Origin of the sequence: Rhodococcus sp. Leaf278 (genome assembly GCF_001426085.1) — a bacterium.
GTDB lineage: Bacteria > Actinomycetota > Actinomycetes > Mycobacteriales > Mycobacteriaceae > Rhodococcoides.
On the sequence record NZ_LMRR01000045.1, the window covers coordinates 57,296 to 172,638 of the forward strand.

General features: G+C 64.0%; 104 protein-coding genes and 4 tRNA genes (2 of these 108 running past the window's edge). 53 read left to right on the forward strand and 55 right to left on the reverse strand.

All coding sequences use genetic code 11. The annotated features are described in order from the left end of the window. From ASG84_RS25780 to ASG84_RS25810, 7 genes are all read left to right on the forward strand, one after another. Nucleotides 1–443, forward strand: the 3' portion of a protein-coding gene (locus ASG84_RS25780; RefSeq protein ID WP_057479803.1) for an SDR family NAD(P)-dependent oxidoreductase. Its footprint begins 316 nt before the window's first position; only the last 443 of its 759 coding nucleotides appear in the window; its start codon lies beyond the left edge, outside the window; its stop codon occupies nt 441–443. 43 nt (nt 444–486) lie between these two features. Continuing rightward, entirely contained in the window at nt 487–1,245 is a 759-nt protein-coding gene (locus tag ASG84_RS25785; protein ID WP_057479804.1) for an SDR family NAD(P)-dependent oxidoreductase, read from the forward strand. Beyond that, nucleotides 1,245–2,321: an NAD(P)-dependent alcohol dehydrogenase gene (locus ASG84_RS25790; RefSeq protein WP_082521245.1), complete on the forward strand. Its 1,077-nt coding sequence runs from the start codon at nt 1,245–1,247 to the stop codon at nt 2,319–2,321. Before ASG84_RS25785 ends, ASG84_RS25790 begins: the two co-directional genes overlap by 1 nt. Next, nucleotides 2,318–3,835 carry a class I adenylate-forming enzyme family protein gene (locus ASG84_RS25795; RefSeq protein WP_156399719.1) on the forward strand — a complete coding sequence of 506 codons (1,518 nt, stop codon included), beginning with the start codon at nt 2,318–2,320 and terminating at the stop codon, nt 3,833–3,835. The genes ASG84_RS25790 and ASG84_RS25795 overlap by 4 nt, the downstream gene beginning before the upstream one ends. Before the next feature lie 42 nt (nt 3,836–3,877). Further along, nucleotides 3,878–4,501 carry a TetR/AcrR family transcriptional regulator gene (locus ASG84_RS25800; protein WP_057479807.1) on the forward strand — a complete coding sequence of 208 codons (624 nt, stop codon included), beginning with the start codon at nt 3,878–3,880 and terminating at the stop codon, nt 4,499–4,501. Nucleotides 4,502–4,584: 83 nt separating this feature from the next. Further along, nucleotides 4,585–4,920 carry an EthD domain-containing protein gene (locus tag ASG84_RS25805; RefSeq protein ID WP_057479808.1) on the forward strand — a complete coding sequence of 112 codons (336 nt, stop codon included), beginning with the start codon at nt 4,585–4,587 and terminating at the stop codon, nt 4,918–4,920. Then, a complete protein-coding gene (locus ASG84_RS25810; RefSeq protein WP_057479809.1) occupies nt 4,917–5,933 on the forward strand; it encodes an MBL fold metallo-hydrolase in 1,017 nt (338 codons plus the stop codon). Before ASG84_RS25805 ends, ASG84_RS25810 begins: the two co-directional genes overlap by 4 nt. Nucleotides 5,934–5,962: 29 nt before the next feature. Here ASG84_RS25810 and ASG84_RS25815 read toward each other — a convergent pair whose 3' ends face one another. The 4 genes from ASG84_RS25815 to ASG84_RS25830 form a co-directional block, all read right to left on the reverse strand. After that, nucleotides 5,963–6,727 carry an SDR family NAD(P)-dependent oxidoreductase gene (locus ASG84_RS25815; RefSeq protein WP_057479810.1) on the reverse strand — a complete coding sequence of 255 codons (765 nt, stop codon included), beginning with the start codon at nt 6,725–6,727 and terminating at the stop codon, nt 5,963–5,965. Then, nucleotides 6,724–8,448 carry an ABC transporter permease gene (locus ASG84_RS25820; protein ID WP_082521235.1) on the reverse strand — a complete coding sequence of 575 codons (1,725 nt, stop codon included), beginning with the start codon at nt 8,446–8,448 and terminating at the stop codon, nt 6,724–6,726. The genes ASG84_RS25815 and ASG84_RS25820 overlap by 4 nt, the downstream gene beginning before the upstream one ends. Continuing rightward, on the reverse strand, nt 8,448–9,608 hold the full coding sequence (locus tag ASG84_RS25825; RefSeq protein ID WP_057479811.1) for an ABC transporter ATP-binding protein: 1,161 nt from the start codon (nt 9,606–9,608) through the stop codon (nt 8,448–8,450). Before ASG84_RS25825 ends, ASG84_RS25820 begins: the two co-directional genes overlap by 1 nt. Nucleotides 9,609–9,748: 140 nt before the next feature. Then, complete coding sequence (locus tag ASG84_RS25830) at nt 9,749–10,789, reverse strand: ABC transporter substrate-binding protein (protein WP_057479941.1); 1,041 nt, start codon at nt 10,787–10,789, stop codon at nt 9,749–9,751. A 288-nt stretch (nt 10,790–11,077) separates the two neighbouring features. Between ASG84_RS25830 and ASG84_RS25835 the strand changes: the two genes are divergently transcribed. From ASG84_RS25835 to ASG84_RS25845, 4 genes are all read left to right on the forward strand, one after another. Beyond that, nucleotides 11,078–11,410 carry a putative quinol monooxygenase gene (locus ASG84_RS25835; RefSeq protein ID WP_200936713.1) on the forward strand — a complete coding sequence of 111 codons (333 nt, stop codon included), beginning with the start codon at nt 11,078–11,080 and terminating at the stop codon, nt 11,408–11,410. An 81-nt stretch (nt 11,411–11,491) separates the two neighbouring features. Then, nucleotides 11,492–12,673, forward strand: coding sequence for an alpha/beta fold hydrolase (locus ASG84_RS25840; RefSeq protein ID WP_162248375.1), 1,182 nt, complete (start codon nt 11,492–11,494; stop codon nt 12,671–12,673). 391 nt (nt 12,674–13,064) lie between these two features. Beyond that, on the forward strand, nt 13,065–13,235 hold the full coding sequence (locus ASG84_RS27710) for a hypothetical protein (RefSeq protein WP_156399720.1): 171 nt from the start codon (nt 13,065–13,067) through the stop codon (nt 13,233–13,235). A gap of 84 nt (nt 13,236–13,319) precedes the next feature. Beyond that, nucleotides 13,320–14,348, forward strand: a complete 1,029-nt coding sequence (locus ASG84_RS25845; protein ID WP_057479814.1) for an LLM class flavin-dependent oxidoreductase — start codon at nt 13,320–13,322, stop codon at nt 14,346–14,348. 8 nt (nt 14,349–14,356) lie between these two features. On the opposite strand, the gene ASG84_RS25850 is transcribed toward ASG84_RS25845, so the two are convergent. Together ASG84_RS25850 and ASG84_RS25855 are read right to left on the reverse strand one after the other, a co-directional pair. After that, nucleotides 14,357–15,064, reverse strand: a complete 708-nt coding sequence (locus ASG84_RS25850; RefSeq protein WP_057479815.1) for an enoyl-CoA hydratase/isomerase family protein — start codon at nt 15,062–15,064, stop codon at nt 14,357–14,359. Nucleotides 15,065–15,123: 59 nt separating this feature from the next. Further along, the gene (locus ASG84_RS25855) at nt 15,124–16,242 is read right to left on the reverse strand and encodes a hypothetical protein (protein WP_057479816.1); all 1,119 of its coding nucleotides are present in this window, start codon (nt 16,240–16,242) and stop codon (nt 15,124–15,126) included. A gap of 120 nt (nt 16,243–16,362) precedes the next feature. Here ASG84_RS25855 and ASG84_RS25860 point away from each other — a divergent pair, with 120 nt between their 5' ends. Further along, on the forward strand, nt 16,363–16,644 hold the full coding sequence (locus ASG84_RS25860; protein WP_057479817.1) for a DUF7218 family protein: 282 nt from the start codon (nt 16,363–16,365) through the stop codon (nt 16,642–16,644). Between the two features lies 1 nt (nt 16,645). Here ASG84_RS25860 and ASG84_RS25865 read toward each other — a convergent pair whose 3' ends face one another. From ASG84_RS25865 to ASG84_RS25885, 5 genes are all read right to left on the reverse strand, one after another. Then, complete coding sequence (locus ASG84_RS25865; protein WP_057479818.1) at nt 16,646–17,134, reverse strand: SRPBCC domain-containing protein; 489 nt, start codon at nt 17,132–17,134, stop codon at nt 16,646–16,648. Nucleotides 17,135–17,150: 16 nt separating this feature from the next. Beyond that, nucleotides 17,151–18,191 (reverse strand): helix-turn-helix domain-containing protein, encoded by a 1,041-nt coding sequence (locus tag ASG84_RS25870; protein WP_235581856.1) that lies wholly within the window; start codon nt 18,189–18,191, stop codon nt 17,151–17,153. Nucleotides 18,192–18,200: 9 nt separating this feature from the next. After that, nucleotides 18,201–19,172 (reverse strand): alpha/beta hydrolase, encoded by a 972-nt coding sequence (locus ASG84_RS25875; RefSeq protein ID WP_057479819.1) that lies wholly within the window; start codon nt 19,170–19,172, stop codon nt 18,201–18,203. A 93-nt stretch (nt 19,173–19,265) separates the two neighbouring features. Then, nucleotides 19,266–20,219, reverse strand: a complete 954-nt coding sequence (locus ASG84_RS25880) for an ABC transporter substrate-binding protein (RefSeq protein ID WP_057479820.1) — start codon at nt 20,217–20,219, stop codon at nt 19,266–19,268. Between the two features lie 41 nt (nt 20,220–20,260). Then, nucleotides 20,261–21,949 (reverse strand): nitroreductase family deazaflavin-dependent oxidoreductase, encoded by a 1,689-nt coding sequence (locus tag ASG84_RS25885; RefSeq protein ID WP_057479821.1) that lies wholly within the window; start codon nt 21,947–21,949, stop codon nt 20,261–20,263. A gap of 111 nt (nt 21,950–22,060) precedes the next feature. On the opposite strand from ASG84_RS25885, the gene ASG84_RS25890 reads away from it, so the two are divergent. After that, complete coding sequence (locus ASG84_RS25890) at nt 22,061–22,654, forward strand: TetR/AcrR family transcriptional regulator (protein ID WP_235581857.1); 594 nt, start codon at nt 22,061–22,063, stop codon at nt 22,652–22,654. A gap of 93 nt (nt 22,655–22,747) precedes the next feature. Next, entirely contained in the window at nt 22,748–24,376 is a 1,629-nt protein-coding gene (locus ASG84_RS25895; protein ID WP_057479943.1) for an MFS transporter, read from the forward strand. Nucleotides 24,377–24,397: 21 nt separating this feature from the next. On the opposite strand, the gene ASG84_RS25900 is transcribed toward ASG84_RS25895, so the two are convergent. The 12 genes from ASG84_RS25900 to ASG84_RS25955 form a co-directional block, all read right to left on the reverse strand. Then, the gene (locus ASG84_RS25900) at nt 24,398–24,757 is read right to left on the reverse strand and encodes an STAS domain-containing protein (protein WP_057479823.1); all 360 of its coding nucleotides are present in this window, start codon (nt 24,755–24,757) and stop codon (nt 24,398–24,400) included. Nucleotides 24,758–24,950: 193 nt separating this feature from the next. Next, the gene (locus ASG84_RS25905) at nt 24,951–25,880 is read right to left on the reverse strand and encodes an aldo/keto reductase (protein ID WP_057479824.1); all 930 of its coding nucleotides are present in this window, start codon (nt 25,878–25,880) and stop codon (nt 24,951–24,953) included. Nucleotides 25,881–25,951: 71 nt separating this feature from the next. Next, nucleotides 25,952–26,536, reverse strand: a complete 585-nt coding sequence (locus tag ASG84_RS25910) for a hypothetical protein (protein WP_057479825.1) — start codon at nt 26,534–26,536, stop codon at nt 25,952–25,954. Between the two features lie 107 nt (nt 26,537–26,643). Further along, nucleotides 26,644–27,729 carry a glycosyltransferase family 4 protein gene (locus tag ASG84_RS25915; RefSeq protein WP_057479826.1) on the reverse strand — a complete coding sequence of 362 codons (1,086 nt, stop codon included), beginning with the start codon at nt 27,727–27,729 and terminating at the stop codon, nt 26,644–26,646. Nucleotides 27,730–27,768: 39 nt separating this feature from the next. Next, nucleotides 27,769–29,034 (reverse strand): hypothetical protein, encoded by a 1,266-nt coding sequence (locus ASG84_RS25920; protein WP_235581858.1) that lies wholly within the window; start codon nt 29,032–29,034, stop codon nt 27,769–27,771. After that, nucleotides 29,021–30,130: a glycosyltransferase gene (locus ASG84_RS25925; RefSeq protein ID WP_057479827.1), complete on the reverse strand. Its 1,110-nt coding sequence runs from the start codon at nt 30,128–30,130 to the stop codon at nt 29,021–29,023. The genes ASG84_RS25920 and ASG84_RS25925 overlap by 14 nt, the downstream gene beginning before the upstream one ends. Continuing rightward, nucleotides 30,120–31,385, reverse strand: coding sequence for a hypothetical protein (locus tag ASG84_RS25930; RefSeq protein ID WP_057479828.1), 1,266 nt, complete (start codon nt 31,383–31,385; stop codon nt 30,120–30,122). The genes ASG84_RS25925 and ASG84_RS25930 overlap by 11 nt, the downstream gene beginning before the upstream one ends. Before the next feature lie 243 nt (nt 31,386–31,628). Then, nucleotides 31,629–33,155, reverse strand: a complete 1,527-nt coding sequence (locus ASG84_RS25935) for a flippase (RefSeq protein WP_057479829.1) — start codon at nt 33,153–33,155, stop codon at nt 31,629–31,631. After that, nucleotides 33,155–34,207 carry a glycosyltransferase gene (locus ASG84_RS25940; protein ID WP_057479830.1) on the reverse strand — a complete coding sequence of 351 codons (1,053 nt, stop codon included), beginning with the start codon at nt 34,205–34,207 and terminating at the stop codon, nt 33,155–33,157. The genes ASG84_RS25935 and ASG84_RS25940 overlap by 1 nt, the downstream gene beginning before the upstream one ends. Then, nucleotides 34,117–35,490, reverse strand: coding sequence for an O-antigen ligase family protein (locus tag ASG84_RS25945; protein WP_057479831.1), 1,374 nt, complete (start codon nt 35,488–35,490; stop codon nt 34,117–34,119). Before ASG84_RS25945 ends, ASG84_RS25940 begins: the two co-directional genes overlap by 91 nt. Before the next feature lie 49 nt (nt 35,491–35,539). Continuing rightward, entirely contained in the window at nt 35,540–36,958 is a 1,419-nt protein-coding gene (locus ASG84_RS25950; protein ID WP_057479945.1) for a sugar transferase, read from the reverse strand. A 214-nt stretch (nt 36,959–37,172) separates the two neighbouring features. After that, entirely contained in the window at nt 37,173–37,880 is a 708-nt protein-coding gene (locus tag ASG84_RS25955; protein ID WP_057479832.1) for a GAF domain-containing protein, read from the reverse strand. 150 nt (nt 37,881–38,030) lie between these two features. On the opposite strand from ASG84_RS25955, the gene ASG84_RS25960 reads away from it, so the two are divergent. Together ASG84_RS25960 and ASG84_RS25965 are read left to right on the forward strand one after the other, a co-directional pair. After that, the gene (locus ASG84_RS25960) at nt 38,031–39,140 is read left to right on the forward strand and encodes an endo-1,4-beta-xylanase (RefSeq protein ID WP_057479833.1); all 1,110 of its coding nucleotides are present in this window, start codon (nt 38,031–38,033) and stop codon (nt 39,138–39,140) included. A gap of 44 nt (nt 39,141–39,184) precedes the next feature. Beyond that, nucleotides 39,185–40,105: an alpha/beta hydrolase gene (locus ASG84_RS25965; protein WP_057479834.1), complete on the forward strand. Its 921-nt coding sequence runs from the start codon at nt 39,185–39,187 to the stop codon at nt 40,103–40,105. Here the strand turns inward: ASG84_RS25965 and ASG84_RS25970 are convergent. After that, nucleotides 40,099–44,244, reverse strand: a complete 4,146-nt coding sequence (locus ASG84_RS25970; RefSeq protein ID WP_156399721.1) for a bifunctional nitrate reductase/sulfite reductase flavoprotein subunit alpha — start codon at nt 44,242–44,244, stop codon at nt 40,099–40,101. The two genes, ASG84_RS25965 and ASG84_RS25970, sit on opposite strands and share 7 nt — an antisense overlap. 261 nt (nt 44,245–44,505) lie before the next feature. Between ASG84_RS25970 and ASG84_RS25975 the strand changes: the two genes are divergently transcribed. Further along, nucleotides 44,506–45,699 (forward strand): L,D-transpeptidase, encoded by a 1,194-nt coding sequence (locus ASG84_RS25975; protein WP_057479946.1) that lies wholly within the window; start codon nt 44,506–44,508, stop codon nt 45,697–45,699. 19 nt (nt 45,700–45,718) lie between these two features. Here the strand turns inward: ASG84_RS25975 and ASG84_RS25980 are convergent, their stop codons facing one another. The 3 genes from ASG84_RS25980 to orn form a co-directional block, all read right to left on the reverse strand. Further along, nucleotides 45,719–46,480 (reverse strand): M23 family metallopeptidase, encoded by a 762-nt coding sequence (locus ASG84_RS25980; protein WP_057479836.1) that lies wholly within the window; start codon nt 46,478–46,480, stop codon nt 45,719–45,721. A gap of 313 nt (nt 46,481–46,793) precedes the next feature. Then, a tRNA-His gene (locus ASG84_RS25985) sits at nt 46,794–46,869 on the reverse strand. Between the two features lie 78 nt (nt 46,870–46,947). After that, entirely contained in the window at nt 46,948–47,559 is a 612-nt protein-coding gene (gene orn, locus ASG84_RS25990; RefSeq protein ID WP_082521247.1) for an oligoribonuclease, read from the reverse strand. A gap of 95 nt (nt 47,560–47,654) precedes the next feature. On the opposite strand from orn, the gene ASG84_RS25995 reads away from it, so the two are divergent. Next, nucleotides 47,655–49,379: a helicase HerA-like domain-containing protein gene (locus ASG84_RS25995; protein ID WP_057479947.1), complete on the forward strand. Its 1,725-nt coding sequence runs from the start codon at nt 47,655–47,657 to the stop codon at nt 49,377–49,379. A 48-nt stretch (nt 49,380–49,427) separates the two neighbouring features. Here the strand turns inward: ASG84_RS25995 and cmrA are convergent, their stop codons facing one another. Genes cmrA through ASG84_RS26010 form a run of 3 tightly spaced genes read right to left on the reverse strand, consistent with a single transcriptional unit; the run spans nt 49,428 to nt 52,824 of the window. Continuing rightward, complete coding sequence (cmrA, locus tag ASG84_RS26000; protein WP_057479838.1) at nt 49,428–50,231, reverse strand: mycolate reductase; 804 nt, start codon at nt 50,229–50,231, stop codon at nt 49,428–49,430. Between the two features lie 23 nt (nt 50,232–50,254). After that, nucleotides 50,255–52,300 carry an NADPH-dependent 2,4-dienoyl-CoA reductase gene (locus ASG84_RS26005; protein WP_057479839.1) on the reverse strand — a complete coding sequence of 682 codons (2,046 nt, stop codon included), beginning with the start codon at nt 52,298–52,300 and terminating at the stop codon, nt 50,255–50,257. Next, nucleotides 52,297–52,824, reverse strand: coding sequence for a PadR family transcriptional regulator (locus ASG84_RS26010; RefSeq protein WP_057479840.1), 528 nt, complete (start codon nt 52,822–52,824; stop codon nt 52,297–52,299). Before ASG84_RS26010 ends, ASG84_RS26005 begins: the two co-directional genes overlap by 4 nt. Before the next feature lie 82 nt (nt 52,825–52,906). Here ASG84_RS26010 and ASG84_RS26015 point away from each other — a divergent pair, with 82 nt between their 5' ends. Beyond that, on the forward strand, nt 52,907–54,229 hold the full coding sequence (locus ASG84_RS26015; RefSeq protein WP_057479841.1) for an MFS transporter: 1,323 nt from the start codon (nt 52,907–52,909) through the stop codon (nt 54,227–54,229). Here ASG84_RS26015 and ASG84_RS26020 read toward each other — a convergent pair. Together ASG84_RS26020 and ASG84_RS26025 are read right to left on the reverse strand one after the other, a co-directional pair. Beyond that, nucleotides 54,226–55,080: an alpha/beta fold hydrolase gene (locus tag ASG84_RS26020; RefSeq protein WP_156399722.1), complete on the reverse strand. Its 855-nt coding sequence runs from the start codon at nt 55,078–55,080 to the stop codon at nt 54,226–54,228. The two genes, ASG84_RS26015 and ASG84_RS26020, sit on opposite strands and share 4 nt — an antisense overlap. Continuing rightward, nucleotides 55,077–55,727, reverse strand: a complete 651-nt coding sequence (locus ASG84_RS26025; RefSeq protein ID WP_200936716.1) for a TetR family transcriptional regulator — start codon at nt 55,725–55,727, stop codon at nt 55,077–55,079. Before ASG84_RS26025 ends, ASG84_RS26020 begins: the two co-directional genes overlap by 4 nt. 171 nt (nt 55,728–55,898) lie before the next feature. Here ASG84_RS26025 and ASG84_RS26030 point away from each other — a divergent pair, with 171 nt between their 5' ends. The 3 genes from ASG84_RS26030 (at nt 55,899) to ASG84_RS26040 (ending at nt 58,517) form a co-directional block, all read left to right on the forward strand. Further along, the gene (locus tag ASG84_RS26030; protein ID WP_057479842.1) at nt 55,899–57,011 is read left to right on the forward strand and encodes a ferredoxin reductase; all 1,113 of its coding nucleotides are present in this window, start codon (nt 55,899–55,901) and stop codon (nt 57,009–57,011) included. Nucleotides 57,012–57,072: 61 nt separating this feature from the next. After that, entirely contained in the window at nt 57,073–58,257 is a 1,185-nt protein-coding gene (locus tag ASG84_RS26035) for a fatty acid desaturase family protein (protein WP_057479843.1), read from the forward strand. 23 nt (nt 58,258–58,280) lie between these two features. Then, on the forward strand, nt 58,281–58,517 hold the full coding sequence (locus tag ASG84_RS26040) for a hypothetical protein (protein ID WP_032379604.1): 237 nt from the start codon (nt 58,281–58,283) through the stop codon (nt 58,515–58,517). Between the two features lie 55 nt (nt 58,518–58,572). Here the strand turns inward: ASG84_RS26040 and ASG84_RS26045 are convergent, their stop codons facing one another. The 3 genes from ASG84_RS26045 to ASG84_RS26055 all read right to left on the reverse strand — a co-directional run bounded on the left by ASG84_RS26045 (nt 58,573) and on the right by ASG84_RS26055 (nt 62,376). Then, nucleotides 58,573–59,682 carry a 50S ribosomal protein L11 methyltransferase gene (locus ASG84_RS26045; RefSeq protein ID WP_057479844.1) on the reverse strand — a complete coding sequence of 370 codons (1,110 nt, stop codon included), beginning with the start codon at nt 59,680–59,682 and terminating at the stop codon, nt 58,573–58,575. A 13-nt stretch (nt 59,683–59,695) separates the two neighbouring features. Continuing rightward, complete coding sequence (locus ASG84_RS26050; RefSeq protein WP_057479845.1) at nt 59,696–60,838, reverse strand: N(5)-(carboxyethyl)ornithine synthase; 1,143 nt, start codon at nt 60,836–60,838, stop codon at nt 59,696–59,698. A gap of 74 nt (nt 60,839–60,912) precedes the next feature. Beyond that, complete coding sequence (locus ASG84_RS26055) at nt 60,913–62,376, reverse strand: MFS transporter (RefSeq protein WP_057479846.1); 1,464 nt, start codon at nt 62,374–62,376, stop codon at nt 60,913–60,915. A gap of 95 nt (nt 62,377–62,471) precedes the next feature. Here ASG84_RS26055 and ASG84_RS26060 point away from each other — a divergent pair, with 95 nt between their 5' ends. Next, nucleotides 62,472–63,071 carry a TetR/AcrR family transcriptional regulator gene (locus ASG84_RS26060; RefSeq protein WP_057479847.1) on the forward strand — a complete coding sequence of 200 codons (600 nt, stop codon included), beginning with the start codon at nt 62,472–62,474 and terminating at the stop codon, nt 63,069–63,071. Nucleotides 63,072–63,133: 62 nt separating this feature from the next. Here ASG84_RS26060 and ASG84_RS26065 read toward each other — a convergent pair. Then, nucleotides 63,134–63,206, reverse strand: a tRNA-Arg gene (locus ASG84_RS26065). Nucleotides 63,207–63,351: 145 nt separating this feature from the next. On the opposite strand from ASG84_RS26065, the gene ASG84_RS26070 reads away from it, so the two are divergent. Together ASG84_RS26070 and ASG84_RS26075 are read left to right on the forward strand one after the other, a co-directional pair. Beyond that, nucleotides 63,352–64,509 (forward strand): XdhC family protein, encoded by a 1,158-nt coding sequence (locus tag ASG84_RS26070; RefSeq protein WP_057479848.1) that lies wholly within the window; start codon nt 63,352–63,354, stop codon nt 64,507–64,509. 44 nt (nt 64,510–64,553) lie between these two features. Then, nucleotides 64,554–66,617 (forward strand): cytochrome c oxidase assembly protein, encoded by a 2,064-nt coding sequence (locus ASG84_RS26075; RefSeq protein ID WP_057479849.1) that lies wholly within the window; start codon nt 64,554–64,556, stop codon nt 66,615–66,617. A 10-nt stretch (nt 66,618–66,627) separates the two neighbouring features. Here the strand turns inward: ASG84_RS26075 and ASG84_RS26080 are convergent, their stop codons facing one another. After that, a complete protein-coding gene (locus ASG84_RS26080) occupies nt 66,628–67,053 on the reverse strand; it encodes a MarR family winged helix-turn-helix transcriptional regulator (RefSeq protein WP_057479850.1) in 426 nt (141 codons plus the stop codon). Nucleotides 67,054–67,148: 95 nt separating this feature from the next. Here ASG84_RS26080 and ASG84_RS26085 point away from each other — a divergent pair, with 95 nt between their 5' ends. The 8 genes from ASG84_RS26085 (at nt 67,149) to ASG84_RS26120 (ending at nt 78,611) form a co-directional block, all read left to right on the forward strand. Beyond that, nucleotides 67,149–68,945 (forward strand): ABC transporter ATP-binding protein, encoded by a 1,797-nt coding sequence (locus tag ASG84_RS26085; protein WP_057479851.1) that lies wholly within the window; start codon nt 67,149–67,151, stop codon nt 68,943–68,945. A 10-nt stretch (nt 68,946–68,955) separates the two neighbouring features. Beyond that, nucleotides 68,956–69,588: an IMPACT family protein gene (locus tag ASG84_RS26090; RefSeq protein ID WP_235581860.1), complete on the forward strand. Its 633-nt coding sequence runs from the start codon at nt 68,956–68,958 to the stop codon at nt 69,586–69,588. Nucleotides 69,589–69,754: 166 nt separating this feature from the next. Then, nucleotides 69,755–70,240, forward strand: coding sequence for a single-stranded DNA-binding protein (locus ASG84_RS26095; protein WP_057479951.1), 486 nt, complete (start codon nt 69,755–69,757; stop codon nt 70,238–70,240). Nucleotides 70,241–70,366: 126 nt separating this feature from the next. Further along, on the forward strand, nt 70,367–72,046 hold the full coding sequence (gene ettA / locus ASG84_RS26100) for an energy-dependent translational throttle protein EttA (protein ID WP_032402531.1): 1,680 nt from the start codon (nt 70,367–70,369) through the stop codon (nt 72,044–72,046). Between the two features lies 1 nt (nt 72,047). Then, entirely contained in the window at nt 72,048–72,464 is a 417-nt protein-coding gene (locus ASG84_RS26105; protein ID WP_057479852.1) for an acyl-CoA thioesterase, read from the forward strand. Between the two features lie 118 nt (nt 72,465–72,582). Continuing rightward, nucleotides 72,583–77,409: an NAD-glutamate dehydrogenase gene (locus ASG84_RS26110; RefSeq protein ID WP_057479952.1), complete on the forward strand. Its 4,827-nt coding sequence runs from the start codon at nt 72,583–72,585 to the stop codon at nt 77,407–77,409. 55 nt (nt 77,410–77,464) lie between these two features. Further along, on the forward strand, nt 77,465–77,929 hold the full coding sequence (locus tag ASG84_RS26115) for an acyl-CoA thioesterase (protein ID WP_057479853.1): 465 nt from the start codon (nt 77,465–77,467) through the stop codon (nt 77,927–77,929). Continuing rightward, the gene (locus ASG84_RS26120) at nt 77,922–78,611 is read left to right on the forward strand and encodes a hypothetical protein (RefSeq protein ID WP_057479854.1); all 690 of its coding nucleotides are present in this window, start codon (nt 77,922–77,924) and stop codon (nt 78,609–78,611) included. The genes ASG84_RS26115 and ASG84_RS26120 overlap by 8 nt, the downstream gene beginning before the upstream one ends. Here ASG84_RS26120 and ASG84_RS26125 read toward each other — a convergent pair. Next, a complete protein-coding gene (locus ASG84_RS26125; protein WP_057479855.1) occupies nt 78,608–80,191 on the reverse strand; it encodes a glycoside hydrolase family 13 protein in 1,584 nt (527 codons plus the stop codon). The genes ASG84_RS26120 and ASG84_RS26125 overlap by 4 nt on opposite strands. A 212-nt stretch (nt 80,192–80,403) precedes the next feature. Between ASG84_RS26125 and ASG84_RS26130 the strand changes: the two genes are divergently transcribed. Then, nucleotides 80,404–80,862, forward strand: coding sequence for a cupin domain-containing protein (locus tag ASG84_RS26130; protein ID WP_057479953.1), 459 nt, complete (start codon nt 80,404–80,406; stop codon nt 80,860–80,862). 13 nt (nt 80,863–80,875) lie between these two features. Here the strand turns inward: ASG84_RS26130 and ASG84_RS26135 are convergent, their stop codons facing one another. Then, nucleotides 80,876–81,271 carry a globin gene (locus ASG84_RS26135; protein WP_057479954.1) on the reverse strand — a complete coding sequence of 132 codons (396 nt, stop codon included), beginning with the start codon at nt 81,269–81,271 and terminating at the stop codon, nt 80,876–80,878. Between the two features lie 65 nt (nt 81,272–81,336). Beyond that, complete coding sequence (locus tag ASG84_RS26140; RefSeq protein ID WP_057479955.1) at nt 81,337–82,296, reverse strand: mechanosensitive ion channel family protein; 960 nt, start codon at nt 82,294–82,296, stop codon at nt 81,337–81,339. Between the two features lie 231 nt (nt 82,297–82,527). Between ASG84_RS26140 and ASG84_RS26145 the strand changes: the two genes are divergently transcribed. The 3 genes from ASG84_RS26145 (at nt 82,528) to ASG84_RS26155 (ending at nt 83,987) form a co-directional block, all read left to right on the forward strand. Further along, entirely contained in the window at nt 82,528–83,190 is a 663-nt protein-coding gene (locus tag ASG84_RS26145) for an HNH endonuclease (protein WP_200936719.1), read from the forward strand. An 82-nt stretch (nt 83,191–83,272) separates the two neighbouring features. After that, nucleotides 83,273–83,524, forward strand: coding sequence for an aa3-type cytochrome oxidase subunit CtaJ (ctaJ, locus tag ASG84_RS26150; protein WP_057479856.1), 252 nt, complete (start codon nt 83,273–83,275; stop codon nt 83,522–83,524). Beyond that, nucleotides 83,511–83,987, forward strand: a complete 477-nt coding sequence (locus ASG84_RS26155) for a DUF5130 family protein (RefSeq protein ID WP_057479857.1) — start codon at nt 83,511–83,513, stop codon at nt 83,985–83,987. Before ctaJ ends, ASG84_RS26155 begins: the two co-directional genes overlap by 14 nt. A 96-nt stretch (nt 83,988–84,083) precedes the next feature. Here the strand turns inward: ASG84_RS26155 and pepN are convergent, their stop codons facing one another. Beyond that, complete coding sequence (gene pepN / locus ASG84_RS26160) at nt 84,084–86,657, reverse strand: aminopeptidase N (RefSeq protein WP_057479858.1); 2,574 nt, start codon at nt 86,655–86,657, stop codon at nt 84,084–84,086. 157 nt (nt 86,658–86,814) lie between these two features. On the opposite strand from pepN, the gene ASG84_RS26165 reads away from it, so the two are divergent. Further along, entirely contained in the window at nt 86,815–87,432 is a 618-nt protein-coding gene (locus ASG84_RS26165) for a mycothiol-dependent nitroreductase Rv2466c family protein (protein WP_057479859.1), read from the forward strand. Between the two features lie 61 nt (nt 87,433–87,493). Here the strand turns inward: ASG84_RS26165 and ASG84_RS26170 are convergent, their stop codons facing one another. Then, nucleotides 87,494–88,156 (reverse strand): DUF429 domain-containing protein, encoded by a 663-nt coding sequence (locus tag ASG84_RS26170; protein WP_057479860.1) that lies wholly within the window; start codon nt 88,154–88,156, stop codon nt 87,494–87,496. Nucleotides 88,157–88,172: 16 nt separating this feature from the next. On the opposite strand from ASG84_RS26170, the gene ASG84_RS26175 reads away from it, so the two are divergent. Next, nucleotides 88,173–88,652: a ribose-5-phosphate isomerase gene (locus ASG84_RS26175; protein WP_032379225.1), complete on the forward strand. Its 480-nt coding sequence runs from the start codon at nt 88,173–88,175 to the stop codon at nt 88,650–88,652. Beyond that, complete coding sequence (locus ASG84_RS26180; protein ID WP_057479861.1) at nt 88,653–89,447, forward strand: Fpg/Nei family DNA glycosylase; 795 nt, start codon at nt 88,653–88,655, stop codon at nt 89,445–89,447. Here the strand turns inward: ASG84_RS26180 and ASG84_RS26185 are convergent. Together ASG84_RS26185 and ASG84_RS26190 are read right to left on the reverse strand one after the other, a co-directional pair. Continuing rightward, the gene (locus ASG84_RS26185; RefSeq protein WP_057479862.1) at nt 89,444–90,232 is read right to left on the reverse strand and encodes a hypothetical protein; all 789 of its coding nucleotides are present in this window, start codon (nt 90,230–90,232) and stop codon (nt 89,444–89,446) included. The genes ASG84_RS26180 and ASG84_RS26185 overlap by 4 nt on opposite strands. A gap of 110 nt (nt 90,233–90,342) precedes the next feature. Continuing rightward, nucleotides 90,343–90,416, reverse strand: a tRNA-Gly gene (locus ASG84_RS26190). Between the two features lie 170 nt (nt 90,417–90,586). On the opposite strand from ASG84_RS26190, the gene ASG84_RS26195 reads away from it, so the two are divergent. From ASG84_RS26195 to clpX, 5 genes are all read left to right on the forward strand, one after another. Then, nucleotides 90,587–90,660, forward strand: a tRNA-Pro gene (locus ASG84_RS26195). 112 nt (nt 90,661–90,772) lie between these two features. Beyond that, the gene (tig, locus tag ASG84_RS26200) at nt 90,773–92,152 is read left to right on the forward strand and encodes a trigger factor (RefSeq protein WP_057479863.1); all 1,380 of its coding nucleotides are present in this window, start codon (nt 90,773–90,775) and stop codon (nt 92,150–92,152) included. Between the two features lie 100 nt (nt 92,153–92,252). Continuing rightward, nucleotides 92,253–92,885 carry an ATP-dependent Clp protease proteolytic subunit gene (locus ASG84_RS26205; protein WP_032379221.1) on the forward strand — a complete coding sequence of 211 codons (633 nt, stop codon included), beginning with the start codon at nt 92,253–92,255 and terminating at the stop codon, nt 92,883–92,885. A 46-nt stretch (nt 92,886–92,931) separates the two neighbouring features. Further along, nucleotides 92,932–93,573 (forward strand): ATP-dependent Clp protease proteolytic subunit, encoded by a 642-nt coding sequence (locus tag ASG84_RS26210; protein WP_008715342.1) that lies wholly within the window; start codon nt 92,932–92,934, stop codon nt 93,571–93,573. Nucleotides 93,574–93,867: 294 nt separating this feature from the next. Then, nucleotides 93,868–95,148, forward strand: a complete 1,281-nt coding sequence (gene clpX / locus ASG84_RS26215; protein ID WP_032379220.1) for an ATP-dependent Clp protease ATP-binding subunit ClpX — start codon at nt 93,868–93,870, stop codon at nt 95,146–95,148. Nucleotides 95,149–95,218: 70 nt separating this feature from the next. Here the strand turns inward: clpX and ASG84_RS26220 are convergent, their stop codons facing one another. The 3 genes from ASG84_RS26220 to ASG84_RS26230 form a co-directional block, all read right to left on the reverse strand. Continuing rightward, nucleotides 95,219–96,016 carry an N-acyl homoserine lactonase family protein gene (locus ASG84_RS26220; RefSeq protein WP_057479864.1) on the reverse strand — a complete coding sequence of 266 codons (798 nt, stop codon included), beginning with the start codon at nt 96,014–96,016 and terminating at the stop codon, nt 95,219–95,221. Between the two features lie 6 nt (nt 96,017–96,022). After that, nucleotides 96,023–97,381, reverse strand: coding sequence for an MFS transporter (locus ASG84_RS26225; RefSeq protein ID WP_057479865.1), 1,359 nt, complete (start codon nt 97,379–97,381; stop codon nt 96,023–96,025). Between the two features lie 174 nt (nt 97,382–97,555). Beyond that, nucleotides 97,556–98,233, reverse strand: coding sequence for a TetR/AcrR family transcriptional regulator (locus ASG84_RS26230; RefSeq protein ID WP_057479866.1), 678 nt, complete (start codon nt 98,231–98,233; stop codon nt 97,556–97,558). Nucleotides 98,234–98,343: 110 nt separating this feature from the next. Between ASG84_RS26230 and ASG84_RS26235 the strand changes: the two genes are divergently transcribed. Further along, nucleotides 98,344–99,237 (forward strand): shikimate dehydrogenase, encoded by an 894-nt coding sequence (locus ASG84_RS26235; RefSeq protein WP_057479867.1) that lies wholly within the window; start codon nt 98,344–98,346, stop codon nt 99,235–99,237. Beyond that, a complete protein-coding gene (locus ASG84_RS26240; protein ID WP_057479868.1) occupies nt 99,234–101,126 on the forward strand; it encodes a sugar phosphate isomerase/epimerase and 4-hydroxyphenylpyruvate domain-containing protein in 1,893 nt (630 codons plus the stop codon). The genes ASG84_RS26235 and ASG84_RS26240 overlap by 4 nt, the downstream gene beginning before the upstream one ends. 7 nt (nt 101,127–101,133) lie before the next feature. On the opposite strand, the gene ASG84_RS26245 is transcribed toward ASG84_RS26240, so the two are convergent. The 6 genes from ASG84_RS26245 to pcaH are packed head-to-tail and all read right to left on the reverse strand — an operon-like array spanning nt 101,134 to nt 107,042. Further along, a complete protein-coding gene (locus ASG84_RS26245; protein WP_057479869.1) occupies nt 101,134–102,345 on the reverse strand; it encodes an acetyl-CoA C-acetyltransferase in 1,212 nt (403 codons plus the stop codon). Continuing rightward, on the reverse strand, nt 102,338–103,159 hold the full coding sequence (locus tag ASG84_RS26250) for an IclR family transcriptional regulator (protein ID WP_057479870.1): 822 nt from the start codon (nt 103,157–103,159) through the stop codon (nt 102,338–102,340). Before ASG84_RS26250 ends, ASG84_RS26245 begins: the two co-directional genes overlap by 8 nt. Next, nucleotides 103,156–104,325: a bifunctional 3-oxoadipate enol-lactonase/4-carboxymuconolactone decarboxylase PcaDC gene (gene pcaDC / locus ASG84_RS26255; protein ID WP_057479871.1), complete on the reverse strand. Its 1,170-nt coding sequence runs from the start codon at nt 104,323–104,325 to the stop codon at nt 103,156–103,158. The genes ASG84_RS26250 and pcaDC overlap by 4 nt, the downstream gene beginning before the upstream one ends. Beyond that, complete coding sequence (gene pcaB, locus ASG84_RS26260) at nt 104,322–105,671, reverse strand: 3-carboxy-cis,cis-muconate cycloisomerase (RefSeq protein ID WP_057479872.1); 1,350 nt, start codon at nt 105,669–105,671, stop codon at nt 104,322–104,324. The genes pcaDC and pcaB overlap by 4 nt, the downstream gene beginning before the upstream one ends. Before the next feature lie 23 nt (nt 105,672–105,694). Then, complete coding sequence (gene pcaG, locus ASG84_RS26265) at nt 105,695–106,333, reverse strand: protocatechuate 3,4-dioxygenase subunit alpha (RefSeq protein ID WP_057479873.1); 639 nt, start codon at nt 106,331–106,333, stop codon at nt 105,695–105,697. Further along, on the reverse strand, nt 106,326–107,042 hold the full coding sequence (gene pcaH, locus ASG84_RS26270) for a protocatechuate 3,4-dioxygenase subunit beta (RefSeq protein ID WP_057479874.1): 717 nt from the start codon (nt 107,040–107,042) through the stop codon (nt 106,326–106,328). The genes pcaG and pcaH overlap by 8 nt, the downstream gene beginning before the upstream one ends. A 108-nt stretch (nt 107,043–107,150) precedes the next feature. On the opposite strand from pcaH, the gene ASG84_RS26275 reads away from it, so the two are divergent. Together ASG84_RS26275 and ASG84_RS26280 are read left to right on the forward strand one after the other, a co-directional pair. Then, nucleotides 107,151–107,900 carry a CoA transferase subunit A gene (locus ASG84_RS26275; RefSeq protein WP_200936722.1) on the forward strand — a complete coding sequence of 250 codons (750 nt, stop codon included), beginning with the start codon at nt 107,151–107,153 and terminating at the stop codon, nt 107,898–107,900. Further along, nucleotides 107,897–108,544, forward strand: coding sequence for a CoA transferase subunit B (locus ASG84_RS26280; protein WP_057479875.1), 648 nt, complete (start codon nt 107,897–107,899; stop codon nt 108,542–108,544). Before ASG84_RS26275 ends, ASG84_RS26280 begins: the two co-directional genes overlap by 4 nt. Here ASG84_RS26280 and fdhD read toward each other — a convergent pair. Both fdhD and malQ read right to left on the reverse strand, forming a co-directional pair. Beyond that, nucleotides 108,521–109,366, reverse strand: coding sequence for a formate dehydrogenase accessory sulfurtransferase FdhD (fdhD, locus tag ASG84_RS26285; RefSeq protein ID WP_057479876.1), 846 nt, complete (start codon nt 109,364–109,366; stop codon nt 108,521–108,523). The two genes, ASG84_RS26280 and fdhD, sit on opposite strands and share 24 nt — an antisense overlap. A 60-nt stretch (nt 109,367–109,426) precedes the next feature. Continuing rightward, nucleotides 109,427–111,577, reverse strand: coding sequence for a 4-alpha-glucanotransferase (gene malQ, locus ASG84_RS26290; RefSeq protein WP_057479957.1), 2,151 nt, complete (start codon nt 111,575–111,577; stop codon nt 109,427–109,429). Nucleotides 111,578–111,760: 183 nt separating this feature from the next. Here malQ and ASG84_RS26295 point away from each other — a divergent pair, with 183 nt between their 5' ends. The 4 genes in view from ASG84_RS26295 to ASG84_RS26310 are tightly spaced (at most 25 nt apart) and all read left to right on the forward strand, a layout consistent with a single transcriptional unit that may run on beyond the window. Further along, complete coding sequence (locus ASG84_RS26295) at nt 111,761–112,192, forward strand: anti-sigma factor (RefSeq protein WP_057479877.1); 432 nt, start codon at nt 111,761–111,763, stop codon at nt 112,190–112,192. Beyond that, on the forward strand, nt 112,192–112,974 hold the full coding sequence (locus ASG84_RS26300; protein WP_032379207.1) for a SigB/SigF/SigG family RNA polymerase sigma factor: 783 nt from the start codon (nt 112,192–112,194) through the stop codon (nt 112,972–112,974). Before ASG84_RS26295 ends, ASG84_RS26300 begins: the two co-directional genes overlap by 1 nt. Nucleotides 112,975–112,999: 25 nt before the next feature. Next, the gene (locus ASG84_RS26305) at nt 113,000–114,991 is read left to right on the forward strand and encodes a prolyl oligopeptidase family serine peptidase (protein WP_057479878.1); all 1,992 of its coding nucleotides are present in this window, start codon (nt 113,000–113,002) and stop codon (nt 114,989–114,991) included. Nucleotides 114,992–115,000: 9 nt separating this feature from the next. Continuing rightward, nucleotides 115,001–115,343, forward strand: partial view of a valine--tRNA ligase gene (locus ASG84_RS26310; RefSeq protein ID WP_057479879.1) — the 5' end (the start) only. It continues 2,327 nt past the right edge of the window; 343 of the gene's 2,670 nt are visible here — the first part of the coding sequence; it begins with the start codon at nt 115,001–115,003; its stop codon lies beyond the right edge, outside the window.

A 115,343-nucleotide genomic window follows, 5' to 3' on the forward strand; every position in this document is an offset into this window, starting at 1 on the left:
TGACAGAGGGACTGTGGGACAAGACGATCGAGGTCAATCTCAAGGGACCGTTCCGGCTGATGGCCGTGGCTGGTGACCGGATGGCGGCCGCGGGAGGTGGGTCCATCATCAATATTTCGAGCATCGGTGCCGAGCGACCCAGCCCGCCCGAGGCGATGTATGCAGCAGCCAAGAACGGTCTCAATGCGCTGACACGCGCGTTCGCCCAGGAATACGCGCCCACGGTTCGCGTCAACTGTGTGATGCCCGGCGGTTTCGCTACCGATATGGCCGAGAACTGGGACGAGGAGTTCATCGGCAAGATCGTCGACCGGCTCCCGGCCGGGCGGTTGGGACGGCCCGACGAACTCGCCGGATTGATCACTCATCTCGCCTCGGACGAGGCCGGATACACGACGGGCGCGATCATCCCGGTCGACGGCGGCCGCACTTCCGTCTACTGACCGATCACTCGTATTGTCCGACAATCAGTTTGGAAGTGGACACATGACTCAGGACATGTTCTCCCTGACCGGTCGCGTCGCTGTGGTCACCGGTGCCTCGTCGGGGCTCGGCCTCGGTTTCGCCCGGGCGCTCGCCGCGGCCGGTGCCACGGTGTACGCAGCAGCGCGGCGGCTCGACCGGCTCGACGCGTTGTCGGCCGAGATTCCGGCCATCGTGCCCGTCCGCTGTGACGTCACCGACGACCGCGACCGGCGAGCGCTGGTCGATCGATGCTTCGATGAATGCGGCCGGCTCGACGTCGTGATCAACAACGCGGGAAAGCCCGGCCCCCCCAATGCCGAGGACGAGACACTCGACGGTTTCCAGTCCATCCTCGACGTCAACCTGATCGCCGGGTTCCATCTGGCCACGTATGCGGTCGGCAAGATGCCGAGTGAGGCAACAGCGTCGATCATCAACATCTCCTCGGTGATCGGGTTGGTGTCCACTGCGCCGATCGGCGGTGCCAGTTACGCGGCGTCGAAGGCAGGCACGCTCGGCCTCACTCGCGAACTCGCCGGTCAGTGGGGTCGCCGAGGCATTCGCGTCAACGCCGTCGTGCCCGGATGGTTCGATACGGAGATGACCGATGGCCTGTTCACCAACGACAAGTCCGCGGGGTGGGTGCGGCGAAACACCATGCTGGGACGCGGCGGTGTCGACGGTGAGATCGACGGTGCCGTGCTGTTTCTGGCCTCGGACGCCAGCTCGTACATGACCGGCCAGACCCTGGTGGTCGACGGCGGATGGACGGCGCGCTGATGTTGGCCGTGCAGCTGTGCGAGTGGGGCAGCGGACCGGAGTTTCGGGAGGTACCGAACCCGATACCGGCCGGCGAGGAGCTTCTGGTCCGCGTCGACGCCGCCGGACTCTGCCGGTCCGATCTGCACGTGATGGATTCGGGCACGGAGGTTTTCGACTACCGGCTGCCGATGACGCTGGGGCACGAAGTAGCGGGCACGGTCGTATCGGCCGGCCCGTCGGCCGACAGTTCATGGATCGGCCGCGCCGTGGTCGTACACGGAATCTGGAGTTGCGGAACGTGCCCCAACTGCCTGCGGGGCAGAGAGAATTACTGTCGGTCGCTGGTTCGACGTCCTGACGGTCGGCTGGCCCCCATCGGAAACGGACTCGGATATCCAGGCGGCCTCGCAGAACTGATGCTGGTGCCGTCCGAGCGGGCACTGGTTCCGACCGGCACCCTCGATCCGTGCAGTGCCGCGCCCCTGGCCGACGCGGCACTGACTGCCTACCATGCCATTCGCACCAATTCCACGGTGATCGACAGCCGCAGCGTCGTAGTCGTGGTCGGAGTCGGCGGTCTCGGCCACCTTGCCCTGCAGATTCTGCGCACCATGGACGTGCCGCACATCATCGCAATCGACTCCAAGGCCGAAGCCGCCGCTGTGGCCGAGTCCTCGGGAGCGCACGAGTTCTACGACTCCGTTTCCGCTGCGGCGCAACGGCTCACGACACTGGGTGGTGCGGACCTCGTTCTCGACTTCGTCGGCGCGCCGACCACAACCGCGCCGGCCGCCTCCCAGCTTCGGAACGGGGGTTCTCTTGTCGTGGTAGGCAGCGCCGGCGGCCGATTGACAGCCGGGAAGGATGTCGGTCTGGCCGCAGGATGGACGGTGGATGCACCGTTCTGGGGCACGCGAGCCGACCTCGAAGCCGTTGTCGCACTGGCGCAGGACGGCCTGTTACGCGCCGAAATCACCACCTTCCCCTTCACCGAGGCGATCTCTGCCTACGACCGATTGCGGAACGGATCCGTCACCGGCCGTGCAGTCCTCGACATGAGTGCATCGCGCACCAGGAAAGAGTCACACCAGTGAAACGGCTTGCCCGCGAGATGGTCATTCGCGCCGAACAGAATCCCGATGCAGTCGCCGTCGTCGACGAGGACGGCAGCCACACGCTCCGGACCGTCGTCGAGGCGGCGAAATCGCTTGCCGACGTCTTCGGTGGTATCGACCCCAGCCCCCCGACCGTGGTGATTCAGGCCGACAACACCTGGGGCACCGTCGCTGCTGCCCTCGGTGTCGGACTCGCCGGCGGTGTGGTCGCGGTGGTCAGCCCGCACGCAACGGAGTCGGAGTTCGCCTTGGCGCTCGAGGACATCCGACCGGACGCCGTCGTCGGAACGCCCGAGGCTCTTCGTCATTGGGGTGTGACCGACACGCTCCTTCCTCTGGACACGCCCGCCTTCGGCTCGTATCGCGTGCGGGCGACCGATCGCGCTTTCGCCGCTGTCGCCCGGTGGAACGGCGGTGACGCGATTGCGATGACCTCGGGCTCGACCGGACGACCGAAGTGCGTGGTGCAATCCGAAGACGCGATCAGGTATGCGTCCACATCCACCATCGATGCCGTCGGACTGCGCCCCGGCGAGGCGATCGGTGCCTTCGTTCCGCTGTCGTCGGTTGCTGCATTCTGCTTCGGAATGTACTTGCCGGCGTTACTGGGTGGCCCGATGGTGGCCATCGGAAAGTGGTCCCCGGAGGCGGCCCTGCGGGCAGCGCGAGAACACCGGATTGCTTGGACGATGCTGGTTCCGACCATGGCTCTCCAGCTGTCGGTCGCCCCGAATTCCGAGGGCGCGTTGGACACCATGCGCGCTATGACGGTCGGCGGCGGGCCGATGAGCGAGCGCGCCCTCGCCAAGGCCGAACAATGGTTGCACACCACATTCCTCCGAGTGTTCGGAATGTCCGAGTGCTTGGGCCACACCACACCTGCGCTCGACGACCCGGTGTCGATTCGCCTCGGACGCGATGGGCGACCGTTTCCCGGAACCACAGTGCGGGCAGTGGACGCGGACGGTCATCCGCTCCCCGTGGACGACATCGGCTCGGCGCAGGTCACAGGGCCGTCACTGTTCGTCGGGTACGCACGAGCCGGGACTCCGGTCCCACCCGAACTGACGCCTGACGGCTTTCTTCCGACGGGTGATCTGGTGGAGGTCGCGGCGGACGGTTCCATTCGCGTGATGGGCCGGCAGAAGCAGATCATCATCCGCGGCGGACGCAACATCGACATCAACGAGGTCGAGTCGGCCATTGCCTCCCTGCAGTCGGTGGTGCAGGTCTGTGTCGTACCGGTGCCCGACGACCTGCTGGGGGAGCGTGCAGCAGCGCTCGTCGTGACCGGCGGTGAACAGCTCGGTCTCGACGACGTCACCGCGCAATTGGCGATCGACGATTTTCCCAAGTCGAAGTGGCCGGAATATGTGTTCACCGTCGACGATCTACCGCAGAATCGCGTCGGAAAGCTGTCTCGACCGGATGCGACAGCACTTGCTCGCCAGCTCGCCGCTACAACTGACTCGAATTCACATCGAAAAATGTAAGCTCTCACCGAGGCTGAATACGTTCTATCAGTAGGGGCAATCATGACCGTAGGAACCGACGTTCGGCGCGAGAGCCCGCGGTCCAAGAGGACGCGGATCCTGTCGGCGGCCATCGACCACTTCGGCAAGGTGGGATACGAGCACACCAAGTGGGCGTCGATCGCCGACGAGGTCGGTATCGGTCAGACCGCGCTCTACCACTACTTCGAGTCCAAAGCGCACTGCTTGTTGACCATCATGCGCGTCGAACTCGCGGACTCCGCCGCCCGCTTCGTGGCGGCCACCGACGGCGTGACGCACGCCGAGGATGCACTTCGCGCCGCGATTGCCGCGTCCTTGGCGGCATCACCGCAGGATGCCTTGGCCCGTCGTATTCTGCACAATCACATGGACCTCCTGGCGACCGAACGGCAGTCGGCCAAGGAGGAGGCCGAGCGAGTCGAGTGCCGTGCACTCGTGCAGCGAATCGAGCAGGACTGGACCGGACTGGTCGGGCGGGGGATCGAGGCGGGCCAGTTCGCGGAGTCGAATCCGACCATGTCCGCGCGACTGGTACTCGCTCTGGTGGTCAGCGTGTGGCGGTGGTATCGGCCCGACGGTCGACTGAGCATCGACGAGATCACTGCGCTGGTCACGGACGCGGCCATTCGCGTCGTACGTAAGTAGTCGTCCGCACGTAGCGGGACGACGGCCGACCCAGCCGACGTTTGGTGGCCGACCAAACTGAACAGAATTCACTTAGGAGAAAAATGTACAACCTGGTTCTTGTCGCAGCGCGCCCGGAAGAGTGGACTCACGAGCAGTTCATCACGTGGTGGCGCGGCGAGCACGCCGACGTCACATACCCCTTGCCGGGCTTGCTCCGGTGGCAGCACACCGAACTGCTCGACGCATTCGGGAGCAAATCGCAAGGGTGGGACGGATTGTCGGTGCTCAGCTTCGAATCGCGCGACGCACTCGAGGCCGCCCTGGCCAGTGACGAGTGGAAAGCCGCCGTCGCGCATGTCGGGACCATGGGTGGCCGACGAATGATGTGGTACGGCGACGAGAAGACGATGGTGCCCCTCGCGAGCGACGCGGGATGACGTCGTCCTGGGCCGACCCGGGCTGTTTTGGGGTGGCAGACGGCGTTCATCGCGTTCCACTACAGATGCCACAGGACGGCCTGCGTGCCATCAATGTCTATGTGCTGGAGACCGATACGGGTCTGGTGCTGATCGACGGTGGTTGGCACCGGACATCCACCCACGACGAGCTCGTCGACGCGCTGCGCCGCATCGGACGTCGGCCCTCGGAGATCCACGACGTGTACGTCACCCACGTACATCGTGATCACTACACGTTCGCTGTCGAGTTGCGGCGTTTGTACGGGACTCGGGTGCATCTCGGTGCCGCAGAGGCACCGGGCATCGAGGCAATAGGTCGATTACGTAGCAACGTTCCGGTCAGCTCGATCCGCGAGCTCGAACGCGCAGGCGCGCCCGACATCGCCCGTATCGCGGCGGAGAGCGGGGCAGCCGAACCCTTCGATGCTTCGGACTGGGAGCCACCGGACACCTGGTTGCAGGCCGGCCCCCTGGACATTCCCGGCCATGCGGTGGACGCCGTACATACCCCCGGTCATACCAAGGGCCACATGGTGTTTCAGGATGCGGAACGGAATCTGTCCTACACCGGCGACCACGTTCTGCCCACGATCACGCCGTCGATCGGGTTCGAGCTCGGCGAGTGGGATCTGCCACTGGCCAAGTACTTGGCGTCGCTGACCGTGATGCTCGACGAACCGGACCGGACGATGTTGCCGTCGCACGGACATCCGGGTGCGGGCGTGCACGAGCGCTGCCGGCAGCTGCTCGAGCACCACGACCGCCGCCTGGCGGCTACCGAGCACGCTGTCGAGTCCGCTGGTCGCGCAACGGGGTTGGACGTAGCGTCCGCCCTCACCTGGACCCGACACGATCGATCCTTCGCAACTCTGGACAGCTTCAACCAGATGGTGGCGACCTGCGAGACGCTCGCCCATCTCGATGTCCTGGTCCAGCGCGGCAGGCTGTCGGCGCAGACGTCCAGCGGGGTGAACTTCTTCACCACCTGCTGAAGCGCTTGGCCGACAGCCTCCCGGAGCGGTCAGTCGCAGGTCCAGCCGCCATCGACGTAGAGCTCGGTACCGGTGACGAACGTGGAGTCGTCGCCGGCCAGAAAGGCAACTGCAGCAGCCACTTCCGCACCGGTTCCCAGTCGACCCATCGGGGTGTGCGCGATCATGGCGCCGTGCCGTTCGGATCCCTCGTAGCGTTCGAGCAGTTGGGTGGTACCGATGAAGCCGGGGTGAATGGAATTGACGCGGACGCCCTTGGTGGCCCAGTACAGTGCGGCGTTCTTGGTCATCGTGCGCACTGCTCCCTTGGCGGCAGCGTAGGCGAAGCTGTTGCCGAGGCCGCCGACGCTGCCGAGGATGGAGCAGATGTTGACGACGGAGCCTCCACCCGATTGCTCGACGTACGCGCCCGCATGCTTCATTCCGAGCCACGTCCCCGTCTGACTGACTTCGACGACTCGGTTGTACCGGTCGAGATCCTCGTCGACCACGGTTCCGAGGCTACCGATGGCACCGTTGTTCACCACCGCGTCCAACCGGCCGTACTGCGTGGCCACGGCCTCGACGGCGCTGCGCCACTGGTCCTCTCGGGTGATGTTCAAACCGATCGGCAGATGGCGTTCACTGTCGGTCTGTTGGGCCACGAGTGCTGCACACTCGTCGCCGTCGACATCGGTCACCACGAGCACAGCGCCTTCCGAGGCCAGCCGCTCGACGATCGCTGTACCGATCCCTCCGGTTGCCCCGGTGACCAGAACGACCTTGTCCTGGAGCCGAGACTGCGCGCCCGTCACAGCTTGCTCAGTACGTTGCGTCCGCCGACGAGCATCGCCGCGGCGACACCGATCGTGGTGACGGCAGTCATGAGCAAGGCCATCGCGGCGACGAGTGGGTAGGAGCCGTTCTGCCACATGTCGAACAGCAACGTGCCCATCACCTGGGTGGTGGATGCTCGCACCAGAAGTGACGCGGCGAATTCATGCGTCAGCAGAATGAACATGAGCGCGACGGCACTGAGGATGGTCGGACGCATCAGCGGCAACATGATTCGGAGATTCGTCACGAACGGCGACGCACCACTGGTGGCCGACGCCTCGGTGTAGGTGTTGCCGAGCGAGAGCATGGCCGTCATCTGCATTCTCGTCGAGAACGGCAGCATCAGCACGATGTACACGAGGATGATCACCGTTCTGGTTCCGTACAGGATCAGGGGCGGCTCGGTGTACGTGAGCAGGAATCCGACGCCGAAGATCACGGCCGGTATGCCCAGTGGCAGCGCGGTCATGAGGTCTGCGATCAGCGCGAGAATTCTGAACCGACGACCGCGGACGAGAAGGTTTGCCATCAGGTACCCGAGCGGAATGCAGATCACGACCGCTCCCAGTGAGGTCAGCACACTGGTCAGAACGGATTCGACCACCGCTGTCGTATCCATCAGCGCTCGGAAGTTGTCCAACGTCAACAGACTCAGCGACAACGATCCGGACCAGTACGGCGTCAACGAGACGATGATGAGACCCACCAGTGGGATGACCAAGGCGAAGAGTGCGAACACGACGATGGTGACCGTGGCCCACGTGGCTTTACCCGTGGAGGGCGCGAATGCCTTACCGCCGTGCGTGACGAAGCGAGTTTGGTTGCCCAGCAGTGCTTTCTGAGCCAGCACCAGCACCAGTCCGAAGATCACCAGCGGAGATCCGGCGGCCGCAGCCGCGGCGAAGTCCGACGGGGACTCCGACACCCGGCGGTACATCTCGGTGGTCAGCACCTTGACGCCGGTGTTCGCACCCAACAGCAGGGGGCCGGTGAACTGGCCGAGCCCGAGGAGCAAAGCGATGCCGCCGCCGTAGATGAGGGACGGTCGAAGCAACGGGAGAACGATCTTGAAAAAGATTCCCACCGTGGACGATCCGCTGACCTGAGCTGCTTCGAGGTGTTCGGAGCTGATGTTCTGCATGCCGGAACTGACGAAAAGGTACACGAACGACGTCAGACCGAAACCGGTGAGAACGATGATCCACGGCACGGTGTACACATCGATCGGACCACTGTCCGATCCGCTCCACCACGGCAACAGTCGTAGCAGCACATTGAGGTAACCGGGGCCGGGGGAGAGCAGGAATGCCCACCCGACCACGCTCGCCACCGCCGGCATCACGATCGGCAGGATGGGAATGACACGAAGCCAACCGAGCTTGGCGGGAAGCCTGCTGGCAGCAAAGGCGAGCAGTGTGCCCAGCACCATCGCGATGACCAACGAGCCCAGCGCCAGCGCCACCGTGGTTCGAAGGGTGACGCCGATGTCGAAGCGGCCGTACTGACTTCGATATCCGGCAGCACCGTCCTCGAACGCGAGCATCTGCAGTCGCACCATCGGGAGTACGACCAGATAGGCCAGGATTGCCAGGACGGCGGCATACCCGATCCGCGCCCGCCAGTTCGGCGAGATCGTCAGCGATCGCTTTTCCGGCGACTCGACGGCCCCGGGACGTTCGATGTCCACTGCGGTTGCCATCACGAGGTCTTTCCAGCGGAACCGACGAGCTCGGAGTCCGAGTTCGACGACGTGTCGGCAAGCGCGTACACCCGCAGACAGGACGGCGCGAAGCTGACGACGACGGGTTGTCCGGGGCTACTACCCCTCAGTGCCGCACTGTGTTCGGCAGCCGTGGCCCGCAGAGTCAACTGCTCGTCGCCGGTCTTGACGGCCACGTCGAAGTACCGACCGCCGTACTCGTACGTCACGAGTTCTGCGTGCAACGCGATGTTTCCGGGCGGCACCTGGTCTGCCGTGTCGTGCAGGAGCACATCGTCGGGACGGAACCTCGCCACAGCGCGGGTTCCTTCGTCGGCACGCTCTCGGACCGTCGCCGTCTGTAGGTCGATGACGTCCGACCCGCTGGTGACCCAGCCGTCGTGGCTGCGCCGGAGTTCGAGTCGATTACCCATCCCGATGAAGGCCGCGACGTACTCCGATGCCGGATTCTCGAAGACATGCTCGGGCTCGTCGTATTGCTCGATCTTTCCGGCTTTCATGATCGCGAGACGGTCACCGAGAGCGAACGCCTCGGACTGGTCGTGAGTGACGAACACCGCGGTGAAACCGAGCTGTTGGTGCAGCTGGTGAATCTGAGATCGAACTTGATCTCGCAGCCGCGCATCGAGATTGCTCAAAGGCTCGTCGAACAACACGAGATCCGGTTGGGCCACCAGCCCGCGTGCGACCGCGACGCGTTGCTGCTGGCCGCCGCTGAGCTGCGATGGGTACCGGTCGAGCAAAGCGCCGCAATCGACCATGTTCGCGGCCGTCTCGACCGCACCGTCCGCAATTGCCTTCTTCAGTTTGCGCACCGTCAACGGGTACCGGATGTTCTCGGCGACCGTCATGTGGGGCCACAGTGCATACGACTGGAACACCATGCCGATGTTTCGCTTGTGTGCCGGGACATGGAGTTTGGACGACGCGTCGAACACCGTCCGACCCGCGAACGAGATCGAACCACCCTGCGGGGTCTCCAGCCCGGCGAGGCATCGCAAGGTCGTGGTCTTGCCGCAGCCGCTCGGCCCGAGCAGGACCAGAAATTCGCCCTGCTCGATCTCGAGGTCGAGACTGTCGACGACGACGTTGGCACCGTAGGTCTTCGTCAGTCCGGAGACCGCGAATCGAGAGGTCATTGCATACTCACTTTCGGAGCATCGGTGTGCGTGCACCGGCGGCCGCAGTGGGGCGACCACGGTGTTCGTTTCTGTCACATGTCATTTCGTATTCCGCGCGCGGTAGCGACGGTCTACGTTCTCGTGCGATGTGCGGAGAGTCAGCCCTGGAACAGGGTCTGCCATTCCTGCGAGTATTGCTCGACCTTCTCCGGCGTCAGTTCGTCGATATCAGGAGATGCGATGTCCTGAGCTCGCGCGACCGCACCCTCGATATCGGGAAGAACGGCTGCATATCCGCCGTTCAATGCCTGCTGGCCCTCGGTCGTCACCATGAAGTTCGCGAGCACCTGTGCTGCATTGGGGTGCTGCGAGGCACTGAGAACCTCTGAGTACCAGGGTGTTCCCCACGGACTGTCGGGCAGAGCCCAGTCGACCGGCGCGCCTGCTGCAACCTCGGTGACGAGGGGCTGCACCATCGGACTGACCGTTACTTCACCGGACGTGAGAGCTTGCGCCACTGCGAGCGCACTGGGGTACACCCGAGGCGAGAGTTCGGCGATCTGGTTCCAGTAGTCCGCCCCGAAGTTCTTGGCGTAGTACTTGTACAGATCCACGTACGACGCGAATCCGGTGGGGTTGACGATGCCGATCTTTCCCTGGAACTTCGGGTCGATCAGGTCTTCGGGCGCGCTGACCCCGTCCGGGACCGCCGCAGTGTTCCAGCCCAGTCCGAATACCGCAGCACTGGTCAAGAAGAATCGGTCGTTCATCACGCTCGTCGCCGGATCGAACGCTGCCGCATCGAGATCGGGGCCGACGAGTTCGGTCGAGAACTTGCCGGATTCGGCGGCATTCTGAATCCACGATGCGTCGGTCGTCATGTGCACGTCGGCGATACCGGTTCCCGTCCGATTCTCGGTCTCGACCCTGGGGTTGATTTCGGAGTCGGTGCCGCGCACGTACTCCATCGAGATCTCCGGATACTTTGCCTCGAAAGCCGCCGTCAGCGCATCGAGGTTGGCCGGCTTCTGGCTCGAGTAGAGCATGACGCTGCCCTCCTCCTTCGCGGCAGCGATCACCGCGTCCCAATCGCCTTCGACCGGAGCGGATGCGGAGGAAGACGATCCCCCGCATGCAGTGAGGCCCACGAGCGCAGCCGTCGCCGCCATGGCCACCATCGTTGTCCTGAACTTGTTCATGCCTGCGTTCCTTTCGGGCACGTCGATAACTTCCCGCGGACTCGGCGAGTCGTCGTGAGACGTGGAGTCGTTGGACATCCGATCGCAGACTCGACCCAGGTGCTCGAGGTGGCTGCAACGTTCCATCAAACTGAACTGATGTCAGTTTGAAAGATAGCCGTCGGTGCGTGTGATGTCAATCACCAGGTGGGGGCGGGGGTGACGTGAGTACTTCGCGCTGCCGTCGAATGTCCGAACCATGGTGCATGATCGCCGGACATCGGATGCTTCTGTCGAAAGGACAATGTCGTGCCAGCTGAATCGGGGGCAGTACCCGGCGTTACCGTGGTCGTCGCCCACAAGACTCTGCCGAATCGACGCGACTCCGTTCGAGCTCTGTGGGAAAAGCGCCTGGCGCCGACCGTGCTCGACAATCCCGGCCATCTCGCCTATTACTACGGCCTCGATTCCGACGATCCCGATGGCATCACCGCGTTCCAGCACTATCGAAGCGCCGAGGACGCGCTCGAGTTTCTCCGACATCCCGCTTATCTGGCCTACGAACGCGAAGTGGCTCCACTACTGGCTGCCGCACCTGAGGTACGCAGACTCGTTCCGACGTGGATCAAAAAGGAGACGTAGGGGCGATCCTCGCCGAACAGCTACCGTATCGGCCGTGGCGGCATGCGAATCGTCACGCGGAGCCGCATACTGGCTCGCGAGATGAGATTCCCCTCTGTCGCCTTCGCCGTGTTCGTTCTTCTCGCGTCCTACGCACTGTCGGTCACACCGGCCTCGGCCGCGCCCGGCAGCGCAGATTTCTACACTGCTCCCGTCGCCGACCTCGAGGCCTTCACGCCCGGGTCCATCCTGCGACGGCAACCTGTGCCACAGCTCGACGTGCTGGGCTCGCACACCGAGCGCATCCTGTATCGCTCGGCCGATCCCCGTGATCGTGCGGTGGCGGTGTCGGGCCTTCTGATCACGCCAGCCCGCGCGTGGACCGGGCCCGGGCCACGGCCCGTGATCGCTTATGGGCCGGGCAGTTACGGCATTGCCGACCGATGCTCGGGTTCGTCCGAGTTGGGACTGACCACCACGGTTCCGGCATTGCTGCCTTTGCTGGCCCAGGGCTATCAGGTGGTCACGACGGACTACCAAGGGCTCGGAACCCCCGGCGAGTACGAGTTCCTGGGTCGGGTCGCCACCGCCCGTGCTCTGTTGGACTCGGCCCGGGCGGCTGTAGGAGAGACCGACGCGCCCGTCGTGCTCTACGGATACTCGGCGGGGGGAGTTGCGTCGGCCGCCGCCGCTGAGCTCGTCTCCACGTACGCGCCCGACCTGTCAGTGGTGGGTACCTTCGTCGGTGCCGCACCGACCGATCCCTTGCTGCGCGTCGAAGGCCAGGATGGAACCGAGTGGGCCGCAACAATGCTGTACACGATCGACGGTCTGATCGGAGCGCACCCCGACCGCGCCGGCGAAATACGTGCCCTCTTCAACGAACGCGGACTGGCGGCTCTGGATGCGGCGCTGAATTTCTGCAACACCGATGCGCTCGCGTACGGATCACTGCGGTCCGAGGATTTGACTGCCGACGGCGCATCGCTGGGCTCACTCATGAGGGGCCCAGTGCTGGGGCCGCTGACATCGGCGAACACCATCGGTTTCACCTCGCCCGACTTGCCTGTGATGATCGTGCAGGGAATCAACGACCGTTCCGTCGACATCGAGCAGAGCCGGCTCCTGGCGCAGCGCTGGCGCGCCGCTGGTCTCACGGATATCGCAGTTCGGGAGTTCGACTTCGCAACTCGGCTCGTTCCGGAATTCGACCATCCAGCGGCAAACGCCGTTGCTTACCCCGAGGTGATCGGGTGGATCGAGCGACGCGTCGCGGTGGCGTAACTCGGCCTTCCGTCGCGAAGTGCGTGACGTAGATCACTCGTCATCGGTGTGTGCTTACTCGTTTCCGATTCGACTTATTCGGCGCAGTCCCAGGTACACGGCGTACCGACAACACCGGCTGCTTCGAGAAAGGGACCGAATCGACATGACTGTCATCACACGCGAGGCCACGGTATGAGCGGCCGCAGGAGTCTCTCCAGCCGACTCTTCGAGGGTCTGGGCCGCATCACCTGGGGCTACGGCAAGCGAAAGCTGGACGAACGGCGCGCACGCAAACGCGGACGGCGCTAGGCGCGGACGACGATAGGCGCGGACGACGAGCGAGGGCTGCGGTGCGACAGCGCAATTCTCGCGAACGTATGCCTCGACACCCGATCGGTACGGTGCAGGCATGGACGGATTCGAGATCGGCGACGGAGTCACGCCGCGTAGTGGACCCATGACTGGTGTCTACGGAACCGTGGTCTGGTTCTACGAGGAGAAGAAGCAGCTCCTGGTGCGCTTCGGAGCAAGTCAGCAGATGTACTTCGCGGGGGAAGAATTGAAACGCTGGGGAGAGTAGGCGTGGACTACTCGTCTCGCGCGGAATAATTGAAGTTTCACCTACGCTGACGAATACGTCCATCACCGATCGAAAGGTCCCATCGTGCATCTGGGCGTCGACAGTTTCGTTTCTTCCGTGACCGACCCGACTGACGGCCGGGTGATCGCTCCAGAGGAGCGGATGAGCCATCTGCTCGAGGAAATCGCACTCGCCGATCAAGTCGGTCTCTACTCTTTCGGCATCGGCGAACATCATCGCAGTGAGTACTACGACTCGGCACCGTCGATCATCCTCGCGGCCGCGGCTGCTCGAACCGAGAACATTCGGCTCGGTAGCGCGGTCAAGGTGCTCAGTGCCGACGATCCGGTGCGGGTGTTCCAGGAGTTCGCCACCCTCGACCTCATCTCGAAGGGCCGGATCGATCTGGTGGTGGGCCGCGGATCCTTCACCGAGTCGTTCCCTCTGTTCGGCCTCGATCTCGCCGATTACGACTCGCTTTTTGCCGAGAAATTGGACCTTCTGTTGCAGATCCGCGACAACGAGGAGGTGACGTGGTCCGGACGTCACCGTCCGGCGCTCGACCGGCAGGGAATCTATCCGCGTCCACTGCAAGATCCGTTGCCTATTTGGGTGGGTGTGGGCGGAACACCCGAATCCTTCGCTCGTGCAGGGCTTCTGGGGCTTCCGCTGATGATTGCCATCATCGGGGGAGAGCCGCGCCAATTCGCGCCGCTCGTCGACCTGTACCGGCGAGCCGGAGCCCAGGCAGGCCACCCGCCGGAGAAGTTGAAGGTGGGTCTGCACGTGTTCGGCTTCGTCGCCGAGACCACGCAGGCTGCAGCGGACACGATCTACCCCGGCTGGAACGAGATGTTCACCAAGATCTCCCGGGAGCGCGGATTCGCACGCCCGAGCAGGCAGCAGTTCGACGCCACTTCCGGCCCGAACGGCGCGTTCTTCATGGGCGATCCACAGACGGTGGCGGACAAGATTCTGCGAGTGGGTGAGCAACTGGGCGGTGTGGATCGACTGTCGCTGCAGATGACGAATCCACGTCTGGCGCACAGCGATCTGCTTCGCGGCATCGAATTGCTCGGTACCGAGGTTGCGCCTTTGGCGACCGGAAAATAGGTCTCAGCTCAGTTCGAGGCCCATTCCATTTCGTCGACGCCGGCAACCGGGGTCAACAGTGAACGAATCTCGCCGGCGTACATCGTTCGCTTGATCTCGCCCAGCACGTCTCCTCGCGTCCCGGCCAATTCGGCGGCGCGGGCGACGGCGGCGTCCATCAGCGAATCCGCGGCCGATACGCCATCGACCAGTCCGAGCGTCATCGCGTCGCCTCCGCCGTAGCGGCGTCCGGTGGTGAGCGCCTCGTGGAAGCTGTGCGGTGAAAGCCGCGCTCGCACCATATCGACGGTCCCCGGACTGTAAGTCGCGCCGATGTTGACACCGGGGAAGCAGAGAAAGCCTCGATCCGACCGCATGATCCGGTAGTCGTGTGCCATTACGAAGAACGCGGCACCACCGAATGTGTGTCCCTGCATGGCCGCGACCGTCTGCATCGGAAGCGTCAGGAAGCGCACCAACATCTCCTGCACGGTGCCGATGAACCGGTTGATCTGGTCGAGGTTCTCGGCACCCCACGACAGGTCTACTCCGGTGGAGAAGTACTTGCCCGTCGCCGTCGTGACGAGCGCAGCAGGACCTGAACTGGCCTGGACCTCGTCGAGCAGGGTGTTGATCTCGGCCACCCAATCAGGACTGATGCGGTTCTCGGTGTCATCGACGCCGCGACGTCCGAGGTTGAGAACGAAGACATCGGCAACGCGTTCGAGGTATGGCATTTCCCGAACCTACCCACATTTCATTGTTCTCACTCACAACGCCAAAGGTTCGACGGTCGTTACGAGGACGCGGTAGCCAACTCTCGACGAATCAGTTCGCGGTGACCGTACGTGGCACCGAGAATATCTTCGCGATCTGCCACGGAGGAGCCGACTGCGCCTGCCACCGTGCCCAGCGAGGCGGCGAGCCATGCGAGGGAGAAGTAGTCGCCCAGGGTTGCGTCACGACCTATCTGCGCAGTCAGGAAGTCCGGTGAGATGACCACTGCCGCCGAGAACAGTACGACTGCGAACAGCAACGCGTACATGCAGAGCGCACCGGTCAGAACCGTTCCCAGGGTGGCTGCGTTGTACATCCAGCGATCGATCGTCGAGCTTCGGAACGATCGTTTCTCCCACAACCCGTTGGGGAAGATGACCCATACCGTCATGGCGATCACCGCTGTGACCCCGATCATCGCCAGCCGTCCGAGACTCATCGACGCTGCCATCTGCCAGATGCTCGCGTAGAACACACCGAAGGCGGACGCTGCGCTCGCGGCTGCAAGTGCGCTCGACAACGTGGGAACCAATCGCCACGGACGATTACACCGAATCATCCCCGATACCAACCTGATTCGGCCGAACATGCTCGACGTCAGGAGTACTTCGGCACCCTCTCCGGAATCACTCGGAGCCCAGCGAGACCGCGAGTACCTCCGTGGTTGCCGAGAGGGTGCGTCGGCCCCGATCAACTCGTGCAACACCGCCAGTGCGGCCGAGACGGCGCGGCACCGGACCGCCAGTGTCCCTAAAGAAGGCACGTACAGCGCGCCTGTCGTACCGTCGCGAATCTCGGCGATCACCGGGCGCGACCCCAGACGGCGAGGAACCTCCGACACGCACAACACGATGTCGTAGTTGTCGGTGGCTTGCACCGATGCAAGCCACTGACCGAGTGGGGCGGCACCGGTCGCGGTGGGTGGGAGCGGAACCGATGCTCCGGACACCCGTAGTTCCCGCCGGTGCCCGTCGATCATGGCGTGATCGGGCAGCTTCTCGATAATGGCGGACGCGACGGTCGACGCGAAGCCGTCATCACTGACCACGCCGACCGAGAGGGGAGCGTCGTCTGCGTCGGTGGTGCGTGTGTTGACGGTGGTGTCCGGGCCCGCTGGGGCCGATCGATCGAAATGCATCCCGATCGCTTACCCGATGACGCTCGACGCACACCATCCCCGCGTATGTCGGAACGAGGTTTGTCGTCGTGCAGACCGGGTAGCGCTCCTTGGATGTAGTCCAGCGAGAGGAAGTGTCCGGTGCCGGCGAAGAACAACGAAACCGACGACCAGCCGCAACTGAAGGATCAGGGCCTGTACGAGAAGCTTCGCGAAGAAGGAAACTCGAAAGAGAAGGCTGCTCGTATCTCCAACGCGGCTGCGAAGGAGGGCCGAGACAAGGTCGGCGCGAAAGGTGGAAAGTCCGGCTCCTACGAGGATTGGACCGTGGACGAATTGACCGACCGAGCCAGAGAATTGGGCGTCGAGGGGTACTCGAAATTGAAGAAGCAGGAGCTTATCGACGCCCTGCGCAACCACTGACTCACTGGGGGCGCAACGTCGAGTAGTACTCCCGTTGTGACGGGTAGTAGTCGTCGAAGGTCGGCAGCGGGTCGCCGTGTCCGGCCGCGACGAACATGTCCAGGTAGTACTCCCAGCCGGGCCCGATGTCGCCCACACCGTCCGTGGTTTCGCAGCTGTGTACGAGAACGAGGACCGTCGAACCATCGTTGTCCTCGAGGCTGACGTCGAGTGGCCACTGCATCTCGCCGATCGTCCGTACGGCCAGCCGGCGCGGCGGTTCGCACGCTTCGACAGACATGTCCGATGCAGGCGCACCTTCCTCGAAACTCATGGTGACCCTGATGGTGTCGTCCGAAAGCCGTTCCCAGGGCCCGAACCACAGCGCAGTGCGGGACGATTCCGTGAGCCGTGCCCACACATCCTCGCGAGGTGCAGCGATCGTTCTGCTCAATTCGAGGGCGAAGCCGGAGTCGGTGGATCTCAACGTTCCCGTAGGTGTCGGTGCCATCGAGTGATTATGCGACTCAGGCACCACTGCCGTCGAGCACCATCATCATTGCCGTTGCACGGGCACGGTGCTCGATGGAATCGACCGAATAGCCGACGGCCTCCGACATCTTGGCCAGTCGATGCGCGACGCTGCTGTGGTGTAGGTGCATCCGGTCGGCTGTTGCGCGCAGACTGCCCGACCCCAGATAGGTGCGGAGGGTACTGATGAGCTCGATGCCGTGAGTGGTCGCGCGTAGTTCGACTACGCGTACCACGTCGGGTATGTCGCTGGCTGTCAGGGCATTTCCCGTCTCCAGCAAATTCAGTGCGCCGAATCGGTCGGCAATCATCACGGGCTCGCACTCGCTCGCTTGCGCCAGTGCGAACCGAGCATTTCCGAGATGTCGGTGGATGTTCGATGCAGGCATGGGCAGCGAGACGCCCACGCAGCGGGAACTCACCCACGGACCCGGTGCCTCACCTGGCAGGAGATACAGCACATGGTCCTCGACCGTGATCGGCGTCGATCGTCCGGCCGTCGGCACGTTGGTTGTCGGCGGTGAGTCGGCAGCAGCAACGGCAACTCGGACACGTGCTGTCGGCTCGATGTGCAACGCGGTCAGCGAGCTGAGCAGTGCGATGTCGTCCATCGGAAACAGCACTGCTCGGGTGTGTTCGGCGGCGGAGGGAATGTGTCGGGGTACCAGAATGATTGCTGCGGTCAGGGCCATCCTATCGACGAGCATCTCATCCAGTGCGAGCGCGGGACCTGCGCGCTCGATCCACACCGAGCCCATGACGACGTCGTCGACGACGACGTCCTTGGTGGCCGACCGCTCACCCGAAGCCCGAGTGAGCCAGCGGCCCTTGGGGTCGCAGCGCGCATAGTGTCTGTGTCCACCGGATGTGCCGACGACGTCGATTCCGACAACACAGTCGGCCAGAGCAGCGCTGGCGCGCAGCATCGCCGACGTGTCCGCGCCGTGTCTGATCAGGGCATCGAAATAGTCGATCACGCGCACCAGACCCGCGGAGTCGGCGTCGAGCTCCGCGAGCCGGTACATCAGTCCTTGCATGAACAGACGCTACGAGGCGGGTACACGAAGGCGCAAGCCCCTGCGCAGGACGTCCAACGTCTCCGCATGCCCGCGCTTGCTGACCTCTGCGGATGTCATCAGCGATGAGCCGTGAAATGTGCCGGGAAAGGAATGCAATTCGACGCTCACACCCGCTTGCAGCAACCGCATCGCGTAGTCGATTCCCTCGTCGCGGAGCGGATCGAGCTCCATCGTCGAGACGTACGTCGGAGGTAGGCCCGTCAGATCGGTGGCGCGAGCCGGTGCGGCGTAGATCGAGACGTTCGGGTCGTCCGGTCCGTTGTACGACTCGCCCAGGTAGTGCTGCCACGACAGAATTGCGTTGGGGCGGTTCCACATCGGTGTATCGACGAACTCGGTCATCGACACGGTGGTGAGGCGGTCGTCGAGTTCGGGAATGTCGAGTAGCTGGAACGCGACTGGAACAACGCCCTCGTCGCGAGCGCGGAGAACCGTTCCTGCCGCCAGGCCTCCACCTGCGCTCTGTCCTCCCACGGCAATTTGCGTCGGGTCCACGCCCAATTCGTCCGCGTGCGAGTGGACGTACGTGAGAGCCGCGTAGCAGTCGTCGACCGGCCCGGGAAACGGGGTCTCGGGGGCGAGCCGGTACTCGACGCTCGCTACTGCCACTCCGAGGCCCCGAACGACGTCCACACAGAACGGATCACTGGAAGCGGCCGTCCCGCAGACAAATCCGCCGCCGTGGATCCACATCAGCACAGGCAACGGTACTTCGGAGTGCTCTGGCGTGAAGAGCCGTACCCCGACGTCCGGGGCACCGTCGGAACCGGGAACCGCGAGCTCGCGCAACGAGACGCCGTCCATCGAGAGATCTGCGAGCGCGGACCCGACGAGTGCCTCGTACGTCGATCGCGTGGATGGGAGATCACCGAAATCGACGTTCGGCAACATCGTCACTGCTGCGGCGAACTCGGGGTCGAGAGTGGGGAAGTTGGTCATGAAGCAATCATCACCACGGGTGTGGCCCGTGTCACTTGTCGCGTGGAGGAATTCGAGTCCACCCCGTCCGACGGGTGTCGGACCCAGCGACGATCAACTCGGGTCGTAAAGCTTCTCGATCAACTCGAGGGTCCACATGGCGGTGAGGGGACCGCCGTCGTTGGTGAACTTGTCGGTCCTGACGATGCGGTCGCTACGCACAGCCGGCAATCCGGTCCAGAGTGGGTTGGCGTTCATCGCCTGCAGATCCTCCTCCGACGTGATTGCGGCGATCATCGCCACGGCGTCGGATGCGGCGGTGACGTTCTCCGGTCCGTATTCGATCTCCGGGGTGGCGGCGGACCAAGCGGAGCCGAAACGCGCTCCCACATCCTCGAGCGCGATGGATGTCACCCGGTCGCGTCCTATCGAGATCCCGCCTTGCTCCGATGTGCTGACAGGCAGGACGACGGTATCGGCGATCGCGTCGGCGTACTGCGTCGTGAGTTCGTCTACGCGAGTGGCGTATTCGTCGACGATCGTTCGGGCTTCGTCCTGTAGGCCGAGCGCCTCGCCGATCGTTGTCACGTCCTGCTGCCAGCTGACGCCGGTGCCGGTGGAGCCGACCGGCAATACCGGGGCGATCGCACTCAACTGGTCGTAGATCTCCTCGACCACTTCGTCGCGGCCGATGATCAGATCTGGCTCGACGCGTGCGACGGCTTCGAGGTCGACCGTGTTTCGCGGGTAGAGCTCGGGCACTCCGTCTGCCAGAAGCATCCTGGTGGGCTCGGTCAGGGGACCTGGAATTTCAGGCGGAGCCTCGGTCTCCACCGGTATCCCGACGATGGGCAGGTCGAAGGCCAAGGCGATATCGAGGTCGCGTCGGCCGTCGATCACGACCACCGACTCGATCCGTTCCGGCACGTCGACGGTGCCGAACTGCGTGGTGACCGAACGAGCTGCCGAGTCTGTTGTCGCCGGCTCGGTGCCTGCACCGCACGACGCGACCAGAGATGCAACAAGGACCGTGCCGAGAACAACGGACAAGTGGTGGAATGTCTTCACAACTTAAGTAAACCAAACCTAAGTACTTTGCGAAGAATTGGTCACACGTCGTACTCGACTCGCACCGAAATGGGATCGGTCTGCAACGCACGGAAGCCTGCTCCGATGACGCGTCCGAGTACCCGGTTGTTCGAGAAAGATCGCGCACGTAGGGCCACGTCGTCGTCGGGTACGAACGTTGCTATGCCGGTGCGCCATCGGCGGCCCACGCGAATTCGGATCCTCGGCTCGTCGGTGATGTTGGCTCCCCAGCCGGATCTGGTTCCGTGTTGGGAGATCAACCACGCACCGGTGTCGTCGAAAGACGCCGACACCGGTACGCGCCGGGCGAGCCCGGACTTGCGGCCGACGGTCTCGATGTCGGTCACCAGCGAGGTGGTCACACCGATGGATGTCAAGCCGTTCACGATGGGATTCGCGACGTATTTGCCGATCAAGCGTTCGCGTCGAAACTTCGCAGTAGTGGAACTGCTGGTGGCATTGCCGGTGCTGCGACGGTTCCGAAACGCGTCCCAGCCGTTGCGCTGCACCATCGTTGCTGCGGTTCTCCATGCCGGTCGGCTCGAATTCGGTTGCCGGCCGGCGCCCATGAGTTGGAGCTGGTCGGTGTGCCACTGCAGGTCCAGAGCTCCGTTGATCTGCTTGAACGCGTTCGCCTTCGATGGGAGGCGTAGAGCTACCCGCGGTGACTCCACGCGATCCAACGTGCCGGCGACCAGAGCACCGGCGACATCGGGCGTCAGCGCCGTAGGGCGGCCGAGACCCACCATGTCGCACGCTCCGGACTGGACCGCCGAGTTCATCACCGAACGGGTGCGGAAGCCTCCGGTCACGGCCAAGGGAACCGTTCCCGCGGCGTCACGCACCGTTCGCGCATATTCCAGGAAATAGGCTTCGCGCGCTCGAGTGCTCGCGGTGCCCATCATCGCGGGTGATTCGTAACTGCCACCGCTGATTTCGATCAGGTCGATCGATTCCTGGACCAGATGCTCCACGGTGATTCGCGATTCTTCTTCGCTGAACCCGCCGCGCTGGAAGTCTGCCGAATTCAGTTTGATTCCTACGGCGAAGCTGGGGGACACCGTGGCTCTGATGGCACGGACCACTTCGAGAACGAATCGCATTCGTCCGTCGAGGTTGCCGCCCCAGGCGTCGTCGCGGGTATTGGACAGTGGCGACAGGAACTGAGACACCAGATAACCGTGTGCGCCGTGTATCTGGACGCCGTCGAAGCCGGCCGACTCGGCCACGGCAGCTGCGGTGGCGAATCGGTCGATGATGTTGCGGATCTCGGTCTCGTTCAACGCCCGCGGTGTCGGGATACCCGGGATGTTAGGAGCAATAGCGGACGGTGCGACGGGCTTGGTGCGGGTGACGATCGGATTGGCCTGTCGACCTGGGTGATTGAGCTGCATCCACATGGGTGCGCCGCCGTCGGACGTCGCTTTTGCCCACCGCGACAGTGCATCGCGATCGAGGTCGTCTTCGATGACGACGTTGCCCGGTTCTCCGAGATGTGATCGGTCGACCATGACATTGCCGGTCACCACCAGTCCGTAGCCGCCCGCGCCCCACTGGCGATACAGCGTCTCGAGGCGGGAGTCGGGTGCATGCTCGGACGTCGCCAATCCCTCGCTGAGAGCCGACTTCATCACGCGATTCGGCAGGATCTGCCCGCAGGCGAGTGTGAGAGGGCTGCTCAGGTCGATAACGTCGGTGTCAGGGGACATGGCGTTGCTCCGATTCCGATGGACAGCGTTGCGGTCTATGCTCCCTAGCATAGTTTAAGTGACCCTAGATGTAACTCTGTGTTACGTCAATGACGGTCCGGAAGGGTTCGGATGGCTGATCGAAGTAGTGCGCGAGCCGACATGTTGCGCAGCGCTGCGCATTTGTTCCGTCAGCGCGGGGTGGAAGCCACCTCGCTGGCGGACGTCATCGATCACGCGGGAGCGCCGCGTGGCTCGATCTATCACCATTTTCCCGGTGGGAAGACTCAACTGGTGGAGGAGGCGACGCGAACTGCGGGCACCGTCATGAGCTCGATGATCTCGGCCGGCCTGGCATCGGCCGGTCCGTCGGCGACGGTCCGGGCCATTATCGACGGATTCCGCAGCGAGCTGCTGGCAACGGATTTTGTTGCAGGGTGCCCGGTCGCACCTGCTGCGCTCGAGGGGCTGCATGCGCCGGGTGCGGTGGCCGCGGCCGGTGAGTCTTTCTCGTCCTGGGAGGACGTGATCGCGGCATCCCTGTGGCAGCGCGGTCTGGTCCGTGAGCGGTCCTACACACTGGCGACTTTCGCCATCGCCGCTATCGAAGGCGCGCAGATCCTGGCCAAGGCGCAGCGATCCACCACCGCCTTGGATCGTACCGAAAAAGAGCTGTTGGCCCTGCTCGAGGCCGTACTGGACGCGTCGAACCATCCTCGTCCGTGAGTCGGCCGCATCCAATACTGTTGCTATAACGTCCAGTTGCAGTTACTTTTCCCTTCAAGAACTATGCCGATCGTCATAGTCGAAGGGATTCTCATGTCGTTGCCTACCACTTCCCACCACCGGGCAGATGTCCCGCCGCGGAGTCGGCGATACCTGGCGCTGCTCGTCATCTGTATCGCCGAGTTGCTCGTCGTTCTGGACAACACCGTCGTGAACGTTGCACTGCCCTCCATGGGGCTGCAGCTACGAGCCGATATGAGCGGACTTCAGTGGGTGGTCGACGCCTACACGTTGACGTTCGCGGGTTTGCTGCTCGCGTTCGGCCACCTCGGTGATCGCTACGGCCGCAAGAAGGTCATGATTCTCGGGCTGGCGGGGATCGCGATCATGTCGATCGGCGGAGCTGTTGCCGCCGATCTGGGGCAGGTCGTCGTGGCCCGAGCCGCAATGGGAGTGTGTGCGGCCGCTGTGTTTCCGGCAACCCTCGCGCTGATCATCAATATCTTCACCGACGCCAAGGAGCGGGCTCTGGCTATCGCCGCCTGGACCGCCATGGCGGGTTTCGCGATCGCGATCGGCCCCACGGCGGGCGGCTTTCTGCTCGAACACTTCTCGTGGCATTCGGTGTTCTGGATCAATGTGCCTGTGGCGCTTCTGGTTCTGATCGCTGCAGTGTGGTGCGTACCGGAATCGAGAGCCGAGCATGTCGGCAAGTACGACCCGCTGGGTATCGCGCTGTCGTTGGCCGGAATCACGGTGTTGGTGTGGGCGATCATCGAAGCGCCGCACAACGGCTGGTTGTCTGCGACGAGCGTCGTTGCCTATGTCGCCGGTCTGGTCGCCCTTGCCGGGTTCGTCTGGTGGGAGCTTCGGACACCATCGCCGGTGCTCGACCTGAGTTTGTTTCGGAACAGGCGGTTCTCATTGCCTGCCTTGGCAATTGCCGTCGCCTACTTCAGTATGTTCGGCTTTTTGTTCATGATCACCCAGTATTTCCAAGGTGTGATGGAGCTGACGCCGCTGCAGTTCGGCATCCACTCGCTGCCCTTCGCGGTGTCCATCGCGATCGGCGCGCCCTTGGCCACGGTGATCGCCCAGCGGATCGGAACCACGGCCGTGATCGTCTTCGGCTTGGTGGTGATGAGCGTCGGTATGTTCATCGCCGGTCAGGTGAAGGTCGAAACGCCCTACCTGGGACCGGTCGTGGTGTCGATGATCCTGATGGGCCTCGGTCTGGCGATCGTGCAGGGGCCGGCCACCGAATCGATCATGTCCTCGGTGAAGCTCGACGAGGCCGGTGCCGGATCGGCCGTGAACGACACCACCCGAGAGGTCGGCGGAACGCTCGGTGTGGCCGTGCTCGGCTCCATCGTTGCTTCGATCTACACAACTCAGGTGGGGCCGAGAATCGACGCGATTCCCGACGCCATCATGGAGCCCTATCAAAAAGCATTCGCTCGCGAGACGGTTGTCAGCGTCATCGAGATCGTGAAAGCGCCCACCAACCCGATCTTCGCGACGCAGAAGGCCGACCTGATCTACGCAATGAAGGCGGCTTCATTGGAAGGCTTCCAACTCGCGTCGTTCGTCACCGTCGGGGCGGCCATGGCCTGCGCGCTCGCTGTTGCGCTGTTCCTGCCGTGGCGGCGACCCGAGGGTGGCGGTGTGCTGCTGGCCTGGCGTGAAAACCAGGACGCCGACGTGATTTCTCGGCCGGGATAGAGGGTGCCGGAGGCTCGAGACTCAGCCTCGGGTCGGGTAAGCACCGATAGTGTGAGCACCCAGTGCGTCGAGCACTCTGCGCGCCGGGCGCGTCGGAGCGAAGACCTCGAGGCGGCCATGCGAGCGTTCGGCAGCATCGACGATCACGCTCGCAGCTCCCGAGTACATGAATTCGACCGATGACAGATCAAGCAAGACAACGCATTCGGCCTCGAGGGCGCGGTCGAGGGCCGCCACAAGATCTGCTCGTGCACTCATGTCCAACTCGCCGGCGGCGCGAACGACAGTCAGGTCGGGAGTGTAGGACTCTGTCCCGATCGTGTAGCGCTGACCGGTTCGAGCGGGGGTGAAACGAACGTCGGTGAAATCGGAAACAGTCACGATGCGAACCTCTCAGTTCGGATGGCCTAGCGACCGGCAGGCTCTGGGTGGAACCCGAGGGCTACAGGTTCCTTCGCGTGCCGTGCAGTAATAGTGACAGCGCAACGTCACCATATCGAAGCCTCTTCATCACGGACCGATAGCGAGTGAGTAACAAGAAGGTAACGACATATGTGACGCAGCTGAGCACCGCTCAGGGCAAGGTGTGACCGGCGGCGATGAACAGTCGGTACCACTCTTGCCTGGTCAAACGTACGTCCGAACCAGCCGCCGCCTCGACCACTCGATCGGGGTTCGTGGTGCCCAACACCACCTGGATGTTCGCCGGATGACGCGTGATCCACGCGGTCGCGATCGCCGACGGGGTCGAGCCGTGCCACTCGGCAATCTCATCGAGTGCGGTGTTGAGTTCGGGATAATTCAGCCGGTCGCCCACGAAGACGCCGGAGGTGGTCCCACTCTGGAAGGGTGACCACGCCTGCAGAGTGATACCCCGTGTCCTTGCGTAGTCCAACAAACCGTTGTCCCGATCGACCGATTGATCCTCCGAGCTCATGTTGGCGGTCAGGCCGGCCGCGATCAGCGGAGAATGCACAATGCTCAGTTGCACTTGATCGAACAGAATCGGTTGTTTCACAGCAGTTTTCAGCAGCTCGATCTGTCCGGGTGTGTGGTTGGAGACGCCGAAGCCGCGGACCTTGCCCGAGTTGTGCAACGCGTCGAACGCTGCCGCCACCTCCTCCGGCTCGACGAGGGCGTCGGGTCGGTGCAGAAGAAGTGTGTCCAGGTGATCCACACCGAGTGCAGCGAGGGAGTTCTCGACCGTGGCGACGATGTGGTCGTGGGAGAAGTCGAACCAGCCTTCGCGAATGCCCACCTTGCTCTGAATGTCGACCCGCTCACGCTGGGTAGGGGTCAGCGTCACCGCATCCCCGAACAGCTTCTCGCAGGTGTGCGGAGTACCGCCGTAGATGTCGGCGTGGTCGAACACTGCGACCCCCGCGTCGAGGGCGGTGTCCACCAACCTTCGGATCCGGTCTCGGTCCAGATCGGTGATGCGCATGAACCCGAGCACGATGCTCGAGACGCTGGTGCCGGTATGGGGGAGGGGAAAGGTGCGCACGGTGGATCTCCTGTTGAGCGTTCGGGTTCAGTCCGCCGAACTCGGACAGGCGGGGCGTCGGACAACGGTCGTTACTCGAACTCCAGGCGAGTGGACTGCGACGTGGCCTGGAGCATCAGCACGAAGCCGGTCAGCGTCACCACGATCGGTGCCCACAGAACGACTGCGACGAACGTGTCCACATCCCGCTCCAGCACGATGTACACCGCAACGATGGACGTGCCGAGCAGGCACAGTGCGATGTGGGCGGCCAGACGCCACTTGTCGAAGAAGAATCCGGCGAGCATTCCCATGGGAATGAGGAAAGTACATTTTCCGAGGGTGACCTCGGGCTCGAAATTCGCAGTGATGGTGGCCGCGAAAATCGCGATGTCGGCAATGACGACGAACGCGAACGCCTGCCGAAGCGTCGGCCACGGACCGAACCACCAGAACGCGCCCATGATGTACGCGGCGATCATCGACGTCCATTGCACGATCGACGGGAGCGGTGTGGTCGCGCCGTAACCGAACGCCAGCTCGAGGGTGACCACCACGGCCATGGACAGCGCAGCAGCCGAAACGATGCGCCTGACGACAGTGGTGATGGCGAGAGAGGCCATCACCCCGATTCCCCACTGGTAATGCTCGTTCGATCTGGTCGCAGCACGAGTCATTTCGGCCCCTATCGTTCCATTCGGCAACCGATTGAAACACAGCCATGAGCGCCGAGGTTCTACTTTCGCCGAGACCCGACTCCGATCCTGCCCGTTCGGCGCATCGGTCAACTGGTCAGACGTGCCAATAGTTCGGGGAGGGTCTCACTGATGTCGTGGCGGCTGGCGACTCGGTATCGCGCGGCGCTTCCGAGTGCTCGTCGACGATCCGAATCGCCGATGACGGACGAGATTGCACCGGCGAGGGCAGCGGCGTCACCGGGCTCGACAAGAATTCCGGCACCGTCGGCGAGGAATTCGTGGGTGCCGCCATGGTCGGTTCCGATCACCGGCAGTCCGTACGACATTGCTTCGAGTACCGACAACGGACCGGCTTCCGGCGACGTACTTGCCGACACGACCACATCCCATCTGCGCAGCGCCGATGACGCGTCGGTATGTCCGAGGAACTCGACCCGGCCCGCGAGGTCGGGTCGAGATGCGCGCTCGTGGAGTTCCGCCACGTACTCGCGATCACCGGGAAAGCTGCCCCCTGCCAGTTCGACCCGAATATCGGGGAGCGCGGCCACTGCGTCGAGCAATACTCGATGGCCCTTCCACGGCGTGAGGAGGGAGAGGATGCCGACGACCGGAGGGGAATGCAGTTCTCCGCCCAAGCGTGGTACCGGCCACTGAACTCCGTTGTGCGACACGACCACCGGAAGGCCGGCCGCACGCAGCGGTACTGCCGTGGCATCCGAGACCGATACCGCTACCCGTATTGCGGAGCGGGCGTAGCGAACCACCAGACGCTGTTTGAGGGACGTCATGGTGTCGTGGACCAGCCATGACGCGCCTCGGGGTGGGCGAGACAGGGTGGCGACCGGGAGGGCGAAGAGCGAGTTGACGACGGTGGCCGTATCGGGTTGGCGGGCGATCGCGCGGACCGCACGCGATGCAGAGACCCACCTCGCCACCATGCGAATCGCGGCGATGCCCCTGGCCGCTCCTCGTTCGCCGCCCAGACCGAGTTCGCCGATCGGGATGTGTCGCGTCGTGTCGGGAATCCGATCGGCCAGTGGCCCGTTGGGGCAGGCGATCACAGTGTCGTGGCCGCGTCGCTCGGCCTCGTCGATCAGGTCCAGCAGAACCTTTTCGGCACCGGAGACCTGCCCGGTGTGGGCGAGGAACAGCACTGTCGATCCAGAGGTCATGAGCGAGCCCGTCTGTGCGGCAAAGGTGGTTCTGGCGGATCAGTAGGCATCGCGGAGCAGTGCCACTGGGTCTTCGCACATTCTCCGCAAGGCCGCGTCCATCACCTCGGCGTCGACCATCTTGCTGCAGAACGAAGCCGTGTACGTACGCCCACCGGCGATCTCGGCGATGAGCATAGTGCAACCGTCCGGTCCGTCCGGTTCGAGTGACGCGGCCATCTGCCGGGGTCTGCCGTCGTCGGCCCAGTCGAGGTGGTCGAACACTCGGACGCGGCCGAGGTCGCTGACGGCCAGTCGCAACGTATCGGGCACCTCGACGACCGAATTCTCGTTCTGCGTCCGCGCCGAACGCCTGAAGCGCGACGCCACATCGCGGAGATGCGACATTCCCAGTACTGCGATGGGCCAGCCGGATTCGATCACCTCACGCATTGCCGCGGCGATGCCGACGGGCGTCGTGTGTGCGGGAAGGTGAAGTGGAATGCCGACAGCAAAGTTCCCGTGCGAATTCTGCAGCGACGGATCGAGATAACGCCGACTGTTGAACAGCACCATGACGTGATCGTCGACGTCGACGGATTCCGCCCGGAGCGCTGCAGCCCACAGTGCGATGGAGACCGACGCCGCGGTCGCTCCGGGCATGTTCTCGGCCGTCCAGTGCTTCAGTTCTTCGACTCTGATTCGGCTCATGTACCCGGCGCGGCTGACTTTTGCAGTTTCCCAATTCTCCATGCGACGACGGGGAGTGGACGTGGGGCCGGGCTCGATCCGATGGCGCGCACGCAACTTCCAGAAGTCCGCCAGCGTCCTGGGATTGCGAGAGTAGTGTCGCCACAGTGCTTTCCATGTGGTGCTCGACGGTAGCCCCGCCGCGAGGCCGGGCACCAAAGTCCCCTCGGCATCATCACAGAAGGCCGCCAACATCATGACGCCGATCTGGCCGTCCCCGATCCCGTGCGAGTAGTCCACAGCGAGGTGCTCGCCGAACACGACCACCTCGAGTGGGCTCGGTGAACCGTCCCGGTGCCGAATGTCGGTCAGCATCTGGCCCAGGTCGTCGGTGGCCCCGCTGCCCGCGACTACGTTGTTGCCGGCGATGTTGTTGCGATACCGCCACTGTCGTGCATCCGCTCGTGGCTCCAGCGCAATGTGCGGGGCCGCGTCGACGTGTTCGGCGGCGATGAGGGTCGCGCGCGTGCGCTCGACGTCGAGGCCCCTGACGGGTCCGATTGCCGTCACTATCCGAGTATCGGCGAAGACACGATCCAATGCGGTCGAGCGGTAGGTGGGCTCAGCGGACGGCATCGACGACCTCCTGCATTCGACTGCGGAAGTTGGCCCGTGAAAAGCCCTCCGCCCAGGTCCGAATGGCGGCGCGATCGTAGTCTGCGGGATCGAACGAACGCATCGCCTCGGCGAACCCGGCGACGACTGCCTCGTCGGAGCCCGGCTGCACATGCAGGCCGGTCTTGCCTGGGATTACGGAGTCCATGGCACCGCCGTCACCCAGCGCGATGACCGGGGTTCCGGTTGCCATGGACTCGACGGGGACGATGCCGAAGTCTTCCACTCCGGGCATCAGAAGGGCACGGGTCGTTCGATGCAGTTCGAGGAGTTTCTCGTGTGAAACCCGGCCGAGGAAGGTCGTTTTGGGTCCGGCCAGTTCCCGGCAGGCCTCCATCGCACGGCCGTCTCCCGCCACCACGAGGGGAACGTCGGCCTCGGCGGCAGCGCGCACCGCGATGTCGGGACGCTTGTAGGGGACCAGTCGGCCGGCGAGCAGGAAGAAGTTCTCCCGCTCGATCGACGGGTCAGGAGTGAAGCCTTCGGTGTCGACCGGAGGATGGACCACCACGGCGTCGTCGCGGCCCCACCATTCTTCGATCCGGCGCGCGACCGCAGTCGAGTTGGCAACCACGGTCGTCAGTTTCGGTGCGGCAGCGATCTCGCATCGACGGGCCACGGCCGACAGCGCCGTCAGAATCGCCGCTCCGGCTCTGCCACCACCTTCACCTGCGCGAAGTTCGGGGTCCCAGGCCCACCGTGCAGGGCTGTGAACGTAGGCGATCACGGGGGAGTCGGTAGCGAACACGGCCTGTGTTGCAAAGGCGTGGTGGCTCACCACGACTGCGTCGTAACCCTTCAGTGGCATGCGACGGAACGCCAACGGCATCATCGGCAGAACGGGTGCGTACGACCGCTGGCCCAGCGCGTCGTACACACGATTGAGTCCGGATACGTGCGGTCCGTGACCGATACCGGCCGGAACGCCGGACGGGCGCGAGATAGGCGCGAAAACCTCGGCTTCGGGCCAATGCAGGGCGAGTTGTTCGATGACGTGTTCGGATCCGGCGATCTCGGTGAATCGTTCGTGTACCACGGCGATTCTGTCAGCTTGCATGGCGTTGGCCCTCCGGCGCGATCGGCTGCGCGCTCTGTTCGACGCGTCTGGACGAGTTCTTGTTCTGCAGCACGAGGTGAACTGGAATGTCGAAGTGGTCCAGTCGACGTAGTGCCGCAGTTGCTGCCTTCTTGTCTCGTCCACGCTTCGACACCAGCACCACGACCGTCTCGACCTCACCCACGTCGGTGTACTGCCACCACTGCTCGGACAGACCGAATTCTGCAGTGGCGCGTCGATCTCCGGTGGCCTGACCCTCGCCGTGCGCAGACTCGAAGGCTGCACCTTCACCCACCAGCAGAAGGACCACACTGTCGCCTTTGGGTACAGCATGCCGAGCGCCCCTCGAAGCGGGGCGGTCACCACGCTCGAGCGCAGCGATCCGCGATGCAACGGCGGGTGGAATCGCGTCGCCGGTCGCCGGATCGAAATGTGCACCGTATTTGCGGGATACCCGACGGGCCCAGGAGCGGGAAGGCTTGCGGCCGAGACGTCCTCGAAGCAACACGATCAGTTCGGCCGCGACGATGAGCGCAGCGAGCGCCGCGACGAGAGCCTCCGACACCGGTTTCGGCGACACCGGAGCGCTGCTCTGCTCGGGATTGGACAACACGACCAGTTGATCTCCACTTGCTGTGGCTTCGAGTTCGCTTTGGCGCGTGCGTAGTTCGGCCAGCTCGGACAGGGAGGCCGGCCTACTCGGATCGTCGGCCGGTAGAGCGTCGACCCGCGACTGCTGTGCATCGATGGCGGATTGCCCCTCGTCCGTCCGCTCCTGCGAGTCTCGGAGTGCATTGGCACTCGACGTGCTCGCCATCGCCGACACCATTGCCCGAGCCAGATCTGCAGAGAGCGCCTGAGACCCGGTCGTCACCGTCACGGTCAGCAGCGCGGGTGATGTGCCGGGCGAGAGTTCCACGCTCGATGCCAGTTCCGTGGCGTCCATGTCGGCATCGACCTCGGTGAGGACCTGATCGAGCACATCACTGTCGGTAGCCAACTCGATGAACGGTGCGCGCATCTGTTCGATGAACGCATCACCCGGTACCAGAGTCTGGGCCGGCTTGATCTCGGCGACGATCGACGCGGCGTACTGCTTGTCGGTGAGTTCACTCCTGACGTAGAAAACGCCTGCACCCACCAGCACTGCGACGATCAGAGCCGGCAACAGGGCACGGCCGAGTTCGCGCATGTGTCCCGCCAGATCGATAGGGGGTGGTACATCGCCTCGGTGGACGGCATCGTGGACGGACATCAACCGCTTATCCTTCCGTCGTCGATGCGAGCGGGTGTACCGCTTCGGTGATGGGTAAAGCCGACGGATTCGATGATAGCCGGGCGCGAGCGCTGTTCGCGTAACCGTGCCGGTCGTGAATGGAACTGCACATCAACAACATTCGCGGAAAAGGTGCATCGGTTTGTTATCCGACCGGAAGCCGACCTCGGCTCCGTGAGTCGGGGTCCGAAGCGGGCGTTGTGTCCGCTGTGTCCGATGTCTTCACTCGGAGAGCGCACGGTGTCGTCCTTTCTCTGCCGATCCGGGTAGAGGCGACTCGACGAGCCCGATGGCGACGAACGCATACAGCGAAGCCGCGACCAGTATTGCCGCCGCAACCGATATCAGCAGCCATAGTTCGGGATAGTGCTGCACCAGTGACCAACCGCCCGCCGTCGTGGCCGCGGTTACCACCAGAATTACCGAAAGTGACTGCACTGGAAACAGTTTGGATACCGGCATACTGCGCCCGATCACGATCCACAGCAGGATCAAGGTGGTTCCGATCGTCGCGACTGTCGAGATCGCCGCTCCGTCGTACGACATGCGGGGGATCAGGACGAGGTTCAACCCGATGTTCAGGGCCAGACCGACCAGCGCGACCACTGGGTAGTGGCGCTGCATACCGGCCGACGCGAGCAGGAAGATGCCGAGCATCACCAACGACATCAGCGCTGCGCCGATCACGAGCAGACGGGCCGCGTGAGCTCCGTCGACGAAGCTGTCGCCGTACAGCAGGCCGATCAACGGCTCGGCCGACGGTACGAACGCCGCAACTGCCATCGCGCCGAACAGGGCGAACAGCAGTGCGGCCGAACGGGAGCGTGCTCGAAAAGCCATGGTGTCGTGGGGCCACGACGCGACGAGCAGGGTGCTGATCGGTGCCACCGCCGCCAACACGAAGGTATCGATCATGTCCGAGAATTTGTATCCGATGGAATACAGACCCACGGCCTCGAACGTGTCGAGGAGGCTGAGCATCAGCATGTCGATCTTGAGCATGGCAATGGTCAGGGCGAAGCCGATCGCGAGCGGCACGGCCTCTCTCAGGTACGGACCCCAGCGACGCACTTCGATGTGCCTCGACGGTCGGAGCCCTATGGACCGGTTACCGATGCCGAAACCCTTTGTGGCCAGCTTGAATACCTCGTTGACCACTGCTGGAAGTACAAAGATCAGCAGGGTGGGGGCCAGTACGGCTGCCAACACCGTCAACGCCAATTGAATTGCTTGACCGGCACTTTCGGCCACAGCCACCAGGACCAATCGGTGACGGCTCTGGAACAGCACGCTCAAGGCGTGCCCCGGCGTGGCGAAGACCACCACCAGCCCACCCAGAACGGTCGCCAGGACCACCTCGCTCGGATACCGCAACACGAGAACGTATGCGACGGCCAGTACGTATCCCACCAATCCGAGAGCGGTTCGCAGAGCGAGGAACGACGACGCAGTGCGACCGATTTCCTCGGGATCGTCGTCCATCAACTTCGCCAGCACGACGCGTCCGACTCCCAGATCGGTCACGACGGACATCAGACCGAGCAGCGCGAAGACGAAGCTGAACTGACCCCATTCCTCCGCTCCGAGCGACCTTGCGATGATGACGCTGCCGACCCAGCCGAGCGCAGCAATGATTACTCGGCTGATGAGAACCGCGATGGTGGCTTTCGCTGCTGCTTTCGGATCGGCAGCGATCGCCCGGTAGTCCGGGGGTTGTTCGGTGCCGTCGAGCGCGAGCTCGTCGGACATCAGGCCACGCCCGCAGCGCGATACGCGTCGGCGGTGAGCTCCGCAGTTCGGCGCCAGCTGATCTCACTGGAGGCGTCGGCCGCCGCGTCGACCAGAGCTGCCCTGGCATCCGCGTCGAAGACGATGGGTTTCATAGCATCCACCCAATCGTCCACCCTCTCCGATCCGACGAGAATTGCACCGTCTCCGACGACGTCGGGAAGGGCACCGACTGCACTGGCGACGACCGCTCCACCCGAGGCCATGGCCTCGACGGGCGGCAGACCGTACCCCTCGTACCGAGAGGCGTACGCGGTGATGGTCGCGGCGGCATAGAGGGCGGACAGGTCTTCCACGTCGACGTATCCGAGACCTCGCGAATTACGGGGAGCATCGGGCCCGGTCGAGCCTGCTCCGGCCAGCAGGCAGGGAACTCCGAGGCTCTCTGCAGCATCGGCTACCAACTGAACGTTCTTGCGAGGCTCCACTGTTCCGACCTGAATGACGAACCGATCCGGCAGGTCGTATTTCGACCGAACGGCGTCGATGCGGGCTTCGGTGGGCACGGTGGCCCACGCAGCGGGTGCCAAGCCGACCACAGTGGCATTGCGTCCGCTGACACTTTTGATCCGATCGGCGGTGAACTGTGAGACCGCCACGAGTAGATCGGCGCGGCGTAGGGCGCGCCGCACCAATCGCTGTTCACCCAGTGCACGGAAACGGCTCGACGCCGACGGCATGTCGATGACCGAAAGATCGTGGACTGTCGCGACAGTGAACGCTTTGGTGAAGAACGGTAGGTCGACGTCGAGGCCGTGCATGACGTCGCATTGCTCGACCGGCAGGGCACCGAGCACTGCGCGAGCCGCACCACTGGTGACCGGTCGTTCGATCGCGCGGACCGCGGGCGATAGTTCCCCGACGGCGTCGCGTTGGACGACCGCAGCGAGTTCGGCTCCGGGCAGACACTGAGGTAGTTCGTTCAGGAGCTCGCGAATGTAGGTCTGTACGCCGCTTCCGCCCGGCCGGAGGGCGAGGGCCCCGAAAACGATTCGTGTTGCGCTGCTGCGCATCCCACCACTCCTAACAAGAGCCAGAAATAGACATCGATCGGAAAGATCTCGAAATACGTGGAGACGAGGCTCGCGAACATGGCCGCGACGATCGAGGCTCCTACCCCGAGCGCAAGGGCACCGTCTTTACCCGGCAGTGCACGCGAGAGACGCGTGCACCACAGCAGTGACGTCACCAGCAGGGCCACCACTGCCCACAGGCCGATCGGCCCCAGCTCGAGCAGTGCCTTCACGTAGTAGTTGTCGGGTTGGTAGTTGGTCGAAAGCCCGGACTGCGTGAACGCGACACCTTCGGCGGTGGAAATGCGGTCTGCCGCAGACCCGCTCGATCCCAGTCCCGTTCCGACCGGATGGATCAGGATACTGGCGATGATGTTGGCCCAGCCGTCACCACGTTGACCCAGGCTGCTCGACGAAAAGAAGACCGACGTGATCTTGGGAACGAAAGGCACTGCGACCGCTACGGCCGTTGCAACAAGAGCGAGTGGCGCAGCGAGGTAGCGGAAGCGCACCGCGATCAAGTAGATCAACCCGACCGCGAGCCCCAGAATCGCTCCTCGAACGATCGAACTGGACATCGCTACGACCATCATCGGAGACGCGCAGAGGAACAACGTATTTCGATGACGGCGTGGATCGGCCAGCGCTACCGCACCGCCCACGAGCAACGCCAACATCACGTACAGGCCGAAGGGGAACGGCAGGTTGAACGTGCTGAACGTGCGCAGAAGTCCACCGGAAGTCCGGACCTGCGTGCCGTACTCGTAGCCCAGCGACACCAGTGCCGCCGGTCCGGCCACCAGCTGTGCGATGCCGACCACCGAGGTGAAGACACCCATACCCATGAGGAGGGAGACGAGGTGGTCGCGGTCTTCCGCGTCGAACGGCGCGAGCCACATCACGACGACCAACAGCACGTAGAAGAACGTCACCTTGATCCCGAATACGCCGACGATGCCGAACGTCGCGAACGCGGAGATGCTGCCGAACACGACGAACAGAGCCGCCGCGGGCCACCATGGCATGAACACCCGCGGCGTCGAGCCATGGACGTGTCGTGGTCGACGCATCCATGCACACAGCACCGTGAAGACGACGAGGCCCTCTTTCCAGCCGGATACCACTCCGGGAAGCGGGACCAGAACGAGCAGTCCGTGCAGTGGAACCAGGGCCGCCAAGAGCAACACTCCGCGCTGCGGTCGACGGTAGATTGCGCGTGCCACCGCGCACCCGAGTGCGAGCAGCAGCGCTGCTCCGAAGGCGAACGCGACGTAGGTGATCATCGGACGACCCGAACGTGCTGCCCGCGCTCGTATCGGGTGCAGAACACGATCAGTCCTCGGCGCGCTTGAGAACGGCCAGAACCGTCAGGAAGAGGATCTTGACGTCGAGCCAAACAGACCAGTTCTCGATGTAGTAGTTGTCCCATTCTGCGCGGTCGGCGATCGATGTCTGGCCGCGAAGACCGTGAACCTGAGCCCATCCCGTCACGCCGGCCTTCACCCGATGGCGCTCGCCGTACCGACGGATCTGCATCTCGAACAGATCGACGTATTCGGGCCGCTCCGGCCGCGGGCCGACCAGGCTCATGTCGCCGCGAAGGACGTTGAGCAACTGAGGAAGCTCGTCCATCGAGGTCTGTCGCATGATCTTGCCGATGCGCGTTCGCCGGTCGACGCCCTCGACGCCACCGGGTGCGTCCCCGGCCTTGCGCTCGAACACGGCGTCCGACGCGCGCGGGGGCCGCATGGAACGAAACTTCAGGCAATCGAAGGGCAAGCCGTCACGCCCGATTCGCTCCTGCGCGAAGAAGATCGGGCCGGGGGAGCTCAGGCGCACGAGCAGCATCAGCGTCAGGAAGATGGGGGAGAGCAGCAGGAGACCGAATGCGGTCAGGACTCGATCGAGAACGCCTTTGAGGGCGAACTGCCAGCCTTTGGGGTTCACGTGCGGCAGCACCATCAACGGCAGGCCGCCGATGTGCTCGACTCGGGTGTTGCCGCCGACCGCGTCGTACAACCTGGGAACTACCCAGACTCGCATACCGAGTCGATGCGCAATTCTGATGGCACCGACCAACTCTCGGTCCTCTGTCGGCGCAAATGCGACTATCAACTCCTCGGCACCGGTTTTGCGGGCGACCGTCTCGAAGTCGCCGGGTAAACCGAGGTACGGAAGATCGGGCACTTCACTGCCCGGTGAAAAATCGGCGATCGGTGCCTCGCCGATATAACCGACCGGTGCGAGACCGTACTCTGGGAACTGTCTTGTGCGCGCGACGAGTTGGTGGGCAATCGGATCGTTTCCGAGGACGATGGTCGGTGCCGCGGAGCCGAACCTCGAACGGATCAAGCGCTGAATGACAACACGGATCAGGCGAGCGATAGCGACGGTGAACGCTGTGAGCAACCACAGACGCAGCACGACCGCACTGGGCCGGTAGTCCGTGTCGGCCAAGAACATCACAACCAGCAGGGCGAGTGACGCGAAAGCGACTGCCGTCTCTGCCGGGCCGATTTCGTCGAGGAAGTTGCGACGGAGGCTGCGCCGGTACATGGACTTACCGGCGAGAACGAGGATCAGTAGCGGTAGATAAAGCCAGGGTAGCCAACCGGTCTCGGTGAGGCTGCCGGAGTACCACAGCAGTGCGCCCACGAGCGCGATGGTTCCGGCGAGCACGTCGACTGCGACGGTGATCGCGGTGTTCAACGGATCGACTCGAAGTCTGTCCACGAGCGTGCGACGGGCCACGACGGCGTCGGTGTCGGTGGCGCGCGGGCGAGTGTGCGGTGATTCCAGTGTTTCGGGCACAGCTTCTTCCCGGTTGCTAGTTTCGAGTGGGTTCGTCCTGAATATCCCATTCAATGTATACCGCCCAGAAAGAGGTCAGCCGGTCGACTTCATGAAAAAAACTCGAAGTCGGTTGAGTGTCGGAAAACGTGTTAGCGGACAGAAAAAACGGCCTTTAATCGAAAACTCGTTCACGAATAATCCAGGCCAAATCCTGCAGTATCTGAACGTGGCCGGTGGTCCACTGCCTCGGCTGTTGATCCCACACGCAGAGGGTGCCCACAGAATGACCGTCGTCGTCGACGAGTGGAACTCCGAGGTAGGAAACGAACAGATTGCTCTGGACCGCCGGATGATCCTTGAGGGCGTCGTTGAGTCTCGCGTCCTCTACCACCAGCGGCTGGCCTAGGTCGATCGCATAACGGCAGATGGACGTTTCGAGGGGAACCTCTTGCGCGCCATCGAGTTCCGACGGCAGTCCGAGTGCACTCTTGAAGTACTGACGTTTGTCGTCGAGAAGCGAGAATGCGGCCGAGGGAGCGTTCAATGCATCGGCGACCATCGCTACGATCCGGTCGTAGCCGGCGTCGGATCCGGTGTCCATCAACCCTGTCCGAGTCACTGCTGCCAGCCTCTCGGGGTCGTCGATCGGGGTACCGAATGCCCGCGTCACCTCGACCGGTTCGATTCCTTTCTCCGAGGCGGCCTGCAAAGCTCGCAGCAACGCACCTACGTCGGAGTCCTGATCGTCGGACAGTTCACGAACGAGTCGGTCCACCACTGCGCGCCGAATGAATTCTTCGGTGGAAAGCCCGGATTTCTCCGCTTGCCGGGCGAGTAGCTCGTTCAGACGCTCGTCGAAACCGGGAAAGCCTGTAGTCATTGGGCAAATGGTAGTACAGCCAAAGTTGTCGTACCGATGACTGCCGCAAGAAGATATCTTTCGATTCTCGAACATCCGCCGCTTTTGCCACAATGCGTATGACAATCCATTCGTGAATGACTCAGCCCCCATCGTTGCTAGCATCTGCAGATGTCAGCGAATGCACCTCTCCGATCGATTGCCGTTCTGGCGGCTGTGATGCTGTCGTTCGTCGCGCCCCCCGGAGCGGGTGCAGCCCCCGTCGTGAGGACGCAGTCGAGTCCAGCCCAGTGTGGTGGAGAGTCCGACGCTGTCCGTATCGGAGTATCACCGGGTGCAGCAATCGCGAGCCTGTCGTCGACGGACCTCGATCGTGAGCTCTCCCTGGCCAAGGACGCCGGTGCCTTCGCCGTCCGACTCGACTTGGACTGGGGCTTGATCGAGCCAACTCGCGGCGCGTTCGACTGGGCGCTGAGCGACCGCATCATCGATGCCGTCGTTGCCCATGGAATGTGCCCGTACGGCATCGTTGGCTACACGCCCCGGTGGGCTCGCGTGCCCGCAGCGATCGACAACCCACATGCGCGCCCGGCCGACCCCGCCCAATTCGCGTCGTTCGCGCGCACCGTCGTCCAGCGGTACCAGGACCGAATGAGCCTGTGGGAGGTGTGGAACGAGCCGAACCTCGTGTCGTTCTTCGCACCGGCCCCCGATGTGGCTGCCTACTCGGCGCTGCTACGCGCGACGTACCAAGCGATCAAGCAGGTTCAGCCCAATTCCACTGTGCTCGCGGGTGGGATGGCTCCGGCCGAGACCACGCAGGGCAACATCACCGGGACGACCTTCCTGTCCTCGATGTACGAGCAAGGAGCCAATCAGTACTTCGATGCCTTCAACGTGCACCCTTACACGTGGCCGTATCTCCCGAACGACCCCGGCACGTCGTCGTGGAACACCGCCATGAAGATGTGGCCCATGCGGGATGTCATGGTCGCGGGCGGTGACTCGCACAAGCAGATCTGGATCACCGAATTCGGTGCACCGACAGGAACCAATCCGAACAGCGTGTCCGAGCAGGTTCAATCCGACACCATCGGCATCATTCTCGACGCAGTCCTGGGCACCGACTGGCTCGGCCCCGCATTCGTGTATTCACTGCGCGACTCGGGAACCGACACCTCGGACGTCGAGCAGAACTTCGGATTGCTTCATCGGGACTGGACGCCGAAGCTGGCGTACGCCCGTGTCGACGCCTTTGCCGCCGAGCACTCGGCGCCGTAGGACCGTCGGTTCCTGTTCCGATCGTGGTGGGCTATGGTCTGCCCATGAATTCGCAGCCGGGGGGCGCGGTACCCGACCGTACAGACATCACGTTCCAGTCCGATGGGGTCGACTGTGCGGCCTGGCTGTACCTGCCGGACAGTCCCGAGCCGGCTCCGGTGATCGTGATGGCTCACGGTCTCGGCGGTACCCGGGAAATGCGGCTCGACGCTTACGCCGAGCGCTTCCGTGCCGCCGGGTACGCATGCCTCGTCTTCGACTATCGCTACTTCGGGGCCAGCGGCGGTGAGCCGCGCCAACTGCTCGACATCGAATCGCAGCTGCAGGACTGGGCGTCGGCCATCGCTCATGCGCGTTCGCGCACCGATGTGGACAACACTCGCATCGTGTTGTGGGGCTCGTCGTTCGGCGGTGGCCACGTCATCGTCGCTGCCGCCCGAGACCAGAAGGTCGCGGCCGTCGTGGCGCAGTGCCCGTTCACCGACGGAATTGCATCGGGACTCGCGTCGAACACCTGGACGTCGATGAAGTTGTCCGGTCGGGCGCTCGGTGATCTGGCGGGATCGGCGGTCGGGCGGCCGCCGCTGATGGTGGCGACCGCCGGGCGACCGGGGACGACGGCACTGATGACGTCGCCCGACAGTTACGACGGGTACCTGGCTCTCGCGCCGGACGCCGACGAGTCGTTCCACAACCGGGTGGCTGCCAGAGTCGCGCTGCAGATCGTGCGGCACCGGCCCGGACGTCGAGCCAAGGATGTTCGTTGCCCTATTCTGTTCGTGGTCTGCGAGACGGACTCGGTCGCTCCGGCGAAGGCCACTCTGCGCTTCGCACGAACGGCACCGCTAGGCGAGGTCAAGACCTACGAGGCCGGTCATTTCGCCATCTATCTGGGCGAGCCGTTCGAGCGGGTGGTGGCAGACCAGATCGAGTTCTTGACCCGCACGGTCCCACCGACTCAGTAGACGTCGCGCACGTACCGCTTTTCGGCAGCAAGGGCTTTGACGTAGGCTTCGGCGCTGCTCGGAGCGAGCTTCCCGTGCTGGGCCACCACGCCCTTCAGTGCTGCATCGACGTCCTTGGCCATTCTGGACGCATCGCCGCAGACGTAGAAGTGGGCACCTCGGTGAATCCAGTTCCACAGCTCGCTGCCGTGTTCGCGCATGCGATCCTGCACGTAGACCTTGTCCTTCTGGTCCCGAGAGAAGGCGACGTCGAGACGATCGAGCGACCCGTCGCTCAACATCGCCGTCAGCTCGTCGCGGTAGTAGAAGTCCGTGTCGGCGTGTTGCTCACCGAAGAACAGCCAGTTCTTACCGGTATGACCGAGTGCGCGCCGCTCGTGCAGGAACGCTCGGAACGGGGCGATGCCAGTGCCGGGGCCGACCATGATCATGGGCGTGGTGGGGTCCTCCGGTGGCTTGAAATGCGAGGACTTCTGCACGAAGATTCCCACCTCGTGGTTCGCCGCGTGGTCGGCCAGATAGGTCGAGCACACGCCACGTCGCGGAACTCCGTGCACGTTGTACCGCACTGCTGAGACAGTCACCTGTACCTCGTCGGGATTCTCCTTCGGGCTCGACGAAATCGAATACAGACGCGGCTGCAGCGGTTTGAGAACGCTCAACCAGTCGTCCACCGAAGCCCAAACCGGATGTGCAGCAAGCACATCGATCGACTGACGACCCCACATCCAGTCGGACAAAGCATGCTTGTTGTCGGGATGCAGCATCGCCTCCAGGTCGTCGTCCGCAGTCCGTCGATGGACGAACTTCAGCAGATCAGGCGTCGCACGAGCGATTTCGAGGTGGCGGCTCAGCGCCGTGCGCAGCGTCATCGAGCCGTGTTCAGCGAGGTCGACAGCGGTGTCACGGTCCAGGCCGGTGGCCTCGAGCCACTCGTCGACATAGGCGTCGCTGTTACGTGGCCAGACTCCCAGTGCGTCACCGACCTCGTAATCGAGTGTTCCTGCGGGTAGATGAAAGCCGAGTTGGCGCACGTCCTTCATGGATCCGCGCGAATTCAGTACTCGGTTGCGCACGAGCGTCGTCACCAGCGGCGATTTCTTGCTGTACCGCTCCGGCTCCGCTCGGGTCTGCGGGACGGTGCGCGGAGCAGGCTCCACCTGTGCGTCGTCGGTGCTGGTGGTGCCGTCATCGTGCCGGAGCCGATCGACCACCGCATCGAGCCACGCCCCAGCCTCGGCCTCGTAATCGGGTTCGCAGTCGACTCGTTCGAGGAACCGGGTGGCACCCAATTCGGTGAGGCGCTCGTCGATCCTGCGTCCGTGGCCGCAGAAGTCGGCGTAGCTCGAATCACCGAAAGCGAGTACGGCATAACGGATTCCCGCAAGCTTCACGGTGGACTCGGCGACGAGACTGTCCCAGAACGTCGCGCCGTTGTCGGGCGCTTCCCCGTCACCGGTAGTACTGCTGACGATCAGCACATCGGCCTCGGCAGGCAGACGATCGGCGGTGAACGTATCCATCGAGTGTTCGGCAATCGTCAGACCGGCTCCCCTCAGGTGGGAGAGACAGGACTGGGCGTACTCCTCGGCGGTGCCGGTCTGGGAGGCCCAGAGCAGCAGCACCGGCCGTCGGTCCGGATCAGCGGTATCGGCCGATACTCCGGAAGTGGCACCGTCGGTGTCGGGTCTACGCGAGAACAGGCCCGCGAGAACGCCGTCGAGCCACGCGTGGGTCTCGGGGGACAGGGGAGTTCGTGACGGCAGAGCGGGCGTTCCCGCTGCGCTGCGGCCTGCCTCACTGCCCAGACCTTCGAGAAGTCCTGCGATGTAACGCTGCTCGATGACAGTCAACGGTTCTGCCGGGCGCGCAGGCCGGCCGACGATTGCGGCGAGTGCATCGACAGGGTCCTCGGAATGCTCGTCGACTACGGGTGAGAGTGGTTGGGCTACAGCAACTTTGGTGAGGGTGACAGCGCACGCCTTGAACTCGGGCTGTTGAGAATACGGATCGATCGCGTCGTTGGTGACCGCATTGATCGCCAGGTGTTCGCCGAACTCGTCGTTCCAGTGGAACGGCGCGAAGCAGTTGCCCGGGAGAACTCGATCGGTGACGACAGCCGGCAGCACCGCTCGGCCGCGTCGGGATGCGATGTCCACACTGTCGCCGTCGGCGACACCGAGTCGGCCGGCATCGATGGTGTGTAACTCGACGAACGGGCCGGGATCGAGCTTGTTCAGCTTGGCGACCTTGCCGGTCTTGGTCATGGTGTGCCACTGATGGGGAAGACGACCGGTATTGAGCACGAAGGGGTAGTCGTCGTCGGGCATCTCGGCCGGTGCCATGCTCGGCCTGGCGAAGAACTGTGCTCGGCCGCTGGGGGTGGGGAACGACAGTGTGGGAATCGATCCGTCCTCGCGGACGCGTTGTCTCTGGCTGACACCGTCGTTGAGGTAGCGGATCGGATTTCTGGTGTTCGTTGCGCCGGGCGGGCACGGCCACTGGAGTGGGTTCTCGCGCAGGCGCTCGTAGGTGACTCCCCGGATGTCGTAGCCGGTGTTCGGATTCCAGAACTGTTTGATCTCCTCGAACACCTCCTCGGCGCTCGAATAGGTAAATGCCTCCGAATATCCCAGTGCGCAGGCCATGTCGGCGATGATCTTCCAATCCGGCAGTGCCCCGCCCGGTGCCGCGACTGCCGGTTGGAACAGGGTCAGGTTGCGCTCGGAATTGACCATCACGCCCTCGGCTTCGGTCCACAGCGCCGCGGGAAGCATGACATCTGCATAGCCGTTGGTCTCGGTGTCGGCGAATGCATCCTGGGTGATCACCAATTCGGCGCGCTCGAGTCCCTCGATCACGGTCGTCCGATTGGCCACGGAGGCAACCGGATTGGTGCAGATGATCCAACAGGCCTTGATTTCACCTGCGGCCAGCTTCGAGAACATCTCGATGGTTCCGCCGCCGACATCGGTGCGGAGCGTCCCTTCGGGGATATCCCATCGATTCTCGACGAATACACGGTCGACATCGCTGATCACCGATCGCTGTCCCGGGAGTCCTGGGCCCATGTAGCCCATTTCCCGTCCGCCCATGGCGTTCGGCTGCCCGGTCAACGAGAAGGGTCCGCTTCCGGTCTTGCAGATGGCTCCGGTGGCCAGGTGGAGATTGCACAGTGCGTTGGTGTTCCAGGTGCCGTGGGTCGACTGGTTGAGGCCCATGGTCCAGCAGCTCATCCAATTGTTCGCGGCACCGATCATCGCGGCCGCCGCACGGAGGTCCTTCTCGTCGAGACCTGTTGCAGCACAAACGTTGTCCGGAGTGTAGTCGGCAAGGAATTCCGGCATCGCGTCCCACCCATCGGTGAACTCGGCGATGAATCGTGGGTCGGTGTTGCCGTCCTCGACGAGGAGCGCAAGTAACCCGTTGAGCAGGGCGAGGTCCGATCCCGGCTCGAGCTGCAGGTGTAGGTGGGCCTTGTCAGCGGTGGCGGTACGTCGAGGGTCGACGACGATCAGCTTCGCGCCGGCTTTGACACGGTCCATCATTCGCAGAAACAGGATGGGGTGGCAGTCGGCCATGTTGGAGCCGATGACAAGAAAGACGTCGGCGTGGTCGAAGTCCTCGTAGGATCCGGGCGGCCCATCGGCACCGAGCGACTGTTTGTAGCCGGTTCCCGCACTCGCCATGCACAGTCTCGAGTTGGATTCGATCTGGTTGGTGCCGATGAATCCCTTGGCCAACTTGTTCGACAAGTATTGGGCCTCGATCGACATCTGCCCCGACACGTACAGGGCCACTGCATCGGGACCGTGCTCGTCGATGATGGTGCGGAGCCGCCGGGCGGCGTGGTGGATCGCCACCGCGGTGTCCGTGCTTTCCGGACGCTCGCCGCGGCGATGCCGAATCTGTGCTTTTTCGAGCCGACCGGGTGCGGCCAACATGTCTGCGGTGGTCGTCCCTTTGGTGCACAGGCGGCCGAAGTTGGCCGGGTGCGTCTTGTCCCCGACGGACTTGGTCACGGCGGGCTTGCCGACTGGGGGGCATGCGCCGGCAGATGTCGAGAGGCCCCCGACCTGCAGCACCATGCCGCAACCCACGCCGCAGTACGCGCAGAGTGTCTTCACCGTGGTGACCATGGATTCCACAGTGCCTGGTTCAGGGTGCGCGGCCATTACACGTCAGTTAGCCATATATGACGTTGTCCTCACCGTGCTGGGCCGGGACTGGTGATCTCGGTTCGCGACGCCCCATCTTGCGTGGTGGGAGGTAACACGAACTTTGCGCCTGACGATTGGTACTCGAACGTTATTGATCGAACGGGCTGTCGAGTGGAATGTGAAGATTCTGCGCTGGCACAATCGCACGAGTCGGGCTCGAACTGGGAAGTGGTGTGTTTGATGAGGGTGAATCGCGGATTCGTACTCGCCGCGGTGGGAATCGTTGCTTCGGTAGCGGTCCTGTCGGGATGCAGTTCTGCATCGGACATTTCCGAACCGTCGGTGCCCATCGATTCCAATCCCATGACCGAGCTGATGAAGCCGAAGTTGACCTCGAGTGTCCTCGACGGCGCCGTCGGATTCTCGCCCGCAGACCCGGTGACCGTGTCGGTGGCCGACGGCAAGTTGTCCTCGGTGACGATGCTCAACCCGGCTGGTGAGCCGGTGTCGGGGGCTATTGCGCCCGACGGGTTGTCGTGGACCAACACCGAGCCGCTCGGCTACGACCGCGAGTATCGCGTGCAGGCCGACGCGTACGGACTCGGGGGAGCGTCGAGCACGGTCACCAGTTTCACCACCAGTCAACCCGGTAACTTCACCAAGCCGTACGTGCTGCCGAATCCCGGTGCCGTCGTGGGTATCGGGCAGCCGGTCGCGGTCCAGTTCGACGAAGCGATCACCGACAAGCTTGCTGCACAGAACGCGATCACGGTCACCACGACGCCTGCCGTCGAAGGCGCGTTCTACTGGGTCAACAACAAAGAGGTTCGCTGGCGACCACAGAACTATTGGGCACCCGGCACCAAGGTCGACGTGGCGGTGAACGTCTACGGCCGCGACCTCGGTGACGACATCTACGGTCAGGAGAACGCGACGACGTCGTTCACGATCGGTGACGCTGTCATCGCTACCGCCGACGACAACACCAAGCAGGTGACGTTCAACGTCAACGGCCAGGACGTCATCACCATGCCGACGTCGATGGGCAAGGACAGCACGCCGACGGACAACGGCGTCTACATCATCGGGGACCGCTTCGAGCACCTCGTGATGGATTCTTCGACGTACGGCGTGCCGGTGAACTCATCCTCCGGATACCGAACGCCCGTCGACTGGGCGACGCGAATGTCCTACAGCGGCATCTTCTTCCACTCCGCACCGTGGTCGGTGGGGCAGCAGGGGTACTCGAACGCCTCGCACGGTTGCCTGAATCTGAGCCCGACCAATGCCAAGTGGGTCTACGACAACACCAAGCGCGGCGACATCGTCGTGGTGAAGAACACCGTCGGCGGAACGTTGTCGGGTACCGACGGCCTCGGTGACTGGAACATCCCGTGGGACGAGTGGAAAGCCGGCAACGCCACCACAGTGTGATCGGTGTCGGTCGGACGGATCAGCTTCGATCGCGGGTCTGGTAGAGCGAAGGATCGATCCCGAGTGTCTTCAGGTATGCCACCGGTTCGATGCTCGAGCCGTTGTTGCGTACCTCGAAGTGCAGGTGCGGTCCGGTCGAATTACCGGTGCTGCCGACCGCACCGAGTACGTCTCCCGGAGCCACCTCGTCGCCGACCGATACCGCGAGGCTGGACTGGTGGCCGTAGTAGGTCTCGGTATTTCCGCTCTTGACCCGAACGAGCTTGCCGTAGCCGTCGCCCGCGTCGCCGGCCTGAACGACGGTTCCGCCGGTCACCGCATGGATGGGGGTCCCGCTGTCGGCGGCCAGGTCCACGCCCTGGTGGTACTGCGCGCCGTTGCCGGTGGGGTTGTTGCGTCCGCCGTAACCCGAGGTGATGCGGTATTTGCCCGCGTCGATAGGGAGCACCGCGCCGCCGAGACCGACGGTCGGCGGCGCACTCGGTAGTTCGATCTCGGGAACATCGACAGTGCTCGGAGCATCCGGCGAATCGGGCACCGACAACACATCGCCGTCGAGAACGATCGCCGCGACCTGGTTGATCAGAACGCCGGTGGCGTCGAGCACTGCGGCGAGTATCGCGGCTCGCTGCTGAGCATCGGGCTGGGGGATCGGGATCTGAGGTAGTTCGATCGTGGGTTGAGCGGTGGCCACCGCTGGGCTGAGCAAGCCGGTTGTGCCTATGCACAGTGCTGCCGACAAGATCGAACCCGCTATGACTCTGTGCATTCTGCGACCCACGAAAAGCCTCCTCGTCTGCGTCCTCCGCGCACCCGTCGAACGGGCGCACGGAGGACGTAAGAACATGTTCGGTGACGCTTCGGGGCACGTTGAACTCACGTAGCAGAAAACACATGAACCACATCGGTACTTTTCTTCCCCAAAAGTGCCAATAGTTACCGTACGTCACATCAACCCCACAGGGAACTCGAAAGTTGAATTACAACAACGTAATTCGAGGTCAGGGTCGTTGTGTGCGGACCTCCGGCCGCTCCTAGGGGTGAGGCATACGCACGAAAAAGGCCGGTCTCGCGAGGAGACCGGCCTTTTCGTATGGGGTGAGCGACGGGACTCGAACCCGCGACATCCAGGATCACAACCTGGTGCTCTACCAGCTGAACTACGCCCACCATTGCATGCGTCCGCAGAACCTTTTCGGGCTCTCCATCAGCAGCGTCGACAATACTAGCGGGTTCAATCCGCGGTTGCTAATCCGCCCCTGGATGCGTGTCGAGATCCTGAACAACAGCAGCGATGTCGCTGGTAGACGGCCCCGGGGGAGCCACGAAAGCCGTCCGGCGGTAGTACTGCAGTTCTTTGATCGACTCCTTGATGTCCGCCAGGGCGCGGTGTGCGAGACCCTTGGCCGGCTGTCCGTAGTAGATCCGCGGGTACCACCGTCGGGAAAGTTCCTTGATCGAGCTGACGTCGATCATGCGGTAGTGGAGGTAGGTGTCGAGTGCGGTCATGTCGCGAGAGATGAACCCACGATCGGTACCGATGGAGTTTCCCGCGAGCGGAACCGTTCCGGCCACCGGGACGTGCTCCTTGATGTACGCCAGTACACGCTGCTCGGCTTCCTCCAGCGTCACCGTCGATGCGCGCACTTCGTCGGTCAAGCCCGACTTGGCGTGCATGTCCGTGACGACGGCAGGCATGTTGGCCAACGAGTCGTCATCGGCGTGGATGACGATGTCGACACCCTCCCCGAGGATGTTGAGCTCACTGTCGGTCACCAGCGCCGCAATTTCGATCAGCTTGTCCTTGCTCAGGTCCAAGCCGGTCATTTCACAATCGATCCACACAAGTTTGTCCTGCACACGCTCCACCCTAGTGCGAGCTGCGATGCCACTAGGGTTTGCGGTGGCGATCGAAACCAGTTCAGCACCAGCACACGTTCATGGAGGACGCGGACATGACAGTCGACCCGACGCAGCCGGCACCCACACTCAGTCCTGCGGAGAGGGCGAAGGCAGCCAAGGCTGCCGCAGTGGAAGCCGCGCGGGTGGCTGCCGAAGCGCTGGCTGCAGCCGATGCGGCCGAAGCCGAGGCACTTGCCGCGGAACAAGGGTCGACATCGGCAGCGAACGGTAAGGCTGCCGAGATCGCTGCCGGATATGCCTCTGCGGGTGCAGCTTTGGAGCTGGGAACCGTGGTTCTCGACGGCGTCACCGATCCGGCTGCTCGTATCCGAATTCCGTTGGCGACCCTGAACAGGCACGGTCTCGTAGCCGGGGCCACCGGAACCGGTAAGACCAAGACCCTGCAGGGTATTGCCGAACAGCTTTCTGCGGCAGGCGTTCCCGTCGTCATGGCCGACGTCAAAGGCGACCTGTCGGGCCTGTCGAAGCCGGGCGAGGACAACGAGAAGATCCGCAGCCGAGCAACCGATACCGGGATTCCGGACTGGGCTCCGGCCGGACATCCGGTGGAGTTTCTCTCCCTCGGCACCGAGGGGATCGGGGTACCGGTCCGCGCCACCATCACTGCCTTCGGGCCGATTCTGCTCAGTAAAGTGTTGGGGCTGAACAATACTCAGGAATCCACCCTCGGCTTGATCTTTCACTGGGCCGACTCCCAGGGGCTCGCCCTGCTCGATCTCAAGGACCTGCGGTCGGTGATCATGCACCTGACGAGTGACGAGGGGAAGGCAGATCTCAAAGGCATCGGCGGGGTCTCCTCGGCGACCGCCGGGGTGATTCTGCGCGCACTGGTCAACCTCGAAGCAGACGGCGGCGACACCTTCTTCGGTGAGCCGGAACTCGAGACCGAGGACCTACTACGCGTCGGACCGGACGGCAGAGGGGTCATCACACTGTTCGAGCTCGGGGCGCAGGCGTCCCGCCCGGTGATGTTCTCCACCTTCCTGATGTGGGTGCTCGCGGACCTGTTCCAGACGCTTCCCGAAGTCGGTGATATCGACAAGCCCAAACTGGTCTTCATCTTCGACGAGGCACACCTGCTGTTCGCCGATGCGTCCAAGGCTTTTCTGCAGCAGGTGGAACAGACCGTCAAGCTCATTCGTTCGAAGGGCGTCGGCGTCTTCTTCTGCACGCAGCTGCCCACCGACGTTCCCAACGACGTGCTCTCACAGCTGGGTGCACGTATTCAGCATGCCCTGCGCGCCTTCACGCCCGATGACCAGAAGGCGTTGAACAAGACGGTGCGCACGTATCCCAAGACCGACGCGTACGACCTCGAAAAAGCACTGACGTCGCTGGGGACCGGCGAAGCGATCGTGACGGTGCTTTCGGAGAAGGGCGCGCCGACACCGGTGGCGTGGACGAAGATTCGTCCGCCTCGCTCCCTGATGGACACCATCGGCAACGACGCCATCGCGGCGGCCGCGTCGTCGAGCACTCTGTCTGCGAAGTACCGCGAGACCATCGACCGCGAGTCCGCCTACGAGCGCATGAACGCACGGGTGGCGGATGTGCCCGCTCCGGCCGAGAAGTTCGACATTCCGCCTCTGCCCGCCGATCTACCGGACCTGCCTCCGAGTGAGCCGGACGGGCCGTCGGCCGCGGAGCGCATCATGGGCAACCCGGCGGTCAAGAGCTTCCTGAGATCGGCTGCGTCGGCTGCCGGACGGGAGATCTCGCGCAGCATCTTCGGAACCGGTCGACGTCGGCGGCGCTGAGCTTGCTCAGTCGGGAGTGGAGCCCGCGGAACGACCAGGATTCGGGTACTAGCTGCCGAGCTTCTTGTAGAAGCTGCCGATGATCGGCGCGGAAATGCTGCGCGGGCTGTACTGCCCGGCGACCGACATGCCCTTACTCAGCAGGCCGGGCACGACGCGCATCTTGTTCTTCGCGAGGCCGTCCAGCGACAGTTTCGCAGTGTAGGCGCTGTCGATCCAGAGGAAGTCGGGAACCATCTTGTCCACGATCGAGGCCTCGGCCGGGTCGGGTGTCTCGGTGCGGACCGGGCCCGGAGCGAGCAGGGTGACGTTGACGCCGGTGCCCGCGAGCTCACCGCGCAGTGACTCCGAGAACGTGTTGACGAAGGCCTTGGTTGCTGCGTACGTGGCATTGTTGGGGATGGCCATGTTGCCTGCAGCCGAACCGGTGATGAGGATGCCGCCGGCTCCGCGGCCGATCATGCCGGGCATGACCGCCAACGTGAGGTCGTGTACGGCAACGGCATTGAGCTCCACCTGATCACGCTCGTACGCGGGATCGAGCCCGGCCACCGGTCCGAAGGTCGCGATGCCCGCGTTGTTGCACAGGATCGAGATCTCACGCTCGGACAGTTCGGTGACCAGCTCCTGGCGCTGCTCGCGGTTCGACAGATCCGACTGCCGCACCTCGACGGTGACGCCGTGTTCGGCAGTGAGCTTCGTGGCGAGCGCCTCGAGCAGTTCGCCGCGTCGGGCCACCACGATGAGTGAATGACCACGGGCGGCGAGTTCGGTGGCCAGGGCTTCACCGATACCGGAAGAGGCTCCGGTGACGACGGCGCGGGCATCGGGGTTGGGCTTGGGCAGGCTCACGGTGAGACAGGCTAGCGGACAGATCAGATCGCGGCCGCGAGCCGGGTGCCTTGCTCTATGGCCCGTTTGGCGTCCAGCTCCGCCGCGACGTCCGCACCGCCGATGATGTGCGTGGTGGTACCGGCGGCCTGCAGCTCGTCGACCAGATCGCGAACCGACTCCTGGCCTGCACAGATCACGATGGTGTCGACCTCGAGCAGACGCGCGCGCTCATGCTTCTCTCCGAACGAGATGTGCAGCCCCGCGTCGTCGATCTTCTCGTAGTTGACTCCCGAAAGCTGATGCACGCCTTTGGCTTTCAGGGCCGCGCGGTGGACCCAACCGGTCGTCTTGGCCAGGCCCGCGCCGATGCGTCCTGGCTTGCGCTGCAGCAGATACACCTCGCGCGGTGACTGCGCAGGCACCGGTGTGGTCAACGCCCCGGGTGCGGCCTCGGGCTCGGTGACTCCCCACTCCTGCTTCCATTCCTTCAGGTCCAGCGTGGGGGAGGCGTCGGTGGTGAGGAACTCGGAGATGTCGATGCCGATGCCACCTGCGCCGATAACCGCAACCCGATCACCGACGGGCTTGCCGTCGCGCACCAGCTCTGCATACGACAACACCGAGGGGTGCTCGATGCCGGGAATGCTCGGAATCCGGGGAGTGACGCCGGTAGCCAGTACCACCTCGTCGAACTCACCTGCGATCAGATCGGCGGCCGTGACCCGACTGCCCAGATGGATGGTGACGTCGGCGGTGCGGAGCGCGCTGGAGAAATAACGAATCGTCTCTGCGAATTCCTCCTTGCCGGGAATCAGCCGCGCGATGCCGAACTGACCGCCGATCTCTTCCCTGGCCTCGAACAGGCTGACGGCATGACCGCGTTGCGCGAGATTGAGGGCTGCTGCCAAGCCTGCGGGCCCGGCTCCGACGACGGCAACCTTCTTCGTCTTCTTCGTCGGTAGCAATTGCAGGTCGATCTCCCGGCCCGCACGAGGATTGACCAGGCAGGAGACCTTCTTGTGGACGAAGGCGTGGTCGAGGCAGGCCTGATTGCAGGCAATGCAGGTGTTGATCTGGTCCGCGGAGTCGGTGGCTGCCTTCTCGACCCAGAACGGATCGGCCAGCATAGGCCTGGCCATCGCGATCAGCTGCGCGTCACCGCGGGCGAGGATGTTCTCGGCGATCTCGGGCATGTTGATGCGGTTCGATGCCGCGACGGGGATGGTGACGTACTTTTCCAGCTTGCCGGTGATGTCTGCGAATGCTGCGCGCGGAACCGAGGTGACGATGGTCGGCACCCGCGATTCGTGCCAGCCGATGTCGGTGTTGATGATGTTCGCGCCTGCAGCCTCGACGTCCTCGGCGAGCGCGACGATGTCGTTCCAGCTCTGGCCCTGTTCCACGAGGTCGGCCATGGACAGCCGGAACACGATGAGGAAGTCCTGGCCCACCGCCGCCCGCGTCTGTCGCACGATCTCCACGGCCATCCGACGGCGATTCCCCGCCGAACCGCCCCACTCGTCACGCCGCTTGTTGGTGCGTTCGGAGAGGAACTGGTTGATGAAATATCCTTCGCCGCCCATGATCTCGACGCCGTCGTACCCGGCGCTCTGGGCAAGACGGGCACAGCGCACGTAGTTTCGGATCTGCCAGCGCACGCCTCTCGACGTCAATCGCCGCGGCCGAAAAGGGTTGATGGGGGCCTTGATCGACGAAGCAGACACGCTCAGCGGCTGATACGAGTAGCGCCCGGCATGCAGGATCTGCAGCGCGATCTTGCCGCCCTCACGGTGTACTGCTGCGGTGATCCGCCGATGCCGACGGGCCTCGAGACGGTTGGTCAGCTTGGCTCCGAACGGCAAGAGCCAACCGGTGCGATTGGGGGCATATCCGCCGGTGATGATGAGGGCGACGCCGCCGCGAGCTCGCTCGGCGAAGTAGGCCGCTAGGCGGCCGGTGTCGCGGGCGCGATCTTCGAGGCCGGTGTGAATCGAGCCCATGATCACCCGGTTCTTCAGCGTGGTCGCACCGACGTCCAACGGCGACAACAGAATCGGATACGGGCCAGCGGTCTGCTCGGTCTTCACAGCTTCTCCAATACTTCGGTGCACCACTCGGTGAATCCTTCTTCGACGCGAATTCCTCCACGCAGCACCAGGTATTGATGCAACGCGGTGCCGCTGAGGGCAGCGGGGTCCGGAAAATCCTGCTTCTCGATCAGTCGGTAGACGTCGAGTCGGGTGGCGTGAACATCGCGATGGCGGGCGACTTCGACTTTCAGAGCGTCGATGTCACCGTTGGCGGCCCCGCGAATCTTGACGGCCAGTTCCTCGCGTAGCTGCGAGGGATCGGTCGGCGCGGCGATCCAGCGATCGAGCTCGGCACGGCCTGCGGCGCTGACCGAGTAGACCTTCTTGTCGGGACGGCCGTCCTGGGCGACGGCCTCACCGGTGATCCACCCGGCCTCGTCCATCCGCGTCAGCGTCCGGTAGATCTGCTGATGCGTTGCGCTCCAGAAGAAGCCGATGGACTTGTCGAACCGCCGAGCGAGCTCGTACCCCGAGCCACTGAGCTCGGCGAGTGAAACCAGAATCGCGTGTTCCAAAGCCACAACGAGAGTATGTATGCAACGCGGTGACTATGCAACTAGGTGCACTCTAGAACTCGGATGCCGCGGTCTAGTGTTGGCAATTATGGGAACCCAGCCGGAGGTCGCTGTCGTCGGAGTCGCAACCACTCGGAAACAGGTCACCGCCTGGGGATTCTGGGACTGGGGCTCGGCTGCGTTCAACGCCGTGATTCTTACGTTCGTCTTCTCGGTGTATCTCACCGACGCAGTCGGTGACGACCTTCCCGGCTCGATCTCGGCCACCACCTGGTTCAGCTGGTCCATCGCGTTGTCGAGCGTCGTCATCGCGCTCCTGGCGCCGGTCTGTGGGCAGTACTTCGACGCGCGCGGCAAGCGCAGATGGTTGCTGGGGGTGTTGACCGCACTGACCGTCGTGGCCATGGCCGGCCTGTTCTTCGTGAAGGACGACTATCACTATCTCTGGCTCGGCCTGGTGCTGCTCGGCCTCGGATCCATCATGTTCGAGTTGGCCAGTATCCCGTACAACTCGATGCTGCGGCAGGTCTCCACTCCGGAGAACATCGGTCGGGTATCCGGATTCGGTTGGGCGATGGGCTATTTCGGTGGGATCGTGCTGCTTCTCCTGTGCTACCTGGGCTTCATCGTCGGCGACGGCGACACTCGGGGCGTGCTGGGTCTGACCACCGACGGTGGCCTGAACATCAGACTCGTCGCCGTACTCGCGGCCGTATGGTTCGCCGTCTCGGCCATCCCGGTGATGTTCGCAGTTCCCGAAGTGCCCAGGGCCGTTGCCGATCCCAAGGCTGCACAGGCCGGATTCGCGGAGTCCTACCGAGTTCTCGTCCGCGATGTGCGCGAGTTGTGGAGCGCAGACCGGCGCGCCGTCTACTACTTGATCGCCAGCGCACTGTTCCGAGACGGGTTGGCAGGTGTCTTCACCTTCGGGGCCGTTCTCGCCGTCAGCGTCTACGGTATCGGCGCGGCGGACGTACTGCTGTTCGGCGTGGCCGCCAACGTGATCGCAGGCCTCGGTGCCATCGTTGCCGGACGGTTCGACGACAGGATCGGACCCAAGAAGGTCATCGTCTTCTCGCTCACGTCCATGATCGCGGCCGGAACCATTCTGCTGTTCGTGTCGGGGCCGACGATGTTCTGGATCTTCGGGTTGATCCTGTGCCTGTTCGTGGGCCCCGCACAATCGTCTGCGCGTACCTTTTTGGCCCGACTGGCACCTCCCGGGCGCGAAGGTCAGTTCTTCGGACTGTTCGCGACGACGGGTCGTGCGGCGTCGTTCCTCGCGCCGTCCCTGTTCGGCCTGTTCGTGTGGTTGTTCGACGCCGACCGCGCAGGTATCGCCGGGTTGATCATCGTCCTCGCTGCCGGACTGCTGGCGCTGCTGAAGGTGCGGGCTCCGGAGCGGGTCTAGACGGAGTCGATACGGGACAGGATCTCGGCCGTCAGTTCCTCGGGCGCTTCTTCCGGGATCCAGTGCGAGATGCCGTCGAGTTCGACGAATCGGTACGCCGCATCGACGAATTCGCCGCAACGCTCGGCACCGGCTCGGCCGATGGCGGTGTCCCCGTTGCTCCACACGTAGGTGGTGGGGACAGTCACCGGTGGAAGGTTCGCGAATTCCCTGGTCATTGCGGCGTACCAGCTCGATGCGGCCGTCAGCGCCCCGGGGACGGTGAGATGCCGAACGTACTCGTCGTCCAGGCTCTCGGCGCCGAACATTGCACGCAGACGCTGGGCGTCGTTCTCCACCAGAACTCGCTCGGCCTTCTCCGGCTCCCGAAGCAGGCCGAAGTACTGCGACCGCTGCTGCTGATCCGGGTCCTTGCGGATGGCCCAGTTGAACGCCGCCGAATGCGGAACCGATGCTGCCGTGAGCGTGCGTACGCGGTCCGGATGTTCGGCCGCCACGTGCCAGGCGACAACCGCACCCCAGTCGTGTCCGACCAGGTGCGCCGACGGTAGATCCAGCGCGTCGAGCAGACCGAGGATGTCACCGGTGAGCTGCTCGATGCGATAGTGCTCGACGCCGATCGGGCGGGCTCCGGGGGAGTATCCCCGCTGATTGGGTGCGATCACCCGACAACCCGCGGCGACGAGTCCGGGTGTCACGCTCGTCCACGACGCGTTGGTTTGCGGAAAGCCGTGCAGCGCAACCACCGGAATGCCGTCCGCCGGCCCCGACATCGCAACCTCGAACACGTACTCGCCGATACCCATCTCGGTCATGGACGTCCCTTCGTAGTCGTCTTGTCGCACGGTCATGCCCGTCGCGGTTCCCATCGGCTCATCCCGAGCATGATCATGCGGATCTGCTTTTCCGTGCGCTCGATCAGATCCTTCTCGTTCTGGTTACCCGGTCTGTCTATTTCCAGTAGGCCGACCACGGCCGTGAGCATCGTCGACACGAGAAGATCGGCCGTCATCTCCAGATCTGCGATGTCCCATCGTTCCAGTCCCGGCATACGTGAGAGGTCGATGGTCAGTTCGCTGACGAACAGTCGAAGTTCGGTGGCGAAGGCGCGGCGCACCTCGGTGACGCCGCCGTACCGCTCACGACTGAGGAAGCGGAACTGATCTTCGTGGCTGCGCACCTGCCGCACCAGAATCCCGAAGGATTCGGTGGCCGTCCTGGCGCTCGGATTGCGTCGGGCGTCGCGCAGCATCTGACGCAACATACGCATGCTGTCCTCGACGAGCGCGACACCCAGATCCTCCATGGAGGCGAAGTGGCGGTAGAACGCAGTGGGAACGATGCCGGCCGATCGGGCTACCTCACGCAGGCTGACACTGGCGAACGATCGTTCGCGAAGCAGATCGAGAGTGCCCTCGATGAGGGCCTGACGCGTGCGCTCCTTGCGCTCGGCGCGAGTCCCCGGTTCTGTCACGACGTCCAGTTTATGGGCGCGCATTCTGTGACCTCTCTCCCGGTTCCACCCCGGCACCCGTCGACGGTCGATCCATCTCTGTAACGACGGTCACATAAACGTTGACAGGTACCGGTGTCGCTCTGTCACACTCATGTTAGTGCACAATCGTTCACTGAATGGGTCGTTGGTTTCGATCCGGTTAGGGAGGATGGAATGACGCTGCAAGAACGTCCGTCGCGAACCTCGGGTTCACGCAAGTTCTCGCTTCTTTCCCTGTTCGAGGCCATGGCCACACCCCACGCGCTCGATCGGTACCTCGAACTCGTCGATCCTATGACGACGGTTCGGGACCTTCGCGGAGAAGTGACCGAGATACATCGGTCCACCGAAGACTCGCTGACGCTGACCATCCGCCCCACGCGTCAGTGGAGAGGCTTCAAGGCGGGTCAGTTCGTTCAGGTCGGTGTCGTCATCGACGGTGTTCGTCAGACACGCTGCTACTCGCCGGCCTGCTCGCAATACCGCAAGGACGGTCGGATCGAACTGACGATCAAGGCCCACCCCGAGGGTCTGGTGTCGCAGTACCTGCACAAGAACGCACACATCGGCCTGGTGGTCAGCCTGTCGCAGGCGGACGGCACATTCTCGCTCCCCGAACCGCGGCCGGCCAAGACGTTGCTGATCAGCGGTGGCAGCGGAATCACGCCGGTGTTGTCGATGCTCAGGTCGCTGCTGGACGAGGGGTACAGCAGCGACCTGACCTTCCTGCACTACGCGTTCACCGAGAACGACGTCGCGTACAAGAAGGACCTGGAGAAGATCGCCGCCGAGCACGAGAACGTGAACATCGTCTTCGCGTACACCGAGCAGAAGACCGGCGGGGATCTGCACGGCTTCTTCGGACAAGAGCACCTCGATGCCGTGGCCCCGTGGTTCGCAGATGCCGACACGTTCCTGTGCGGCCCTCCCGGACTGATGAAGGGAGTGCGGTCCTTCTTCGACGACGCCGGCCTCGGCGAGCGGCTGCACCTCGAGGAGTTCACGCCGTCGTTCGCCACCGTCGGCGACGACGTCACCGGAACCACCACTTTCTCCGGCAGCGATGTGTCCTCGGAGAACGACGGCGAGACGCTGCTCGAGCAGGCCGAGGCAGCCGGTCTCTCGCCGGCCAACGGCTGCCGCATGGGGATTTGCTTCACCTGCACCTCGGTGAAGAAATCCGGTTGCACCAAGAACATCAAGACCGGCGAGACCGACACCGAGTCCGACAAGAAGATCCAGCTCTGTGTGTCCGTTGCCGTCGGTGACGTCGACATCGACATCTAGGTCGAACCGAAACACTCTCAGCCACAGACCATCTCGACCCGATCGAATTGGAGATCATCAGATGCTCGGAACGATTCTCTCGATCCTTCCCACCGCCGTCCTCCCGTTTCGCCGCAACGAAACGTTGCCGGACGAGCCGACCGTGTTGACCTACGAACAGGTCGAGGAGCTCGGTCGCGAGCTCGACGCCCTGCGGGCCCGCACCGTCGCCAAGCTCGGTGACGAGGATCGTGAATACATCTACAAGATCATCAAGGCGCAGCGCGGCCTCGAAATCACCGGACGCGCCCTGATGTACCTGCCGTTCATCCCGCCGGCGTGGCTCGCCGGTGTCGGTGCCCTCGGCGTGGCGAAGATTCTCGACAACATGGAGATCGGCCACAACGTGATGCACGGCCAGTACGACTGGATGCGCGAGCCCGGCCTCAACTCCGAGGTGTTCGAGTGGGACACCGTCTGCCCGGCAGATCAGTGGAAGCACTCGCACAACTACATGCACCACACCTTCACCAACATCGTCGGCATGGACCGCGACATCGGTTACGGCGTCCTGCGCATGGACCAGGAACAGAAGTGGAACCCGTACTACCTCGGTAATCCGGTGTACGCATTCCTGCTGATGACGTTCTTCGAGTGGGGCGTCATGCTGCACGACCTCGAGACCGAGAACATCGTCGCAGGCAAGCGCAAGTGGCACGACGTCAAGCCGCTGCTGCAGGGCATGTGGCGCAAGGCGGGCAAGCAGGCGCTCAAGGACTACGTGATCTTCCCCGCGCTGACCGGGCCGTTCTTCGCGACCACAGTCGTCGGCAACGTGGCCGCAAACCTCGTCCGCAACGTGTGGACCTACTCGATCATCTTCTGTGGCCACTTCCCGACGGGGGTTCAGACCTTCAGCCAGGAGGAGACCGCCGACGAGAGCCGGGGCGAGTGGTACGTGCGTCAGATGTTGGGATCGGCCAACATCGAGGGAAGCCCGCTCTTCCACATCATGTCGGGCAACCTCTCGCACCAGATCGAGCACCACCTGTTCCCGGACCTGCCCGCGCACCGCTACCCGCAGATTGCGCCCGAGGTCAAGGCACTGTGCGAGAAGTACGACCTGCCCTACAACACCGGCGGCTTCTTCCATCAGATCGGCACCGTGTGGGGCAAGATCTTCAAGCTCGCCCTGCCCAACTCGCTCACGGGATCGGCAGCTCCGGCCAGTGTTATCGTCGAGCGTAAGAAGACCGACGCAGCGTGACGACTTCGAAGGGGGCGGTCCTGTTGGTGGGAAAGTTCGAGCGCAACAAGGACACCGTGCAGGAGTTCACCGAATCTGCCGCCAATCATGTCGGCCGAATCGTGGTGATCATCACCGGAGCGGTTCGCGACGTCACTCGTGAAATCGGAGATCTGATCACCGACGGTATCGAGATGCGGGAAGCTGCGAAGAAGGCGGAGCGTGACGCGCCTCTGGGCACCGTGATCAACGGAGAGTTCGAAACTCGCGACCGCCGTTGAGGTAGAGCACTGTCGACAAAGCCGCCCGAGCCATGCTCGGGCGGCTTCGTCGTATCTAGCGACGGTGCAGTCTCCACAGTGACGTCGTCTCGCGCGAGCGGGCCTCGTGCAGCACATCGGAGGAGTCGGTGATTCGCGAGTGTGTCGGTGTGGTGTCGGTGCGGTCGGCGACGATCAGTCCGGCTGCGTCGATGGCGTCGAGAAGGTCTGCGCGCGTGACCAATCCGAGCAGTTCGGCGAGGTCGGACAGCACCAGCCATGCCTCGCCGTTCGCTGTGAGGTGCCCACCGAGGCGGCTCAGGAAGGACTTCAGCATGCGTGAACCGGGGTCGTAGACCGCATGCTCGATGCCCGACGTCGGTTTCGTGGGGATCCACGGTGGATTGCACACGATCAGCCCGGCGCGTCCGGACGGGAAGATGTCGGTCTGCACCACGTCGACTCGATCGGTGTAGCCGAGTGTGTCGATGTTCTCGCGTGCACACGCGACCGACCGCGGGTCCTTGTCGGTGGCTACCACCGAGCTCACGCCGCGGCGGGCGAGTACTGCGGCCAGAACGCCCGAGCCGGTACCGATGTCGAACGCGCGGTCCGTGGGAGGCAATGGTGCGTCGGCGACGAGGTGGATGTACTCACCGCGAATGGGGGAGAAGACTCCGTAATGCGGGTGAATCGAGGCGTCCAGAGCCGGGACGAAGACGCCTTTGCGACGCCACTCGTGTGCGCCGACCATGCCGAGGAGTTCGCGCAACGAGAGCACGCACGGCGCAGCGTCGGGGCCGATGGCCTCCGACACTGCGGCCTGGACATCCGGTGCCCGGCCGAGATCGAGGCGGGCACTCGAATCGAGTTCGACCAGAAGCATTCCGAGCACTCGAGCGCGGCGCGCCTGGTACTGGCGATGCAGATGAAACTGCTCGGCGGGCGACGCGTCGGGCGACCGTTTGGCGGGCGGAACCCGGCGGGTCATCGCGGACAACAGTTGTCGTGCATTGTTGTAGTCACCGCGCCACAGCATGGCCTCGCCGATCGTGGCCAGCTTGTAGGCCACGTCCGCGGTGATCGAGTCGTCGACGATGCGCACCACCCGAGGCGGGGGAGCGCCATTCTCCGACTGCCAGCGAGTCGTCCTCTCGCTACCGTCCTCGACCCAGGTGATGCTCATGCCGCGCTCTCGTTCAGGCTGCAGTGTGCGGGTACTCCGCACTGCGATGTTGGAAGGCAAGGATATTGGGGTTGACGATGACGCCGCCCCTGATCTCGATCGATCGCTCGATGGTGGAATCGGCGCTCCACGCAGAGGGGCCGTCGAGCACGATCCGAAGATACGGCAACAGTGATTCGCTGATCTCCCAGGTGGCCGAGTTCCACAGATAGGACGGACTGTGGTCGACGGCGTAGTACCGGACGTTGTCGCCCACGGTGAACATGGGATCGGCGAACGACGTGGGCTTGGCCCACTCGAATCCCATACCCTCGTCGCAGGAGACGTCCACCACCAACGTGCCCGGTGCCAGGGTGGGTAGGTCCTGGTTCGTCAGGAACGTCAATGGTGAATTGGTATCCTGCAGAACACAATTGACGATGACGTCGTGGTCGCCCAGGAAGCGTGACAGAGGTACTCGACCGTCCGGAGTGAGTGCTCGACTCTGGCGAGGATCGGCGTCGTCGAGATCGAAATTGACGATGTTGGCCGAATGGATCGGCGAACTCACCGCAGTGACGCCGCGTTGGGTGAGAACGTCCACATCGTGAATGCCATGTGCGTTGAGTGCGGTGACCGCACCGCGAGCAGTGGCTCCGAATCCGATGACCGCAGCACGCAACCGGCGGCCGTAGTCGCCGGTGGACCCGATCAGTTGCAACGCATGCAGCACCGAGCAGTAGCCGGCCAACTCGTTGTTCTTGTGGAAGACATGCAGATTGAACGAACCCTCCTGGGTCCAGTGGTTCATGGACTCGAATGCAATCAGTGTCAGCTTGCGATCGACGGCGATCTGGGTGAGCTTCTCGTCCTGCACACAGTGGGGCCAGCCCCACAGTGTCTGCCCCGGGCGCAAGGATGCGAGATCCTCTGCCTGCGGCTTGGGCAACAGAATCACATCGCACTCGGCGACGAGTTGGTCGCGGGTGCAAATACCGGCTACCTGGGTGGCCAGCTGTTCGTCCGAAATTCCGAACGGTTCACCGTAGCCGGACTCGAGAAACATCCGGGCGCGGATATCGGCGTCGATTCGATCGAAATGCAGTGGGTGAATCGGTAGTCGCCGCTCATCGGGCTTGCGCGAACGTGAGAGGACTCCGAGAGTGAGCTGATGCACGTATGACCCTTCGTTACCTCCAAGTCAACCACAGCGAGCTGGGGTGGATTGCGTTCGCGCTGGTCAGCGCATGGCTATCGTTCGTGGGTCAGCTCGGGTACCTCGGGTTCCTCGACGGTATGCGCTGATGCCGCACGCAACGTCGGGATGAACCCGGCCAGAACGAGGGAGAGGACGGCGGCACCGGCTGCTACACCCATCGTGACGTGGAAAGCGGCTTCCGACGGAATCTCTCGGCCGCCTGCGCTGACGGTGAGCTGAGCCAGAATGACGCCGGCGACCGCGCTGGCGAACGACGTTCCGAGAGAACGCATGAGCGTGTTGAAGCTGTTGGCCGCTCCGGTCTCCGACGCCGGAACCGCGCCCATGATGAGCGCAGGCATTGCGCCGTATGCAAGGCCGATGCCTGCGCCGATCACCAACGAGATCAAGACCAGTAGCCAGACGGCATCCAAGGTGACGGCACCGATGAGATAGCCGAACGCGATCACTACGGCACCCAGCATCAGTGTCGTTTTCGGGCCGCGCGTAGTGGTGATGCGAGCCGACAGCGGCGCGACGAACATCATGACAATTCCCGAGGGGGCCATGACCAAGCCGGCGGCGAGAATCGACTGGCCCAATCCGTATCCGGTTTCGGTGGGCAGTTGCAGAACTTGTGGGAAGACCAAAGACATTGCGAACAAGGCGAATCCGATGGCGATCGAAGACAGGTTCGTGAACAGGATCTGGCGCCGCATGGTCACTCGGAGGTCGACGAGTGGTAGCGGCGTGCGTAGCTCCCACCAGCCCCAGAACAAAAACGCGGCGACGGCGAGCCCCAGCATCCCGATGGTCGTTCCGTCGGTCCAGCCCCAACCGGAACCCTTCGAGATCGCGAGAAGCAACGACACGAGCGCGACCGACAGTGCAGTGGCACCGGGGAAATCGAAGCTACCACCGGCTCGTACCGTCGATTCGGGGACGACGACAACGACGAGCACGGCGACGACGACGCCCAGAGCGGCCGACGTCCAGAACAGGAAGTGCCAGTCCGCGTACTCCGCGATCAATGCGGCGGCCGGCAGGCCGAGCGCGCCGCCGACTCCGAGCGAGGCACTCATGAGTGCGACGGAACCGGCAAGTTTCTCGCGGGGCAGGACATCGCGCATCACGCTGATGCCGAGGGGGATGACGCCCGATGCCAGGCCTTGGAGGACGCGGCCGACGATCAGCGGCAGGACGGACTCGCTGACCGCGCCGACAACGGATCCGACTACGAGAAGTGCGAGCCCGACGAGGAGTAGGCGTCGTTTGCCGAACATGTCGCCGAGGCGACCCATCACCGGAACGGCAACCGCGCCGGCCAGAAGTGTTGCCGTCACGACCCACGCAGTGTCCGCGGCAGAGGCGTTCAGCAGGGTCGGCAACTGCGGGATGATCGGAATGACGAGTGTCTGCATCAATGCGACGACGATGCCGGCGAACGCCAGAACCGCGACGATCCCGTTGGTGCCGAGTGCTTTCGGTGTCGTGTCGTCGGGTGAAAGTGCAGACATGCCACTCCTCTGGTAATTGGTTGGTAAAGTATTTAAACCAACTGACTTAAACAAGTTAAGTCATATGATTGAACGTGGCAAATGGAGGGGCACTCATGCACAGCGACGACACGCGCGACGTGATCCTGTTGGCCGCTGAACGGCTGTTCGCCGAGCGTGGCGTGCTCGCGGTGTCCAATCGTCAGGTCAGCGAGGGCGCGGGACAGCGGAACAGTTCGGCCGTCGGCTACCACTTCGGGACCAAGGACGACCTGGTATTGGCGATCGTCGAAAAACATGCGCGGCTTATCGAAGAGCACCGCATCCGGATGCTGGCGAACATCGAGGGCTCGACCGATCTTCGTGATTGGGTATCGTGCCTCGTCCTTCCTTACATCGAGCATCTCGCGTCGATCGGTGAATCATCGTCCTACGCCCGGTTCAGCGCACAGGTCATGACAGACCCCACCCTGCGCGGCCTCATCTACGAGACCGCACTGGAATCGCCCGCCCTGCGCCGGATTCTGGAGGGAGTGCTGAGCTGCGTCGGCGATCTCCCGGAATCGGTGCGCAGGACACGCGGAGACATGGTTCGGCAGTTGATGGTGCATATGAGCGCCGAGCGAGAAAGAAACAACCCCGATGGTTGGACGGACTTCGGAACGGATCTCGTGGACGCCATGGTTGGGCTGTGGAGTGCGCCGGTCACCCGGTGACATCGCCGATATCGGTGGGCGCAAACCGAACGTGACACGTTCATTGTGCCTGGTCTTCGGTGTGCCCCCGGCAGGATTCGAACCTGCGACCAAGGGATTAGAAGGCCCTTGCTCTATCCCCTGAGCTACGGAGGCTGGCACGTACGGGCGGACCCGCTCGAGCACGGTTGACGAGTGTACCTTTCCGGGTACGTCGATCGCGCAGGCATGGGTTGGGCGACGGCCGCAGCGGGAAAGCGGTGGTTTCGGAGACGTTCCGACCCGAGTCGAAGGAGGTGCTGTGCACGACATCCTCGACGACGCGCTGCACGCCTGGCAGTCCGGCGACATCGCAGTAGTGGCCACGGTGATCCGGACGTTCGATTCTGCGCCGCGTCCCGCCGGAGCGGCCATGCTCGTCGGCTCGGACGGCACGGTTGTCGGGTCCGTGTCGGGCGGCTGCGTCGAAGGCTCGGTGTACGAACTCGCACAGGAAGTCCTGCGCACCGGAACTGCGGTTCTCACTCGATACGGAGTGTCCGACGACGAGGCGTTCGCCGTCGGACTCACCTGCGGCGGCACACTGGACGTCTTCGTCGAAGTGTTGTCCCGGCAGACGTTCCCCGAACTCGAGTCTGTCGTGGCGGACGTGCGCGAGAACATTCCCGTCGCCGTGGCGACCGTGGTGTCGCACACCGATCCGGAGCGCATCGGCCGAAGGCTGGTCGTCGGAGAGTCCGGCATCCGCGGTTCGCTCGGCAGCGCGCGAGCCGATGCTGCCGTCGCCGATGACGCGAAAGGGCTTCTGGTGTCGGGCCGTTCGGCCGTCCTGACGTACGGGCCCGACGGTCAGCGACGAGGTGAGGGCATGGAGGTATTCGTCTCCAGCCACGCACCGCCGCCCCGAATGCTGGTGTTCGGGGCCATCGATTTTGCAGCCGCCGTCGCGCAGCAAGGTGTTTTTCTCGGCTACCGCGTCACCGTCTGCGATGCGCGTGCGGTGTTCGCCACGCCGCAGCGGTTTCCCGCCGCCGAACAGGTCGTCGTCGCCTGGCCGCACGACTACCTGGCGAAGCAATGGTCGGCGGGGGAGTTGGACGAGCGAACCGTTGTCTGTGTGCTCACCCATGATCCCAAGTTCGACGTGCCACTGCTCGAGGTCGCGTTGCGCCTGCCGAGCCTGGCCTTCGTGGGTGCGATGGGCTCACGCCGTACTCATGACGACCGCACGGCCCGGTTGCGGGCTGCGGGGCTGACCGAGTCCGAGCTCTCTCGATTGGCCAGCCCGATCGGTCTGGATCTCGGGGCCCGTACACCTCAGGAGACGGCGGTGTCGATTGCGGCGGAGATCATCGCGCGCCGCTGGGGCGGCACCGGTGAACCGTTACGGGCCCGACACGGTCGCATCCACCACGATGCGATCGAGGACGGGCGCGGGGGTAAGTACGACGCTGTGTAGGACTCGCCTTTCCGGTATCGCCGATCACCTCCTACTCTGGTGGTATGGCAACACCGGATGTCGCGAAGACCGCACCCTCGACCGCCGAACTCTCGGCGGACGATGTGGGGATGGACGGGGAACCGCGCTCGGCCACCACAGCCGTGTTCGTCACTGCGGGCGTCATCGCCGGTGTGGTGGCTGCGCTGATCGTGATGCTCTCCGCTTCCGACGCGTTGGTGTTGCTGGGAATCCCGGACCCGGGTCCGGCCACTACCTACGGTCTGCCCGCCTTGCGGGCGATCGGAGAGATCGCCGCCGTCATCGCCATCGGGTCGTTCCTGCTGGCAGCGTTTCTCGTGCCGCCGCAGAAGAACGGCGTCCTCGACGTCGACGGCTACCGGGCGGTGCGCACCGGCTCGGTCGCATCCATCGTCTGGGCTGTGTGCGCGCTTCTCCTCGTGCCCCTGACGTTGTCCGACACCTCCGGCCAGCCGTTCACGGAGGCCATCAAGCCGGCGAACCTGTGGATCGCGCTCGATCAAGTGGAGATTGCCAGTGCATGGCGTTGGACGGCGATCATGGCCGTTGTGCTGGCCATCTTTTCGCGCACGGTGTTGCGGTGGACCTGGACCCCCGCTCTGCTCGGATTGTCCCTCGCGACACTGTTGCCGCTCGCGTTGAGCGGCCACTCGGCGGCAGGCGGGTCGCACGATATCGCGACCAACAGCCTGATCCTGCACCTCGGGGCCGCATCACTGTGGGCAGGCGGGCTGTTCGCGTTGCTGGCGCACGTACGCAGGGCAGGCGCGCACGCCGACGTCGCAGCGCGCCGGTTCTCCACCATCGCGGGCATCTGCTTCGTCGTGATGGGTATCAGCGGCGTCATCAACGCGATGGTTCGGGTCTCGATCGGCGACCTGTTCACCACCACCTACGGTCTGTTGATCGTGGGCAAGATCACCGCCTTGATCGTGCTCGGTGGATTCGGGTGGATGCAGCGTCGTCGGGCACTGCCCGCCCTGGTCGCCGACCCCACTGCTCGCGGACCGTTGCTTCGCTTCGCCGGCGCCGAGGTGCTCGTGCTCGCCGCGACCATCGGCCTGGCCGTCGGGCTCGGGCGCACACCGCCGCCGGCCGAGATCGATCCCAACCTTACACCCGCGGAAGCCGAACTCGGATACGACCTGAGCGGCCCGCCCACGTTCGCACGAATGGCCTTCGACTGGCGCTTCGATCTGATCTTCGGCACCGCTGCGATCGTGATGGCCGTGGTGTACCTGATCGGTGTCCGCCGTCTGCGGCTGCGCGGCGACGCGTGGCCGGTGGGCCGCACCGTCGCCTGGATTCTGGGCTGCCTCACGCTGCTGATCAGCACGTCCTCGGGAATCGGTCGCTACTCCACGGCCGTGTTCAGCGTGCACATGACCGGACACATGATGCTCTCGATGCTGGCACCGGTCCTCCTCGCGCTCGGCGGAGCGCTGACGTTGGCGTTGCGAGTCCTGCCCGCAGCAGGCAAGAACGGTGTCCCCGGAATGCGCGAGTGGTTGTTGATGGGACTGCACAGTCGAATTTCGCAGTTCGTGACTCACCCCCTCGTGGCCGCGCTGATCTTCGTCGGCGGCTTCTACGTGCTGTACCTCGGCGGGATTTTCGGAGCCGTGCTGGACAGTCACGGCGCGCACTTGCTGATGAATCTGCACTTCGTGCTCAGTGGCTACCTGTTCTACTGGACCGTCATCGGCGTCGATCCGTCGCCGCGCAAGATTGCGCCGGTCACGAAGCTGGCGGTGGTATTCGGTTCGCTGCCGTTCCACGCGTTCTTCGGGGTGGCCCTGATGAGCATGAACACGGTCATGGGTGCCTGGTTCTACCGGACCCTGGGACTGGACTGGAACTCCGATCTGCTCGGAGATCAGAAGCTCGGCGGCGGAATCGCCTGGGCCACCGGCGAAATTCCGTTGGTGCTCGTCATGTTGGCGCTGCTGATCCAGTGGTCTCGGAGCGACGACAGAGATGCCAGGCGCGGCGACCGCGCCGCCGAGCGCGATCACGACGCAGACCTGGCGGCCCACAACGCAATGTTCGCCGAGCTCGCCAGACGAGATCAGACGGGCGAACGCTAGCCGAGCGGGGTCAGTCGCTCTCGGTGATTTTCGCGAGTAGTCGATCGAGTTCGACTCGCTCGTCCGACTCGAGGCCGTCGAACATCTCGGACGACACCTGACGACGCGCGTCGTCGATCCGGTCCAGCAGCGCGCGACCTGTATCTGTCAGCGTCACCAGCACGGCCCGCCGATCACTCGGATCCGGCTGCCGCGTCACCAGCTGTGCCGCTTCGAGCGAGTCGACGATGTCGGTGGCCGATCGCGCCACGATACGCAGGTGTTCGGCGAGGTCGCGCAGGCGCATCGATTCCTGCTCGCGGGCCAGGACGTGCAGAGCCCGGCTCTGCGAAGGATTGAGTCCGAACGGTTCCAGTGCAGTCATGTGGCTGCGCCGGATGCGCCGGGCGACAGCCATCAAACTCTCGCTCAGGTTCGTCGAATGTCCGGGTTCCATGCAACGGATCATAGCGAGGGTTGCCCGCAACCTCATAGTGAGGTAACCTCTGCATATTACTTCATCAGCCCGGAACTACTCCTGCGGAGGTCTACTTGGAAAGCCGTCCCGAACGCGCAGTACCCGCATCCGATCCAGCACCCGTCAGCCGAGTCCTGGCTCTGTTCACGCCCTACCGGCGCAAGATCGCCATCGTCAGCGCGATCATCGTGGCCAGTGCGATCATCGCCCTCGCCTCTCCCTTACTCCTTCGCGAACTCCTCGATCATGCGATCCCTGACCGTGACGTCACCCTGGTCACCTTCATCGCGCTCGGCATGATCGCAGTAGCAGTCGCCACCAATACCCTCGGCGTGGTGCAGACCTGGATGTCCAACGGCGTCGGTCAGCAACTCATGCACGACCTCCGCGTACAGGTCTACTCGCACCTGCAGCGGCAGTCCCTCGGATTCTTCGCTCGCACGCGCACCGGTGAGGTGCAATCGCGCATCGCCAACGACATCGGCGGTATGCAGTCGGTCGTCACGAACACCGCGACGTCCATCGCGCAGAACGCCACCACGGTGGTCGCGACGGTGATCGCGCTCTTCCTGCTCGACTGGAAACTCGCCACGTTCTCGTTGATCATCCTGCCGATATTCGTTCGCGTAGCGCGACGCATCGGTGACGAACGCCGCAAGATCTCGACCAAGCGACAGAAGCTACTCAGCGATCTGTCTGTCCAGATCGAGGAATCCCTGTCCGTCAGCGGCATTCTGCTGGGCAAGACCACCGGTTCCGCGCAGGTGTTGACCGAGAAGTTCGCCGACCGATCCCATGAAGTGGCCGGCGTCGAGCTCGCGGCGATGATGGCGGGAAAGTGGCGAATGGCCACCATTCAGATCAGTTTCGCCGTCATGCCGGCACTGGTGTACTGGTTCGCCGGCATCACCATCGGCCAAGGGAGTGCCTTGACGATCGGCACCTTGGTCGCTTTCACCGCTCTGCAAACTCAATTGTTCCGGCCCACCATGCAATTGCTCAACACCGGTGTCGAGGTGCAGGCCTCACTCGCCCTGTTCGGGCGGGTGTTCGAGTACCTCGATCTGCCGATCGACGTTGCCGAGCCGGCGCATCCGGTGGCGTTGTCACGCGAGAAGGTACACGGCGACGTCGCCTTCCGCGGCGTCGATTTCACCTATGCCGCGGCGACAGTTCCGACCTTGAGCGACATCGACCTGGAGGTCCCCGCTGGAAGCACTCTTGCTCTGGTCGGTGCGACCGGATCGGGTAAGACGACTCTGGGCTATCTCGTTGCGCGACTGCATGATCCGACGTCCGGATCGGTGACGATCGATGGCATCGATCTGCGGGAGATGGCGTCCGAGAACATCGCCGACCTGGTCGGTGTCGTCTCGCAGGAGACATACCTCTTTCACGCCACCATCAGGGAGAATCTGCGCTTCGCGAAACCCGACGCCACCGACGAGGAGATCGTTGCAGCCGCCCGAACCGCGCAGATCCACGACTTCATCGACGGACTCGACGACGGTTACGACACGATGGTCGGTGAGCGCGGATACCGATTTTCCGGTGGTGAAAAGCAGCGGATCGCGATCGCGCGAACCGTATTGCGGAACCCACCGATTCTGGTGCTCGACGAAGCGACCAGTGCCCTCGACAACCGCACCGAACGGGCCGTGCAAACGGCTCTCGACGGTCTGATGGAAGGTCGCACGACCATACTCATCGCGCACCGCTTGTCAACGGTGCGCAGCGCGGACCGCATCGCAGTGCTCGACCACGGGGTCGTTCGTGAGGTAGGAAGCCACGAATCCCTGTTGGAGCAGGGCGGCATGTACGCCCAATTGGTGCGAGCCGCAGACGATGTCGTGGACAGTGTGGCTGCATGAGCGAGACCGAGTGATCCCAGTGCGGACCATCGCGGGGCGCGTCGAGTGCGAGATCGAGATAAAGAGGTCTCGCTTCGTCGCGGTCGTCGATCGCGCAGCCACCGAACCGGACGCGCGAGCGATCATCGACGGCGCCCGCAGGGCCGATCCTGCTGCCGGCCATCACTGTTCGGCGTTCATCGTCGGCGCGTCGTCCACCGACCCGCGCATCGAGCGGTCCAACGACGACGGTGAACCCGGTGGTACGGCAGGGATGCCGATGCTCGAAGTGCTGCGTGGGCATCACCTGACGAACGTCGTCGCGGTGGTCAGCAGATACTTCGGTGGAACCAAGCTCGGCACCGGCGGTTTGGCCCGTGCGTACTCCGGCGCTGTGACCGAGGCGCTGGGCGGGGCGGCATTTCTCACCCGGCAGCGACGCGAGATCCTGACGCTCGAACTCGATCACGCCGAGGTGGGCCGAGTCGAATCGGAACTTCGGGGGCACGGAGTGCATGTGGTGGGGACATCCTACGCAGCCCGTGCGGTCCTGACCGTCGCCGCTGCGGACGCCGATTCGGTTGCAGCACTTGTTGCTTCGCTCACGGCTGGACGTGTCGCTCCGGTACGCAACGGGCACATGTACGTGGAAATTCCGGACTAGCACAGCACACCGACATTCTGGGGTTCGACGGCCCCGATCCGGACCGTTCATCCACAGCGCATGCGTCTGTCCACATTTTGCGAACACGTTCACCACGGACGTCCTGCGCATAGCAGTCTCGATGTCGATCGCAATCACGCGATACACAATCGAGAGGCAGAGAACCATGTACGAAGCACAATGCGCCGTGGTCGGCACGGTCATCACCAACCCTGTCAAGCGGTCGACACCCACCGGCGACGAGGTCCTCAGCTTTCGGATGGCCAGCAACGCTCGGCGTCAGGACCGCAACACGGGTGAATGGACCGATGGCGGAACCCTCTACCTGACGGTCACGTGCTGGCGCCGTCTGGTGCGCGGAGTCGGAGCCTCGCTGATGAAGGGCGATCCCATCATCGCCTACGGACAGCTGCGAACCAACGAATACACCAACCGGGATGGACTCGAACGCGCCGATCTGGAGATGAGCGCCAGTGCGGTCGGACCGGACCTCGCACGGTGCAACGTCTCGATCCATCGGACCAAAGCAGTGGTGCCGGAGGCGACGACGGACGGAGATCCGGGAGCGGCGGAACCTGTCGACCGCGATCGGGAGTCGATCGAGGACCGCGAATCGATCGACGAGGACATGCGGGAGTCGGTACCGGCCTGAACGACTGTCGGCATCCGCCGTCCACGCTGCATCGGAAGCTGCGATCGGCTGTGGACGGCGGATGCGGGTCGGTCACCTTCTCGGGCGATGGTGTTCGGACGCGCTCGCACCGATAAGCTGGGACTCATGGCTGAATTCATTTACACCATGAAGAAGGTGCGCAAGGCGCACGGCGACAAAGTCATCCTCGACGACGTGACGATGAGCTTCTATCCCGGAGCGAAGATCGGCGTCGTCGGCCCCAACGGCGCCGGTAAGTCCAGCATCCTCAAGATCATGGCGGGAATCGATCAGCCCGGAAACGGCGAGGCGTTCCTCGCTCCCGGTGCATCGGTCGGCATCCTCATGCAGGAGCCGGTTCTCGACGACACCAAGACCGTCCGCGAGAACGTCGAGGACGGTCTCGGCGAAACGATGGTCCAGCTCAAGCGCTACAACGAGATCGCCGAGCTGATGGCCACCGACTACTCCGACGAGCTGATGGAGGAGATGGGCGAGCTGCAGGAGAAGCTCGACCACGCCGACGCCTGGGAGATCGACTCCCAGCTCGAACAGGCAATGGACGCGCTCCGCTGCCCGCCGCCCGAGTCTCCCGTCACCAACCTCTCCGGTGGCGAGAAGCGCCGCGTGGCGCTGTGCAAGTTGCTCTTGAGCAAGCCGGACCTGCTGCTGCTCGACGAGCCCACCAACCACCTCGACGCCGAGAGTGTGCTGTGGCTCGAGCAGCACCTGGCCGCATACGCCGGTGCCATCCTCGCCGTGACCCACGATCGGTACTTCCTCGACCATGTGGCGCAGTGGATCGCCGAGGTCGACCGCGGCCACCTGTACCCGTACGAGGGCAACTACTCCACCTACCTGGAGAAGAAGGCCGAGCGTCTCGAGGTTTCAGGTAAGAAGGACCAGAAGCTGCAGAAGAGGCTCAAGGACGAACTGGCCTGGGTCCGCTCCGGTGCCAAGGCTCGCCAGGCCAAGAGCAAGTCTCGTCTGGCTCGCTACGACGAGATGGTCGCCGAGGCCGAGAAGACCAGGAAGCTCGACTTCGACGAGATCCAGATACCGAACCCGCCGCGCCTCGGCGACGTCGTGGTCGAGGTCAAGAGTCTCGACAAGGGCTTCGACGGCCGCGTGCTGATCAAGGATCTGTCGTTCACGTTGCCCCGCAACGGCATCGTCGGTGTCATCGGCCCTAACGGTGTCGGTAAGACGACGCTGTTCAAGACCATCGTCGGGCTCGAGGAGCCGGACGGCGGCGAGGTCAAGATCGGACAGACCGTCAAGCTCAGCTACGTCGACCAGAACCGCTCGGGCATCGACTCGAAGAAGACGGTCTGGGAAACGGTCTCCGACGGACTGGACTTCATCACCGTCGGCAGCTCCGAGTTCCCGTCCCGCGCGTACATCAGCTCGTTCGGGTTCAAGGGTCACGATCAGCAGAAGCCTGCCGGAGTGCTCTCCGGTGGTGAGCGGAACCGTCTGAACCTGGCGATGACGCTCAAGCAGGGCGGAAACCTGATCCTGCTCGACGAGCCGACCAACGACCTCGACGTCGAAACGCTCGGATCGCTCGAGAACGCGCTCGAGGAGTTCCCCGGTTGCGCCGTGGTCATCTCGCACGATCGCTGGTTCCTGGACCGCACCTGCACGCACATCCTGGCGTGGGAAGGTGGCTTCGGCGACAACGAGGCAGCGTGGTACTGGTACGAGGGCAACTTCGAGGGCTACGAGGCCAACAAGGTCGAGCGTCTCGGGCCCGACGCTGCACGTCCGCACCGCGTCACCCACCGGAAGCTCACCAGGGACTGACATGTCGGGAAAGACCTTCACCTGCACTCTCCAGGTGCGGTGGGGAGATTCCGATCGCCTCGGGCATGTCAACAACACCCGGTTCGTCGAATACCTCCAGGAAGGCCGCGTTCAGTTCCTGAACGCGGTCTTCGGGGGGCCTGGGGTGCGTGGCGCGGCGGTGGTGCGCAAGCTGACCACCGATTTTCTGCATCCGATACTCGACGACTCGGGACCGTTGACAATCGAGCTGTGGATCACCCACGTGGGGACCACCTCGTACGGCGTCCGCCATGTGGTGACCGATCGAGACGGGACGACGTGCGCGGATGCGGAAGCGTCGATGGTTGCCTTCGACCTCGAGACGTCCTCGTCGCGGCCCCTCAACGAGTCCGAACGAACCATGCTGAGCACGTACTCGCGCACCGACCGAGACTGACGCGCTGGTTCGCGAGATCTCTGCGGTTACAGGGTCTTCCACACTAGGGTCGAGGGGTCATCGACGACCGGCGATCGGCGGGCGTCGGGAAATCCTCATGAGGGAGTACTCGAAAACCATGCCACGCTCGCTGGACCTGACCGACGACGACTGGGCCGACGGGCTCGACGACAGGCTTGTGGCCGAGTTGGCGACACTGCGTGCGGAGTATTTCGAGCACACCGACGCCACCGCAGTCGGCGTATCGGCGCATGCCCCCGACATCACGTCCTTCCGGAGGCATGTTCGACTCGCCGCCCTGCGGCAGCCGCAGACAGCGAATGTGGCCGTCCACCGCCCGAGTGAGTCGGGCTCTGCCGCCCATCAGGCGGCGGGAAGCTATCTGCAGATCGTCACCGACGACATGCCGCTGCTCATCGAGTCGATCATGTCGCTGCTTGCGCGCCTCGGCATCGAATACACCGACGTGGTGCACCCCATCCTTTCGGTCGATCGGAACAACGAGGGTGTGCTCGTCGGTCTCGGTGCCGACGGAGTCGCGGAATCCTGGATACATGTGCAGTTGCACCCGTCCACACCCGACGACGTCGTGGCCCGGCTGGCAGACGAGACGAGTCGAGTACTGGCCGATGTACGCCAGGTCGTCGGGGACACCGAGGAGATGCGTCGGGTACAGGGTGCGGTCGCCGATCGACTGGACACCGTGGGAGACGACGGCTCCGAGTCGGCGGTGGAGCACCATGACGCGGCTGCTCTGCTGCGCTGGCTGGGCGACGGCCACTACACACTGCTCGGCTATCGCCGGTACACGATCGCCGGCGACGACGGTGCCCGCACGGCGACGGGCGTGGCATCGAGCAGCCTCGGTGTCATGCGCGATGCAGCGCAGCACGGAGACGGACCCGAGCCGGTTGGGAATCGCGATCTGGTTGCGCTGACCCAGGGTGCGTATCCGGCCACCGTGCATCGCGCTGTCTACCCCTATTTCGTCAGCGTGATCGACACCGAGGACTCCGCCGAACATCGTTTCGTCGGCGTCTTCACCGTCACCGCTCTGCACGAGAACGTGCTCGACATTCCGGTCATCGAGCGTCGGGTGCGTTCGGTGATCGCCCGCGCAGGCCACGATCTCGGATCTTTCTCGGGTCAGGCGATGCTCGAAGTGCTGCAATCGATGCCGCGCTCGGAACTGTTCGCCACTACGGCGTCGTGGCTGTTCGAGACGGCGAGCGCCGTGTTGGCTCTCGGCCGTCGGCGCAAGGTCAAGCTGTTCGTCCGGCCCGACGCCAGTGGCTCGTTCGTCTCTGCTCTGGTGTATCTGCCGCGAGATCGCTACACCACCCGTGTCCGTCTTGCCATCCAGGATCGATTGCTCCGCGAACTGGGCGGAACGGCGCTCGATTACACAGCGCGCGTGACGGAATCGGATCTGGCGCTGTTGCACGTCACGGTGCGTCGGGCACCCGGGACAGCGGCGACGGAGCTGTCGACCGAGGACATCACGCGGATCGAAGCGGCCCTCACCGAAACCACCCGAACCTGGGAAGATTCTCTCGGCGACGCCGTCTCTCTCGACCGTGCGGTCGATCCGTTGCGTATCGCTCGCTACACCGATGCGTTCCCGGAGGCCTACAAGCAGGACTTCAGTCCGGCGAGGGCCGTGACCGACATTGCTCGCCTCGAAGCGCTCGACGACGAGTCGATCGACATGCAGCTCTATCGCAACGAGCAGTCTGCGGTGGGCAGTTGGCGTTTCTCGCTGTACATCGGCGGTGCGGGCGTCTCGTTGTCTCAGGTGTTGCCCATCCTGCAGAGCCTCGGTGTCGAGGTGGACGACGAACGGCCCTACCCGGTGGTGCGACCGGACGGAATGTCCTGCTGGATTTACGATTTCGGGCTGTCTGCTTCGCGCGAGATGCTGCGCTCGGCGATCGACGGCGACATCGATGCAGAGCTGTCCGAGGCGGGTACCGCCGATCGTGAAAGCCGGGTTCAGCACCGCTTCACCGACGCATTCGCAGCGGTGTGGAGCGGGCAGGCCGAGGCAGATCGGTTCAACGAACTGGTGATGCGGGCCGGCCTGCACTGGCGGCAGGCCGTCGTCTTGCGCGCGTATGCGAAGTACCTACGCCAGGCCGGTTTTCCCTACAGCCAGTTCAACATCGAGGGCGTACTGCTGACGCACCCGCGCACGGCGCGGCTGCTCGTAGGTTTGTTCGAGGCGCAGTTCGACCCCGAGGTGAGCTCCGAGGAGAACGCGCACGCGATCGGCACCCAGCTGGGGGAGCTGATCGATCAGGTCGTCAGCCTCGATGCCGACCGCATTCTGCGGAGCATGTTCGAGCTGATCCGCGCGACACTGCGCACCAACTATTTCGTGAGCGGGGCCGAGGGCGGCCGCCGTCAGTACCTCTCGCTCAAGTTCGATCCGCAGTCGATCGCCGAATTGCCCAAGCCGAAGCCGAAATTCGAGATCTTCGTCTACTCGCCCCGCGTCGAGGGAGTGCACCTACGTTTCGGTGCCGTGGCCCGCGGTGGCCTGCGGTGGTCGGATCGACGTGAGGATTTCCGCACGGAGATTCTCGGACTGGCGAAAGCGCAGATGGTCAAGAACGCCGTCATCGTCCCGGTCGGTGCCAAAGGCGGATTCGTCGTCAAACAACCACCGATGGTCACCGGCGATGCCGACACGGATCGCCAGGCATACGCAGAGGAAGGCAAAGCCTGCTATCGGCTGTTCATCGCCGGGCTTCTCGACATCACCGATAATCTCGATCGTGCAACAGGTTCGGTGTCGGTGCCCGAGGGCGTCGTCCGCCGTGACGGAGACGACACCTACCTCGTCGTCGCCGCCGACAAGGGCACAGCAACGTTCTCCGACATGGCCAACGACGTTGCCGCGCAGTACGGGTTCTGGCTCGGCGACGCATTTGCCTCCGGTGGGTCGGCGGGCTACGACCACAAGGCCATGGGCATCACGGCCAAGGGCGCGTGGGAAAGCGTCAAGCGGCACTTCCGCGAGCTCGGAATCGACACGCAGAGTCAGGACTTCACCGTTGTCGGCGTCGGCGACATGAGCGGAGACGTATTCGGAAACGGAATGCTGTTGAGCCGGCACATTCGCCTGCTCGCCGCCTTCGATCATCGGCACATCTTTCTCGATCCCAACCCGGAGCGGGAGTCGGCGTTCGCCGAGCGAGAGCGCTTGTTCGCGTTGCCGAGGTCGTCGTGGGCGGACTACGACACGTCGCTGATCAGCGAGGGCGGGGGAGTGTGGGAGCGGACGCGCAAGTCGGTCCCCATCAGCGCGGCAGCTCGTGCGGCGCTCGGGCTCGGGGACTCGGTCGAGTCGTTGTCTCCGCCGGAACTGGTGAACGCGATTCTGAAGGCTCCCGTCGATCTGCTGTGGAACGGTGGAATCGGCACTTACATCAAGGCATCCACCGAGACCAACGGCGAGGTGGGCGACAAGGCCAACGATGCGGTTCGCGTCGACGGGATCGATGTACGGGCCGCCGTCGTGGGGGAGGGTGGCAACCTCGGTGCCACCGCTCTGGGGCGCATCGAATATGCCGCAGCCGGCGGCAAGATCAACACCGACGCCATCGACAACTCTGCGGGCGTCGACTGCTCCGACCACGAGGTCAACATCAAGATCCTGCTGGAGACGGCCATCACCAACGGCAACCTGGCACGCGCGGACAGAGACGAACTGCTTGCCTCCATGACCGACGAGGTGGGCCGACTAGTGTTGTGGGACAACATCATACAGAACGAACTGCTCGGCACGTCCAGGTTCGATGCGCCCAGTCTCGTCACCGTGCACAGCCGGGTGATCGAGGATCTCGAAGTACGTCGGGGACTCGACCGTGAGCTCGAGGCCCTGCCGGCAGAGGCCGATCTACGCCGACGAAAGCAGGACGGTCGAGGACTGACGTCACCGGAACTCGCCACCTTGATGGCGCATGTGAAGCTGGCGTTGGAAGCGGAACTGCTCGACAGCGAGCTCCCCGACAGCGACGTTTTCGCTCCGCGGTTGCCCAAGTACTTCCCCGCACCACTGCGGGAGCCGTACGCCGAGGCGATCAAGGCGCATCCGCTCCGGCGTCAGTTGGTGGCGACGACACTGGCGAACGAGGCCATCGATTGCGGCGGAATCACGTTCCCCTACAGGCTGACCGAGGATTCCGGTGCGGCGGGCACCGACGCCATTCGGGCGTTCGCTGCAGCTACCGAGATCTTCGGACTCGACGAGGTGTGGAATGCCATCCGGGCCGCGGATGTGCCGACTGCAGTCTCGGCCGAATTGCTTCTCGAATCGCGTCGCATGCTCGACCGGGTGTCGCGCTGGCTGCTGGCCAACCGCCCACAGCCCCTGGCTGTCGGAGCGGAGATCAGTCGGTACGCCGGTCAGGTGCGGGCTCTGCAACCCTCGGTGTCCACGTGGATCTCCGGGCACCAGGCCAGTGATCTGGACGTGCGGTCGGCAGCCGCGATCGAACGAGGTGCACCGGTCGGGCTCGCCCGAAGCATCTACGGCCTGCTCGACGTGTACTGCCTACTCGACATCATCGATATCGCGGACATCGTCGATCGAGACGGGGCCGAGGTGGCCGAGCTCTACTTCGCTCTCGACGCGCACATCGGAATCGACTGGCTGCTCTCGGCCGTCTCCAAACTCGCCCGCGGAGATCGTTGGCACTCGTTGGCGCGCTTGGCTCTTCGCGACGACCTGTATTCCTCGCTGCGAGGAATCACGCAGGCCGTGCTGGCCGGCGGCGAACCGGACGAGTCGGTGGCGGAGAAGATCGCGGAGTGGGAATCGACCAATTCCTCACGCCTGGCGCGGTCGCGTGCTGCGTTGACCGAGATCGCCGAGTCGGGAACCCTGGACCTGGCAACGCTGTCGGTTGCCGCCCGCCAGGTTCGCAACATGATGCCCTGACCGAGTCAGGAGCAGTGGAATCCGCGACACTCGACCGAGAAGAGGAAACGATCACGTGAGTGTGCCCGACGACCATCTGTCCGACAAACGACCTGCAACCCAGCGAGTGGGCTTTCATGCCGCTGTGGATGTGCGGTGGTCGGATATGGATGTGTACCAACACATCAACCATGCCCGGATGGTGACGCTCCTCGAAGAGGCTCGCATCCCATGGCTGTTGGTGGACGGCAGGCCGACGGCAAATTTGCGCCACGGAGCGGTGATCGCAGATCTGCACGTGAAGTATCGAGGCCAGCTTCGACACGAAGACGGGCCCCTGGATGTGTTCATGTGGATCGATGCGGTCCGTGCGGTGGACTTCGTCGTGGGATACGAGGTGCGGGCGCGCGGTGCGTCGCTGGATACTCCAGCGGCCGTGGTGGCCTCGACGCAGATCGCAGCGTTCGATATCGATGCACAGCGGCTGCGCCGGCTCACCCCGGAAGAGCGCGCGTTTCTGGTGAGCTGGCAGCGTGTATGAGCGCGTACTGACCGTTCCCGACGCGGTCGATCGAGAGAATCTGGCGACGTTCTGCACCAAGGCATTGCGCTTGGACGAGGCGGCAGTGATTCGTATGAGAACACGTGCGGGCGGGGGCGTGTCCTGTTGGGCGAGCACCGGATTCGATGCCCTGGCGGCGCGCGTGATCACCGGCACCGTGGTGCCCGACGATACGTGCGCGGGTGCCGACGTGTTGGCTGCTGCGCTGCAGCACGCGGGCGACGGCGTGGTGGACCCAGGATTCTCGATGGACTCTGCATGGCGTGGAGCATTACCCCCGGACAGCGGATTCGAGCACCTCGACGATGTGCCCGCCCGGGTACTCGTCGGGCTTGCGCAACGCGGCGCGGCACTGGCGAAGGAGCACGGTAGCAGCCATGGCCCGCCGAGCTCACTGCTCGAACAGGAGGTGTTGCATGTCGCCGGCGACGTCGGCGAAGTATCGATCTCGATGCGTACCGTATTCGCCTTGACGGCAATGGGATTCGTTCCCCACAGCGGCAGCGACCCCATGACTGTCGACGTCGATCCGGACCGTATCGCCGCCGACGAGGTGGTTCGGGTACGCGTCTCGCGGGTGTGGTTGCGCCTCGATGCCCGACACGGTTCGGTGTACGTTCGCCGCGCGGGGCACCAGTTGTCGCTGACGGTAGAGCGCTAGACGAGCCAGGCGGCAGCATTGGCGTCGAGCCGGCCGTTCACCAGTGGTGCGCTGGCAAGCAGTAACTCGCCAGGGGGCAGGGGGATCGGCTCGTCGGATGCATTCAGGGCACAGATGAGGCCGCCGCGTCGACGGAATGCCAAGCAGCCGGGGGGCGCGCCGTACCAATCGATTCCGGCACCGGTGAATTCCGGACGCAGAGCTCGGAGCTCGAACGCCGTGCGGTACAGGCTCAGCATCGAATGGACGTCTTCGAGTTGCGCTTCGGCGGTGTGCCCGTCCCACTCCGGCGGCATCGGCAGCCAGGTTCGATCGGTGGCGGAGAACCCGAACGGCGGTTCGTGTCCTTCCCAGGGCATCGGCACCCGGCAGCCGTCGCGTCCCCGTTCGGCGTGCCCCGAGCGCTCCCACACCGGGTCTTGGAGCGCGCTGTCGGGCAGTTGCACGTTGGGCAGCCCGAGCTCGGCACCGTTGTAGACGAAGATCGTTCCCGGAAGTGCCAATTCGACCAGGATCATGGCTCGAGCGCGGGCGCGGCCGACGTCCCCGCCCCCGTACCTGGTTACCTCTCGTTCGACGTCGTGGTTGGACAGCGTCCACGTCGGAGTTCCGTCGACGAGTTCGACAGCGGCGAGCGAGTTGGCGATGGCGTCGCGAATGGTCTCGGCATCGAAATCGACACTTGCCAGACGAAAATTGAACCCCAGGTGCAGCTCGTCGGGCCTGATGTACTCGGAGAACCGGACATTGTCCTGAACCCAGATCTCGCCGACGGTCACCGTTCCTGGATATTCGTCCATGACGGTTCTGATGCGTCGGTGCAGGTCGTGCACGTGAGGATTGTTGAACCGAGGGTCGTCGTCGTCGTTCTTCATCAGCGCGTTGAGTTCGAGACTCATGTCGGCCAGGTCCGTCGGTTTGGCCATGCCGTGTGCGACGTCGAGGCGAAATCCATCGACACGTCGGTCGAGCCAGAATCGGAGAGTGCGCGCGAAGTCGTCGAACACCTCGGGGTTGTCCCAGTTCAGGTCCGGTTGTTCGGGCGCAAAGATGTGCAGGTACCACTGACCGGGAGAGCCGTCCTTCTCGTCCACCCGTGTCCAGGCGGGACCACCGAAGATGCTCGGCCAGTTGTTCGGCGGTTGTGCACCGTCGTCACCGCGGCCGTCGCGAAAGATGTAGCGCGCACGCTCGGCACTGCCGCGCGGTGCCGTCAGAGCCGATCGAAACCACGGGTGCTCGATGCTGGTGTGATTGGGTACCAGATCCATCGTGACCTTGATGTCGCGGGCATGCGCTTCGTCCAGCAACGCATCGAAGATCTCGAGGTTTCCGAACAGGGGGTCGATGTCGCGGGGATCGGAGACGTCGTATCCGTGATCGGCCATCGGCGATCGGGTGATGGGGCCGATCCACACGGCATCGATCCCCAGCAATTCGAGATAGCCGAGCTTGTCCCGGATACCGTCGAGATCACCGACCCCGTCGCCGTTGGAGTCCGCGAAAGACCGGGGATAGATCTGGTAGAAGACGGCGTCCTGCCACCACAACAACTCGGAGCTCTCGATCGGATCGGTCACAAGTGGCAATAGTGCCAAACGCCCGGCCGTTCAACGATTCAGGGGCGTTTCGCGTCGGCTCGAGCGGACATCCCGGGTCAACGCCGAGTAAAGCTTTGTGCTCATTCACATGACCGACACGTGCCTGCGGCTTTGGAAAGTGTTGTATGTTCTGCATCGGAAACCAGCAGCGGCTTCGAGCCGCGCCCGACGGTGAGGACGCGACCCACGCCATGACGATGTCGACCATCGAAGCCGTACGGCTCGGAGATATTGCGCTCGCCGACAGCCCCATCGAACCGGCCTGGATTCTCGAAGGCAGCCCCCACGCGCGGGTCGCCGAGTGGTCCAAGAGCACCGACGGCACGACGACCACCAATGTCTGGGACTGCACGGCCGGCCGCTTCCGTTGGTTCTTCGCGGTCGACGAAATAGTGCACATCATGGACGGTTCGGTGACCGTCTCGAGTGACGATCACGCACCGCGCACCTTGGTCGCGGGAGATGCGGCGCTTTTTCGCGCGGGCACGTGGACCGAATGGCACGTGGAGAGTTACGTGCGCAAACACGCCATCCTCCGGCAACATCTGCCCCGGCCGTTGAGCTTTGCGCTCAAGGTTGCAGGAGGCCTGCGTGCCCGACTCGGTAGTCGCTCCACGGGAGCGAACACACAACGGGTCGGATCGCTGTAACCAGCCGCTTTGTCTACAGCGCCGAGTTGACCATCGAATTCGCGGCCATCTCCATGTAATCGATGAGCTGCGCGCGGTGTGCTGCGTCCAACACAGTCGCGTCTATTGACGCGATCGCGATGTGCATGCATCGGAGCCACGCATCTCGCTCCATCGGACCGATACGAAAAGGGTTGTGCCGCATCCGCAGACGAGGATGCCCACGCTCGTCCGAGTAGGTGCGCGGACCACCCCAGTACTGCTCGAGGAACATTCGCATCCGCCGTTCGGCCGGCCCGAGATCCTCCTCGGGATACAGCGGGCGCACGATCTCGTCCCTGGCGACTTCCTCGTAGAACTTTGCTGTGAGCAAGCGAAACGTCTCGGCCCCGCCGACCGCGTCGTAGAACGTCTGCTGCGGTTCGGTCATCACATTCTTTCTTGTTTCTCGTCGTTCCTGCGGGCTCTCGATCGGCGACTACCGATCATTGTCCCTCAGGAGCCGGAGTCGGCCGCGACCCCACCCGGACGGCCCAACGCATACGGCGCTTTGATGCCGGCATCGTCGAATGCTTCGAGGATGTCCTGATGAAGGCGACGCTGGACGGCCCACTGGCGTCCTGGACGCGTCTTGATCGTGATGCGGATGGTGACGGTGTCTGCGGTGACCGCGTTGACTCCGAGCAGCTCGGGCGGTTCGAGGATGTCGTTGTCGAAATCGCCGGACTCGACCATCGACGCAGTGGTGCGTTCGGCCACTTCGCACGCCTGCTCGATGTTCGCCGTGTGCGATACGGGTAGATCGAGAACGGCGACCGCGAAGCCCTGGCTCATGTTGCCGACGCGCAGAACCTCGCCGTTTCGGCAGTACCACACCGTGCCGTTGATATCTCTGATCGTGGTGACCCGCAGACCCACGCTCTCGACGGTGCCGGTGGCCTCACCGAGGTCGACGACATCGCCCACTCCGTACTGATCCTCGAGCAGCATGAAAATTCCGGACAGGAAGTCTCGCACCAGGTTCTGGGCACCGAATCCGAGTGCGACGCCGACGATGCCCGCGGACGCGATGAACGGTGCCACGTTGACGCCGACAACGTCGAGAACCGAGAGCACGAACCACGTGAGAATCATGACCGAGACTGCGGACTTGAGCACCGAGCCGATCGTGCTGGCGCGTTGCTTTCGCCGCTCGTTGAGGATCGCGCCCTGGACGGAGCTGGATGACCGGTCCCGCAGTGGCCTCAGCAGCATCGGTGATTTACCGACTTCGTTGCGAGTGAAGCGCGCGATCATCCGGTGCAGCACGAGACGAAGCACGACGGCCAGGACCAAGTAGCCGAGAATTTGCAGCGGACGATCCACCAGCCAGTCGCGTCCGGTATCGGTCAGCTCGAAGGCTCGGGTGTCGAGCTCCCGCAGAAGCGACGGTTCGGAAAGGGGTGATGCGGACAGAAGGGTTGATACAGACACCCGAAAAGTCTACGGAGACCCAGAATTCTCGCCAGTCGTGCAGCGCATGGCGGCGTCGTTCGGCCGCCGCGTGCGGGGCGATGCGAAATGTTCACCGATCGGCAACAGGAAATGCGGAGAAAAAGGCTGTGCGCGGGCGGTGCATTCGTGTTCCACTGTGAATCGTGTTCCACGCAAGCCATGCGCGGGCGCCGACTGCTTCTGGAGTAACGCATGAAGAACTCTCAACATCGCCACCGACAACTCCCGCCCACTGAGGGCCGCACCGCGCACGACCAGCGTGAGACGGCCTCGGGGGCTTCTCCGCTGCGCGTGGTGCCGACGGCCCACGATGCCACGGGCGACGACGCCGTGCCGGCGTGGGTCAAGCGCCGTGTGCTGCTCCTCAACGCCACATTCGAACCACTGACCGCGCTTCCGATGCGCCGGGCGGTGGTTCTTCTCGTTTGTGGGAAGGCCGACGTGGTGCACGACGATCCGGAAGGACCGTTCATTCGATCGGCCGGGTTCTCCGTGCAGGTGCCGTCGGTGATCAGGCTGCGGACCTTCGTCCGCGTTCCGTATCGCGCCCGAGTGCCGATGACTCGGGCCGCGCTGATGCATCGCGACCGCTTCCGGTGTGCGTACTGCGGGAGCAAGGCCGAGACCGTCGATCACGTGGTGCCGCGCAGCCGCGGAGGCGGTCACTCGTGGGAGAACTGTGTCGCGTGTTGCGCGTCGTGCAATCACCGCAAGGCCGACAAACTCCTCAGCGAGATCGGGTGGACACTGCGCGCGCAGCTGGTGCCACCGAAGGGTCCGCACTGGCGTCTGTTGGCGACGACGAAGGAGTTGGACCCCAGTTGGCTGGCGTATCTCGGCGAGGGTGCGGCCTGACGGTCGACCGGTGTGACCATTTCGGTCACAACACCGGGCCCGACGTGGTCCGACGCGCAATTGTCGACTAACGTCACACCCTGTGAGCATTTTTGAGACCACGCTGATTTTCGGGGTGATTCCGGCTGCGGTGATCGGGATCATCGGCGCGTTGTCCTACCTGACCGACAAGCAGCCCGGTATGGATGTTCCTCCCTACCGACTGACGGACGAGTGGACGCGCGAGCCATTGCTGTGGAGCGCAACGGACGAGGTGACTCCCTTCGGAGGCCACGGATCGCACGATGCCGACGCAGCCGACTCGATCGGAGGTGCTGCAAGTGGCAAGTGGTGAACTCGTCCGCAGCGACATCAGGGAAGAAGATCTACCGTTCGGGGCTGCTGTGACCGCGAGCGGTCGCGTCTCGGCTGCTCACGAGTTCGGGACGGTCAATCCGGAGCACCTGCCTTTCGCGACGCAGGAGTTGGTGGCCCTCGACGACGCGCTGACCGAGGCGACTCGGCAGACCAAGATTCGGTTCAACATCTACATCGGTGATCTCGGAGACGATCCGGCCGCAGGTGTCGAGTCGGTGTTTCCGGGAACACCCGACGCCGTTCGATCGATTCTGATCGCCGTCGACCCCCACCGGCACGCTCTCGAAATTCGCAGTGGTAAGCGAGTATCGAACCGCGCGACCGACCGGGTTGCGCAGTTGGGTGTGACCGCCGCTCTCGGCCCGTTCCGCGACGGCAACCTGATCGACGGTCTGGTTGCCTCGGTGCGGGTGATGGCTGCGTCGATCCTCAGTCCCTAGCGTTCGCACTCAGCTCCTGAGCGCGCTTTGACAACCAGGGCCGGTTGCTTCACCTCGAGGTGAAGCAACCGGCCCTGGTTGCGTCTGTGGGAGCGATCAGCTCGCGTCGAACTCCCGCGCTGCAAGGGCCCGAACGACCCCTGCCCGTCCCTCTATCACCAGACGACGGAGCGCCGGAGGCAGTTCGCCGTCCAGGAACCCGTCTGCGGCCGCCAGTGACTGTTCACTGATCGACCAGGAGGGGTACAGCCCGATCACGACGGTCTGCGCAACCTCGCTGGATCGACGAGACCAGACCCCCTCGATGGCATCGAAGTAGCGGGCGACGTAGGGCTCGAGCAAGTCACCCTGGCCGGGTCCCGCAAAGCCACCGATGATCGAGCGCGCCGTGATGTTCGGCACCGAGTCGTCGTCGACGACCGTCGCCCAGGCCTGCTCTTTGACCTCTGCGCTCGGTCGCGCGGCTCGCGCAGCCGCAGCCGACCGCGCTCCGGCGGCCGTGTTGTCTGCGCTCGCTTCCGCATCGATGACCGGCGAATCGAGCCCGTCGGAGTCGATCGCCCCGGCCCCGGCCAGCGCCGTGACGATTCGCCACCGCAGATCGGTGTCGACGTCGAGGCCGGACAGGGATTGCCCGTCGACATCGCCGTGGAGGAGCGCGCGAAGCACCTCGATGTGGCGGTCCCCGAGTTCGATACCGGTGAGGGCGTTGACGAAGGCCAGTTGATGATCCGAGCCTGCCTCGGCCGTGCGGGCCAGTTCGAGCAGTGCGTCGGCGAACTCGGGGGTGCCGTGCTCGGCTGCCCAGGCCGGGTCGGCGTAGCTGGTGATGGCGGTCTGTGCCTGCAGCAGAAGGCGTTGCACCACACCCACTTCGGTCTCGCCGCCGATCCCGCGCTGGACGAGGGCAACGAAATCTCGGGCCTTCATCTCGGCCGATCGAGTCATCTCCCACGCTGCCGACCACGCGAGCGTGCGGGGGAGTGGTTCGGCGATGTCGCCGATCCGAGACAGGAGCGTATCGAGCGAGTCCGGATCCAGACGTACCGCGCAGTACGTCAGATCGTCGTCGTTCACCAGAACCAGCTTGCCTCGCGACACGCCGACCAGCGCATCGACATTCGTCGATTCGGCTGCCTCGAGATCGAGTTCCACTCGGTCGGTGCGCACCAGCTTGCCCTCGACGTCGTCGTAGATGCCGACGGCGATGCGGTGGACTCGATGCTCGCCTGCACCCGGTGCGGCACCACTCTGCCGAACCGCGAAGCGCGTGAACTTACCGTCGGCATCGACGTCGAAGTCCGGGCTCAGGGTATTGAGGCCGGTGGTCCGCAGCCACTGTGTGCCCCAGTCGGACAGGTCGCGACCCGACGACTTCTCCAGGGCGGACAGTAGATCCGAGAAGGTGGCATTGGCGAAGGCATGGTCGACGAAGTAGGCCCGCAGCCCGGCCAGGAAGTCTTCCTTGCCCACGTAGGCCACCAATTGCTTCAGCACACTCGCGCCCTTGGCGTAGGTGATGCCGTCGAAGTTGACCTCCACCGCGGCGAGGTCGGGGATGTCTGCAGCGATGGGGTGCGTCGAGGGCAGCTGATCCTGGCGGTACGCCCATGCCTTCTCGACATTGGCGAACGTGGTCCATGCGTTCGTGTACTCGGTGGACTCGGACTGGCAGAGAACCGATGCGAACGTGGCGAACGATTCGTTGAGCCACAGATCGTCCCACCAGGTCATGGTCACCAGGTCGCCGAACCACATATGGGCCATCTCGTGCAGCACGGTCTCGGCGCGACGCTCGTAGGAGGCGCGGGTCACCTTGGACCGGAAGACGTAGTCCTCGAGGTACGTGACGGCACCGGCGTTCTCCATGGCACCGGCGTTGAACTCGGGCACGAAGAGCTGGTCGTACTTGCCGAAGGCGTACGGGGTGCCGAAGTTCTCGTGGTAGAAACCGAAGCCCTGCTTGGTCTCGGTGAACAGGCGCTCCGCGTCCATGTGTTCGGCAAGCGTTGCGCGGCAGTAGATTCCGAGCGGAATGGTGCCGTGCTCGTCGGTGTAGGAGTCGGTCCACTCCGCGTAGGGTCCCGCGATCAGCGCGACGAGATAGGTACTCATCAGCGGGGTCGTGTCGAATACGTGCTCTCCGGCGGCCGGCTCGGCACCGTGCGCGGCATTGGAGATCACGGTCCAGCTCTCGGGAGCGGTGACCTTCAGGTCGAAGGTGGCCTTGAGATCGGGTTGATCGAAGCAGGCGAACATGCGCTTGGCGTCGGCGGTCTCGAACTGCGAGTACAGGTACACCGAACCGTCCGACGGGTCGACGAATCGGTGCAGGCCTTCGCCGGTATGCGAGTAGAGGCAGTCCGCGTCGATCACGAGCTCGTTGTGTTCGGCCAGATCGTCGAGGGCGATTCCCGTCGACTCGTCGTAGTTCGCGGTGTCGAGGGCGGTGCCGTTGAGCGTCGCGGAGCGAATCGTGCCCGCAACGATGTCCACGAAAGTCGACGATCCGGCGGTGGCCGCGAACGTGATGGTGGTGAGCGAGCGGAACGTCTTCTCGCCCGGATTGCCTTCGCCGTCGGTGAGATCGAGAACGATCGCGTACTTCGTATCCCCGATGATCGCCGAACGTTCGGAGGCTTGGTCACGCGTCAGGTTGGGAGCAACCACTTCAGTCGACACCTCTTCGTGTAGTTATGGGTAGTGCCGTCCATCCCATCACGTCACGAGTGGGTCGCGCTGGCCGACCGGTAGGGCGGAATGTATGCGCGGTGGGCGGTTGTTATCGCAAGAAGAGATGTTGACCTCGACTTCCAAGGAGTAGACAGTGGCCGGTTCAGGACAGAAAGACACCGCGGATTTTTGGTTCGACCCACTGTGCCCGTGGTGCTGGATCACCTCGCGCTGGATTCTCGAGGTGCAGCAGGTACGAGACATCGACGTGAACTTCCACGTCATGAGCTTGGCCGTGCTCAACGAGGGTCGCGATCTGCCCGAGGAATACGCCGCGATGATGAAGAAGGCATGGGGTCCGGTTCGAGTGGCGATCGCCGCCGCGAAGCTGAAGGGGGACGAGATCCTCTCGCCGCTGTACAGCGCCATGGGTACGCGAATCCACAACGAGGGCAACAAGGATTTCGACGTCGTCATCGCCGAGTCGTTGGCCGAACTGGACCTTCCTGCCGATCTTGCGAAGGCCGCCGAGAGCACCGACTACGACGAGGACCTGCGCACCAGCCATCACGCGGGCATGGACAAGGTCGGCCCTGACGTGGGCACCCCGACGATTCACGTCAACGGAGTCGCATTCTTCGGCCCGGTGATCTCGCGCATCCCGCGTGGCGAGGAGGCGGGCAAGCTGTGGGACGCCTCGGTGATCTTCGCGTCGTACCCGCACTTCTTCGAGCTCAAGCGCACCCGTGACGAGGACCCGCAGTTCGACTGATCGGGCGACCCTCGTGCGCGTAACTTCGTAGCAGGAGTACGACTTTCACGCACGGGGGGACTCAGGCGACGATTCGATCCGACGCGTCGGCGGTACCGAACACTCGGTGCTCGCCGGCGTGGAATCGCCTGGCCGACCACGCCGCGGCGGCGGCGTCCAGAAAGTCGTCGACGGCGGGTCCTGCCGGCAGATCGGCCAGGTCGAGGTACTCGCTCCACCGCTCGAGCGCAGCCAACCGCTGGCCGACGCCGCGGCCGCTCTTCTTCGATGTGAACGTCGTCGCCGGTGACATTGCCCGAAACGAACATTCGGGATGTACCTCGACGTAGATGTCCGGATCGAACTCCGCATCGCGCCATGCCTGTACAGCGGGCAGGATGTGCCAGGTCTGCTTGCTGATCGCCTTGCCGGTGATCTTCCGCGAGAGTGCACAGGCCTGCTCGTATGTAGCAGCGTCGAGAACGCCGGCGACGGGCGTGTGGAATATCGAGCTTCGTGCCGGGCCGAGAAACGCTTTCGCCTCCAGCTCGCTGATCCGATAGCCGTCCGCAGGCAGAGACAGTGGCATGTCGACGCCCACTCGCGCGCAGTCTCGCGTGTGTTCCAACACTTCGGCCACGGAGGTGCAGCCGTTCCACGTCAGCGTCGCGCCGTCGAAGACCGCAACGACCCACGCGCCCTTCGCACCGTCGACACCGGCGAATTTCTCGGCTCGTGAGTTCACCTGTCAGACTCTAGGCATGCGCGTATACCTGGGTGCCGACCACGCCGGCCTCGAGTTCAAGAATCAGATCATCGAACACCTGACGGCAACCGGGCACGAGCCCGTCGACTGCGGTGCCTTCGACTACGACCCCGTCGACGACTACCCGGCCTTCTGCATCGACGCGGCACGCCGCGTCGTCGCCGATCCGGGCAGCCGAGGCCTTGTGCTCGGCGGATCCGGAAACGGCGAGCAGATCGCTGCGAACAAGGTGCCGGGCGCTCGTTGCGCACTGGCGTGGAGCGTCGAGACCGCGAAGCTGGCTCGCGAGCACAACGATGCTCAGCTCATCGGAATCGGTGGCCGCATGCACACGTTGCCCGAAGCACTCGCCATCGTCGACGCTTTCCTCGGCACTCCATTCTCGGGCGAAGAGCGCCACCAGCGCCGCATCGACATCCTGTCCGAGTACGAGCGCAGTGGCGAGGCACCCGAGGTTCCGGGAAAGCCCGCGTAGGTGCCCGAAGGTCATACCCTGCACCGACTCGCTCGGCTGCATCAACGACGGTTCGGCGGGGCACCGGTCGAGGCGAGCAGTCCCCAGGGACGGTTCACCTCCGGTGCCGCGCTGATCGACGGGCTCGTGCTCGAGAGTGCCGAGGCCTGGGGCAAGCATCTGCTCCACCGTTACGAGACCGATCTGATCGTGCACATTCACCTCGGCCTGTACGGAAAGTTCACCGAACAGTCGGTGCCACTGAACGATCCGGTGGGTGCAGTGCGTCTGCGGATGGTGGGGGAGAAGTACGGTTCCGACCTCCGCGGGCCCACGGCCTGCGAGATCTACACCGAGGAGCAGGTCGACGCCCTGGTGGCGCGCCTGGGGCCGGACCCGCTGCGTAAGGACGCCGACTCCGACGCTGCCTGGGTACGAATCTCCAAGTCGCGCACGGCAATCGGCACTCTGCTGATGGATCAGAAGGTGCTGGCCGGCGTCGGGAACGTCTATCGCGCCGAGATCCTTTTTCGGCACGAGATCAATCCGATGCGACCGGGGAAGGACCTCGATCGTGGAGAGTGGGACGCGGTCTGGTTCGACCTCGTCGAGCTGATGAAGATCGGCGTTCGACGCGGTCGCATCATCACCATCCGGCCCGAGGACGATCACGGAGACACCTACGGTGCCCGTCGACCCCGCTCCTACGTTTACCGCAGGCAGGGCCTTCCGTGCCGAGTGTGCGGCACGGAAATCCTGCACTCGACGATGCAGGCGCGAAACCTGTTCTGGTGCCCCGTGTGTCAGGCCACCTAGAACCCGCCGAAATCGCCTCCGCCTCCGCCGCCGTCGAAGAAGCCACCGCTGTCTCCGCCGTCGAAGAATCCGCCGCCGTCGTTACCCGCTCCCGTATCGTCGCCGGTGTAGTCGTCGCCGCCGGACCCATCGCCGGAGCCGTCGGCTCCCATGTCTCCGCCCGCTGCCGTCTCGTCCGGAACTCCGGCCATGCCGGAGAACATCGCCGAGAACAGGAACATCGAGCCCATTCCCCACGCGCCGGCGACCAGGGCGGGCCGCCACCACGGCTCGGAGTACCAGCCCGCGGGGACCGGACGGCCTGCTACTCGGCCGCCCGGGTAGTAGTTCGGGGTGCGGTCCGACGGATCCGGTGAAGCCGCGATCTCGCGGCCCTCGAAGTCGACGTTGCGCTCCTCGGTGACTCGACCCGCCTGCTGTTGGCCGTCGATGCCCTGCACCTCCGGGCCGGGGTCCATGCCCATCGCCACGCGCGCGGCACGGATGTAATAAAGCCCCTCCAGAGCCGTCTGCTTGGCCAGTCGAGCCTGCTCGGGGGTAGTGGCCTGGTCGATCTGCGACCCGGCGGCGATGTTGCGCTCGGACGCGTCGGCCAGTGCCTGCTTGGACGGTGTGTCGGTGCCGATCAGATTGTAGACCTGGCCGCCGAGGCGTTCGATCGACTGGCGGGCGTCGGCCTTCGCGTCGGCCAGCGCAGTCTCGGCCGCAGCAGCCGCGTTCTTCTTGCTTCGCAGCACCAAGAAGGCCACTACGGCGATGACGAGGACGATCAGGACTATTTCCATTTCGGGCCTTCCGCCGACGGTGCATGTCCGGTTCGTTCGGACAATTCGGACTCCGTTTCAGGGTACGCGGACACGAAAAAGCCCCGCACTGTCAGTGCGGGGCTTTTCGGTGGAGCCGATGACGAGAATCGAACTCGCGTAGCCTGTTTGGAAGACAGGGGCTCTACCATTGAGCTACATCGGCATGCAAACAACAGTCGTGGGATCGCCAGTTCCGTCGCCTGCGTTTCAAGACTGTACCCAAAGCCGTTGCCGGATTCCAAACCGGCATGCCGCGCCGGGTTCGCTCGAACGCCATCGGTGGGGCGCCGATGAGGGGCTACTATCGGTTGCTGTTCAATGGTGTGGGTACGACGGGGTGTGGCGCAGCTTGGTAGCGCATCCGCTTTGGGAGCGGAGGGTCGCAGGTTCAATTCCTGTCACCCCGACAAATGAGGGCCGCAGGCACGGTTCGCCGTGTTCGCGGCGAGCGAGGTAAGACCGCAAGCCAGCACCGTAAGCACCACCAGCAAGCAAGAATTACCAGAAGGAGCATGTCCCGTGAAGAGCACCGTCGAGCAGCTGAGCCCGACGCGAGTCCGTATCAACGTTGAGGTGCCCTTCGAGGAGCTCAAGCCTGATTTCGACCGCGCGTACAAGGCTTTGGCTCAGCAGATCCGCCTCCCCGGATTCCGTCCCGGCAAGGCTCCGGCCAAGTTGCTCGAAGCGCGCGTCGGCCGCGGTGCGGTACTCGAGCAGGTCGTCAACGACGCTCTTCCCGCTCGTTACTCCGAGGCCGTGACCAACGAGAAGGTCAAGGTCATCGGCCAGCCCGAGATCGAGATCACCAAGATCGAAGACGGCACCGAGCTCACGTTCACGGCCGAGGTCGACGTGCGTCCCGAGATCGCGTTGCCGGACTACTCGACCATCAGCGTCGTCGTCGACCCGCTCGAGGTCAAAGACGAAGCCGTCGACGAGCAGCTGCAGTCGCTACGCCAGCGTTTCGGCACCCTGACCGGTGTCGATCGTCCCGTCCAGTCCGGTGACTTCGTCTCGATCGACCTCTCGGCCACCGTCGACGGCGAGAACGTCGAAGAGGCAACCGCGAGCGGACTGTCCCACGAGGTCGGCTCCGGCCAGCTCATCGAAGGACTCGACGACGCGATCATCGGCGTCTCTGCGGACGAGTCGAAGGAGTTCACCTCCACTCTGGTCGCCGGGGAGTACGCAGGCAAGGAAGCCGTCGTCACGGTCAAGGTCGTGTCCGTCAAGGAGCGCGAGCTGCCCGAGGCCGACGACGAGTTCGCCCAGCTCGCCAGCGAGTTCGACACGTTCGACGAGTTGCTCGCCGATCTGAAGACGCGTGTCGAGCGGGTTGCGAAGGTCGAGCAGGCCGGTCAGATCCGCGACAAGGTACTCGAGACGCTGCTCGACACGCTCGAGATTCCGGCTCCCGAGGCCGTCGTCAAGGCCGAGGTCGATTCCCAGGTGCACGAGGCCATTCACGGTCTCGATCACAACGAGGAAGCACTCGCCGAGCTGCTCGAGTCGCAGGGTTCGAGCCGCGAAGAGTTCGACAAGGACGTCAAGGAGGGTGCCGAGAAGTCGGTACGCACCCAGCTCTTGCTCGACGCGATCGCCGAGGCCGAGAACACTCAGGTCGGCCAGGACGAGCTCACCGAGCGGATCATCTTCCAGGCGCAGCGCTACGGCATGCCGCCCGAGCAGTTCATCCAGCAGGTGCAGCAGGCCAACCAGCTCGGTGCGGTCTTCGCCGACGTCAAGCGCGGTAAGGCGCTCGCTTCGGTCGTCGAGCGCGTCACGGTGACCGACACCAACGGAGCCACCGTCGACACGGCAGAGCTGTTCGGCAGCCCCGCCGATGCTCCCGACGAGGTCGAAGCAGCTGATTCTTCCGAGGGCGAACAAGAGAAGTAACGCTCACAGCGAACGACGGCGGTTCCGGGACTCCGGAGCCGCCGTCTTTCGTTAGTGTCTGTGTCAGGAACCAACGAATTGTTATGAAAAGGCAGGTACCGTGACTGTTCAGAATCCGGCGGCTTCGCACGAGCAGAGTCCCGTCATGACTTCGGCCGCAGCAGGGTTGAATCTCAGCGACTCCGTGTACGAGCGTCTGCTTCAAAACCGCATCATTTTCCTCGGTACCCAGGTCGACGACGACATCGCCAACAAGTTGTGCGCCCAGATCCTGTTGCTCTCTGCCGAGGACGCCACTCGCGACATCTCGCTGTACATCAACTCGCCCGGTGGTTCGGTCACCGCGGGCATGGCCATCTTCGACACCATGGAATTCGCCGAGTGCGACATCGCGACCTACGGCATGGGTCTGGCCGCCTCGATGGGCCAGTTCCTGCTCTCGGCCGGTGCCAAGGGCAAGCGATACGCCCTGCCACACGCGCGCATCATGATGCATCAGCCCTCGGCCGGTATCGGCGGCAGTGCCTCCGACATCGCCATCATGGCCGAACAGTTCGCGCACACCAAGCGTGAGATGGCCGAGCTCATCGCTCAGCACACCGGTCAGACCGTCGAGCAGATCACCGAGGACTCCGATCGCGACCGGTGGTTCACCGCCCAGGCCGCCAAGGAATACGGGTTCGTGGATCACGTCGTCAGCCGCGCGCAGCAGGCCGGCGGAATCGGCGAGTAAATCGGCCGTAGCCGCCGACCTCGATCACTCACATCTTGGAGAAACGATGACAAACCTGTTCGATCCCAATCAGTTGCCGTCCTCGCGGTACATCCTCCCGTCCTTCGTCGAGCACTCCAGTTACGGCGTCAAGGAATCGAACCCGTACAACAAGCTGTTCGAGGAGCGCATCATCTTCCTCGGCGTGCAGGTCGACGACGCGTCCGCCAACGACGTGATGGCACAGCTGCTGGTGCTCGAGGGGCTCGACCCCGACCGGGACATCACCATGTACATCAACTCGCCCGGCGGATCGTTCACCTCGCTGATGGCGATCTACGACACCATGCAGTACGTCCGCGCGGACGTTGCCACTGTCTGCCTCGGCCAGGCTGCCTCGGCCGCAGCGGTACTGCTCGCGGCCGGTACCCCGGGCAAGCGTGCAGCTCTGCCGAACGCGCGGGTGCTGATCCATCAGCCGTCCAGCGGTGGAATCCAGGGCCAGGTCTCGGACCTCGAGATCCAGGCTGCAGAGATCGAGCGCATGCGTCGTCTCATGGAGACCACTCTCGGTCGCCACACCGGCAAGGACCCCGACGTCATCCGCAAGGACACCGATCGCGACAAGATCCTCACCGCGGAGCAGGCCAAGGACTACGGCATCATCGACACCGTGTTCGAGTACCGCAAGCTGTCCGCACAGAAGTAGGACAGCGAGTTTCACCGGTCGGGCCGTGACGGTCCGGCTCGAGTTCCGGCGCCGGGTGTGAGTGAAAAACTCCGCCCGGCGATCGTGATCTACGGCCCGAATGTCGGAACAGACGAAATCGGGTGGCGAATCACCGGAAACAACCCGCCCATGTTCGGCGAACACGGGTAGCGTCGCACCCAAGAACTCGGGCGAGCGATATCGGCATCACGAAAGCCCGGGAAGTAGCCCACGGCGTCTCGGCACTGTCGGACGGCGTGGGGCGTACGCGGACAAGGAAGTAGGAACCTCCGAATGGCACGCATCGGTGACGGTGGCGATCTGCTGAAGTGCTCGTTCTGCGGCAAGAGCCAGAAGCAGGTCAAGAAGCTCATTGCTGGACCAGGGGTGTACATCTGCGATGAGTGCATCGACCTGTGCAACGAGATCATCGAGGAGGAGTTGGCCGAATCGAGCGAAGTCAAGCTCGACGACCTACCCAAGCCCTCCGAGATCAAGGATTTTCTCGAGAACTACGTGATCGGTCAGGACGCTGCCAAGCGCACGCTGGCCGTTGCGGTCTACAACCACTACAAGCGCATCCAGGCCGGCGACAAGGCCCGTGATGTGCGGGGCGAGTCGGTCGAACTGGCCAAGTCCAACATTCTGATGCTCGGACCGACCGGCTGCGGAAAGACATATCTTGCGCAAACGTTGGCCAAGATGCTCAACGTGCCGTTCGCCATCGCCGACGCCACCGCGCTCACCGAGGCCGGGTACGTGGGCGAGGACGTCGAGAACATCTTGCTCAAGCTGATCCAGGCCGCCGATTACGACGTCAAGCGGGCCGAGACCGGCATTATCTACATCGACGAGGTCGACAAGATCGCTCGCAAGAGCGAGAACCCGTCGATCACGCGAGATGTGTCCGGCGAGGGCGTTCAGCAGGCTCTGCTGAAGATTCTCGAGGGAACTCAGGCCAGTGTGCCGCCGCAGGGCGGTCGCAAGCATCCGCATCAGGAATTCATCCAGATCGACACCACGAACGTTCTCTTCATCGTCGCCGGTGCTTTCGCCGGCCTCGAGAAGATCGTGTCCGATCGTGTCGGCAAGCGAGGTCTGGGATTCGGGGCCGAGGTTCGCTCCAAGGCCGAGATCGACACCCAGGATCACTTCGCCGAGGTCATGCCGGAGGATCTGATCAAGTTCGGACTGATCCCCGAGTTCATCGGCCGACTGCCGATGATCGCGTCGGTGACGAACTTGGACAAGGAATCGCTCGTCACGATTCTGTCCGAGCCGAAGAACGCGCTCGTCAAGCAGTACCGTCGCCTGTTCGACATGGACGGCGTCGAGCTCGAGTTCACTGCCGAGGCCCTGGACGCAATCGCCGATCAGGCGATTCTTCGCGGTACCGGTGCTCGTGGACTGCGCGCCATCATGGAAGAAGTTCTGCTGCCGGTGATGTACGACATCCCCAGCCGGGACGACGTCGAGAAGGTCGTAGTCACCGCGGAGACTGTCAACGACAACGTGCTGCCGACCATCGTGCCGCGCAAGCCCGAGCGACCGGAGCGTCGCGACAAGTCGGCCTGACGGTCCCACTGAACAACACGAGCCCCGATCATCGAAACGATGATCGGGGCTCGTGTCGTCTGTGGCCTGTTCAGCCGACTCTCACGACGTGTGGGTGACGCTCGATCGACGTGAATCGCGCGGACACCAGTGGGTCGTGACCGGGCACGATGTGCTCGGGACCGTCGGCCAGTTCCTTGATTCTGTCGAAGGCCCCGAACATGTCCGGTAGGCAGTGCAGTATCGCGAACGGGCTGTCGGACTCGATGTTCTCGTAGAAGTGACTGGCATCGGAGGCCAGCACGACGTTCCCGCGCGCGGTACGTAGTCGAACGACCTGCATTCCCGCGGTATGGCCGCCGACGGAGTGCACCGACAGGCCGGGGAGCAGCTCACTGTCGCCGTCCACGAGGTCGAGTCGCGAGCTCGCGGCCACGTGATCGATATCCGGTCGGGAGTGCAACCACTGCTCCTGGCCGATTCGTTCGGCCCACGGACTGTTCCAGTACTCGAGTTCGCGTTGCTGCAGGACGTAGCGGGCTCGCGGCATGTCGGCGACGATTCCCGTGTGGTCGTAATGCAGATGGGTCAACACACAGAGATCGATGTCGCCGGGCGCGATGCCCAGGCGACCGATGATGTCGAGCGGGGAGCCGAAGTACTCGAGCCCGGGCATTCCACTCGCTGTGGACGGTGCAATACCGGCGTCGATCAGAACAGTGTCGGTGTGGGATACGGCGAGCCACACGTAGTAGGCGGTGGGGTGGGGCTCGCCGCCACGGTCGTCGGCATAGTGGAAGTGGCTGCTGCGCACTGCGGTTCGACTCGCGTACTGCACAGCGAACACCCGCCACTGGCCTGCCGTGTCAGGCCGCATGTCGTCGATCATCGATGGTCAGTGCGAGTTCGCGGTAGCGGCATCCGCGATACGAGGCTTCGTACCGAGCTCATCGGTGGGGGTCCGGAACGTTTCCTTGGAGGTGGAGACGATGGCGACGTTGACTGCACAGAACACCGCGGTGACGATGGCGACCGGTAGCCAGGCGCCGATCTCGGCACCGGCGATCGCTCCGGCGATGGTCGGCGCGAATCCTGCGATGGCAAAACCGATCTGGGTACCGAGAGCTGTGCCGGTCAGACGCACCCGAGCCGGGAACATCTCGCCGTAGAACGAGGGCCAGACGCCACCGGTGGCACTGTGCACGAATCCGAACATCACGATGCCGAGGACGAAGATCAGTGCGTAGTTGCCGATCGAGATGGACCAGAGGTAGCCGAACATGAGGATGGCGCAGCCGATCGATCCGAAGAGGAACACCGGCTTGCGGCCGATGCGGTCGGAGAGCGAACCGAAGAAGGGCAGCGCGAACAGTGCGACGACGTTGGCGAGTACGCCGACCCACAGCATCGGAGTGCGTTCGAGGCCAACGGTATTGACGGCATACGACAGCGCGTAGACGGTGAAGATGGTGCTGACAGAGGCGATGACAGCGGCGAACATGACGCGAAGAACGGCGCGCCAATGGTCGGCCAGAAGTTCGGCCAAGGGCAGGCGCTGAGGTTCGTTGGATGCGACCTCTTCCTCGAACACCGGGGTCTCGTCGAGGGAACGACGGATGAGGAACGCGGCGACGACGACAAAAGCACTGAGGAAGAACGGGATTCGCCAACCCCAGCTGAGCAGCTGGTCCTCGGGAAGCATGGCGACGGGCAGGAACACCGCCGTGGCGAGGATTTGGCCACCCTGAGTACCGCTGAGAGTGAAGCTGGTGAAGAACGCACGCCGGTTGTCCGGAGCGTGCTCGAGTGTCATCGAGTTGGCACCCGCCTGCTCGCCGCCGGCGGAGAATCCCTGCGCGAGTCGGAGCAGGACGAGGATGATCGGCGCGGCGATTCCGATGGATTCGTAGGAGGGCAGGACGCCGACACCGAGGGTCGCGATACCCATCAACAGGACGGTGGCGACCATGACCTTCTTGCGACCGTAACGATCACCGATGTGTCCGAGAACCAGCGCTCCCAGCGGGCGAGCGAGATACCCGACCCCGAACGTCGCCAAGGCCAGCAGGGTTCCGGTGGCCGGGTTCGATCCCGGAAAGAACACGCGGCCGAACACCAGGGCCGCTGCGGTGCCGTAGATGAAGAAGTCGTAGTACTCGAGCGCACTGCCCACCCACGCGGCGGTGGCGGCCTTGCGTGGGTTCGCACCCGCTCGGAGGGGTGTGGGGGTCGGTCCGGATGCAACGGGATCCATCGTCGTTCGTCTCTCTTCGTGTGACGGGGGGAGCTGAGGTGCCCTTCGACACTGCGATCCAGCCGATCGAATCGCTAATGTACTAAATGGTTAAAACCGGGCGTTCCTAGATACTGAACGTGATCCATGCCACGTGTCAACCCCGAATGAGATTCGAAGGACTCGACGGCGTCGTTACGGTGTCGATGTGGTGAGAAACGCGATGATCATGTCGCCGAGCATGGAGCGCAGGCGTTCTCGGTGTGCGACATCGGTCAGATCTCGGCCGAACAGGGCCTCGAACGTGTAGCGATTGGACAGTCGGAACACGCAGAAGCTGCTGATCGCCATGTGGATGTCGAGGGCATCGACATCGGTGCGAAAGATCCCCTGGGCCTGCCCTCGGGTGAGAATGTCGCCCAACAGTTCGGCGGCCGGGTTGCCGAGATTGCTCAACGCCTCCGAGGTGCTGATGTGCTCGCCGCGCAGGATGTTCTCGGTGGACACCAACCGGATGAAGTCGGGGTTCTGCTCGTGATGATCGAAGGTCAGCGACGCGATGGCCCGAATGGCCTCCACCGGCCCGAGTCCCTCGACGTCCACGGCTCGTTCCCGCTCGCGGATGCGCAGGTACGACCGCTCCAGGACTGCCTTGTACAGCCCTTCCTTGTCGGTGAAGTAGTAGTACAACATTCGCTTGGTGGTGTGCGTTCGCTCGGCGATCTCGTCGATTCGTGCTCCGGCAAAGCCCTTGTCTGCAAACTCCTCGGTCGCGACCTCGAGGATGTTGTGACGGGTCAGGTCGCTGTTGCGTCGACGCTTGACGGTGGGTCCGCTGCCGTCGTCGGACGAGTCGGGTGCGCGCGCAGGCATGGATCAACTCTATCGCCGTCGATTGTGCGGAAAGGGTTGGGCGCGGGCCCATGGAGTAGTACCGTCGAGCTAACTCACCAATTCGTACATTAAGGCTCGAGGAGATCGACATGCCGGAATCCCTGCTCTGCGGGCTGATCGGAACGGGTATAGGCAAGTCGCTCACGCCTGCGATGCACGAGAAGGAGGGGATGGAGCAGGGGTTGACCTACCAGTACCGCATCATCGACCTCGATCGCCGCGGGTTGACCGTCGACGATCTGCCTCGTCTGGTGGAGACCGCGGCCGACCTCGGGTTTCGCGGATTGAACATCACCCACCCGTGCAAGCAACGCGTCCTCGGCTGCCTCGACGAGCTCTCCGAAGACGCTGCTCGGCTGGGAGCTGTCAATACCGTGGTGTTCGCGGACGGCCGAGCCATCGGCCACAACACCGACTGGTCCGGATTCGATCGCAACTTCGGCCGCGGCTTGCCGGGTGCCGACCTGGCCGACGTGGTCCAACTCGGTGCCGGGGGAGCTGGTGCGGCCGTTGCATATGCGATGGCGCGCCGTGGAGCAGCCAGGCTCACCCTGGTCGACGCCGAACCTGTTCGAGCACAACAGCTCCGGGATTCTCTTTCGATTCTTTTTCCCTCTGTCGAGATGTTCGCGTCCGGCCTCGACAGCCTCGGCCGCGTCCTCGACACCGCGACCGGCCTGGTGCACGCCACTCCGATCGGCATGGTGGAACATCCGGGATCGGCCGTGCCCGAGCACTTCCTGCACCCGCGCATGTGGGTGGCCGAAGTTGTCTACCGACCGGCCGAGACCGAACTGCTGTCGACTGCAGCCGGCGTGGGCTGTCGCACGCTCAGCGGCACCGGCATGGCAGTCTTTCAGGCCGCCGATGCCTTCGAGATCTTCACCGGACGAACCGCCGATGCGGACCGGATGATCGCCCACATGCGTTCGTTGATCGAGCACGAGGATCGTGCTGCTGCTACTGCCGGGGCCCTCTCGTGAACGCGATCGCCACATCGGTGGCCACGGTCTCGCTCAGCGGATCCCTGGACGAGAAGATGCGTGCCATCGCCGAGGCCGGGTTCGACGGCTTCGAGGTGTTCGAGCCGGATCTCATCAGCTCACCCGACCTCCCCGCGGACATCGCGAAGAAGGCCGCCGATCTGGGGCTGACACTCGATCTCTATCAACCGTTTCGAGACGCCGACTCGGCGGACCCGGATCAGTTCGTCCGCAACCTCGTTCGCATCGAGCGCAAGTTCGACGTGATGGAACAGCTGGGATGCGATCTACTCCTGGTGTGCTCCTCGCCGCTGGCCGGAGCGGTGCGCGAGGACGGCGTTCTGATCGAACAGATGGCGATTCTGGCCGAGCGTGCGCACCGACGTGGAATGCGATTGGCGTACGAGGCGCTCGCGTGGGGCACCCACGTCGATACTTACGGTCATGCCTGGGACATCGTTCGACAGGTCGACCATCCGGCACTGGGCACCTGCCTGGATAGCTTCCACATCCTCTCCCGCGGTGACGATCCCGCGGGAATTCGCGACATACCGGGCGAGAAGATCTTCTTCCTCCAACTGGCCGACGCGCCTCACCTGGTGATGGACGTATTGCAGTGGAGCCGTCACCATCGCTGTTTCCCCGGGCAGGGCAACTTCGATCTTGCTCGCTTCGGTGCGGACGTGGTCGCCTCCGGATACACCGGACCGTGGTCGCTCGAGATCTTCAACGACGTCTTTCGTCACTCCGATACCGGGAGAACGGCATCCGACGCCCATCGCTCCCTGCTCTACCTGCAGGAGCAAGTACGCGGCATCGAAACACCCTCTGTAGAAACGGATCTCTTTTCGCCTCCGCCGCCCGGTCCGATCGAGAACGTCGTATCCCTCCGCATAGCGGCGGGGCCGGCGAAGGCAGCGCAGCTGGGTACCGTCCTGCGCCAGTTGGGTTTCGACCTGACCGCCGCACACAGCGAACACGGACTGTCGCTGTTCACCCAGGGCCCACTTGCGGTGGCGGTCGACACCACTGTGGACACGCTGTGGACTGCGCCCGGCGTCCCGGCCCACCTGCCCGCGCTGGCTCAGATCGGCGTTCGTAGTGAGCGGCCCGATCTGTGGCTCACTCGGGCCCGCGCCCTCGGCGTCACCGCATCCACCGTCACCATGCCCGGTGTTGCCGACGCGACCGACGCGGTGGTGCGCCTGGCCGTGACAGGGGCGACGTCACTCGACCTGCGCAACCGAGGCAGTGCGGGTGCCTGGCAGTCCGCGTTCGATCTGGTCCCCAGAACGGAGTCGAGGCTGAACACCGCAGTGGTGTCGGGAGTGGACCACATCGCGCTCGCCGTACCGGCCGAGAGTTGGGACGGGGTGATGCTGCTGCTGCGCTCGGTCTTCGGCATGGTTCCTCGCGACGGACAGGACGTCGTCGACGCGATCGGCCTGGTGCGTAGCCAGGCCCTTACCCTGGCTACCGACGGCGGCACGATTCGTCTCTCACTCAACATGGTTCCCGGCCGCCCGTCCGACGCGGATCCACTGCCGGCCGCCCGCCGCGGTGGCGTCGGACATGTGGCGTTCGGGTGCGAGGACATCTATGCCGCCGCGACGGCGATGACCGAACGGGGCCTGACGCCCCTGCGCATCTCTCCGAACTACTATCGCGATCTCGACGCGCGATTCGGCCTCGACTCCGCTGTGCTCGACGCGATGCAGCGCCTGGGAATCCTGTACGACGCAGACGCCGCAGGCGGTGAGTTCTTCCACTTCTTCACCGAAACCGTGGGTGACGACCTGTTCTTCGAGGTGGTTCAGCGCGTGGGCGGCTACGAGGGCTACGGGGAGACCAATTCGGCTGTGCGACTGGCGGCGCAACTGCAGAACTGACAGCTGGTCAGCCGATTCGCTCGAACACAGCAGCCAATCCCTGGCCGCCACCGATGCACATCGTCTCGAGTCCGTACCGAACCTCCCGGCGGTCCATCTCACGAAGCAAAGTGGCAAGAATTCGGGCACCGGTGGCGCCGACCGGGTGGCCGAGCGAAATGCCGGAACCGTGCGGGTTCAGCCGCGCGTCGTCGGGTTCGATTCCCCACGACCGGGTGACGGCGAGGGTCTGGGCCGCGAAAGCCTCGTTGAGCTCGATGATTCCCATGTCGGCGAGGGTCAGCCCGAGGCGTCCGAGCGCTTTCGCGCCGGCGGGTACCGGCCCGATGCCCATGGTTCGCGGAGCGACTCCGGCGACACCCCATCCTGCCAGTCGGGCCAGCGGTCGAAGGCCCAGTGAAGCAGCCTTTTCCGGAGTGGTGACAATCGCGAGCGCGGCACCGTCGTTCTGTCCGCTGGCGTTTCCGGCCGTGACTGTCGACTGAGGATCGATCGACGCGCGTATCGCCTTCAGCTTCGCCAGTGACTCCACGGTGGTGTCGGCACGGGGATGTTCGTCGGTGGTGACGAGCAGCGGGTCCGACTTACGCTGAGGCACCGATACTCCGACGATCTCCTCGGCGAACACGCCGTTCTTCTGAGCAGCGACCGCGCGTTGGTGGGACTGGACCGCCAGCGCGTCCTGATCAGCACGGCTGATCGAGAACTCGGCGCGAAGATTCTCAGCTGTTTCGATCATGCCGCCGGGCACGGGAAAGTTCTTGCCGCCTGCGGTCACTCGTGCCCTCGCGAGTCGGTCGGCCAGGGCCACCGATTCCGCCTTGACGCCCCACCGCATACCGGTGGCGTAGAACTCGGTCTGGCTCATGCTCTCGACACCGCCGGCCAGCACCAGATCGTTGCCCCCGGACTGCACCTGCATGCAGGCTTGCAATATCGCTTGCAGGCCGGAGCCGCAACGGCGGTCGATCTGCATCCCGGGGACGTCGATCCCGAGGTTGGCATCGAGCGCGGCGACGCGTCCGATCGCCGGTGCATCACCGTTGGGGGACGCCTGACCCAGGATGACGTCGTCGATGTCGGCACCGGAAATGCCCGTACGGGCAACGAGTTCGGCGATGACGGTGCCGGCGAGAGCCTGGGCGGAGATGTCGCGGAACTGACCGCCGAAGCGGCCGACCGGTGTTCGCAGGGGTTCGCAGATCACGGCGTCAGGCATGGGTGTTTCCTCGCATGTCGTTGGGTCCGGTAGTCACTCGGAGCATGTCGGTCTCGATGGCACGGGTGGCGTCGAGCAAGGCCGGGAGTAGTTCGGCGCGCACTGCATCCGCCGAATGACGCGCGGCTTGAGTCGAGACGTTCGCCGCGGCGACGACTGCCCCGTTACCGTCGTGGATGGGTGCGGCGATCGATCGCAGTCCTTCTTCGAGTTCCTGGTCCACCAGACAGAAGCCCTCGGCCCGCACTCGTTCGAGTTCGCGTGCCAGTGTGTCGGACGAGATGATCGTCTTGCCGGTGAGCGGGGTCAGTCGAACTCGATCGAGATAGGCAGTGAGCTCGTCGGCCGGAAGGCCCGCGAGCAGTACCCGGCCCATCGAGGTGGCGAACGCGGGGAAACGCGTTCCGATGTTGATTCCGACAGTCATGATGCGGCTCACCGGTACTCGGGCGACGTATACGACATCGTCACCGTCGAGAATGGACACCGAGGACGATTCTCGTACCCGTTCTGCGAGAGCCTCCAGATGGGGTCCCGAGACTTCCGGCAGGGACAGGCTGGACAGATAGCTGTACCCGAGTTCGAGCACCCGCGGAGTGAGCCAGAACATCGAACCATCGGTACGGACGTATCCGAGCTCGACGAGCGTGAGCAGAAACCGTCGGGCCGTGGCTCGGGTGAGTTCGGTTGCCCGAGCGACGTCGGAGAGCGTTCGACGCGGATGCTCGCCGTCGAAGGCTCGAATCACCGCAAGACCACGTCCGAGTGATTGAACGTAGTCCGAGGACGGCGCCGGCGATTCCGGCGAGTTCACGAGGTACTCGATTCGGTCTCGGCGATGGCCGCGTTCGCGAGACCGAATGCGCTGTTGCTGTTCGGAACTCCCGCGTACACCGCGGTGTGCAGGAACACCTCGCCCAGTTCGTCGGGTGCCAGCCCTGCGCGCAGCGCCGCGCGAATGTGCATGTCGAGCTCGTGCTGGTTGCCTACGGCCGTCAGAATCGCCAGGGTCAGCAGTCTGCGGGTGTGGTGGTCGAGTCCGGGACGATTCCAGATGTCACCCCATGCGGTGCGGGTGATGAAATCCTGGAACGGCGCGGTGAATTCGGTTCGCGCGGAGATGCTTCGGTCGACGTGAGCGTCGCCGAGGACACTGCGCCGCACCGCCATGCCGGTCTCGTGGGCCGCGGCTCGGCCGGCAGCGTACGGAGCCGATCCGATGTGTGCGGCAATCGCTGTGGTGACGGGTCCGGCCTGCTCGACGTTGGCCAGGTGTGCGGCTGGGTCGAGCACTCGGAACGTCGAATCGGCGACGCCGTCGGCGATGATCTTCAGATCCTCCGGCGTGGTCGAGGGGTCCTGACGGCCTGCGATCACGAGGGTCGGGGCGCTGATTCGACCGAGGTCGGCGCGAGAGTCCCAGTCGGACAACGCCTCACAGCATGCTGCGTAGCCCTCGTCGGACGTCTCGACGATCATCTGCCGATGCCGGTCGACGAGATCGGTGTCGCGAGCGGCGAGTTCGGGGGTGAACCACCGGTCGAGAACGGCGTCGGCCAACGAGGCGGTTCCGGCCGCGCGGACCGAGGCCGCGCGATCGAGCCACTGCGCGGCCTCGCCGAACTTGGCCGAGGTACACAGCAGGGTCAGAGTGCGCACTCGCTCGGGTCGGTGGATGGCGATCCACTGCGAGACGGCACCTCCGAGCGAGAGACCTACCAGGTGAACGCGTTTCAGGTTCGATGAATCGAGGAGAGCCAGCACGTCTTCGGCCAGATCCGCGACGGAATACGGGCCGGACGGCACCGGTGACGCCCCGTGGCCACGGAGATCGACGGCGAGTACCCGGAGAAAGGCGGAGAGCGGGCCGACTTGCGGATTCCACATCGATCGATCGGAGCCGAGGGAACCGATCAGCACGACGGTCTCGGCTTCGGCGCTCGGTCCGTCGACGAGTTGGTGTGCCAGTGCGACGGTCATCGTGAGTCCTTCGATTCTGAGGTGCTGTCGGTGTCGAGGGTGAGCTCGGCCAGGATGGTGTCGACCAGATCGGACGCGTGGCCGAGATACGCGGCTGGGTCGAGCAACTCGCGCACCGTCGACGGTGTGAGAAATTCGGTGATGGCCGGATCGGTGTCCAACGGTGCTCCGGCAGCGCATCGAGCGGTCACGATGTCCCGGGCATCGTTCGTATGGTGCGCCAGGGCTGCTGTGACCCGTTCGGCGAGGAGGGCTCCGCCCGTCGCATCGAGGTTACGACCCATCATCTCGGGATGGGTGTGTAGTCCGCCGAGACTGGTGGCGATCCGATGTGCTGCGCCGCCGGTGAGACGCAGCAGGTCCGTGATCGTCTCCCACTCGGCGTGCCAGGCTCCCGCGGCGCGCTGGTATTCGTGATCCATGTTCGAGAGCACGGTGGACACCGCACCCGGTACCCGACGGGCTGCGGCGCGAGCAGTGATGGCAGCAACAGGATTTCGTTTGTGCGGCATCGCCGAGGATCCTCCCGGCGCGTCCTCGGATACCTCGCCGAGCTCGGTGGCCGACATCGACACGATGTCCCCGGCGATCTTCCCGATCGCCCCGGCGGCCGTGCCCAAAGCGCAGGCCAGATCCGCGATTGCCGTGCGTTCGGTGTGCCAGGGCGCGACCTGCGGAGCCAGTGACAGTTCGGCGGCCAGCGCGGCCGCGATGGCCGGGCCGTACGGATGCACGGCCGCGAGAGTGCCTGCGGCTCCTCCGTATTGAACCGAACAGGCCTGCCGAACGGCCGTCAGGCGGGTGCGCGCACGATGCAGTCCCGCCGTCCAGTTCGCGGCGACGAGGCCGAAGGTGGTGGGCAGGGCCTGCTGCCCGAGTGTGCGCGCTGCCATGGGTGTGGTGCGATGGTTCAGTGCGAGATCGCGTGCGGCGCGGCACGCGTCGTCGAGCGAGGCATCGATGGCGGCGAGCGCAGTGCGCGAGATCAACATCAGTGCCGTGTCCATGATGTCCTGGCTGGTGGCACCGGTATGCACTGCACTCCCGGGAACTGCGGACGGCGACACCGCGGTCCGCAGCAGTGTCACCAGCGAAATGACGGGGTTTCCGCCGGCGGCCGCGTCGGCTCCGAGTCGAGCGATGTCCAGGGTCGTCCCGAGTTCCGCGGCGGCTGTGGTGACGATGTCCGCGTGTTCGGCGTTCACCAGCCCGACCGAGGCCGCGGCGCGTGAGAGCGCAGCTTCGACATCGAGCATCGCTGTCACCCAGGCGCGGTCGCCGACGAGCGGCGCGATGACGTCGCTGCCGAACGTCGGGTCGAACAGGGCACCTCGCTCGGATGTCATTGTCCTCCTTCGTGAATCGATTGTCACAGCTCGAAGAACGGGGTCTCGTCGCCGTCCGGGTCGGTGTTCTGCAGCACGATATCGAGGTGATAGCCGCCGTCGACCGACCGTGCAACGAGTCTGGCACGCTTGTGCTCTGGCAAGGCGGACAACACCGGATCGACGGCATTCGCCTCGGCCTCGTCGGGGAAGTACACCCGCGTCACGACTCGCTTGAGCATCCCGCGGGCGAAGATTCCGACATCGATGTGCGGGGCCTCGACGGCGTTGTTCTCGGCCGGTAACGGTCCTGGCTTGATCGTCGTGATGGACATCGTCCCGGTCTCGTCGGCGAACGTGCGCCCGAATCCGCGAAAGCCGTCGGTGCGCGGCGCAACCGCGCCCCGCGGGTCGTCGGGGTGATCGAACCGGCCGTCGGCATCGGCTTGCCAGGTCTCGATCATGGCGTCGGACATCGGGGTTCGCGAGCCGTCGATCAGAGTGAACGTCACCGTGACAGCTCCGTCCGTACCCGGCGGCACAACGTGTTCACCGTCGGGCCACAGCAGCCCGATGTGGACGTACGGGCCCACCGTTTGCGACGGGGTCTGTCCGAAGGACGCGGTGGTGAAATCGGCTCCGGCGACCACGGGATAGCGCGGCGCGAACTCGGGGTCAGTCATCGTGGTCGTCTTCCTCGAAGGGGGTGGCGTCTCGGCCGCGCAACACGATGTCGAACCTGAAGCCGAGGGCCCAGTTCTCCTGCGTTGCTTCGTAGTCGAACGTGCTGATCATGCGAGCACGAGCGTCCTCGGGTGCCGCGTTGTAGATCGGGTCCTGGAAGAACATCGGATCGTCCGGGAAGTACATCTGAGTCACCAACCGTTGGGTGAACGCCTGCCCGAACAACGAGAAGTGGATATGGGCGGGACGCCACGCATTGTGATGATTGCCCCAGGGGTACGCACCCGGCTTGATCGTGGTGAATCGGTAGCGGCCCTGCTCGTCGGTGAGCACTCGGCCGACTCCGTCGAAATGCGGATCCAGGGGTGCCGGCCAACGGTCACCGGAGTGCCGGTATCGCCCGCCCGCGTTGGCCTGCCACACCTCGACGAGAGTGTTCGGGATTGCCTTGCCGTCGCTGTCGAGTACCCGGCCGTGCACGATGATGCGCTGACCCTGAGCTTCGCCGCCGTTCGCCAGAGTCAGATCGGCATCGGCCACGGTGACCCGGCCTTCTCCCAGTACCGGTCCGGTGATCTCGGTGAGTCGCTGGGGGAGCAGCGTCAAGGGCTGCGCCGGGTGTCGCAGAGCCGTGGTGCGGTACTCGGCGAAGTCTCGCGGGGCGTTGACGCCCGCTTGATCCCGATAGTCGGGCGGGAGATGAAGCATCGAAGGTTCCTCACGATCGTGGTGATCTACGCAATAGCCACCCTACTGTTGTGTTCGCATGGTGGCAAGGTGTTCACATCACGCACGTTTTCGGGTAGCGTGGATCTCATGTTGCACAAAGTCGTGGCCAGCGCCACCGAAGCCGTATCGGACATCCCGGACGGATCCTCGCTCGCCGTGGGCGGATTCGGACTGGTAGGAGTGCCCGAGATCTTGATCGACGCAGTACTCGCGCAGGGCGCCACCGACCTCGAGACCATCAGCAACAACTGCGGAACCGACGGATTCGGTCTCGGAGTTCTGTTGGCACAGCACCGTATTCGCAGAACGATCAGCTCGTACGTCGGCTCGAACAAGGAGTTCGCGAGGCAGTATCTGTCCGGCGAACTCGAAGTCGAACTCACGCCCCAGGGCACTCTTGCCGAACGATTGCGCGCCGGCGGTGCCGGAATTCCGGCCTTCTTCACCCCGGCAGGCGTCGGGACGCAGGTTGCAGACGGTGGACTCCCGCTGCGCTACGACGGCAGCGGAGGTATCGCCCTGGCCAGTCCGCCCAAAGAAACGCGCGAATTCGACGGCCTCACTTACGTTCTCGAGCGCGGCATCGTCGCCGACTACGCGCTCGTGCACGCGTGGAAGGGCGATCGGCACGGAAACCTGGTGTTCCACGCCAGCGCGCGGAACTTCAATCCACCTGCCGCAGAGTCGGGTCGGATCACCATCGCGCAGGTCGAGCATCTCGTCGAGCCCGGCGAGATCGGGCCGGACGAAGTGCACACTTCGGGTATCCACGTGCAGCGGGTGGTCCACGTAGGCCCGGTCCAGGTCGGCATCGAGCAGAGGACAGTACGAGCATGAGCGAGAAGATGACCCGCGAACAGATGGCCGCTCGGGTGGCACAGGAACTCGGTGACGGACAGTACGTGAACCTGGGCATCGGCATGCCCACGCTCGTACCCAATTACATCGCCACCGACATCTCGGTGATCCTGCACTCCGAGAACGGAGTCCTCGGAGTCGGCCCGTACCCCACCGAGGACGAACTGGATCCCGAGGTCATCAATGCAGGGAAAGAGACCATCACCGTCCTTCCCGGTGCCTCCTATTTCGACTCCGCGCAGTCGTTCGGAATGATCCGCGGTGGCCAGGTCGACGTCGCAGTGCTGGGTGCGATGCAGGTCAGTGCCACCGGCGATCTGGCGAACTGGATGATCCCCGGGCACATGGTCAAGGGTATGGGCGGCGCGATGGATCTGGTGCACGGAGCGCGGCGCGTGATCGTGATGATGGAGCACGTCTCGCGCAAGGGTGAACCGAAGATTCTCGAACAGTGCACCTTGCCGTTGACCGGTAAGGGCTGCGTGCACAGGATCATCTCCGACATGGCCGTCCTCGACGTCACCGAGAACGGTCTCCGTCTCGTCGAGACCGCACCGGGTGTGTCCGTGAACGACGTCGTGAACGCTACTGCGGCCGAACTACTGGTCGACAGCACCGTCTGAGACCTCGACGCGGTCGGTGTGGGAGTAGAGGTTCATCGACCGACCTCGGAGAAATCCGATGACCGTCAGACCCGACTCTGTCGCGAGATCCACCGCCAGAGACGACGGTGCCGAAACTGCCGCGAGGATCGGTATGCCTGCCATGACGGCCTTCTGTGCCAGTTCGAACGAGGCGCGGCCACTGACCATCAGCACCATGCCGCGCAATGGAATTCGATCGTTGGTCACTGCCCAGCCGACGACCTTGTCGACGGCATTGTGGCGTCCGACGTCCTCCCGCAACACCAACATCTCGCCGTCGGCGGTGAACAGTGCCGCGGCATGTAGACCTCCGGTCGCATCGAAGACCTTCTGCGCAGCGCGCAGGGTGTCCGGCAACCCGGCCAGGGTCTCCGAGGTGACGACGACCGTGTCGGCCGCGGGGGAGTGCTTGGTGCGCAGTCGAATTGCATCCAAGGATCCCTTACCGCACACCCCGCACGACGACGTCGTGTAGAAATTCCGTTCGACTCCGGTCTCCGGGGGAGCGACGCCCTGGGCCAGCGTGAGGTCCAGGACGTTGTACGTGTTCGCGCCCTCGTCGTCGACCCCGTCGCAGTAACGAGCTGCCGCGATGTCGGCTCCCGAGGCGATCACGCCTTCGGTCAGCAGGAAGCCGTGTGCCAGCTCGACATCGTGTCCGGGAGTGCGCATGGTCACGGCCAATGCCTTGCCGTCGACCCGCAGTTCGAGCGGTTCTTCCACCACCAGGGTGTCCGGGCGCTCGACGCGGTGTCCGTTCCGGAGGCGGACCACCGGCCTGCGAGCAGTGATGCGCCCCATCAGTACCGGCTGTCTTCGTGGCGAATGCGGTAGTTCATTCTTCGATTGTGGACCTCGGTGTCATCGGTCCGTCGACTCGGTGGCCATAGCCGCCGTCAACGACACCATCCGGGGATGGTCGACGAGATCCTCGACCAGCACACGCCTGCCCTCTGCGTCGGCCAACGGAACCTTCCAGTTCTCGTACTGGGTTTCGTCGGTACCCGGCTGGTTCTGGATGCGATGTTCGCCGACGGCGTCGACCAGAGCAACACCGATCAACAGTGACGGGCTGCGCTGGACGAGACGATGCAGAGCTTCCACCGTCCGATGATCGTCGGCTGCGGTGTCGGTGTCGAGCAACCCGCGTTCGCGCGCCAGATCGAGAACCGCCTCGCGCTTGCGTGTGTCGACCTCTTTCTCGGCCTCGATGTCGCGCTCGAGCAGGCCGAGGCGTGATCGCAGGTCGATGTGCTCACCTCGGAGATACCCGGCCGTGGGTGGTAGGTCGTGCGTGGTCACCGAGGTCAGGCAGAGACTGCGGTACTCCTCGGGCGCGATCGGTCCGGAATCGTCGGCTTCGAACCACAGAATCGAGGTGCCGAAGATGCCGCGTTCGGTGAGATATTCCTGCACCATCGGTTCGAAGACGCCGAGATCCTCACCGACCACCACCGCGCCGGCCCGCTCTGCCTCCAGCGCCAGGATGCCGATCAGTGCTTCGTGGTCGTACTCGACATACGTTCCGCCACCGGCATTCTCGGCCTCCTGCGGAATCCACCACAGTCGGAACAGGCCCAGGATGTGGTCGACGCGGATGCCGCCGGCGTGCCGAAGGATCGTGCGCAGCATGTCTCGATACGGGATGTACGCCATTTCTCGGAGGCGGTCCGGGTCCCACGGCGGCTGGTTCCAGTTCTGGCCCTGCTGGTTGAAATTGTCCGGCGGCGCGCCCACCGTGACGCCCGAGGCGAGCACGTCGCCGAGGGCCCAGGCGTCGGCTCCGCCTCGGGCCACACCGACCGCAAGGTCGTGCATGATGCCGATGTCCATCCCCGCGTCGAGCGCACCGCGTTGCGCGGCGGCGAGTTGCTCGTCGCAGATCCACTGCAGCCACATGTGGAAATCGATGCGATCGGCCAGCTTCGTGCGTTGCTCTCGGACGAAGTCGGTTCGCGGATGCGCCGCTCGATCGGTCCAGATCGGATCCTGCGGGCCGAATTTCTCCGCAAGCGCACTCCATACTGCGAAGTCGCGGAGACCGTTACCCTCGCGCTCGACGAATGCACGGTACGCGGATTCACGAGCCGGGCTGCGCTCGACCTTGTGAACGCGTTCCAGGGCACGGAGTTTCGCCGTGAACGTCCGGTCTCGATTCAGCTTCTTGGTTCGTGTGTTCGCCTTGTCGAACCGTCTCGCTGCGTCGTGCACCTTGCCGAACTGCTTCGGCGAGAGTTGTGCCGTCTCGCGAATGTTCTCGACCCGAATGTAGAGCGAGTTGAAGAATCGGCGCGTGGTCGGCAAATACGGCGAGGCCTCCACCGGGGTGGTGGGTCGATCGGCGTGCAGTGGATTGACGAGGAGGTAGTCGAATCCGTGTTCGCGGCCGGCGATCACGGCCATGTCCTCGAGATCACCGAGGTCGCCGATTCCCCACGACCGTCTCGATCGCACCGAGTACAGCTGGGTGAGCAGCCCCGTTCGCTGACGGTCCGCCAGTTCGGCGTTGGGTGACAACGACTTCGGTGTGACCACCACAACGGCTTCCGACGTTCGGACCGTGTTGTCCTCGCTGATCGTCGTCGCCGTCAGAGTGTGCCATCCGAGGGGTGCGCTGCCGGGAACCACGAACGTGGCCCGACCGATCAGGCGGCCGTCGACGTCACGGGGATCGACCCACACATCGGCTTGCGGCACGGCGATGGTCTCGCCGTCCTCGGAGACCATCGAGACCTCCACCGGATTGCCATGCGGCACATGTACCCACACCACGGCATCGGTGCCCTGCGTGGCCACGACCACCGGAGGTAGCAGCCGTCGCCACGGTGCGTTGTCGATATCGGCCAGTGCTCGGTCGACGTCCTCGGCCGACTCGGTGGCGTAGCCACGTGCGGTGAGCACCTGTTGCAGCGTGTCGTCGCTCACCTCGTGTTCGGTGTCGTCCCAGCCTCGGTACGAGGTCGAAGTGCCGAGACGTCGGGCGAGAGTGCGAAGTGCCTGCGAGTGATCCACGATGTCGATCGTGCCAGTTCGCCGCCCATGCGTCACCCGGGCCGCCGGGTCGTTCATCGATCGTTCGTCCGGCTGCGGCGCGGGACGATCCGATTCCCGAACCGTGAGGATTGAAACCTGGTCGGCTGGGTAGTCTTGCCCGGCAAACGGTAAAACAGTGCGCGGCGACGATGGGAAGTGCGGATGGCTGGGGTCAGCAAGATCGAAGAACTGGAGAGAGGTTCCGGTGCACCGGTCGAGCTGAGGGTGCGCGCCGAGGCCGATCAGCTACCCGTGGTACGCGCCGTCGCAGAAACTCTCGTCGTACTGAGCGACTTCACGCTCGACGACATCGCCGACGTCAAGTTGGTCGTGGACGAAGTGTGTTCCCAGCTGATCAAGGGTTCGGTGGATGGTTCCGAGCTCTCGTGCCTGTTCTCGGTGAGTGACTCCGGGATCCGGATCGTCGTCACCTCCACGGTGGCGGCCGCGTCGGTGCCGAAGAAGGACAGCTTCGGCTGGCACGTTCTGCAAACCCTGACCGACTCCATCGAGCTGCGCGCACACGACGCAGACGACAGCGATGCGGCTCGAACGGTTGCCATCGACGTGGTCAAGCGGAGGAGCACGATCTAGTGCCGGTGCACGAACGAAGCACGCGGCGAGAGTCCGACGACTACAGCGATGTGGTCGCTCTGATCCAGCAGATGCAGGCGCTCGACGAGAACTCGCCACAGCGTCGGGTACTGCGCGATCGCATCATCACCCGTTGCCTGCCGCTCGCCGAACACATCGCACGCCGCTTCGGCGGTCGCGGTGAGGCCCATGAGGACTTGCTGCAGGTCTCCCGTCTCGGTTTGGTCAACGCTGTCGACAGATTCGACATCGAGCGCGGATCGGACTTCGTCTCGTTCGCCGTGCCCACCATCATGGGCGAAGCTCGTCGCTACTTCCGCGATGCGGGATGGTCGGTCCGGGTGCCGCGGCGCATGAAGGAACTGAACTCGATGATCTCGCAGGCGGTGGGATCGCTGTCGCAGAAATTGGGTCGAGCTCCGACGGCCAGTGAGATCGCCGTCGAACTCGGAATCGACGTCAAAGAAGCGTCACAGGCGTTGCTCGCGCGCAGCGCGTACCAGACCGTGTCGGTCGACTCGGTGGTCAGCGAGGACCGCCTCCCGTTGATGGACACCCTCGGCGCGGACGATCCCGAACTGGAAAAGATGGAGAGCTATCTTGCCGTTCGTCCAGCCCTGGAGAAGCTGCCCGAGCGGGAACGGCGCATCGTGGTGCTCCGGTTCTTCGGGTCGATGACCCAGACGCAGATCGCGGAGAAGGTGGGAATTTCGCAGATGCACGTCTCGCGGATTCTGGCTCGCACTCTCGCCCAGCTTCGCGAGGATCTCGGCGAGGACTGAGCCTGCCTTTGGCTAGGCTCGGTGCATGAGTATCTACGACGACGTCGACTCCTACATCGGTGCTCGGCGAGTGACCGATCTGGCGGTGAGCCCGGATTTCTCGCGAGCGGTGATAGCTGTTGCTGCCCTGGATGATTCGCGTACGGCATATCGGACGTCGTTGTGGGAGCTCGATGTCGACGGCAGGAAGCCTGCGCGACGCATCACTCACGGCGAGCTCGGCGAGAGCGCACCGGTGTTCACCGGTGGCGGAGACCTGTTGTTCTCGCGTAAGACGAGCAAGGACGATCCGGCTCGGTTGTGGATTCTGCCCGCAGCGGGGGGCGAGGCGAGAGTGCTCGAGACTCGATCTGCGGGAGTGAGCGGAATTCGGGCCGTTGCTACGGGGGCCGGGTTCGTCGGATTCTCATCTGTGTTCGGCTCGTCGTCCACCGAGGAGGACGACGACGCTCTGCGTACCGAACGCACGGCCAACAAGGTGGATGCCATTCTGCACACCGGCGTTCCGGTGCGGTACTGGGATCACGATCTGGGTCCGGCGACTCCACATCTGTTCGCTGGATCGGCGGACGGTTCGACGGCACTTCGTGACCTGACCCCCGATGCGCGGACCGGCCTGCACGAGGCGGCGTTCGATGTCAGTGCCGACGGTTCGTTCGTCGTGTCCACCTGGTCGGTACCAGGTGCCTTGGCGACGGTGCGAACCGTGTTGGTGCGCATCGACACCGAGACGGGGGAGCGAACCACGATCGTCGACGACGCCGCGGCCGATCTCGGTGCCCCGGCCATTTCACCCGATGGATCGTCCGTGGCGTTCGTGCGCGAATCGATGTCCACCCCCGAGGATGCTCCTCGACTGACTGTTCATCGATACGACTTCGGGGACTCTTCGGTGTCGGATCTGGCACCCGGCTGGGATCGCTGGCCGAGCGACCCGGTGTGGCTCCCGGACGGTTCGGGATTGCTCGTGACTGCGGACGACGACGGCCGGTCGCCGATCTTCGTCGTACGCGACGGCGCGGAACCGCGTCGGCTCACACAGACGGACGATGCCTACACACATGTGCACGTGTCCTCGGACGGCACCCGGGTGTTGGCGCTGGCCGCCTCGTATCTGGCTGCGCCGCATCCGGTGTCGATCGACCTGTCCGACGGCACCGTCAGTGCATTCGACATCGGCATCGATCACGGCCCGTTGCCCGGAACTCTCACGGAGATCGACACGATCGTCGCCGACGGCGCCCGAGTGCGCGGCTGGCTGGCGTTGCCGGACGGCGCCTCCGAGGCCGCACCCGCCCCGTTGCTGCTGTGGGTGCACGGCGGCCCGCTCGGTTCCTGGAACACGTGGTCGTGGCGATGGAATCCGTGGCTGATGGTCGCCCGTGGATACGCGGTGCTGCTGCCCGATCCGGCATTGTCCACCGGCTACGGCCAGGAGTTCGTGCAGCGAGGGTGGGGCGCGTGGGGCAAAGCCCCGTTCACCGATCTGATGGCGTTGACCGACGTTGCCGTCGAGCGGCCCGACATCGACCACACCCGCACCGCTGCCATGGGCGGATCCTTCGGCGGATACATGGCCAACTGGATCGCGGGTCACACCGACCGGTTCGATGCCGTCGTCACCCACGCGAGTCTGTGGGCACTCGATCAATTCGGGCCGACGACGGACGCACCGTGGTACTGGGCGCGGGAGATGTCGCCGGAGATGGCCGTGGAGAATTCTCCGCACCTGTTCGTGGCGGACATCGCGACGCCGATGCTGGTGATCCACGGCGACAAGGACTATCGCGTGCCGATCGGTGAGGGGCTCCGGTTGTGGTACGAGCTGCTCAGCGAGTCGGGTCTGCCCGCCGACGACGAGGGCAACACCGAGCACCGATTCCTCTACTTTCCGGCCGAGAACCACTGGATCCTCAGCCCGCCGCATGCGAAGGTCTGGTACGAGGTGGTGCTGGCATTCCTGTCGCAGCACGTACTGGGTGAGAGCGCGTCGATGCCGCGAATCCTCGGCCACTAGAATCGCCCGGTGACCAGTTCCGTGCCAGAGACACCCGACAATCCAGCAGACCGCTTGCCCAAGAACTGGGACCCGAGTGAAGTAGAGGCCGAGCTGTACCGTTCCTGGGTCGACGCCGGGTACTTCGAGGCCGACGCCAGCAGCGGCAAGCCGCCGTACTCCATCGTGCTGCCTCCACCGAATGTCACCGGCAGCCTGCACATGGGGCACGCTCTGGATCACACCCTGATGGATGCGCTGAGCCGCCGCAAGCGGATGCTCGGGTTCGAGGTGCTGTGGCTACCGGGCATGGACCACGCGGGCATCGCCACGCAGACCGTGGTGGAAAAGCAGCTCGCAGCGGACGGAAAGA

Excerpts from the sequence above, each read along its gene's own strand:
- ASG84_RS25785 (WP_057479804.1), top strand. The coding sequence starts at position 487 with ATGACTCAGGACATGTTCTCCCTGACCGGTCGCGTCGCTGTGGTCACC.
- ASG84_RS25790 (WP_082521245.1), top strand. The coding sequence starts at position 1,245 with ATGTTGGCCGTGCAGCTGTGCGAGTGGGGCAGCGGACCGGAGTTTCGG.
- ASG84_RS25800 (WP_057479807.1), top strand. The coding sequence starts at position 3,878 with ATGACCGTAGGAACCGACGTTCGGCGCGAGAGCCCGCGGTCCAAGAGG.
- ASG84_RS25805 (WP_057479808.1), top strand. The coding sequence starts at position 4,585 with ATGTACAACCTGGTTCTTGTCGCAGCGCGCCCGGAAGAGTGGACTCAC.
- ASG84_RS25810 (WP_057479809.1), top strand. The coding sequence starts at position 4,917 with ATGACGTCGTCCTGGGCCGACCCGGGCTGTTTTGGGGTGGCAGACGGC.
- ASG84_RS25820 (WP_082521235.1), bottom strand. The coding sequence starts at position 8,448 with ATGGCAACCGCAGTGGACATCGAACGTCCCGGGGCCGTCGAGTCGCCG.
- ASG84_RS25825 (WP_057479811.1), bottom strand. The coding sequence starts at position 9,608 with ATGACCTCTCGATTCGCGGTCTCCGGACTGACGAAGACCTACGGTGCC.
- ASG84_RS25830 (WP_057479941.1), bottom strand. The coding sequence starts at position 10,789 with ATGAACAAGTTCAGGACAACGATGGTGGCCATGGCGGCGACGGCTGCG.
- ASG84_RS25840 (WP_162248375.1), top strand. The coding sequence starts at position 11,492 with ATGAGATTCCCCTCTGTCGCCTTCGCCGTGTTCGTTCTTCTCGCGTCC.
- ASG84_RS27710 (WP_156399720.1), top strand. The coding sequence starts at position 13,065 with ATGGACGGATTCGAGATCGGCGACGGAGTCACGCCGCGTAGTGGACCC.
- ASG84_RS25850 (WP_057479815.1), bottom strand. The coding sequence starts at position 15,064 with ATGCCATACCTCGAACGCGTTGCCGATGTCTTCGTTCTCAACCTCGGA.
- ASG84_RS25855 (WP_057479816.1), bottom strand. The coding sequence starts at position 16,242 with ATGCATTTCGATCGATCGGCCCCAGCGGGCCCGGACACCACCGTCAAC.
- ASG84_RS25865 (WP_057479818.1), bottom strand. The coding sequence starts at position 17,134 with ATGGCACCGACACCTACGGGAACGTTGAGATCCACCGACTCCGGCTTC.
- ASG84_RS25870 (WP_235581856.1), bottom strand. The coding sequence starts at position 18,191 with ATGCAAGGACTGATGTACCGGCTCGCGGAGCTCGACGCCGACTCCGCG.
- ASG84_RS25875 (WP_057479819.1), bottom strand. The coding sequence starts at position 19,172 with ATGACCAACTTCCCCACTCTCGACCCCGAGTTCGCCGCAGCAGTGACG.
- ASG84_RS25885 (WP_057479821.1), bottom strand. The coding sequence starts at position 21,949 with ATGTCCCCTGACACCGACGTTATCGACCTGAGCAGCCCTCTCACACTC.
- ASG84_RS25890 (WP_235581857.1), top strand. The coding sequence starts at position 22,061 with ATGGCTGATCGAAGTAGTGCGCGAGCCGACATGTTGCGCAGCGCTGCG.
- ASG84_RS25895 (WP_057479943.1), top strand. The coding sequence starts at position 22,748 with ATGTCGTTGCCTACCACTTCCCACCACCGGGCAGATGTCCCGCCGCGG.
- ASG84_RS25910 (WP_057479825.1), bottom strand. The coding sequence starts at position 26,536 with ATGACTCGTGCTGCGACCAGATCGAACGAGCATTACCAGTGGGGAATC.
- ASG84_RS25915 (WP_057479826.1), bottom strand. The coding sequence starts at position 27,729 with ATGACCTCTGGATCGACAGTGCTGTTCCTCGCCCACACCGGGCAGGTC.
- ASG84_RS25920 (WP_235581858.1), bottom strand. The coding sequence starts at position 29,034 with ATGCCGTCCGCTGAGCCCACCTACCGCTCGACCGCATTGGATCGTGTC.
- ASG84_RS25925 (WP_057479827.1), bottom strand. The coding sequence starts at position 30,130 with ATGCAAGCTGACAGAATCGCCGTGGTACACGAACGATTCACCGAGATC.
- ASG84_RS25930 (WP_057479828.1), bottom strand. The coding sequence starts at position 31,385 with ATGTCCGTCCACGATGCCGTCCACCGAGGCGATGTACCACCCCCTATC.
- ASG84_RS25935 (WP_057479829.1), bottom strand. The coding sequence starts at position 33,155 with ATGTCCGACGAGCTCGCGCTCGACGGCACCGAACAACCCCCGGACTAC.
- ASG84_RS25940 (WP_057479830.1), bottom strand. The coding sequence starts at position 34,207 with ATGCGCAGCAGCGCAACACGAATCGTTTTCGGGGCCCTCGCCCTCCGG.
- ASG84_RS25945 (WP_057479831.1), bottom strand. The coding sequence starts at position 35,490 with ATGATCACCTACGTCGCGTTCGCCTTCGGAGCAGCGCTGCTGCTCGCA.
- ASG84_RS25955 (WP_057479832.1), bottom strand. The coding sequence starts at position 37,880 with ATGACTACAGGCTTTCCCGGTTTCGACGAGCGTCTGAACGAGCTACTC.
- ASG84_RS25960 (WP_057479833.1), top strand. The coding sequence starts at position 38,031 with ATGTCAGCGAATGCACCTCTCCGATCGATTGCCGTTCTGGCGGCTGTG.
- ASG84_RS25965 (WP_057479834.1), top strand. The coding sequence starts at position 39,185 with ATGAATTCGCAGCCGGGGGGCGCGGTACCCGACCGTACAGACATCACG.
- ASG84_RS25970 (WP_156399721.1), bottom strand. The coding sequence starts at position 44,244 with ATGGTCACCACGGTGAAGACACTCTGCGCGTACTGCGGCGTGGGTTGC.
- ASG84_RS25975 (WP_057479946.1), top strand. The coding sequence starts at position 44,506 with ATGAGGGTGAATCGCGGATTCGTACTCGCCGCGGTGGGAATCGTTGCT.
- ASG84_RS25995 (WP_057479947.1), top strand. The coding sequence starts at position 47,655 with ATGACAGTCGACCCGACGCAGCCGGCACCCACACTCAGTCCTGCGGAG.
- ASG84_RS26015 (WP_057479841.1), top strand. The coding sequence starts at position 52,907 with ATGGGAACCCAGCCGGAGGTCGCTGTCGTCGGAGTCGCAACCACTCGG.
- ASG84_RS26020 (WP_156399722.1), bottom strand. The coding sequence starts at position 55,080 with ATGACCGTGCGACAAGACGACTACGAAGGGACGTCCATGACCGAGATG.
- ASG84_RS26025 (WP_200936716.1), bottom strand. The coding sequence starts at position 55,727 with ATGCGCGCCCATAAACTGGACGTCGTGACAGAACCGGGGACTCGCGCC.
- ASG84_RS26030 (WP_057479842.1), top strand. The coding sequence starts at position 55,899 with ATGACGCTGCAAGAACGTCCGTCGCGAACCTCGGGTTCACGCAAGTTC.
- ASG84_RS26035 (WP_057479843.1), top strand. The coding sequence starts at position 57,073 with ATGCTCGGAACGATTCTCTCGATCCTTCCCACCGCCGTCCTCCCGTTT.
- ASG84_RS26045 (WP_057479844.1), bottom strand. The coding sequence starts at position 59,682 with ATGAGCATCACCTGGGTCGAGGACGGTAGCGAGAGGACGACTCGCTGG.
- ASG84_RS26055 (WP_057479846.1), bottom strand. The coding sequence starts at position 62,376 with ATGTCTGCACTTTCACCCGACGACACGACACCGAAAGCACTCGGCACC.
- ASG84_RS26060 (WP_057479847.1), top strand. The coding sequence starts at position 62,472 with ATGCACAGCGACGACACGCGCGACGTGATCCTGTTGGCCGCTGAACGG.
- ASG84_RS26075 (WP_057479849.1), top strand. The coding sequence starts at position 64,554 with ATGGCAACACCGGATGTCGCGAAGACCGCACCCTCGACCGCCGAACTC.
- ASG84_RS26080 (WP_057479850.1), bottom strand. The coding sequence starts at position 67,053 with ATGGAACCCGGACATTCGACGAACCTGAGCGAGAGTTTGATGGCTGTC.
- ASG84_RS26095 (WP_057479951.1), top strand. The coding sequence starts at position 69,755 with ATGTACGAAGCACAATGCGCCGTGGTCGGCACGGTCATCACCAACCCT.
- ettA (WP_032402531.1), top strand. The coding sequence starts at position 70,367 with ATGGCTGAATTCATTTACACCATGAAGAAGGTGCGCAAGGCGCACGGC.
- ASG84_RS26105 (WP_057479852.1), top strand. The coding sequence starts at position 72,048 with ATGTCGGGAAAGACCTTCACCTGCACTCTCCAGGTGCGGTGGGGAGAT.
- ASG84_RS26110 (WP_057479952.1), top strand. The coding sequence starts at position 72,583 with ATGCCACGCTCGCTGGACCTGACCGACGACGACTGGGCCGACGGGCTC.
- ASG84_RS26130 (WP_057479953.1), top strand. The coding sequence starts at position 80,404 with ATGACGATGTCGACCATCGAAGCCGTACGGCTCGGAGATATTGCGCTC.
- ASG84_RS26135 (WP_057479954.1), bottom strand. The coding sequence starts at position 81,271 with ATGACCGAACCGCAGCAGACGTTCTACGACGCGGTCGGCGGGGCCGAG.
- ASG84_RS26145 (WP_200936719.1), top strand. The coding sequence starts at position 82,528 with ATGAAGAACTCTCAACATCGCCACCGACAACTCCCGCCCACTGAGGGC.
- ASG84_RS26175 (WP_032379225.1), top strand. The coding sequence starts at position 88,173 with ATGCGCGTATACCTGGGTGCCGACCACGCCGGCCTCGAGTTCAAGAAT.
- ASG84_RS26185 (WP_057479862.1), bottom strand. The coding sequence starts at position 90,232 with ATGGAAATAGTCCTGATCGTCCTCGTCATCGCCGTAGTGGCCTTCTTG.
- ASG84_RS26210 (WP_008715342.1), top strand. The coding sequence starts at position 92,932 with ATGACAAACCTGTTCGATCCCAATCAGTTGCCGTCCTCGCGGTACATC.
- clpX (WP_032379220.1), top strand. The coding sequence starts at position 93,868 with ATGGCACGCATCGGTGACGGTGGCGATCTGCTGAAGTGCTCGTTCTGC.
- ASG84_RS26220 (WP_057479864.1), bottom strand. The coding sequence starts at position 96,016 with ATGATCGACGACATGCGGCCTGACACGGCAGGCCAGTGGCGGGTGTTC.
- ASG84_RS26225 (WP_057479865.1), bottom strand. The coding sequence starts at position 97,381 with ATGGATCCCGTTGCATCCGGACCGACCCCCACACCCCTCCGAGCGGGT.
- ASG84_RS26230 (WP_057479866.1), bottom strand. The coding sequence starts at position 98,233 with ATGCCTGCGCGCGCACCCGACTCGTCCGACGACGGCAGCGGACCCACC.
- ASG84_RS26235 (WP_057479867.1), top strand. The coding sequence starts at position 98,344 with ATGCCGGAATCCCTGCTCTGCGGGCTGATCGGAACGGGTATAGGCAAG.
- ASG84_RS26245 (WP_057479869.1), bottom strand. The coding sequence starts at position 102,345 with ATGCCTGACGCCGTGATCTGCGAACCCCTGCGAACACCGGTCGGCCGC.
- pcaDC (WP_057479871.1), bottom strand. The coding sequence starts at position 104,325 with ATGACCGTCGCACTGGCACACCAACTCGTCGACGGACCGAGCGCCGAA.
- pcaB (WP_057479872.1), bottom strand. The coding sequence starts at position 105,671 with ATGACATCCGAGCGAGGTGCCCTGTTCGACCCGACGTTCGGCAGCGAC.
- pcaG (WP_057479873.1), bottom strand. The coding sequence starts at position 106,333 with ATGACTGACCCCGAGTTCGCGCCGCGCTATCCCGTGGTCGCCGGAGCC.
- pcaH (WP_057479874.1), bottom strand. The coding sequence starts at position 107,042 with ATGCTTCATCTCCCGCCCGACTATCGGGATCAAGCGGGCGTCAACGCC.
- ASG84_RS26275 (WP_200936722.1), top strand. The coding sequence starts at position 107,151 with ATGTTGCACAAAGTCGTGGCCAGCGCCACCGAAGCCGTATCGGACATC.
- ASG84_RS26280 (WP_057479875.1), top strand. The coding sequence starts at position 107,897 with ATGAGCGAGAAGATGACCCGCGAACAGATGGCCGCTCGGGTGGCACAG.
- fdhD (WP_057479876.1), bottom strand. The coding sequence starts at position 109,366 with ATGGGGCGCATCACTGCTCGCAGGCCGGTGGTCCGCCTCCGGAACGGA.
- ASG84_RS26295 (WP_057479877.1), top strand. The coding sequence starts at position 111,761 with ATGGCTGGGGTCAGCAAGATCGAAGAACTGGAGAGAGGTTCCGGTGCA.
- ASG84_RS26305 (WP_057479878.1), top strand. The coding sequence starts at position 113,000 with ATGAGTATCTACGACGACGTCGACTCCTACATCGGTGCTCGGCGAGTG.